General features: G+C 71.7%; 81 protein-coding genes, 3 tRNA genes and 2 pseudogenes (2 of these 86 running past the window's edge). 41 read left to right on the top strand and 45 right to left on the bottom strand.

Going from position 1 to position 115,343, the window contains the following annotated elements:
- The 3 genes from ACFYO9_RS16290 to ACFYO9_RS16280 form a co-directional block, all read right to left on the bottom strand.
- Positions 1-2,333, bottom strand: partial view of a DEAD/DEAH box helicase gene (locus ACFYO9_RS16290; protein WP_358776103.1) — the 5' end (the start) only. The gene continues 4,672 nt to the left of window position 1, outside the view; the window shows 2,333 of its 7,005 coding nt (coding positions 1-2,333); the start codon lies at positions 2,331-2,333; the stop codon falls past the left edge of the window.
- A gap of 93 nt (positions 2,334-2,426) precedes the next feature.
- Entirely contained in the window at positions 2,427-3,356 is a 930-nt protein-coding gene (locus ACFYO9_RS16285) for a hypothetical protein (RefSeq protein ID WP_358776101.1), read from the bottom strand.
- A gap of 65 nt (positions 3,357-3,421) precedes the next feature.
- Positions 3,422-3,907 carry a DUF3696 domain-containing protein gene (locus ACFYO9_RS16280; protein ID WP_358776120.1) on the bottom strand — a complete coding sequence of 162 codons (486 nt, stop codon included), beginning with the start codon at positions 3,905-3,907 and terminating at the stop codon, positions 3,422-3,424.
- A 135-nt stretch (positions 3,908-4,042) separates the two neighbouring features.
- Here ACFYO9_RS16280 and ACFYO9_RS16275 point away from each other — a divergent pair, with 135 nt between their 5' ends.
- Positions 4,043-4,408, top strand: coding sequence for a hypothetical protein (locus tag ACFYO9_RS16275; protein ID WP_358776124.1), 366 nt, complete (start codon positions 4,043-4,045; stop codon positions 4,406-4,408).
- Here the strand turns inward: ACFYO9_RS16275 and ACFYO9_RS16270 are convergent.
- The 6 genes and pseudogenes from ACFYO9_RS16270 to ACFYO9_RS16245 form a co-directional block, all read right to left on the bottom strand.
- Positions 4,388-4,534 (bottom strand): annotated as a pseudogene (locus tag ACFYO9_RS16270) (AAA family ATPase); the annotation flags it as partial. The gene ACFYO9_RS16275 and the pseudogene ACFYO9_RS16270 overlap by 21 nt on opposite strands.
- Complete coding sequence (locus ACFYO9_RS16265) at positions 4,527-5,783, bottom strand: DUF262 domain-containing protein (protein WP_358776099.1); 1,257 nt, start codon at positions 5,781-5,783, stop codon at positions 4,527-4,529. The pseudogene ACFYO9_RS16270 and the gene ACFYO9_RS16265, both read right to left, overlap by 8 nt.
- Positions 5,780-10,987, bottom strand: a complete 5,208-nt coding sequence (locus ACFYO9_RS16260) for a class I SAM-dependent DNA methyltransferase (protein WP_358776098.1) — start codon at positions 10,985-10,987, stop codon at positions 5,780-5,782. Before ACFYO9_RS16260 ends, ACFYO9_RS16265 begins: the two co-directional genes overlap by 4 nt.
- A 22-nt stretch (positions 10,988-11,009) precedes the next feature.
- A complete protein-coding gene (locus ACFYO9_RS16255) occupies positions 11,010-13,874 on the bottom strand; it encodes a DEAD/DEAH box helicase (RefSeq protein ID WP_358776096.1) in 2,865 nt (954 codons plus the stop codon).
- A gap of 105 nt (positions 13,875-13,979) precedes the next feature.
- Entirely contained in the window at positions 13,980-15,203 is a 1,224-nt protein-coding gene (locus ACFYO9_RS16250; RefSeq protein WP_358776094.1) for a protein kinase, read from the bottom strand.
- 401 nt (positions 15,204-15,604) lie between these two features.
- Positions 15,605-15,677: transfer RNA gene (locus ACFYO9_RS16245), tRNA-Arg, on the bottom strand.
- Between the two features lie 307 nt (positions 15,678-15,984).
- On the opposite strand from ACFYO9_RS16245, the gene ACFYO9_RS16240 reads away from it, so the two are divergent.
- The 7 genes from ACFYO9_RS16240 to ACFYO9_RS16210 all read left to right on the top strand — a co-directional run bounded on the left by ACFYO9_RS16240 (position 15,985) and on the right by ACFYO9_RS16210 (position 25,124).
- Positions 15,985-17,682 (top strand): dynamin family protein, encoded by a 1,698-nt coding sequence (locus ACFYO9_RS16240; protein WP_358776092.1) that lies wholly within the window; start codon positions 15,985-15,987, stop codon positions 17,680-17,682.
- 5 nt (positions 17,683-17,687) lie between these two features.
- On the top strand, positions 17,688-19,793 hold the full coding sequence (locus ACFYO9_RS16235; RefSeq protein ID WP_388666336.1) for a GTPase: 2,106 nt from the start codon (positions 17,688-17,690) through the stop codon (positions 19,791-19,793).
- A 215-nt stretch (positions 19,794-20,008) separates the two neighbouring features.
- On the top strand, positions 20,009-20,452 hold the full coding sequence (locus ACFYO9_RS16230) for a single-stranded DNA-binding protein (protein ID WP_358776088.1): 444 nt from the start codon (positions 20,009-20,011) through the stop codon (positions 20,450-20,452).
- A gap of 315 nt (positions 20,453-20,767) precedes the next feature.
- Complete coding sequence (locus ACFYO9_RS16225) at positions 20,768-22,165, top strand: LAETG motif-containing sortase-dependent surface protein (RefSeq protein WP_358776086.1); 1,398 nt, start codon at positions 20,768-20,770, stop codon at positions 22,163-22,165.
- Positions 22,166-22,316: 151 nt separating this feature from the next.
- Positions 22,317-23,981, top strand: a complete 1,665-nt coding sequence (gene ettA / locus ACFYO9_RS16220; RefSeq protein ID WP_358776084.1) for an energy-dependent translational throttle protein EttA — start codon at positions 22,317-22,319, stop codon at positions 23,979-23,981.
- Positions 23,982-23,988: 7 nt separating this feature from the next.
- Positions 23,989-24,441: a thioesterase family protein gene (locus ACFYO9_RS16215; protein ID WP_358776083.1), complete on the top strand. Its 453-nt coding sequence runs from the start codon at positions 23,989-23,991 to the stop codon at positions 24,439-24,441.
- The gene (locus ACFYO9_RS16210; RefSeq protein WP_358776081.1) at positions 24,438-25,124 is read left to right on the top strand and encodes a hypothetical protein; all 687 of its coding nucleotides are present in this window, start codon (positions 24,438-24,440) and stop codon (positions 25,122-25,124) included. The genes ACFYO9_RS16215 and ACFYO9_RS16210 overlap by 4 nt, the downstream gene beginning before the upstream one ends.
- Before the next feature lie 60 nt (positions 25,125-25,184).
- On the opposite strand, the gene ACFYO9_RS16205 is transcribed toward ACFYO9_RS16210, so the two are convergent.
- On the bottom strand, positions 25,185-25,598 hold the full coding sequence (locus ACFYO9_RS16205; protein WP_358776079.1) for a globin: 414 nt from the start codon (positions 25,596-25,598) through the stop codon (positions 25,185-25,187).
- Positions 25,599-25,724: 126 nt separating this feature from the next.
- Here ACFYO9_RS16205 and ACFYO9_RS16200 point away from each other — a divergent pair, with 126 nt between their 5' ends.
- The gene (locus ACFYO9_RS16200; RefSeq protein ID WP_358776077.1) at positions 25,725-26,684 is read left to right on the top strand and encodes a methyltransferase domain-containing protein; all 960 of its coding nucleotides are present in this window, start codon (positions 25,725-25,727) and stop codon (positions 26,682-26,684) included.
- A 6-nt stretch (positions 26,685-26,690) separates the two neighbouring features.
- Here the strand turns inward: ACFYO9_RS16200 and ACFYO9_RS16195 are convergent, their stop codons facing one another.
- The 14 genes from ACFYO9_RS16195 to ACFYO9_RS16130 form a co-directional block, all read right to left on the bottom strand.
- A complete protein-coding gene (locus ACFYO9_RS16195; RefSeq protein ID WP_358776075.1) occupies positions 26,691-28,151 on the bottom strand; it encodes an FHA domain-containing protein in 1,461 nt (486 codons plus the stop codon).
- A gap of 100 nt (positions 28,152-28,251) precedes the next feature.
- On the bottom strand, positions 28,252-29,598 hold the full coding sequence (locus ACFYO9_RS16190) for a VWA domain-containing protein (RefSeq protein WP_355808133.1): 1,347 nt from the start codon (positions 29,596-29,598) through the stop codon (positions 28,252-28,254).
- Positions 29,599-29,668: 70 nt separating this feature from the next.
- Positions 29,669-31,030: a protein phosphatase 2C domain-containing protein gene (locus tag ACFYO9_RS16185; protein WP_358776073.1), complete on the bottom strand. Its 1,362-nt coding sequence runs from the start codon at positions 31,028-31,030 to the stop codon at positions 29,669-29,671.
- 2 nt (positions 31,031-31,032) lie between these two features.
- Positions 31,033-33,570: a tetratricopeptide repeat protein gene (locus ACFYO9_RS16180; RefSeq protein ID WP_388666357.1), complete on the bottom strand. Its 2,538-nt coding sequence runs from the start codon at positions 33,568-33,570 to the stop codon at positions 31,033-31,035.
- Positions 33,564-34,883, bottom strand: coding sequence for a hypothetical protein (locus ACFYO9_RS16175; RefSeq protein WP_355808139.1), 1,320 nt, complete (start codon positions 34,881-34,883; stop codon positions 33,564-33,566). The genes ACFYO9_RS16180 and ACFYO9_RS16175 overlap by 7 nt, the downstream gene beginning before the upstream one ends.
- Positions 34,884-34,978: 95 nt before the next feature.
- Positions 34,979-35,974: a glutamate ABC transporter substrate-binding protein gene (locus ACFYO9_RS16170; protein WP_358776069.1), complete on the bottom strand. Its 996-nt coding sequence runs from the start codon at positions 35,972-35,974 to the stop codon at positions 34,979-34,981.
- 32 nt (positions 35,975-36,006) lie between these two features.
- Positions 36,007-37,518, bottom strand: a complete 1,512-nt coding sequence (locus ACFYO9_RS16165) for a hypothetical protein (protein ID WP_388666333.1) — start codon at positions 37,516-37,518, stop codon at positions 36,007-36,009.
- 243 nt (positions 37,519-37,761) lie between these two features.
- Positions 37,762-38,754: a BadF/BadG/BcrA/BcrD ATPase family protein gene (locus ACFYO9_RS16160; RefSeq protein ID WP_358776067.1), complete on the bottom strand. Its 993-nt coding sequence runs from the start codon at positions 38,752-38,754 to the stop codon at positions 37,762-37,764.
- The gene (locus ACFYO9_RS16155; protein WP_358776065.1) at positions 38,745-40,010 is read right to left on the bottom strand and encodes a 6-phospho-beta-glucosidase; all 1,266 of its coding nucleotides are present in this window, start codon (positions 40,008-40,010) and stop codon (positions 38,745-38,747) included. The genes ACFYO9_RS16160 and ACFYO9_RS16155 overlap by 10 nt, the downstream gene beginning before the upstream one ends.
- A gap of 8 nt (positions 40,011-40,018) precedes the next feature.
- Positions 40,019-40,924 carry a carbohydrate ABC transporter permease gene (locus tag ACFYO9_RS16150; RefSeq protein ID WP_358705305.1) on the bottom strand — a complete coding sequence of 302 codons (906 nt, stop codon included), beginning with the start codon at positions 40,922-40,924 and terminating at the stop codon, positions 40,019-40,021.
- A gap of 6 nt (positions 40,925-40,930) precedes the next feature.
- Positions 40,931-41,866 carry a sugar ABC transporter permease gene (locus ACFYO9_RS16145; RefSeq protein ID WP_355808153.1) on the bottom strand — a complete coding sequence of 312 codons (936 nt, stop codon included), beginning with the start codon at positions 41,864-41,866 and terminating at the stop codon, positions 40,931-40,933.
- An 18-nt stretch (positions 41,867-41,884) separates the two neighbouring features.
- Complete coding sequence (locus ACFYO9_RS16140; RefSeq protein WP_355808155.1) at positions 41,885-43,225, bottom strand: ABC transporter substrate-binding protein; 1,341 nt, start codon at positions 43,223-43,225, stop codon at positions 41,885-41,887.
- 74 nt (positions 43,226-43,299) lie between these two features.
- Positions 43,300-44,484: an ROK family transcriptional regulator gene (locus ACFYO9_RS16135; protein WP_358776062.1), complete on the bottom strand. Its 1,185-nt coding sequence runs from the start codon at positions 44,482-44,484 to the stop codon at positions 43,300-43,302.
- A gap of 3,490 nt (positions 44,485-47,974) precedes the next feature.
- Positions 47,975-49,057: a mechanosensitive ion channel family protein gene (locus ACFYO9_RS16130; protein ID WP_388666331.1), complete on the bottom strand. Its 1,083-nt coding sequence runs from the start codon at positions 49,055-49,057 to the stop codon at positions 47,975-47,977.
- A 310-nt stretch (positions 49,058-49,367) separates the two neighbouring features.
- Here ACFYO9_RS16130 and ACFYO9_RS16125 point away from each other — a divergent pair, with 310 nt between their 5' ends.
- Complete coding sequence (locus ACFYO9_RS16125) at positions 49,368-49,904, top strand: HNH endonuclease (protein WP_150184145.1); 537 nt, start codon at positions 49,368-49,370, stop codon at positions 49,902-49,904.
- Positions 49,905-49,993: 89 nt separating this feature from the next.
- Here ACFYO9_RS16125 and ACFYO9_RS16120 read toward each other — a convergent pair whose 3' ends face one another.
- Positions 49,994-52,978, bottom strand: coding sequence for a beta-N-acetylglucosaminidase domain-containing protein (locus ACFYO9_RS16120; RefSeq protein ID WP_358776060.1), 2,985 nt, complete (start codon positions 52,976-52,978; stop codon positions 49,994-49,996).
- Positions 52,979-53,395: 417 nt separating this feature from the next.
- On the opposite strand from ACFYO9_RS16120, the gene ACFYO9_RS16115 reads away from it, so the two are divergent.
- From ACFYO9_RS16115 to ACFYO9_RS16080, 8 genes are all read left to right on the top strand, one after another.
- Entirely contained in the window at positions 53,396-53,704 is a 309-nt protein-coding gene (locus ACFYO9_RS16115; RefSeq protein WP_358776058.1) for a hypothetical protein, read from the top strand.
- Positions 53,704-55,941: a 4-alpha-glucanotransferase gene (gene malQ, locus ACFYO9_RS16110; protein WP_358776056.1), complete on the top strand. Its 2,238-nt coding sequence runs from the start codon at positions 53,704-53,706 to the stop codon at positions 55,939-55,941. The genes ACFYO9_RS16115 and malQ overlap by 1 nt, the downstream gene beginning before the upstream one ends.
- Before the next feature lie 20 nt (positions 55,942-55,961).
- Entirely contained in the window at positions 55,962-56,198 is a 237-nt protein-coding gene (locus ACFYO9_RS16105) for a hypothetical protein (RefSeq protein WP_355808170.1), read from the top strand.
- A gap of 128 nt (positions 56,199-56,326) precedes the next feature.
- Positions 56,327-57,805 carry an FAD-dependent monooxygenase gene (locus tag ACFYO9_RS16100; protein ID WP_358776054.1) on the top strand — a complete coding sequence of 493 codons (1,479 nt, stop codon included), beginning with the start codon at positions 56,327-56,329 and terminating at the stop codon, positions 57,803-57,805.
- A 172-nt stretch (positions 57,806-57,977) separates the two neighbouring features.
- The gene (locus tag ACFYO9_RS16095; protein ID WP_388666328.1) at positions 57,978-58,904 is read left to right on the top strand and encodes a DMT family transporter; all 927 of its coding nucleotides are present in this window, start codon (positions 57,978-57,980) and stop codon (positions 58,902-58,904) included.
- A gap of 51 nt (positions 58,905-58,955) precedes the next feature.
- The gene (locus ACFYO9_RS16090; RefSeq protein WP_355808175.1) at positions 58,956-59,867 is read left to right on the top strand and encodes a LysR family transcriptional regulator; all 912 of its coding nucleotides are present in this window, start codon (positions 58,956-58,958) and stop codon (positions 59,865-59,867) included.
- 77 nt (positions 59,868-59,944) lie between these two features.
- Positions 59,945-60,529, top strand: a complete 585-nt coding sequence (locus ACFYO9_RS16085) for an XRE family transcriptional regulator (RefSeq protein WP_358776053.1) — start codon at positions 59,945-59,947, stop codon at positions 60,527-60,529.
- A gap of 143 nt (positions 60,530-60,672) precedes the next feature.
- A complete protein-coding gene (locus ACFYO9_RS16080) occupies positions 60,673-61,542 on the top strand; it encodes a class I SAM-dependent methyltransferase (protein WP_358776051.1) in 870 nt (289 codons plus the stop codon).
- A gap of 665 nt (positions 61,543-62,207) precedes the next feature.
- Here ACFYO9_RS16080 and pepN (ACFYO9_RS16075) read toward each other — a convergent pair.
- Positions 62,208-64,775, bottom strand: a complete 2,568-nt coding sequence (gene pepN / locus ACFYO9_RS16075; protein WP_358776049.1) for an aminopeptidase N — start codon at positions 64,773-64,775, stop codon at positions 62,208-62,210.
- Between the two features lie 333 nt (positions 64,776-65,108).
- On the opposite strand from pepN (ACFYO9_RS16075), the gene ACFYO9_RS16070 reads away from it, so the two are divergent.
- Together ACFYO9_RS16070 and ACFYO9_RS16065 are read left to right on the top strand one after the other, a co-directional pair.
- Positions 65,109-66,386: a flavin-dependent oxidoreductase gene (locus tag ACFYO9_RS16070; RefSeq protein ID WP_355809003.1), complete on the top strand. Its 1,278-nt coding sequence runs from the start codon at positions 65,109-65,111 to the stop codon at positions 66,384-66,386.
- A gap of 96 nt (positions 66,387-66,482) precedes the next feature.
- Positions 66,483-67,037, top strand: a complete 555-nt coding sequence (locus ACFYO9_RS16065; RefSeq protein ID WP_358776047.1) for a DUF1203 domain-containing protein — start codon at positions 66,483-66,485, stop codon at positions 67,035-67,037.
- Positions 67,038-67,076: 39 nt separating this feature from the next.
- On the opposite strand, the gene ACFYO9_RS16060 is transcribed toward ACFYO9_RS16065, so the two are convergent.
- On the bottom strand, positions 67,077-67,961 hold the full coding sequence (locus tag ACFYO9_RS16060) for a LysR family transcriptional regulator (RefSeq protein WP_358776045.1): 885 nt from the start codon (positions 67,959-67,961) through the stop codon (positions 67,077-67,079).
- A 153-nt stretch (positions 67,962-68,114) separates the two neighbouring features.
- Here ACFYO9_RS16060 and ACFYO9_RS16055 point away from each other — a divergent pair, with 153 nt between their 5' ends.
- Positions 68,115-69,347: an MFS transporter gene (locus ACFYO9_RS16055; protein WP_358776043.1), complete on the top strand. Its 1,233-nt coding sequence runs from the start codon at positions 68,115-68,117 to the stop codon at positions 69,345-69,347.
- A gap of 28 nt (positions 69,348-69,375) precedes the next feature.
- On the opposite strand, the gene ACFYO9_RS16050 is transcribed toward ACFYO9_RS16055, so the two are convergent.
- Complete coding sequence (locus tag ACFYO9_RS16050; RefSeq protein WP_358705283.1) at positions 69,376-70,392, bottom strand: aspartate-semialdehyde dehydrogenase; 1,017 nt, start codon at positions 70,390-70,392, stop codon at positions 69,376-69,378.
- A 189-nt stretch (positions 70,393-70,581) separates the two neighbouring features.
- On the opposite strand from ACFYO9_RS16050, the gene ACFYO9_RS16045 reads away from it, so the two are divergent.
- Positions 70,582-71,124: a sigma-70 family RNA polymerase sigma factor gene (locus tag ACFYO9_RS16045; protein WP_355808197.1), complete on the top strand. Its 543-nt coding sequence runs from the start codon at positions 70,582-70,584 to the stop codon at positions 71,122-71,124.
- A gap of 2 nt (positions 71,125-71,126) precedes the next feature.
- Complete coding sequence (locus ACFYO9_RS16040; RefSeq protein ID WP_358776041.1) at positions 71,127-71,873, top strand: hypothetical protein; 747 nt, start codon at positions 71,127-71,129, stop codon at positions 71,871-71,873.
- 133 nt (positions 71,874-72,006) lie between these two features.
- Here ACFYO9_RS16040 and ACFYO9_RS16035 read toward each other — a convergent pair whose 3' ends face one another.
- Positions 72,007-75,309, bottom strand: a complete 3,303-nt coding sequence (locus tag ACFYO9_RS16035; RefSeq protein WP_358776039.1) for a S8 family serine peptidase — start codon at positions 75,307-75,309, stop codon at positions 72,007-72,009.
- Positions 75,310-75,565: 256 nt separating this feature from the next.
- Between ACFYO9_RS16035 and ACFYO9_RS16030 the strand changes: the two are divergent.
- Both ACFYO9_RS16030 and ACFYO9_RS16025 read left to right on the top strand, forming a co-directional pair.
- A pseudogene (locus ACFYO9_RS16030) lies at positions 75,566-76,000 on the top strand (NUDIX hydrolase); the annotation flags it as partial.
- A gap of 487 nt (positions 76,001-76,487) precedes the next feature.
- Positions 76,488-78,284, top strand: a complete 1,797-nt coding sequence (locus ACFYO9_RS16025) for a TIGR03767 family metallophosphoesterase (RefSeq protein WP_355808205.1) — start codon at positions 76,488-76,490, stop codon at positions 78,282-78,284.
- Positions 78,285-78,329: 45 nt separating this feature from the next.
- Here ACFYO9_RS16025 and ACFYO9_RS16020 read toward each other — a convergent pair whose 3' ends face one another.
- On the bottom strand, positions 78,330-79,373 hold the full coding sequence (locus ACFYO9_RS16020) for a hypothetical protein (protein WP_358776037.1): 1,044 nt from the start codon (positions 79,371-79,373) through the stop codon (positions 78,330-78,332).
- Between the two features lie 267 nt (positions 79,374-79,640).
- Complete coding sequence (pepN, locus tag ACFYO9_RS16015) at positions 79,641-82,217, bottom strand: aminopeptidase N (RefSeq protein ID WP_358776035.1); 2,577 nt, start codon at positions 82,215-82,217, stop codon at positions 79,641-79,643.
- A 159-nt stretch (positions 82,218-82,376) separates the two neighbouring features.
- Between pepN (ACFYO9_RS16015) and ACFYO9_RS16010 the strand changes: the two genes are divergently transcribed.
- Positions 82,377-83,018, top strand: a complete 642-nt coding sequence (locus ACFYO9_RS16010; RefSeq protein ID WP_355808213.1) for a DsbA family protein — start codon at positions 82,377-82,379, stop codon at positions 83,016-83,018.
- A 154-nt stretch (positions 83,019-83,172) separates the two neighbouring features.
- Here the strand turns inward: ACFYO9_RS16010 and ACFYO9_RS16005 are convergent, their stop codons facing one another.
- The 3 genes from ACFYO9_RS16005 to ACFYO9_RS15995 form a co-directional block, all read right to left on the bottom strand.
- Complete coding sequence (locus ACFYO9_RS16005; protein WP_358776033.1) at positions 83,173-83,823, bottom strand: superoxide dismutase; 651 nt, start codon at positions 83,821-83,823, stop codon at positions 83,173-83,175.
- A gap of 214 nt (positions 83,824-84,037) precedes the next feature.
- Entirely contained in the window at positions 84,038-85,459 is a 1,422-nt protein-coding gene (locus tag ACFYO9_RS16000; RefSeq protein ID WP_358776032.1) for an amino acid permease, read from the bottom strand.
- Between the two features lie 135 nt (positions 85,460-85,594).
- The gene (locus tag ACFYO9_RS15995) at positions 85,595-87,010 is read right to left on the bottom strand and encodes an amino acid permease (RefSeq protein ID WP_358776030.1); all 1,416 of its coding nucleotides are present in this window, start codon (positions 87,008-87,010) and stop codon (positions 85,595-85,597) included.
- 262 nt (positions 87,011-87,272) lie between these two features.
- Between ACFYO9_RS15995 and ACFYO9_RS15990 the strand changes: the two genes are divergently transcribed.
- A complete protein-coding gene (locus ACFYO9_RS15990) occupies positions 87,273-87,851 on the top strand; it encodes a biotin transporter BioY (RefSeq protein WP_355808224.1) in 579 nt (192 codons plus the stop codon).
- 28 nt (positions 87,852-87,879) lie between these two features.
- On the opposite strand, the gene ACFYO9_RS15985 is transcribed toward ACFYO9_RS15990, so the two are convergent.
- On the bottom strand, positions 87,880-89,142 hold the full coding sequence (locus ACFYO9_RS15985; protein ID WP_358776116.1) for an FAD-binding oxidoreductase: 1,263 nt from the start codon (positions 89,140-89,142) through the stop codon (positions 87,880-87,882).
- 315 nt (positions 89,143-89,457) lie between these two features.
- Positions 89,458-90,909, bottom strand: a complete 1,452-nt coding sequence (locus ACFYO9_RS15980; protein WP_358705266.1) for an amino acid permease — start codon at positions 90,907-90,909, stop codon at positions 89,458-89,460.
- Positions 90,910-91,093: 184 nt separating this feature from the next.
- Between ACFYO9_RS15980 and ACFYO9_RS15975 the strand changes: the two genes are divergently transcribed.
- Complete coding sequence (locus ACFYO9_RS15975) at positions 91,094-91,579, top strand: ribose-5-phosphate isomerase (protein WP_355808228.1); 486 nt, start codon at positions 91,094-91,096, stop codon at positions 91,577-91,579.
- Positions 91,580-91,671: 92 nt separating this feature from the next.
- Positions 91,672-92,484 (top strand): DNA-formamidopyrimidine glycosylase family protein, encoded by an 813-nt coding sequence (locus ACFYO9_RS15970; RefSeq protein WP_358776028.1) that lies wholly within the window; start codon positions 91,672-91,674, stop codon positions 92,482-92,484.
- 9 nt (positions 92,485-92,493) lie between these two features.
- Here the strand turns inward: ACFYO9_RS15970 and ACFYO9_RS15965 are convergent, their stop codons facing one another.
- The gene (locus ACFYO9_RS15965; RefSeq protein WP_358776026.1) at positions 92,494-93,723 is read right to left on the bottom strand and encodes a GNAT family N-acetyltransferase; all 1,230 of its coding nucleotides are present in this window, start codon (positions 93,721-93,723) and stop codon (positions 92,494-92,496) included.
- A gap of 162 nt (positions 93,724-93,885) precedes the next feature.
- Here ACFYO9_RS15965 and ACFYO9_RS15960 point away from each other — a divergent pair, with 162 nt between their 5' ends.
- Together ACFYO9_RS15960 and ACFYO9_RS15955 are read left to right on the top strand one after the other, a co-directional pair.
- Entirely contained in the window at positions 93,886-95,070 is a 1,185-nt protein-coding gene (locus ACFYO9_RS15960; RefSeq protein ID WP_355808235.1) for a PP2C family protein-serine/threonine phosphatase, read from the top strand.
- Between the two features lie 11 nt (positions 95,071-95,081).
- Positions 95,082-96,212: a hypothetical protein gene (locus tag ACFYO9_RS15955; protein WP_358776025.1), complete on the top strand. Its 1,131-nt coding sequence runs from the start codon at positions 95,082-95,084 to the stop codon at positions 96,210-96,212.
- On the opposite strand, the gene ACFYO9_RS15950 is transcribed toward ACFYO9_RS15955, so the two are convergent.
- The gene (locus ACFYO9_RS15950) at positions 96,140-97,351 is read right to left on the bottom strand and encodes a cation:proton antiporter (protein ID WP_355808241.1); all 1,212 of its coding nucleotides are present in this window, start codon (positions 97,349-97,351) and stop codon (positions 96,140-96,142) included. The genes ACFYO9_RS15955 and ACFYO9_RS15950 overlap by 73 nt on opposite strands.
- Positions 97,352-97,617: 266 nt before the next feature.
- On the opposite strand from ACFYO9_RS15950, the gene ACFYO9_RS15945 reads away from it, so the two are divergent.
- The 3 genes from ACFYO9_RS15945 to ACFYO9_RS15935 all read left to right on the top strand — a co-directional run bounded on the left by ACFYO9_RS15945 (position 97,618) and on the right by ACFYO9_RS15935 (position 101,600).
- Positions 97,618-98,448, top strand: coding sequence for an ABC transporter ATP-binding protein (locus ACFYO9_RS15945; protein ID WP_358705254.1), 831 nt, complete (start codon positions 97,618-97,620; stop codon positions 98,446-98,448).
- Positions 98,448-100,916: an FtsX-like permease family protein gene (locus ACFYO9_RS15940; RefSeq protein WP_358776023.1), complete on the top strand. Its 2,469-nt coding sequence runs from the start codon at positions 98,448-98,450 to the stop codon at positions 100,914-100,916. The genes ACFYO9_RS15945 and ACFYO9_RS15940 overlap by 1 nt, the downstream gene beginning before the upstream one ends.
- Positions 100,917-101,087: 171 nt before the next feature.
- The gene (locus tag ACFYO9_RS15935; RefSeq protein WP_358776021.1) at positions 101,088-101,600 is read left to right on the top strand and encodes an HD domain-containing protein; all 513 of its coding nucleotides are present in this window, start codon (positions 101,088-101,090) and stop codon (positions 101,598-101,600) included.
- Here ACFYO9_RS15935 and ACFYO9_RS15930 read toward each other — a convergent pair.
- Positions 101,597-102,802, bottom strand: coding sequence for an acyltransferase family protein (locus ACFYO9_RS15930; protein WP_358776019.1), 1,206 nt, complete (start codon positions 102,800-102,802; stop codon positions 101,597-101,599). The genes ACFYO9_RS15935 and ACFYO9_RS15930 overlap by 4 nt on opposite strands.
- A 642-nt stretch (positions 102,803-103,444) precedes the next feature.
- On the opposite strand from ACFYO9_RS15930, the gene ACFYO9_RS15925 reads away from it, so the two are divergent.
- Positions 103,445-103,639, top strand: a complete 195-nt coding sequence (locus ACFYO9_RS15925; protein WP_055570088.1) for a hypothetical protein — start codon at positions 103,445-103,447, stop codon at positions 103,637-103,639.
- A gap of 76 nt (positions 103,640-103,715) precedes the next feature.
- On the opposite strand, the gene ACFYO9_RS15920 is transcribed toward ACFYO9_RS15925, so the two are convergent.
- The 3 genes from ACFYO9_RS15920 to ACFYO9_RS15910 form a co-directional block, all read right to left on the bottom strand.
- Complete coding sequence (locus ACFYO9_RS15920; protein WP_358776017.1) at positions 103,716-105,071, bottom strand: cysteine desulfurase; 1,356 nt, start codon at positions 105,069-105,071, stop codon at positions 103,716-103,718.
- Positions 105,058-106,446 carry a family 2B encapsulin nanocompartment shell protein gene (locus ACFYO9_RS15915; protein WP_358705246.1) on the bottom strand — a complete coding sequence of 463 codons (1,389 nt, stop codon included), beginning with the start codon at positions 106,444-106,446 and terminating at the stop codon, positions 105,058-105,060. Before ACFYO9_RS15915 ends, ACFYO9_RS15920 begins: the two co-directional genes overlap by 14 nt.
- 334 nt (positions 106,447-106,780) lie before the next feature.
- Positions 106,781-106,851: transfer RNA gene (locus ACFYO9_RS15910), tRNA-Gly, on the bottom strand.
- Positions 106,852-106,994: 143 nt separating this feature from the next.
- Here ACFYO9_RS15910 and ACFYO9_RS15905 point away from each other — a divergent pair.
- From ACFYO9_RS15905 to clpX, 5 genes are all read left to right on the top strand, one after another.
- A tRNA-Pro gene (locus tag ACFYO9_RS15905) sits at positions 106,995-107,071 on the top strand.
- Between the two features lie 160 nt (positions 107,072-107,231).
- Entirely contained in the window at positions 107,232-108,611 is a 1,380-nt protein-coding gene (gene tig / locus ACFYO9_RS15900) for a trigger factor (protein ID WP_358776015.1), read from the top strand.
- 751 nt (positions 108,612-109,362) lie between these two features.
- Positions 109,363-109,968 carry an ATP-dependent Clp protease proteolytic subunit gene (locus ACFYO9_RS15895; protein ID WP_190538051.1) on the top strand — a complete coding sequence of 202 codons (606 nt, stop codon included), beginning with the start codon at positions 109,363-109,365 and terminating at the stop codon, positions 109,966-109,968.
- A gap of 61 nt (positions 109,969-110,029) precedes the next feature.
- Positions 110,030-110,725, top strand: a complete 696-nt coding sequence (locus tag ACFYO9_RS15890; RefSeq protein ID WP_355808259.1) for an ATP-dependent Clp protease proteolytic subunit — start codon at positions 110,030-110,032, stop codon at positions 110,723-110,725.
- A gap of 167 nt (positions 110,726-110,892) precedes the next feature.
- Positions 110,893-112,179 (top strand): ATP-dependent Clp protease ATP-binding subunit ClpX, encoded by a 1,287-nt coding sequence (clpX, locus tag ACFYO9_RS15885; protein WP_355808261.1) that lies wholly within the window; start codon positions 110,893-110,895, stop codon positions 112,177-112,179.
- Between the two features lie 96 nt (positions 112,180-112,275).
- On the opposite strand, the gene ACFYO9_RS15880 is transcribed toward clpX, so the two are convergent.
- From ACFYO9_RS15880 to ACFYO9_RS15870, 3 genes are all read right to left on the bottom strand, one after another.
- The gene (locus ACFYO9_RS15880) at positions 112,276-113,268 is read right to left on the bottom strand and encodes a hypothetical protein (RefSeq protein ID WP_358776013.1); all 993 of its coding nucleotides are present in this window, start codon (positions 113,266-113,268) and stop codon (positions 112,276-112,278) included.
- 133 nt (positions 113,269-113,401) lie between these two features.
- Positions 113,402-114,448 (bottom strand): hypothetical protein, encoded by a 1,047-nt coding sequence (locus tag ACFYO9_RS15875; RefSeq protein WP_358776011.1) that lies wholly within the window; start codon positions 114,446-114,448, stop codon positions 113,402-113,404.
- Between the two features lie 174 nt (positions 114,449-114,622).
- On the bottom strand, positions 114,623-115,342 hold the full coding sequence (locus tag ACFYO9_RS15870) for a hypothetical protein (RefSeq protein ID WP_358776010.1): 720 nt from the start codon (positions 115,340-115,342) through the stop codon (positions 114,623-114,625).
- On the opposite strand from ACFYO9_RS15870, the gene ACFYO9_RS15865 reads away from it, so the two are divergent.
- Position 115,343, top strand: a 1-nt sliver of a protein-coding gene (locus tag ACFYO9_RS15865; protein WP_358776008.1) for a hypothetical protein. It continues 218 nt past the right edge of the window; only 1 of the gene's 219 nt is visible here; its start codon straddles the right edge of the window (only 1 of its three bases is visible, at position 115,343); its stop codon lies beyond the right edge, outside the window. It abuts the gene before it with no gap.

The raw sequence follows: 115,343 nt of genomic DNA, 5'->3' as shown, positions 1-115,343 counted from the left end.
ACGAGCTTCCACGTCCTCGCGTCCCCCGTGCCGCGCCCCGACAGAAGCCGGTCCACGCCCGGCTCGTCATGCAGGTCCGGCGGTACAACGGCGGCCAGTGCCTGTGGGTCGTCCACCGAGTCGAGAATGTTGCCGATCAGGTCATTGAGCGGCAACGGCGTGCCCGGCTCGTCCATGTTGTGGGCGAGCAGCGACCGCAGCGAGAACTTGTACGAGGCGTTGGCGACGTATCCGGCCCGGTGCGCGGCATCCTGCGTGGAGTCGTTGAACAAGAGCGTCTTGCGCTCCTCCGGCACGAGCGCGACATCCCCACCCGTGAACAGCTGCGTCACCGACGCGGAGGCCAGCGCGGCGAGCGCCGTGCCCAGGAACCGGATGCCGTTGTCCGTACCGCAGGCTGGACACCGGTCGTCCTTGGCGGCCGTGTCCGCGCTCTTGCGGTCGAGGATCGCCAACGCGAACCAGGCGTCCTGCAGCTCACCCGCGTCCTCGGCGACCGGCATGCGGTACGTCCCCCGGCCCCCGTCCAGAACGACGACGGAGAGGGGGTCCGTACCGCCGCCGCCAGCTGGCCGTTCTCCGGTGAGCGCGGCGAGTGCGTCACTTGCCTCGGAGGGAGTCGCCGCGATGAAGTACCGGATCCGCCGCTTGTCCCGACTGGGCCCGGCCCGCCAGATCTTGTCCGCGCCCATCACCAGTTGCTGCGGATCGGCCTCCGGCGAGAGAGCGGCCCAGCCCGACCGTCCGCAGTGCCGGCAGTACACGGCGGGCAGATGAACCTGCGCGGGCCGCTTAGCGGTGTCGGAACCCGCCAGCGGAGCCGGCCGCAACGAGCCGGACCCGGGCCAGCTCGCACTGTCCGACGACTCGGCATCCTCCTCGCTCCGCGAGGCCCCCACCGAAAGCGCAGCCCTGCGCGCCGCGGTGCGCTCGTCCTCGTACCACCGGAACTCCGACGCCCAGCCCACCCCGCGCAGCACCCGGCTCACCGGCCGCACCCACAGATGCGCCTCGATGTGCAGCAGGGGACGTGGCCGCCGCTCGTCGGAATCCGGATCACGCGCCGCCGACAGCAGCGCCACGAACCGCGACAGCGCCTCAAGCGCGAGCCGGGGATTCTCCCGCGCGGTACGCGCCCAGGCATACCCGAACCGCGCCATCCGGTCCCGCAGCCCCCACTCGTCCAGCGGCTCACCGTTCAGCAGGGCGAGCACACCGTGGGTGAAGTCGTGCTTCTTCAGCAGTCGCCCGATCTGGAACGCGTCGAGCCCTCGCCGCCCGAGCAGCCGCTCCGCGAGCCCGTCCAGATCCAGCGTCTCGGGCCGCGACTCGATCCCAGGGCCACCGGACACCTCGACGACTTCCTTGGGCCCCGGGGGCTCCGGCAGCTCGTAGTCCACCGCCCCGGTGAACTCGTGCGCGTTCTGCCGCTCCTCCCCGATGACCGCATCCTCATCGAAGGGCACCCCGAAGACCTGCTCGGCCACCTCAAGCAGGCCCCCTGCCCCGGCCTCCGGCCGCCCCTCGCCCAGGGTCGCCGACGTCGCCACCGGACAGATGTCGCCCAGCGGACGCCCAGGCCGCGAAACCCCCACAGTGGCCGCGAGGCGTCGCAGCAGCATCGCGACATCCGTGCCCTGTGCACCGTCATACGTGTGGAACTCGTCCAGCACCACAAAGGTGATGTCGGCGTCTTCCCACAGCGGCCGGTCCTCGGCCCGCTGCAGCAGCAGATCGAGCATCTTGTAGTTGGTGACCAGCACATCCGGCGGCGACTGGCGCATCTGCTCGCGCCGGGTCATGACACGCCGGAAATCGGTGTCCGGCCGGTCACCGATATAGAGGCCCGCCGTCACTTGCGCCAGCTCGGGCTGCGCCAGGTAGTCGCCGATACGCCCCGCCTGGTCGGTGGCGAGGGCGTTCATCGGATACAGCAGGACGGCCTTCACACCCGACCGGCCCCGCGCCTTCTCGCGCCGACAGTGGTCCAGTACGGGGATCAGGAAGGACTCGGTCTTACCGGAGCCGGTACCGGTTGTCACCAGAGTCGGCTCGGCGGTCTTCGCCCGCGTGCTCAGCCGCTGCCAGGCTTTCGCCTGGTGCCGGTAGGGGGCGAATCCCGGCTGCCACTCCAGAGCCTGCTGCCAGCCGTCGTCCGCCTTGTGGAAAGGGGTACGGATCCGCAGGTACGGGCCACGGAAGATGCCGGTCTCCGGATCGCCCAGGAACCGCTCAAGCGCGAGCCGGGTGTCCTCGTCCGCCAGGGCGTACGTCGTCGTGAGGTACTGCGTCAGACTGCCACGCAGCTGCGCGGCGGCCAGGGTGGGCTTCACGACGCGTTCCTTCTTCTGTGCTGGTCAGGGGACTGAATTAACCGTATAACCCTGCTCGCGCACCGTCTCGCGAACCAGGAGTCAGGAATGAGGTCAGGACTCGCGATCACTGCCAGGCTTCAGGCCGACATAGGCGAGGCGGAAAGTCATCCGCTCGGGAATGAGGCGGAAGTAGAGACGGCCCTTTCCTGGCGTCATTCGTCCGTGCAGGGAGAAGGCCCGACGTTGGCCGTCGAGATCCAGGAAGGTACACAGGTGCTGTCGACTCTGGGACTCCGGTGTGATGTGGGGGTTCTGCCAGGCCGGCTCGGGAGAACGGTCGAGGTCCCAATGGTCGGCGGCGCTGGACTGCAGGTCGGCGAGGAGGTCCCGGACGGGACGGAACCACTTCACGTCGAGTCTCTGCAGGTCGCGCTCGAAGCGCGGCAGACGTTCCAGTGCGGGGAAGAACTGGTCCCAGGAAGCGAGGAGTTCTTTCGGGCTGGAAAGTGACCGAAGGCCGGTGTCGCGGGCCCACGATTCGTGCTCGTCGGCCTGTTCGGGGGCGGAACAGTGCCGGACACGTCCTGGGCCATGCTCAACGTCCGCCTCACCGTAGTGGTACAGCTCGATGTCGAGCCATGAAGCCTCCCACTTCGGGATCAGGGGCAGACTGACGGCAACACTGTCGGTCAGATAGGCAGCTCGGATGCCGATGGCGAGGCGACCATCGTGGAAGCACTCGATTCCGTCAGGATCGTGTCCGGCTTGCTCAAGCACATGCCTGGAGGGATGACGGTCGCGCAGTCCGAGGATGTAGCGATGCCGGTCCCGGTTGCGGGGGTGGGCACTCACCCATTGCTGGTAAACGTAGCCGCGGGCGAGCTCAACAGGATCGAGCGGACTTTGGGTGACCAAGGTGACTTTCTGCCAGCCGCCGAGGTGCTTCAGAGTCCTGACGAAACACTCCATCGCTTTGTCGACCTCGCTCGGACTGGCGTCCGACTCGCAGGACAGCTCGTTGAGGAACAACGACAACGGCACTGCGTCCCCTCCCACGGGTGATGTCAGGTCAAAGCCTTGCGGCGTTGACGGTTCGGTGCGTTTCCTCAGTCGAGGAGCTGTTCCAAGGAGTTCTCCCACTCGTCGAAGAATCCTGTTGGCCAGTCCGAGAGGGAGCCGTCGTCTTCGATGCGCGGGGTGACGATCTCGGTGCGCTGCCCGTCACGGCGGAAGTAGTGCACCGCGGTGTCGGTGGCGGGAATCACGCCGTTCTTCACGGAGAGGCGCAGACCGTTGAGCACGTGGTCCGAGTGGGTTTCAAGGACGATCTGGGCGCCTGCGGCAACGGCAGCCCCGACGAGGTGGGCCATCCAGGTCTGCCCCTGAGGATGGAGGTGCGCTTCGGGGTTCTCCAGGAGGATCAACGATCCCGGCCGGGCGGACAGGCAGGCGACGACGATGGGCAGCGCGTAGGTGAGGCCGAACCCCACGTTAGTCGGCCGGTACCAGTTGGAGGCGGACGCGCCGGAGCCGAAGCTGTAACTGAGCCGGACCGTGTCCGTCCCTGTGATGCCTTCAGCGCGCAGATTCACTCCCGGGCACAGACGGTGCATCCACGCGGCGCTCTGATCGAGGAGCGTTGACGCGGGGGACTCCGGTCGCCGCAGAGACGCGGGCTCCACCGGTTCGTCCTGGTGCGCGCGGAGGAAGTTGACGGTGTGTTCACCGTGGGCACCGAGGAATCCGCGGGTGGATACGGCGTGGTGCGAACGTGGGTAACTGACCTCGGGGGGAACCCGGTCGGCACGGAGATACTGGAAACCGGGGCCGAAGAGGGTGGGAAGATCTCCGGGGTCTCCGAGTCTGCTGCTGAGGGCCAAGTGGTCGGCCTCAGGCTCGTATTCCGCGCTCCAGGTAGCGGTGATGCCATCGCCCTGCACGGTGAGGTTGATACGGGGGTCTTCTTCCAGATACGACTCGTGGCGGACGTCTCGGCCGGATCCCAGCTGGACGAGCTCGTCGTTCAGCAGCAGCCCCGGGATGCGGTCACTCGTCGGAGCCAGGTCGCCGTTGTCGTACGACTGGCGCAGTAGTGCCAGGGCCTGAAGTACGGAGCTCTTTCCGGAGGAGTTCAGGCCCGTGAGCACAGTGCAGGGAGCCAGGGGGATGTCCTGGCGGGCGAAGGATTTGAAGTTTGTGAGGGCGAGGAGATCAAGCATCGAGTACGTCCCGGAAGATTTCCTTGAGTGACTGGAATCGGTAGTTCACCTTATTGGCATCACCCGTTCCAGAGGAGATGGAGTCGAAGTAGATTGGGTCGTTGTCCATGAGCGCCTGAAACTTTCGGTTCACATTGTCCGCGTAGGTCACGAGCGTGCTGATCTCGCGGGGCGAGAGGCGTGAAAGCAGTACCGCCTGCGACTCGAACAGCGCCTTGTTCACTGGAGTCCGGCGGCCGGTAGAGGTCGTGTACTGCTTTCGGAAGGCGTTGGGGCCGAAAACGGCCCGGCTGGCTGTCATTCCGAAGTTGAACTTCTCACGGAGGCTGCTGACTTCCTCCGATGGGAGTGTGTTCAGGCGATGCATGGTTTCGCGCAGGAAGTAGTCGAAGTCCTGCGCGACGTAGCTCTCGGGTGCCGTCATCGTGAACGCAAGGAAGCGTAGACACATTTCGCGGTCCGACATCCGGTCCGGCGAGATGCTCCCGTCGGTCGCTTCGATGAACTCCGGGCTGCTTGCCAGCTCAGCGATGAACTCCCTGGCACGGCCGGGAATCAGAGCGTGACGGAGCTCTTGCCGGGAGAGTGGAAGCCCGTTGGTGTTGATTCGGGCGAAGATATTGAACTTCGCCTCTTCAGGAGTCCCCCGCCGGATGAGGAGCACGGTCAGCTCCGTTTCGAGGACCCGCGTCTGGAACCGGCCGGGGAGCTCCTTGAAGGTCCTTTCGTTGAACTCGCCGAGGTACTCAAGATCTTTGAGTCGGAGAGGTTCGGCATCGATCGCGTCCGGTGCGACGAAACGAGCGAGGGTCGTCAGCCTTTGAACCCCGTCGACGACCACCCAGGAGTCGTCGTCCTCTTCGGCTGCGTAGAGGGTGGGCAGCGCGATCCGCAGGAGCAGCGACTCGATGAGCCGGCTCTGTTCGCGGTGCTTCCAGATACCCGAGCGGCGCTGGAAGTCCGGAGTCAGGTTGAGGGCTCCCCGGCGCAGTCGGTCGAGAAGCAGTGACACCGTGGTGTTGCGGGGCAGCACCTCGATCTGGTCGGGGTCGAAGGGAGAACCTTCGCGCTCGCCGATGGTCTCCGTCTCAACGCCGGTGCTACGCCCTATGTCGTTGAACTCGACGGCGACATCGGTCTGCTGTGGGGAGCCCGGGCCATGGCCGCTGAAGGTGGTACCGGGGCCCGACGCGGCGGGTGCAGTCTCCGTTGGGTGAGCGGGGCTTGTCGACCCGGGGTCCGATGTCATGCCACGCCTCCACGGTTCGAAGTGGCTGGTGTGCCATCTGGGGTCGGGGGTGCTGCGGCCAGGGTGGACGGGGTCCAGCGGCCGGCCCTGACCTCGGCGTCCAGTCGAGCCTGGAAGTGGGCGTGGGCGGCGCGCATTTCGGATTCCCGGTCGGCCTTGTAGAAGGGAGCGGTGTAGCCGTCTGGGGGCGAACTGGTGGTGGGGCTCGCCAGGTGGTCCAGGAGGGCCGGGTAGTCCTGCTTGGTCTGCGCGTGACCGTAGGCATAGGGGTCGGCGGAGATCCGGCGGCCGGTGGCGTCGAAGTACATGGCCGCTTCACGGTCGGCGAGTACGGCGTAGCGGGACTTGTAGATCGCGGCGAGTTGGTCGGCGGTGATGCCCAGCCAGACGGACACGAGTGCGTCGAGTTCGACCAAGGCGGCTCGGCGCTCGCATTCCGTGCGCAGAGGGGTGTTGACCTCCCAGGTGGAAGTGAGGTGAGAGCTGAGAGGGGCGAGGTTTGGCCAGATGGGGGTCCAATCCTCGTAGTGGGGCCAGGTGGGGTGGAACAGTTCCTGCCAGAGGGGGGCGTAGGCGTTGGTCAAGCAGTTCAGTCTGAGGGTGCGGAGGAGGAGGGGGGCGGCCAGGGGGTGGCCTGCGGTGGCGGCAGGCATCTTGAGGGCCTCGGTGAATTGGAGGTCGGACCGTCCTGTGATCCGAAGGAGGTAGTCGAGCGGAAGGGATGCCCAGAAACCCGCGTTGAGCGCCGTGGTCTGGTCGTCTCTCAAGGCCATGGAGTGGACGGCGTGAACGTGAGTAGGTCCTGGCGGTAGCAGTGCGGCGAACAGGCTACGCTCCGTGTTCTTCGGGTCGATCATTCTGCGCCAGGTGAGACGGAACCGTTCGGTGTACCGGGCGCCGTCCCACTGGTCCTGAGCCGACTCGTACTCGTCGCGCCCACACGCGCGCACGTAAGTGGTACGAGGAACACTGTCGCTCGGCAAGCTTCTGAGATCCCAGGGAATCCAGTCCTTGGCGTTCTTCATGGGCAGGTTCGGCTGTTTAGCGAAGGGGGTGGCGATGGCAAAGTGCGTGCCTTGGAGGATGGTCTCGTCCCATCCAATCGGTTGGTCAACCTTGTATCGAATGATCCCTTCAGTTTTCGCCGTGGCCTCGTGGTAGCCGGCACTGATTAGAGGCCCCTGATGTCCGATCCTTTTACTAGCTTGAGCCAGAGCAATGATTGCTCCCTGTTCTGACGTTGTGATGGGGTGCAGCAACTGTGTTTCCTGGACTGGGTAAGCAGCCGCTCCACCGAGCTTCTGCCACTCACCGAGGAGGGAGTCAGTGACGCGCACCACGCGGGATCGGTGGGGGCGCACATCCCAGGTCCCGTTGTATTTCTGTGTCGGAATCTCGCCCTGGCCATCGTGAGTCAATGAGTCGGGCAAGACCTGCGCGGAGTGCAGTTGGCTGACGCTGTCGAATTCGACGTACGGTCGCTCTTCGCCGTAAATATGCATGCCGAAGGAGACGGTACGCCCGATCTCGAAGGCCCAGTTTCCTGAGTTGACGAACGTTGCATGCAGGCGCAGGTGCCGATACGTCGCAGCGCGCAGACGGCCCTCCTTAACTCCTTCCAGGTGAGTGTCGGGATGCACCATGCCGACTGTGCCGGAATGTCCAGAATGGGTCCAAACTTGACACATGAACGAGCGGTACAGATTGGGTTGCGTTCCGGAAATAAGTGGATAGATGGTCGGAGATGAAAGCATCTCGACAACTCCCACGTTTCGGCAGAGTTCTCCCAAGAAGTATTCCCGTGCGGGTTCGGTGAGCACCTCCTCCTTGCGGAGCCGCCACTCAGCTGCACTCGGCTTCTCCGACAACACGAACCATGGGTCAAGCTCCGCCAGAACTACATCTTCCTGCCACCGAGGCCGAAACCAAGGCGGATTGCCCACCTGAAGGTCATACCCACCCCGGGCGAAAACGGACGCGTACTCCAACTCCCAGTGGAAGAAACCCTGTTGCAGCGCGATATCCCGAGCCGTAGCCGCCCAGGGGAACCGGCTCTCCAGCCAGTGACTCCGATCCATTCCCATCAAGTCCGGCAGCGCGTCCTCATAGGGGGTCAGCTCGCTGAGTGACTCGAACGCCGACACCAGCGACTCCGCAGGTACGTCCTGTGTCCCAAGCAGTGCCTCCGCGAAGTCGATCCAGTCGTCAAGACCTGCCAGTGGAATCACGGCCCGCCGCTGCTCCTTGACCGCCTCCTTGCGGCGCCCTGCCCGCCGCTTCTCCACTCTCTCCCGTGTCAGCGCGAGCTGCTTGGGGTCGGCTGTGAACCCCGGGAGTGCGTCGACCTCCCAGGCCATGAGCACGCCGTCATCGTCTTCAGCCTCGACGGTTTCCTGCGAAGGCGCGGCGCCCGCAGCAGCCTCGTACACCGCCGACTCTTCTGCCAGCTCGGCGGCCCGGCGATACCTGGCATCGGATCCATCCAGCAGCCCAGTCTCCTGTACGGGCCAGAACCACAGCGCGCACCACGCGTCCATCAGCGTCTTCAGCCGCCAGTAGGGAGTGTCGACCGCCTCCAGGTCGGCCAGCACTTCCTCCCGCGGAACAGCCTCCGCCGGCGCCCGCAGCCACCCGTCCTCTGCGCCCCACACGTCAATCCGCCGCGAGATGTCCCGCTCAGAGATCTCCAGACGGCGTGCGACCAGCTGCCACAGATACTCGGCGCGTCGAGCCAGCCCCTGCAGCCGCTCCGACTGTCTGCTCGTGGGCGTCCGCGTCATCAGCTTGCGCCAGGTCGCCAGAGCCTTGGCGGCCTCAGGGGCCAGGTTTCTGGCTTCCTTCTCGCCAGCGACCGCACCCCACTCCTTCGCAGGGAGCAGAAAGTGGTGGACCGCGTTCTCGACCTGCCGTTGGGTTTCGCCGCTTCGGGTCTTCTTCTCGGTGACGGTGGCGGGGAGCCCGTCCTTCGCTTCCGTGAGGGGGAAGCGTTCCGGGGTGGAGCCGAGCCACGCCGCCTTCTTCAGCTTCTCGGCAGAGTACACCTCCCGCCGTCCGCCGATCAGGGAGTTGCCGCGCCGCAGGTGCAGGCCGAACCACGGCGCCTCCATGCCTGGGTGCATGGTGTTCAGCCATAGCGACACCTCGGCCAGCTCGACTGCCGTGGAGTTCAGGTCCACGCCGTATGAGTTGTGCAGCGCGATGTACGCCTTTGCCTTCTGCAGCTCGATCGCGTACGACTCGGTGCCAATGGGCGTACCCAACTCGTCCTGCCGACGCCGCAGATACTCTGCTGCGACTTGGTTGATTGCCTCGTTGAGGAAGGCCCCCGAGCCCAGCGCCGGCTCGCAGATTTTCCAGTCGAGGAGCTCTCTCGCAGGCGTGACCGTGCCATCCTGGTCCAGCCTGTGCTGCAGTGCAAGCTGCACCGTGACCTTCGTCAGGGATTCCGGCGTGTAGTACGACGCCGACGTCTGGCGGTCCCGTCCGGACAGGCGGTAGACGAACGACCCGGCGGCGTAGCGCACGCGGCGTTCCTCGCCGGTGTCCTCGTCCCGCTGTCGTACGAAGACGGCGTCCTGGTGCCCGTCCGCCTTCGAGGCCGGCACCAGCCACGAGCCACCACTCGCATCGCCGTTCTTGGCGACCTCGTACAGCTCCTCGTTCGCGACGAAGCCGGTGTACGACATCAACCCCTCGTACACCGCGCCCAGTTGGTTGATTCCGAGTTGGGCGTACGAGATGAAGCCGCCGCGCTGGCCCTTGCTGCCGCGGGTGAGCATCAGCAGGCGCAGCACGCGGTACAGGGTGGCGTTGCGCAGTCGTGTGTCGAGAAAGCGCTCCTCGCCGCTCTCGTCGGCGTCGTTGCGGGGATCGGCGATCGCCTTCTCGCCGATGAGTTTGATGGCGGAGGGCTCGAAGAGCTGGGAGTGCAGGGGCTCGAAGCGCAGCCCGATACCTTCGGAGGTCTTGTCCCTGAGCGTTTCGGAGTCAGAGTCAGAGCCGTGGGTGCGCCGAGGTCGGTGGCCCTCCTGCACTTTACGGAAGAGCAGGGCGAGAGACTCGTAGAGGTAGACGCCCTGGCGCGCCTTCTCGTCCGTCAGGTCGCGGTCGGCGACGAGTTCGCCGAGCCGGCCAAGCCCGTAACCCTGCTGGTACTCGGGATAATCGGAGGGCAGGATGCCGAGCTCGGGCCTGGCCTCCGCGTACAGCAGGAACAGGATCCGGTACAGGTAGCGCAGAGACTCGCGGGTCAGCTGGCGTCCGAGTTCCGGGAGTTCCTTGACCTGTTCCGGTCGTACGCCCTGTTCCCGCAGCCGTTCCAGGATTTCGTTGGCGATCAGTTCGACGCTGGTGCGCAGGCCGTCACGTAGCTCGCTGGAGACACCGACCGCGTGCCTGGTGGACTTGTCGATCAGTTCGCCGAGGGCGTTCTCGCCGCCCTCCGCAGGGGTACGCAGAGAGTCGGCGCCGAACAGGGCTGCCACGGTGTCGAGTTCGCCGCCCACCTTGACGTCGTTGCGCTCCAGCGCGGCATCCAGGGAGACCGCCAGGTAACGGCCCTCTCCCCACGCCGCCCGGTCCGCGAGCACCACGACGCCGCCGACCAGCAACAGGACGTACCGGGGAGCGTCCTCGCAGGCGAAGAGGAAAGAGGCCAGCTTCGCGCCGGTCGTCAGGCTGTGCTGTCCGTCGAGCACGAGGGGGGAAAGGAGGCGTCCCGCACCGTCCGGGTCCAAGGCGTCGTCGGCCTCGGCGGACCAGCCGCAGTCCAGGGCGACCAGGCCCTGTTCGGCGTGGGCGACACTCACCTCGTATGCGTGGTCCGCGCGCTCCACCGTGATCAGGCCCGGCTTGGCGTCGTAGCCGAACGCACGCAGCACTTCCGCGTTCAGAGTGCGTACACGTTCACGCCAGGCGGGGGACGCGTAGGTATCCGTGTCGTCGGAGCCGACCGCCTCCTCGGTGGCTTCGCGTTCTTCCGGTACGGCGAAGTACGAGCGCGCCCGGAAGTACGAGCGGCGCAGGGCACGCAGCCCCGTGCGGGGTGTGACGGGCAGTCCTTCGGGATCGGAGCCGTCTCCGGCTTCGCTCTCGCGTTGCTTCCACTCGGCCAGCAGGCCGGACTTGAGGTCTTTCGGCAGTACCTCGGCCAGGTAGTGCGGGGAGAAGTAGTCGCCGCGGTTGACCAGGGAGTCGTACGTCATGGTGAGAGACCTTCGCGAGGAGTCAGACGGCCGCGGGGGCGAGGACGGCGAGCACGCGGAGCATGGGGCGGCCCGTGGTCAGCAGTGAGTCGGCGAGGGAGGTGAGGTTTTCCTTGGTGCGCTCGCCGGCCAGTGACGGCTGTTCCCACGTCCCGAGCCGCTCTTTGTAGCGCTCGATGGGCCCGCGCAGTGGCTCGTCCCAGGCTTCACGGTGCTGTTCGAGGAAGGCTTCCGCGGCCTGCAGAACAGCGGGGACGGCTTCGCTCAGCCGCTTGGTGTTGTGCGGGCGCAGTGGGTTGGCCATCGTCGGGTCGACGCCGGCCCGGCGCAGTATGGCCACCATGTCGTCGTCGACCGTCCCGTCACTGGTGACAGCCATCCACTTGACGACGGTCGGGCGGCCGAGCGCGTTCGAGTAGATGCCCTGGATCAAGTACGTCGCACGGTCCACCCTTGCGGTGATGACCGGAGCTTCCTGGCGGTTGAGACGGACCAAGACCTTGTCGGTCAGCCACTCCACCACGGGGTGCAGGTCGGTCAGGAGGGAGATCTCCGGCCAACTGGAGGTGGACGACTCGCGTGCTCGGCGCAGCGCGTGGTCGGCGAGTCTGCGGTTCATGGTGACGAGGAGCCGCTCGCGCAGGCGCTGCTCGCGCACGTAGTCCGGGGGCAGGGCGCGGAGCCGGTGGAGGAGATCGGCGGGTGGGATGAACGAGATGAGGCCCGACTCGGGATCCGCCGACAGGTCGAGGCGGTCCCGCGCGTCCGGGAACACCTCGCGCAGCGCCTCGTCGAAGAACTCCCTGGTGGAGGTGAACAGGCGTGGCACATCGGCCTTCGCCACACTCGCGGTGCCGCCGTCCATAGCTCCGTCGCCGTCGGTCGGACCCTCGCCGACAGCGCCGAAGAAGTCGGCCAGGAAGTCGTCGAGGCCCGCGTCCTCGGGACCCTTCTGCCCATGGTGCGCCTCCAGGGACTCCTCGACGGTGCGACCGCGCAGCAGATCCTGGATGAGGGTCCGCTCCTCGGCCTCCGCCCGGTACAGGCCGGAGACCGCCTCGGCCGTGCCCAGCGCCCGGTGGGCTTCGTCCTCCCGCGCCAGCAGGCGCTCGGCGACGAGCGTGTCGTCCTTCGCGCCCTCGACATCGCTGGTGAGAATCAGGGCGCGGAACTGTGGCTGGAACGTCTGCCCGTAGCGGTCGATACGTCCGTTGCGCTGCTCGATGCGGATCAGCGACCACGGAACGTCGTAATGGATCAACTGGTGGCACTGGCGGTGCAGGTTGACGCCTTCGGAGGCCACATCGCCGGTGAACAGGATGCGCACGGGGGTGTCGGCCAGGCCGAAGTCCTCGACGCACTGCATCTGCTGCTCGTCGGAGAGACCGCCGTGCATGACGCGTGCCACCTCGGTCGCGGCCTTGCCCTTGAACCCGAGCACGGCCGGCACGGCTTTCCGCAGCCATTCCAGGGTGTGCACCCGCTCGGAGAAGACGACGACGCGGGTATCGGACTTCGGGCCGACGCCGATCTCCTTCAGCTGGTGGACGAGCGCGCCGAACTTCGCCGAGTCGCCATCCGCCATGCCGGCCGCCAGTTCGCGAAGCCGCTGAAGTGCCGCCAACTCGGCCGTAGTCTCGTCTACTTGGGCCGAGTCCTTCTTCTCCAGCGTTTTGATCCGTGCCGCGACCGTGGCTTTCAAAGCTTCGTGCGAGGAGAGGAACGATTTCAGAAGCGTGTAGGGGAACAGTGGAACGGCGCTTACGGACTTGCGCCCGTATATGGGCAACCAGACCTCCGCCAGCTCCTCGAACACCTTCTCCTCTGCGGCGGTTGCAGCGCACCGGATCGCCAGGGAGGGGCCGCGATCCGCCCACTGGCCCTTCATCTGATCGCGGACCTCGGGGCTGACCTTTGTACGCCGGATGAAGAGGTGCTCAATTTCCTCGGCCCGATAGCGCTCCGGATCACGGATGGCTGCCGGGTCGAGGAGTGAGATCAGCTCGGCGAAGGAACGAGCGTCACCGTTGTGCGGGGTGGCGGAAGCGAGGATCAGCGCGTCGGTGCGTGGGGCGAGGGTCTTTGCGAGTTGGTTGCGCAGGGAACCCCGGTTGATCAGGTTGTGCGACTCGTCGATGACGACCGCGTCCCAACTGACGCGCTCCAGATGGTGCCTGTACTGGTCGGTGTTCTTCAGGGTGTCGATCGAGACGATGACCCGCTTGAAATAGGTGAACGGGTTGCGGCCCGCGGGAATCTCCCGCTGGATCCGCTCGATACCCACGGAATCGAGCCGGACCAGAGGAATCGCGAATCGCGTCCACAGCTCATGTTGGAACTGCTCAAGCACATGCTGCGGGGTGACCACGAGGATGCGTTCCCCGCGGCCCCGCCGGATCAGCTCGGCGAGTGTCAGGCCGATCTCCAGGGTCTTGCCGAGACCGACCACGTCCGCGATGAGAAGGCGGGGCCGCAGGTTGCGGCCGGAGAGCGCTAGCTCGGCGGGGCGCTGCTGGTAGGGCAACGCGTCGAGAAGGAACGAGTCCGCGAGGGCCAGGCCACGCTCCGACTGCGGTAGGGCTGTCTTGCGGAGCACCGCTTCAAGAAACAGCCGGGAGCGCCTGAAGTTCGGAGAGTCGTCCAGGACGAGCCGGGTGTTCTTCGGGTCGATCAACTCGACCCGGTCCAGAGCGGTGAGGAACACCGCTTCCTGGTCTCGCACGAACGCCGAGGCGCCGACAGCCTCGATACGGGCGCCGTCATGCCGGGTGCGGGTGACGTTCCGTACCAGCCACTCCTCGTCGCGTACGAGGATCTGGGCGCCCGGGGGGAACTGCGCGTCCTCGACGCTGTCGGTCGTGACGGCGCTGCTCTGCTCGACGGTCACCCGCTGCCTCCTGAAACTGTCTGCTTCGCTATGCCATTGTGCGTGGTGCTCGCTATGCCGCGAAGCCGTCGGCCTGTGTCCATTCCAGCCCTGGTCTCGATGCCGTCAGAATGAGGCGCTCGCCGCGTAAGCCATGCGCAGTTGCTCAGCGGTCCGACGCGCTTGCACAGACTGGCGCAGGGAGCGGGGCGTGGGCCTTTCGGAGCGACGACGAGGAGTGGCCGTCGTAGCGGGCGGCTCAACCGACAGAGGCATATCGACAAGCGTCGGAGCATGGTCGTTGGCATCGGCAGTGTCATGGGCAGTCGGTTGGGGCGATGTCTCCCCGACTGTTGGGGCGTTGTCCGGATCACCGCACTCCGGAGCCTGTGCCGCCGTCGCCGTAACCGTCCGCAGGTCAGCGAGGGCGAGTGTGGCTGGAGGCTGTAGCGCCTCCGTCGCCGTCTGGTCCTGCGGAGCCGTGAACGCGGTGAGTCGCCGACGGGCCTGTGCGACCTTCAGCCCCGCTGCCTCGATGGCCGCGCGGCACCGGGCGACGACCTCGGGGAGGCTGGGACGCGCTGCCGCATCCTGGGCGAGCATCACGGCCAGGAGGGGAGAGAGCTCATCAGGCACTCCGGTGAGATCAGGGGCCGTCGACGGATCGGTCACCATGTGGAAGGCCATGACGACGTTGGGGGCCTGATACGGGTAGCGCCCGGTGACGGCGAAGAGAAGCACCGCGCCCAGCGCGTACACATCGACAGCCCCGGTCAGCGGCTTGACCCCGGCGGCCTGCTCCGGCGCCATGCAGGCCGGCGTGCCGACCACCTGGTTTGGCGCAGTGAGGGAAGTGCTCGACTCGGCGAAGACCGCGAGACCAAAGTCAATGATCTTGGGACCGTTGGGGCCGAGGAGGACGTTCGCCGGCTTGAGGTCCCTATGAAGGAGGCCCTGCTTGTGTACGCCGGTGAGCGCCTCGGCGAGGGTGGCGCCGAGCGAGGCTGCGAGCACGGCGGGCAGGGGCCCGTAAGTAGCGACGTGCTTGCGCAGGTCGGGCCCCTCCACATACTCGGTGGCGAGCCAGGGACGCTCGGCTTCCGCGTCTGAGTCGAGGAACGCGGCGATACGCGGACCCCAGATCGTCTTGAGGATCTCGATCTCCTGGGCGAAGCGCTGCCGGGACTCCGAATCGACGACCGACGACTTGATCACCTTCACGGCGGCGGGCTCCCCGCCCGGTGACTCACCTAGGTAGACCTGCCCCATGCCTCCCTGGCCGATCCGTCCGAGCAGATCAAAGCCACCGAGCTCGGTGGGGTCCTCGGGGCTGAGGGGAGTGATCTGCAAGGCGCTCCTCGCTCCTAGGTCATGCGCTTGATCTGCGCGAACGGTGGGTTCACCACGGTAGTGGACGAAGCGTCGATCGAAGCCGCGTATAGCAGAGGCACCCACGGTCAGCGACGTCCGCGACAGCGACGTGCGGAAAAGGGGTGAGGGGGATAGAGCAGGCGCCGTGGCGCCCGCCCTGTGCGTCCCCGATAGGCCGTCAGGATGGCTCTGACCAGGCATTAGTTGCCCGTCGATGGTGCCGCACCGTGGGAAGACTCCTGATCTGGGGGACGTATGTGGGACGGAGGGGCGAAAATGAGGGAAGAAATTAGGGTGAAACGCCCTTCTGGGCAACGAAAAAGCCCTCCGCAAGTGATCTTGCGGAGGGCTCGAAATGGCCTCTGACCTGCGTAAATGTGCGCCCCCGGCAGGACTCGAACCTGCGGCCAAGCGCTTAGAAGGCGCCTGCTCTATCCACTGAGCTACGGGGGCCGGGTGTGGCCGGTGGCATGGAGCCGGATGTGGGGGAGATCCGTGACCTTGCCGGGGACAAGGATAGGGCTCCCGGGTCCCTGCCCCTGGTGCTTCGCCTCCGCGCCGTGATGTGGAGGTTCGGTGAAGCGGTCCTGATAATCGCAGGCAGGTGCGAATCTCGCATCGCTTTTGGCGCCTCACGCCCCGGGTGTTGTGCACTCGTTATGCCTGCGCCCCGCTCGCCCCTTCCATCCCCTGTGTCCGATCGGCGCGCAGGGACGTCCATATGCTTCAGAAAGCCGTCAAAATTGGGCATTCTTCGCATGTGGTGACCTTGGACGTACGGCCTCAATTGCTTGACGCACTCTCCGCCCTGCGCGAGCGTGTCGCCGCCGCACGCTTTCCGCTCCCCCTTGCGGGGGCGCCACGCGCGCGTGCCAACCGGGACGAGCTCCTTGCACAGCTCGACGACTATCTGGTGCCCCGCCTCAAGGCACCCGAAGCGCCCCTGCTCGCCGTCATCGGCGGATCCACCGGGGCCGGCAAGTCCACCCTCATGAACTCCCTCGTGGGCCGGCAGGTCAGCGAGGCGGGTGTGCTGCGGCCCACGACCCGTACGCCGGTGCTCGTCTGCCACCCGGACGACCACCACTGGTTCTCCGGGATGCGCATCCTGCCCGACCTCACGCGCGTGCGGACGCCCCGGCAGGAGCCCTCTGAGGGCGGTGAGAGCGACGGGAGGGGACACGAGCGGGGAGAGAGGCCGGAGCGTCGCGGGGACGGCAGAGGCGGCGACGACGCCGCTCCGCAGGCGCTCGGGGACGAGCCGGGGCGCGCGCTGCGCATCGAGACCGCCTCGACCCTGCCGCGCGGCCTCGCCCTCCTCGACGCGCCCGACATCGACTCCCTCGTCGCCGACAACCGCAACCTCGCCGCGGAGCTCATCTCCGCGGCCGACGTGTGGGTCATGGTGACCACCGCCTCGCGGTACGCCGACGCCGTGCCCTGGCATCTGCTGCGGACCGCCAAAGAACACGACGCCACCCTCGTCACGGTCCTGGACCGCGTGCCCCACCAGGTCGTGGGCGAGGTCTCGCGGCAGTACGGGGCGCTGCTCGCCAAGGCCGGCCTCGGCGACGTACCGCGCTTCACCATCCCCGAACTGCCCGAATCCGCGGGCGGCGGCGGACTGCTGCCCTCCACCGCCGTCGCCCCGCTGCGCGCCTGGCTCATCCACCGCGTGCAGGAACCCGCCGCCCGCACCCAGGCCGTCGCCCGCACCGCACACGGCGTCATCAGCTCCCTCGACAGCCGGATGCCGGAACTCGCGGGGGCCGTCGCCGCCCAGTACGCCGCCGCGCTGCGGCTCACCTCCGCCGTCGACGAGGCGTACGAGAACGAGCACGCGCGCGTGCAGGGGCGTTTGCGCGCGGGAGGAGTACTGGCGGGCGGCGCCCTGAAGCGGTGGCGCAGCTACCCGCTCGACTGCGGGCCCGGCGAACTCCTCGACGCCATCGCCGAGAGCCTGGAGGCGCTCCTGCTGTGTGCCGTCACCGCCGCCGACGAGCGCATCGACGAGGCGTGGCGGCGCGAACCCGCCGCCGGCGCCCCGGGCCTCGCCGACCGCGACCGGGAGATGGAGAACGCCGAACACCGCATCGGCATGGCCGTCCGCAGATGGCGGCGCGTCCTGGAGGAGTACGCCGAGGACGAGGTCCGCGGGATCGAACGGGTCGACAAGAACTCCGTGCCCGACCCCGAGGTCGTCGCCGCGCTGCTCGCCACCGCCCTGCTCGGCGGCCGCCGGGCGCGCTCCGCGGGGGAGAGCCTCGCCGAACGCATCGGCGCCCAGGCCGCGGTCCGGCTGCGCGACCGGGGCACACGCCTGCTGACCGACTACCTGGAGAAGGTCCTCACCGCCGAACGGGAGCGCCGGCTCGCCCCCCTGGACGCCCTAGAGGTGCACCCCGAACCCCAGGCCGAGCTGATCGCCGCCCTGTCCGTACTGCAGAAGGAGAGGTGACCGCGGTGACCGCCGTCACTGATCACGCCGACCGCGCCGACCACGGCGACGGCACGGAACCCCGCAGGGCCGAGCCCAAGGGCACCGGGCCCAAGGGCTCCGGGCCGCGCCGGGCCGCACCCGACGCGGCCCGTCCCGCCGAGGCCCGCCCCGACGAGAGCGCCGAGGGCGACGAACAGGCCGGTCCCGACTCCGAACCGGCCTGGGACGACGGGCTCATCGCGCGGCGCGTCGCCGTCGGCCCCCGGGGCGAGCTCCCCGGCGCCGACACCGCGGTGCGCTCCTACACGCGCGCGGGGAGCCCCACTTCGTACGAGGGCAGCCCCACGTCGTACGGGAAGAGCCCCCTCGCGTACGAGAAGAGCGCCGCAGCGTACGAGGAGAGCGTCACCGCGTACGAGAAGGGCGCCACCTCGTACGACAAGAGCCCCATGGCGTACGAGGGGAGTCCGAGCGCGTTCGAGGGGAGCCCCAGCGCGTACGAGCGGGGCGCCGCCTCCCCCGAAGGGACGCTGCGCGCGCGGCTCGACGCGCTGCGCGAACTCGTCGGGCTCTCCCGTACCCGCCTCGACGGCGGCACCCTCGCGGAGGCGGGCCGGGTCCTGGACGAGGCCGCCGCGCGGCGCAGGCTCTCCGACCGGCACACGGTCGTCGCCATCGCGGGCGCCACCGGCAGCGGCAAGTCGACCCTCTTCAACTCCCTCGCCGGCGTGATGATCTCCGACACCGGCGTGCGCAGGCCGACCACCGCCGCGCCCATCGGCTGCAGCTGGACGGACGGCGCCGCGGGCCTCCTGGACCGGCTCGGCATCCCGGGGCGGCTGCGCCGCAGGCCGCTTCAGGGGCCGGGCGCCGACGAGCTCCAGGGCCTTGTCCTGATCGACCTGCCCGACCACGACTCGGCGGTTGCCGAACACCGCGAGCACGTCGACCGGATCCTCGCCCTCGTCGACGCCGTCATCTGGGTCGTCGACCCGGAGAAGTACGCCGACGCGATGGTCCACGAGCGCTATCTGCGCCCGATGGCAGGACACGCCGAGGTCACCTTCGTGGTGCTCAACCAGATCGACCGGCTCCCCGGGGACGCCGCCGACCAGGTGCTCGACGATCTGCGGCGCCTCCTGGACGAGGACGGCGTCGCGCTCGGCGAACACGGCGAGCCTGGCGCCACGGTGCTCGCCATCTCCGCGCTGACCGGCGAGGGAATGGGCGAACTGCGCGAGGCGCTCGGCCAGTTCACCCAGGAGCGGGGCGCCGCGGCCCGCCGCATCACCGCGGACCTGGACGCCGCGACGGACCGGCTGTGGCCGGTGTACGTCGGCGGCGGCCACACCGGGCGCAACCGCGGCCGGATCGGGCTCAGCGAGGAGGCGCGCGAGGAGTTCGCCGACCGGCTCGCGGACGCCGTGGGCGCGACCGCGGCGGGGGACGCGGCGGAGCGTGCCTGGCGCCGGCACGCGGGCAAGGCGTGCGGCGACCCGTGGCTCAGGCTGTGGCGCTGGTTCGAGGCCCAGCGCTCCCCGCAGGGTCTGCCGGCGCCGGGCGCGCTGCCGCCCGTGGACGAGGAGGCGACGGCCCGCCAGCGCGTGGAGCACGCGGTGCGGACGGTGGCCGACGAGGCGGCGTCCGGGCTGCCCACGCCCTGGGGACAGGCCGTACGGGAGGCCGCGGCGCGCGGCGCCGTGGGGCTGCCCGAGGCGCTCGACCAGCTGGCGGTGACGGCGGTGACGGCGGGCGGACCGGCCGGACGGCCGCCGCGGCCCGGCTGGTGGCCCGCGGCGGTCCTCGCGCAGGCGGCGATGACGCTGCTCCAAGTGGTGGGCGGGCTGTGGCTGGTGGGGCAGATCATCGGGATCTCCTCGCCGAACCTGGGCGTGCCCGCGCTGCTGATGCTGGCGGGCATCGTGGGCGGCCCGTGCGTGGAATGGGCGAGCCGCCTCGCGGCGCGCGGGCCGGCCCGGCGGTACGGGAACGAGGCGGAACGGCGCCTGCGGGAGGCGGCCGCCGGGTGCGGCCGGGCGCGGGTCCTCGATCCGGTGGCGGCGGAGCTGCTGCGGTACCGGGAGGTCAGGGAGCAGTACGTGCGGGTTACGGGGGCGCCGGTGGGGTGAGGGGGCGGGGGTGAGGGCTTTGCGCAAGGGCTGGGCGCGAGGGCTGGACGCAAGGGAGCCGAGCTCAGGGGGCCGCCCCCCTTCCGGGTGACGGAGTTATCCACAACCGGGGGACGGTCCACAGCGTCCAGCGGGATCCGCCCGGCCGGTGCAGTCTGAGATCGCGGTCGCGGAGGGCGCGGCGGCAGGAGCGGACGACGCGGGAGGGGTTCGGCATGAACGAGACCTTGGTGACGGTGGTGGGGAACGTCGCGACGACGCCGGTGTACCGGGAGTTGCCGTCGGGACCGGTGGCGCGGTTCCGGCTCGCGGTGACGGCGCGGTACTTCGACGCGGCGAAGAACACGTGGAACGACGGGCACACCAACTTCTTCACCGTCTGGGCCTGGCGGGCACTCGGCACGAATGTGCAGGGCTCGGTGTCGGTGGGCGAACCGGTCATCGTGCAGGGCCGGTTGAAGGTGCGCGACGAGGAGCGGGGCGGCCAGCACTGGACGTCGGCGGACATCGAGGCGCTGACCATCGGCCACGATCTGTCCCGGGGCACGTCCGCGTTCCGGCGGGTGGCCAGGGGCAACCCGGCGCTGACGGCACCGGTCTCGGAGCGGGGTGAGGAGGCCGAGGGGGCGCGGGACAGGGAGCCGACGCCGGTGGGGTGACGGGATGTCAGGACCGGGTCCAGGGAGGCGACCGATGTGCGGCATATCGCCGAATGAGGGCGGTTGATTTGTCGATAAGCCCAGCTCGGAGCGGGTGTTGGGGGATAACGATTCCGAGTCGGATCCGCTGTGCGATGGGATGCGTGGGGCTCGTGATGCGCCGTTTCCTTAGGATGCCGAAGATAACTCACGGGGCAGTTGGCAGGTGACGCCATGCGGATGGCGGATGATCCTGCCCCATTCGGTCTGCTGGCGGGTCCACCCCCCAACGTTGTGAACGGGGCCCGCCCGGAGGGGAATTCAGTGTTTTCTGCGTTGTCCATACGTAGCCGGGGCGTCGCCCGCCTCGCCGCGGTCACCGCGGCGGTGGGGCTGGCCGTGGTGGCGGGCGGGGTGTCCGCCGCCGGCGCGGCCGCGGCGGGGGAGACCCCGCAGAACCGCGGTGGCGCGACCGCGACGCTGGGCGGACTGCGGACGTTCGACCAGGCCGTCGTCCGGGACAACGGCAGCTCCCAGCAGGTGCCGGCGGGACTCTTCGAGATGACCGTGGAGGGCGGCGGCACCCTCCAGACGTACTGCGTCGACATCCTCAACCCCACGCAGAAGGATGCCAAGTACGAGGAGACGCCCTGGAGCGGCACCTCGCTGAGCGCCAACCGTGACGCGGGCAAGATCCGCTGGATCCTGCAGCACTCCTACCCGCAGGTGAACGACCTCGCGGCGCTGGCGAGGAAGGCGGGCGTGCGCTCCCTCACCGCGCAGACCGCCGCGGCCGGCACCCAGGTGGCGATCTGGCGGTACTCCGACCACGCGAAGGTCGAGGCCGTCGACCCGAGCGCCGAGAAGCTCGCCGACCACCTGTTCCGGAGCGCGCGCGGCAGCGCCGAGCCGAAGGCGTCGCTGACGCTCGCCCCGTCGGCCGTGTCGGGGCGCGCTGGGGAGCGGCTCGGCCCGGTGACCGTGCGGACCGACGCCGACTCGGTGACGGTGACCCCGCCCGCGGACACGGCGAGCGGCGTGAAGGTCGTCGGCGGCGACGGCAAGAGGGTGAAGTCGGCGCGCGACGGCAGCCGCCTCTACTTCGACGTACCGAAGGACGCCCCCGACGGCTCCGCCGCGCTCTCCGTGCAGGCCTCCACGACCGTGCCGGTCGGCCGCGCCTTCACCTCCGAGACCAGAAGCCAGACGCAGATCCTCGCGGGCTCCAGCGAGTCGACGGTGTCGGCCGCGGCGACGGCGCACTGGGCCGCGGAGGGGGCGCTGCCGGCTCTCTCGGCGGAGAAGGACTGCGCCAAGAGCGGCGTCGACATCACCGCGACGAACAAGGGCGACGAGCCCTTCACCTTCCGGCTGATGGGCTACCGGCACACCATCAAGGCGGACGCGTCACAGACGGTGACGATTCCACTGCAGGAGGACCAGCCCTACGACTTCACGATCCAGGGCCCGAACGGCTTCGAGAAGCGGTTCAAGGGCGTGCTCGACTGCCGGACCGAGGGCGCGGCGGTCACCAACAAGGCCCAGCCCGTCGCCGAACCCAGCCCCGCGTCGGAGGGCGGCACCGTCGACGACGGCGACCTGGCCGAGACGGGCAGCTCCAGCAACACCCCGCTGATAGCGGGCATAGCGGTGGGCTTCGTGGTCCTGGGCGGCGCGGCGGTGTTCTTCCTGCGCAAGAAGAGCGACGCGACGGACGCCTCGACGGAGGACTGAGCCCCGGTAACGCTCGGTGCCGACCCGGCCACCCAAGTGACCGACGAACGTCCAGGTCACGGGCGCCCGCCCCTACGGGTTTCCTCCGGGAGGTGGCCGTCAGGCAAGATGGGGTGTATCTGCCCACTCACTGATTGCCGGACGGTTTCTCTTGGCTGAGTACATCTACACCATGCGCAAGACGCGCAAGGCGCACGGCGACAAGGTGATCCTCGACGATGTCACCTTGAGCTTCCTTCCTGGCGCGAAGATCGGTGTCGTGGGCCCCAACGGCGCCGGTAAGTCCACGGTGCTGAAGATCATGGCGGGCCTGGAGCAGCCGTCCAACGGTGACGCGTTCCTCTCGCCGGGCTACAGCGTCGGCATCCTCATGCAGGAGCCGAAGCTCGACGAGTCCAAGACCGTCCTGGAGAACGTGCAGGACGGCGCCGCCGAGATCATGGGCAAGCTCAAGCGTTTCAACGAGGTCGCCGAGCTCATGGCGACCGACTACTCGGACGCGCTCATGGAGGAGATGGGCAAGCTCCAGGAGGACATGGACCACGCCAACGCGTGGGACCTCGACGCCCAGCTCGAGCAGGCCATGGACGCGCTCGGCTGCCCGCCCGGCGACTGGCCCGTCACCACCCTCTCCGGTGGTGAGAAGCGCCGCGTCGCGCTCTGCAAGCTCCTCATCGAGGCGCCCGACCTGCTCCTCCTCGACGAGCCCACCAACCACCTCGACGCCGAGTCGGTGAACTGGCTGGAGCAGCACCTCGCGAAGTACGCGGGCTGCGTCATCGCCGTCACCCACGACCGGTACTTCCTGGACAACGTCGCCGAGTGGATCCTCGAGCTCGACCGCGGCCGCGCCATCGCCTACGAGGGCAACTACTCCACGTACCTGGAGAAGAAGCAGTCCCGTCTCAAGGTCGAGGGCCAGAAGGACGCCAAGCGCGCCAAGCGGCTCAAGGAAGAGCTCGAGTGGGTGCGGTCCAACGCCAAGGGGCGTCAGGCCAAGTCCAAGGCGCGTCTCGCCCGCTACGAGGAGATGGCCGCCGAGGCGGACAAGATGCGGAAGCTGGACTTCGAGGAGATCCAGATCCCGCCGGGCCCGCGTCTTGGCTCGATCGTCGTCGAGGTCGAGAACCTGTCGAAGGCCTTCGGCGACAAGGTGCTCGTCGACGACCTGAGCTTCTCGCTGCCGCGCAACGGCATCGTCGGCATCATCGGTCCGAACGGCGCGGGCAAGACCACACTGTTCAAGATGATCCAGGGCCTGGAGCAGCCGGACTCCGGCAGCATCAAGGTCGGCGACACGGTCAAGGTCAGCTACGTCGACCAGGGCCGCGCCAACATCGACCCGAAGAAGACGCTGTGGGCGGTCGTCTCCGACGAGCTCGACTACATCAACGTCGGCCAGGTCGAGATGCCGAGCCGCGCGTACGTGAGCGCGTTCGGGTTCAAGGGCCCGGACCAGCAGAAGCCGGCCGGGGTGCTCTCCGGCGGTGAGCGCAACCGCCTCAACCTGGCGCTGACCCTCAAGGAGGGCGGCAACCTGCTCCTCCTCGACGAACCGACGAACGACCTCGACGTCGAGACCCTGTCCTCGCTCGAGAACGCGCTGCTCGAGTTCCCCGGTGCGGCCGTGGTCATCTCCCACGACCGCTGGTTCCTCGACCGGGTCGCCACGCACATCCTGGCGTACGAGGGCGACTCCAAGTGGTACTGGTTCGAGGGCAACTTCGAGTCGTACGAGAAGAACAAGGTCGAGCGGCTCGGTGCGGACGCGGCCCGTCCGCACCGTGCCACCTACAAGAAGCTGACTCGGGGCTGAGGCGACCGTGGCTCGACACCTGTACCAATGCCCGTTGCGCTGGTCGGACATGGACGCCTTCGGGCACGTCAACAACGCGGTCTTCCTGCGGTACTTGGAAGAGGCGCGGATCGACTTCATGTTCCGCCTCGCGCCGGGCGACGGCAGCCCGTCGTTCTCGGGCGGGTCCGTCGTGGCGCGCCACGAGATCGACTACGTACGGCCGTTGGTGCACCGGCACGAGCCGGTCACCATCGAGTCGTGGGTGACGAAGATCGGCGCCGCCTCGCTCACGATCTCCTACGAGGTCAAGGACCCGGAGCAGGTGTACGTGCGGGCCTCCACCGTCGTCGTGCCCTTCAACCTGGAGGCACAGCGGCCCCGGCGGATCACCCCCGAGGAGAAGGCCGTCCTGCAGCAGTACATGGACGACGCCGAGACCGACGCCGACGCCGGCACCGCGGGGGCGCTGGCCGCATGACCGTGCGGCTGCACTTCGCCGATGCCGGAGAGGCGGCGGACCTCGCCGCCTTCCTGGCCCGGCTGATCCATTACGACAAGGCGGCCGCGGTCCGGCTGCAGGCCGCCGGGGACACGCTCGCCGTGTTCGGGCGGCCGCCGTCGTTCGAGGTGCTCGTCATCCGTACGGCGCGGCTCGCCGAGCCGTACGAGCACGGGCTCGCCACCACGCTCGACGTCACCGTCTCGGCCGGGGAGTTCCTGGAGCGGGTCGGGGCGTCGGCGGAGTCCGCGGAGAACGCGGGAGTCGCCGAGGTGCCGGCGGCCGTCACCGGGCCGCCGTGGGCGGGCGTGCTGCCGCCGCGCGGCGGCTGGCGGCCGGAGCCGGGGCTGCCGGCCCCGACGGCGGTGCGGGCCCTCGTGCAGGGCGCCGTCGCCGAATTCCGGTCCCGTATCGAGGAGTTGCCCGCCGATCGGCGGGTGCGGGCCGAACTCGACCGCGTGGGGCGGGAGATCTGGTCCAGGACCATCGGCGACACGCACCTGCCGGTGCGGGCCGCCCACGCGGCGCAGTCCCTGGGGTTCCTGCGCGGCACCGGGCTGACCCTGCTGTCGTCGGGGCCGTGGCTCCGGCTGCGTACGGACTACGGGTCGGTCGCGGTGCGCCGGGCAGGCGCCGGAGGGCTCACCGTCACGCCGGCGTGAGGACCACCGCGCGGACCCGCTCCGTCGCCCGGGGCGGGATCACCGCGTCGCCCCGCCCTGTCAGCCCTCGGAGTTGACCATGGACGCCGCCGCGTACGTCAGGTAGTTCCACAGCGTGAGCTCGTGCTCCTCGGAGAGGCCGAGTTGGTCGACCGCCGCGCGCATGTGCTTCAGCCAGGCGTCGTGCGCGGCCCGGTCGACCGTGAACGGTGCGTGGCGCATGCGCAGGCGGGGGTGGCCGCGGTTGTCGCTGTACGTGCGGGGGCCGCCCCAGTACTGCATGAGGAAGAGCGCGAGGCGCTCCTCGGCCGGGCCCAGGTCCTCCTCCGGGTACATCGGCCGCAGCAGCGGGTCCTCCGCGACCCCCTGGTAGAAGAAGTGCACCAGGCGCCGGAAGGTCTCCTCGCCGCCGACCTGCTCGTAGTAGGTCTGCTCCTGAAGCGTGCCGCGTGGGATCTCGTTCACACGGTCCATGGTCTCAGACGGGGCGACCGAGTACGGAAGACTTAGGACCACCCCCGGGATCAGCCGCCCCCGGAACCGGCGCCCGTCCAGGCCCCGCCACTCGCATCGGCGGCCTCCGCGCAGCACAGTGGACCCATGGAAGCCGATCCTGTCGTCGCCGCCGAGGCCCGGGCCGCGCTCGTGCGCGAGATCGAGGCGAGCGGGGCCTGGCGGGACGACCCGGCCTGGCGGGCGGCGTTCACACAGGTCCCGCGGCACCTGTTCGTGCCGTACTACTACGTGGGCGCCGGCGGCGGGTACGAGCGGCTGTGGGGCGAGGACCCCGACGCGGGGCGCCGCGACCGCTGGCTGCGCGGCGCGTACACCGACGCACCGCTGGCGACCCGGGTGCGCGACGGGAGCCTGCTCTCCTCCAGCAGCCAGCCGTCCCTGATGGCGAAGATGCTCGTCGAACTCGACGTACAGGACGGCCACCGCGTCCTGGAGGTCGGCGCGGGCACCGGCTACAACGCGGCGCTCCTCGCCCACCGGTTCGGCGCCGACCGCGTCACTACCGTCGACCTGGACCCGGAGATCACCGAGTCCGCGCGGCGCCACCTCGCGGCCGCCGGGTACCGCCCGGCCGTGGTGACCGCCGACGGTGCGGCCGGCTGCCCCGAGCGCGCCCCCTACGACCGGATCATCGCCACCTGCGCCCTGACCTCGGTGCCCCGGACCTGGCTCGCCCAGTGCGCGCCCGGCGCCCGGATCCTCGCGCCGCTGGCCACAGGGCTGATCGCGCTAACCGTACGGGACGCGGAGCACGCCGAGGGGCGCTTCCTGCACACGCCCGCCTACTTCGTCCCGCTGCGCGGCGGCGGCGCGCGGGGCGGGCGCGAGCAGCACATCGGGGGGCTGCCGCGCCGGGCGTTGCAGGACGAGCTCTTCCGCTTCCTCCTGGAGCTGACCGCGGGCACCCTCGATCCGCACGAAGCGCTCGCGCTGTGGCGGCGCGAGGGGCTGCCGGTGCGCGAGCGCTTCGGGGTGTCCGTGAGCGGACCGTACGAGTGGGCCTGGCTCGACGACCCCGAAGGGCCGTACGCCTGGCCGCTGTGAACCCGCTCAGTCGCGCCGGACCGTGATCGTCGTCCAGGCGCCCACGTGCACCTGGTCGCCGTCCTGGAGCGGGATGGGGACGAAGGGCTGGATGGGCTCCTCGCCGCCGTTGACCGTGGTGCCGTTCGTCGAGTTCTGGTCGACGACCGCCCAGCCGCCGTCCGGCTGCTGGACCAGGACCGCGTGCTGGTGCGAGACGCCCGGGTCCTCCGGTGGCACCGACAGGTCGATGTCCGGGGTGTCACCCGTGGAGTGCCGGCGGCGGCCGATGCTGATCTGGTTGCCGGACAGCGGGCGCTGCTGCTCCGGCGAGTACGCGGGCAGGTTCAGGCCCGACGCCTCGGGGCCGCTGCGCTGCATCATCGCCATGAAGTACTCGCGGTCGGGACCGATCGTCGCCGTCCACGTGCCGGGACCCTGCTGGGCCGGGGGCGCCTGCTGAGCCGGGGGAGCCTGCTGCTGGCCGGGGGCCTGCGGGAAGGGGTCCTGCTGCGGGAACGGGTCCTGCTGCCGGCCCCCGTCCTGCTGCGGGAACGGCTCCTGTGCGAAGGACTCCTGCGGGAACGGCTCCTGCCGGAACGGGTCCTGCTGGGGCGGGGCCGAGGGCGGGGCCGCGGACGACGGCGGGGAGAGCACCCAGTCGTCGCCTCCGCCACCGAAGGACGGTCCCGGCGGGGGCGGCGGCGGCCCCTGCGGGGCGCCCGACTCCTGCGGGAACGCGGGCGGCGCGGGCGGACCCGGCTGCTGAAACGCCTGCGGGGCGCCGTGCGGCGCCTGACCGGGGCCGTGCGCGCCGGGACCCTGTGGACCCTGCGGGCCGGGGTGACCGGGGTGGCCGGGGTGGCCGTGCTGACCGGGACCCTGCGGGCCGGGGCCGCCCGGACCCTGCTGACCCGGACCCTGCTGACCAGGGCCACCCGGACCCTGCGGGCCGCCGTTGCCGAAGGGCGGGATCGGCTCGGCGGGCCGGTTCATCTGCGAGGGGCGCGAGCCCTGGTACTCGTAACCCGGCGGGGGCTGCTGGAACTGCTGGGCCGGGTTCGGGCCCGGCGGCATGCCGGGGCCGGGGCCGTGCCCGGGAGCGGGTACGCGGCCGGGACCCTGGCCGGGTCCGCCCTGGGTGCCGGGCAGCGGCGGGTTCGGCGCGGCCGGGGTGTATGAGGTCGCCGTGTTCGTCAGGAAGTTCCAGCGGCACTCCTCGCAGAACGGCGCGTTCGCCTCGCGGGGCGTGCGGCACTGCGGGCAGAGCTGCGCCTCGGGAGCCGGCTCCGGCACGGCGGCCAGGTGCGGGCGGCCCGGCGCGGGCTGCGGGAACCCCGGGTCCTGGCCGGGCGGCGGCGGGGGGTAGCCGTACCCGGCCGCGGGCGGCGGCGGGGGCGGCGGCGGTACGGCACCGGCCATGCGGTGACCGCAGACCTCGCACCAGTCGTCGGAACCCGACTGGTGTCCGTTCGGGCAGGTCGGCATGTCGGCGCTTCCCCCTCTCCTTCTCCGGCCCGAGGGCCGTACGTGCTGTTCGTGGTCGGTACGCGATGCCGGAACACCGCGTACCCGCGTCGTCGTCGCGCTACTGCTTCTTGACGCGAACGGTCTTCGTCGACCGGGTCTCGAGTGTCATCTCGTCGGCCTCGGCGACCTTCGCCTTCAATCGAACAGTACCTGCCGCCGCGTCCACGACGTCCACCACCTTCGAAAGCAGTTTCGCCGTATCGGCGTTGCCCGAGGCGCCGGCGAGCTGGACCGCGCGGCCGAGCTTCGCCGTCGCGCCGTCGACATCGCCCGATTTGCGGGCGTCGAGGCCCTGCTGGATGACGTGGGCCAGCTCCGCCTGGCCCGTGTAGTGCGCGACCTGCGGATTGATGGAGGTGGACGCCGTCATGTCGTCCGTCCACACCGCCCGCACCAGGCCCTGCGACAGCGTCCGCGCGCCGCCGTCCTCCTGCGGCACGATCAGCGAGACGCGGGCCGCGAGCATCTCCTGGCCCAGCTCGGCGCCCGGCACCTGGACGCAGATGTGGTAGTCGCGGGACTCGTCGCCCCAGGACCCGGTGGGATAGTCCCCGAAGCGCGGGCCCGACTCCGTGCGCCGGTCGGTCAACTCCTCGACCGTGGGCGCCACCTGCTTGACGAACTTGATCTCCACGCCCACCGGCGTCCAGAGCCGCAGGCTGACGTCGGCGACCTCCTTGCCCATCGCCGTCTCCATCATCTGCGTGAAGTCGGCGGCGAGCCCGGCCGGGTCGGCGACGATGTCGGCGGTGCCGAGCAGCGTGGAGGCGATCCCTGTGACCTCCTTCACCTCCCAGTCCGTGCCGACGCCGCGGGCGTCGCAGGTGAAGCGGCCCGCGCAGGAGTCGAGCGCGGCCCGCAGGTCGTCCGGCGACTCGTGTTCGTTGCGGCCGTCGGTCAGCAGGATGCCGTGCCGGATGGTGACGTCGGCGGAGGCCAGCAGCCGGTCGGCGAGCCGCAGCCAGGTGCCGATCGCGGTGCCGCCGCCCGCGCTCAGCTTGCGCAGCGCCTGCTTGGCCTGCCCGCGGGTGGTGGCGTCCGCCACCGCGAGACGGCCGTTGCCCGGGTAGACCTCCTTGGCGACGTGCGTGCCGCCGATCACCGCGAAGTGCACGCCGTCGCGCAGGGCGTCGATCGCCGCGCCGGTGGCGTCCCGCGCGCCCCGCATCTTCGTCGGCGGGTAGTCCATCGACCCGGAACAGTCGACCATGATCGCGACGGCGGCGTCCGGGCTCTGCCCCGCGGTGTACAGATGCGGGGCCCGCACCGCGGAACCGATCGTTCCGCCACCGGTCGAGGTGACCGTGGCGATGGCGTTGACCTCCCTGCCGCCTTCCGGCAGGTACTCGTTCTGGTACACGTCGACCGAGAACTGCGGCACGGTCGACTTCGAGAAATTGGCCATGGAACTGCTCCCCCTCAGATCCTCACAACCTCAAGACCACGGACCCCGTACGGTTTCCCCCCGCCGGGTCCTAGGCCGATCCTGCCCCTTGTGCCACGAACGGGAACGGGACGACGGCCACTGTTACGTTGTCGTGGCCCCCGCCGTCCAGCGCGTGGCCGACCAGGACCTGGGCGCTGTGCAGCGGCCGGGCCGCGGCGTCGGCGGGCACCGCGTCGGCCATCTCCTCGACGGCTTCCGCGTAGTTCCACAGACCGTCCGTGCACACCACCACTACACCCGCACGGTCCGGCTTGAAGGAAGCGGTGTGCGGCTCCAGTTCGTACGCGTCCGCGCCGAGCCAGCCCGTGATGGCGTGCGCGCGCTCGTCGGCGTACGCCTCCGCCTCGCTCATCAGACCCGCGGCGACCATCTGCGCGGCCCACGAGTCGTCCTCGGTCAGCCGGACGGTGGGGCCCGTGCGGTCGTCGGGCACCCAGTAGGCGCGGCTGTCGCCGACCCAGCCGACGACGAGCAGGCCGCCGGCGACGACCGCGCCGACCAGGGTGCAGGCGGGCGCGTTCTGGTGCGGGCTGTGCTCGCGGGCCGCGGCGGGCTCGTCGGCCAGCGCGTTGACCGCGTCGGCCGCCGCGAGGATCGCCTCGTGCATGCCCTGCTGCGGGTGGACGCCGCGCGGCAGGGACTCCTGCAGGCAGGCGCCCGCGGCGCGGGAGGCGGCCAGCGAGGCCTCGTCGGGGCGGGTCGCGGAGGAGACGCCGTCGCAGACGATCGCGACGGTGGCGGGAGACCCGTCGGGCAGCGCGGCCTCGGAGAGCGCGAAGGCGTCCTCGTTGCGGTGGTGGCGCAGGCCGCGGTCGCTGACCGCGGCGACGGTGTCGAGCTCCTGCTCCATGTGGTCGCGCTCGCGCGGCTGGGCGTGCCCGCAGTTCTCGCAGTACCCGTCCGGGTCCACCCGGCCCGAACGGCACGCCACGCAGAGCTTGGTGCCGGCGGGGGGCGTGGCGCCGGGCAGGTCGGTGCGCGGGTCGGCGGCGGCCGCGGGTACGGCGGTGGGGGCGGCGGGGGGTGCGGCCGCGCCGGGGGCGGGCAGCGGGTACTCGTCGGGCTCGCCGGGGCCGGCTGCGGGGGTGCCGGGCGCAGGGGCGCCGGCGGGGGTGCCCGGCTCCGGGGTGCCGGGGAGCGCGCCGCCCGCCGAGTCCGTGCCCGGCAGGTCCGTCGGCAGATGGGCGGGCACCGGCCGGTCGGCGCTGTCGGCGTCCGGCGCGACGGGCCAGCGTTCCGGCTCGCCCGCGGCGGCGGACCCGTCCGGCGACGCGGCCGGCCGCGGTGGCACCGCCGACAGGTCGAACCCGCACGCACCGCAATACAGGTCACCCGACTCCAGCGGCTCCTCACAGCTGGGGCAGGCAGACAGCTGGGGCATCGACGACATACTCACACCCACGTCCGGGGGCGGAAACGGTTGGCCCGTTCCACCAGTTCGATCCTCTCCTCGCCACCCTGTGCGAGCCGGGCCAGTGTCCGGTACGAACGCTCCAGACCGAACCGGAGGCCGCGCTCGTCCAGGTCGCTGCCGAGCAGTACGGTCCGCGTACCGGCGGGGACCGGCGGCGCGGAGGCGTGACCAGAGTGCCTACCGGAGAGTACCCAGTCGAGCGCCGTCCCCAGTACCTCGGTCGACAGGCGCTCCCTGCGCACCGCGTCGAGGCCGAAGGCGGCGAGCGCCTCGATCTGCCCCGCGGCGGCCGTCAGGTCGTCCAGGAAGGCGGCGCCGGGCGCGGGTTCCGCACCGGCGCCCATGCGCTGCCGCAGCCGTGCCCGCACCGCCGCGACCCGGGCCGCGGTGTAGTGGATGGACGACTCCGGCACCGACTCCAGGGTGTGCACGGCGCCGCCGCGGTCACCGGCGGCGAGCTGCACGCGGGCCAGGCCGAACGCCGCGCTCACATAGCTGGGGTCGGTCGCCCACACCAGGCGGTAGTACTCGGCGGCGTTGTCCAGCTGGCCGAGGACCTCCGCGCAGACGCCGAGCGCCAGCTTCGGCGCGGGCTCACCGGGAAAGGCGTCGTAGACCGCGTCGAAGGAGAGCGCCGACGTCTCGAAGTCACCGGTCGCGAGCGACGCGACGCCCCGGTACCAGACCACCCGCCAGTCGTCCGGATGCTGGAGCTCCAGATCGGCCAGGGCCTGCGCGGCGGGCTGGAGTTCGCCCATGGCGAGGCGGGCACGCAGGCCGCGCAGCTGCAGTTCGAGGGAGGCGGCGGGCGCGGCCCGCAGCGCGGTGATCAGCTCGGCGGGCGCGGAGGCGATGAGGCCCGCGAGGAAGCCGGCGTTCGGGTCGCCCGGGTCGACGAGCGGCACGGGCAGCGCGAGGGCGGTGACGACGGCGTCCAGCGCGCGCACGATGCCGACGACGCCCTGCGGGGCGGGGCCCGTGCCGGCGCCCGTGCCGGTCGCCGTCGGCGCCGCGCGCGCCCCGAGGAGCGACACGTCGCCGGTCGGCTCCGCGAACAGCTCCGTGTCCGGCACCTTCACCTCGGGCCCGAACAGCGTGGAGAGCGCGGGCCGCGGCCGCCCCGTCTGCAGCGCCACGACCTCCCGCAGGACGCCCGTGAGCTGCTCGGCCATCTCCTGCGCGGTGGCGAAGCGGCGGGCCGGGTCCGGGTCGGTGGCGCGCACCAGGAGCCGGTAGAACGACTCGTACGTACGGAAGACGTCGATGTTGTCCGGGTCGGGCAGCGAGTCCACGAAGACGTTCGTGTAGCCCTGGAAGTCGAAGGTCAGGACCGCGAGGGTGCGCGCGACCGTGTAGAGGTCGGAGGCCACCGATGGCCCCGTCTCGGCGACTTCGGGGGCCTGGTAGCCGACCGTGCCGTAGATCGCGGACTCGTCGTCGTCCATCCGGCGGACCGCGCCCATGTCGATGAGCTTGAGCTGGCCCTCGGTCTGGATGGCGTTGTCGACCTTGAAGTCGCAGTAGAGGAGGTTGCGGCTGTGCAGATGGCCGAGCGCCTCCAGGGCCTCGATGCCGTACGCGCAGGCCTGCTCCACCGGCAGCGGATCGCGCCTGCCGGTCTCCGTGCGGCGGCCGTTGGCTATCTCCTTCAGCGACTTGCCGCCGACGTACTCCATGACGATGTAGCCGTCCATCGAGCCCGTGCGCTGGTCGAGGTGCTCGACGAAGTTGTAGATCCGCACGATGTTGGAGTGCTCGATCTCGGCGAGGAAGCGGCGCTCGGAGATCGCCGCCGCCATCGCGTCCTGGTCGCCCGTGTCGAGCAGGCCCTTGAGGACCACCCAGCGGTCGGACACCGCGCGGTCGATGGCGAGGTAGACCCAGCCGAGCCCGCCGTGCGCCAGACACCCCACGACCTCGTACTGGCCGTGCACGATGTCGCCCGGGTTCAGCTTGGGCACGAAGGAGTACGGGTGCCCGCACTTGGTGCAGAACCCCTCGGTGCGGCCCGGCCGGTCACCGCGCGCACGCCCCACCGGGGCCCCGCAGTCCGAGCGCGAGCAGAACCGCTTGCGCTCCGGCACCTCGGGGTGCTCCTGCACCGCGCCGCGCGGGTCGGGGCGCGGCACGTCCGGCACCGCGACCAGGCCGACCCCGAGCCGCCCGCGCCCCGAGGACGAGGCCGCGGACCCCGAGCTGCGCACCGACACCGAGCGGGACGTCGAGTCGCCGGACAGCGAGCGGGACAGCCGCCCCGACACCGACCTGCGCGAGGAGTGCGACCGCGAGGACCGGGACGAGTGCGAGGACGTACGGGAGGAGGAGCGGGCGCTCGAACTGCCCGAACCCCGCGACCCCTTGGCGGCGCCGGTGAGGCCCGTCGGCGACGAGCCCACCATGCCGTCGGGCGCGACGACCGGGGCGAGGCCGCAGGTGTCGCAGTACATCTCGCCGCCGCCGACGTCCTCGTACGACCCCGTGCATCCGGGCCGCTGACACTGCCGCTGGCTCACGATTCCCCCGTCCGGTCGGTGGGCCCGCCCTGCTGGGGGACCTTCGGCGCGAGCGCCTCGGCGGCGGCCTGCTGGTAGCGCAGGACCGCCTGCTCCGCCACGCGGAGATCGCAGGGCGCGCTCCACAGCATCCGGCGCGCCGCGTCGTACCGCTCGATCAGGAACGGGTCCTCGGCGAGGCCGAGGCGGGCGATCTTCGCCTTGTACGCGTCCAGGCGGCCGCGCAGCTCCGCGCGGACCGCGAGCGGCGCCGTCACGGCGGTCAACGACTCGCGGGCGCGCAGCAGTTCGTCCTCGGCCTTCTCCTCCAGGGACTCCAGGAGCGGCGAGAGGCGGTGCCACTGGCCGAACCTGCGGTACTCGGCGGCGGCCGCCAGCTGTTCCTGCAGCGCGGTCGGCGGGCCGCTGACCGCGGGCACCTCGGAGGCGGCGATCTTCGCGAGGACCTCACCCCGGGCGCTCCTGGCCTCCGCGAGGGTGCGGTCCGCGCGCGACAGCACGTCGCGCAGCCTGCCGAGCCGGGCCTCCGCGTCCTGGCGCACGGTGAGCACCGCCTCGATCTCGCGGCGCACCTCCTCCAGGGCGCGGGCCTCGCGGTCGTAGCGCTCGGTGTGCGGGCGGCCGCCGCCGGGCGCCGAACTGCCCTCGGCGCGCTGCCAGAAGGCGAGCGGGTCGGACACCACCTGCTCGCGCAGCGCGGTCAGGGTGCGCGTGATGCGCTCCAGGTCGTCGCCCGCCGGGTGCTCCCCGGGACGTACGCCCACGGAGTGCGCGAGCTGGCGGGTGCGGCCCAGCTCGGCGGCGAGCAGGTCGATGCGGGCGGGCAGCGCGGACCAGACCGCGTCGGCGGCGACGACCATGTCCAGGGAGTGCGCGTACAGCTCGTTCATCCGCGACACGAGCTCTTCGAGCGTGAAGCGTTCGGTGAGCTTGGCGGGGCCGGTGAGCGCGGGGGAGGCGCCCGACGCGGAGCCGCCCGCGACGGTCACCGCGTCGCCGCGCAGCAGCCCGGTCAGCTCCACGAGGTCGTCCCGGCTGGGCCAGCGTCTGCGTTCACGCACGTCGTGCGCGGTGCGCAGGGCGCCGGCGTAGGCGTCGAAGTAGGCCCAGAGCAGCGTGATCCGCTCCTCCGTGGCGGCCCAGCGCTCCTCGGTGACGCCGGTGAGCCCGGCGCCTTCGAGCAGGCGGCGGCCCGCGTGGTCCTGGAGGGCGAGGAGCGAGGTCTCGATCGCCTCGTGCTCGGCGTCGAGGCGCGCCAGCGCACGGTCCACCTCGTCCCGGTCCATCACCGGACCGGGGGGTCCCGCGACGCTCATCGATCACCTCTCCGCTCTGTGTCGCCGTGAGTCCTCGGTTCGTGAGTCCTCAGTCGTAACTCTCCAGTGGTACCAGGTCGGTTGTCGGCTCCGGATCAGTCGCGGTACGCGGGGGCCGGCGGGTCCGCGTCCTTGCCGAGGGCCGCCTTCAGCCAGTGGTCGTAGGACTTCTTCCAGCCGTCGTCGTCGCGGTAGTCGTCGAGGACCTTGTTGACCCGGCGGACCAGGTCGTCGGAGCCCTTCTTCATGGCGATGCCGTAGTGCTCGGTGGTGAACGGCTCCTTGCCCTTCAGCTCCACCGTCGGGTCCTGCGCGGCCTGGCCGGCGGCGAGCGCGCTGTCGGTCACCACGGCGTCCACCTCGCCGAGCTGCAGCCTTACCAGGCAGTCGAGTTGGTTGGGGACCGTGGTGGAGATGTCGGCGCCGTAGTTCTTCTTCTTGAGCTCCTCCTCGGCGATGGAGCCGGAGGCGGTGCAGATCTTCTTGCCGGCGAGCGAGGTGTCGTACCCCGTGATGTCGGAGTTCTTCGGGGCGAGCACCTGCTGGCCCGTCTCGAAGTAGCCGGTGGAGAAGTCGACGTCCTTCAGACGGTCGCAGTTGACCGTCATGGTGCGCACGACCATGTCGACCTGGCCGCTCTGGATCGCCTTGATGCGCTGGTTGGTGGGGATCGCGCGGAACACCACGGCGTCGCGGTCGCCGAAGATCTCCTCGGCGATCTCGTGCGCGAGGTCGATGTCGAAGCCCTCCAGGCGGCCGCCCGCCTTGTTCGGGTCGCGGTAGCCCCAGCGGTAGCTGTTCTGGTCGACGCCGACGACGAGCTTCTTGACGTCCCGGTTCTTGATCTTCTCGATGGTCGGGCCGTCCTTGCCCGAGGGGCTCAGGCTGCGGTCGTTGCAGTCGTCGGCGTCGGCCCGCGCGGGGGCCGCGACCGTGCTGCCCGGACCGCCGCGGCCGGTGCTGCCGTCCCCGCCGCCGCCCCACTGCGGGAGCACCAGGACGAGCGTGCCGGTCAGGGCGCACGCCACGCCCATCGCGCCGATGCCGCCCCAGCCGCGCAGCCTGCCGGGCGTGCCGCTTCGTGTCCGCATCGGCTGCGCGCCCCCTCTCACCTCTGACTCCATCACCGGTACTCCGAAAGCCTGCGGCCGATGCCGAGCACCGCGCCCGCCGCGGCCAGCACGGCGAGGACGGCGGCGCCGACCGGGAGCCCGCTCATGGCGCCCCTGCCGTCCTGTGCCGCCTGCTGGAACTCGTTCTGCTCGAAGGCCAGGGCCCGGTCCAGGGCCGCGTCCACGTTGTCGAAGCACTCGCCGGTCGGCTTGTCGGCCTTGGAGCCGATGACCTTGTCGAGCGCGCCCCGGTAGTTGCCCGCGTCGTCGCTGGCGCGCGCCACCTTGTGCCGGTCCTTCCACACGCCCACGTTCTTCGCGGCCTCGGTGACGGGGCTCTCGCCGCCGGTGTCGCGGGCGAGGTCGGCGGCCCTGCCGAGCAGACCGCTGTCGGCGCCGCCCAGCTGCTTCATCTGCGTACGGTAGGCGACGTCGAACTTGTCCTGCGCCTCGCCGTTCACCTCGGTGGTCTCCGCGCCCCGGCTGACCAGGGTGAGGTTCTCGTTGCCGCGCGCCTTCAGGGAGCTGATGCGGGCGTCGTTGAGGACGTTCAGCGAGCGCACGCCGTGGTCGTAGGAGTCGCCGAGGCCCGAGCGGGCGACGGTGTGGCCGACGACGAGCCAGAGCAGCACGACCGTGGCGGCGGCGGACGCGGCGAGCAGGCCGTGGTTGAACACCCGGTTCGTACGCCGGTAGTTGCGGTGCTGGGCCCAGCCGAGGGCGGCGAGCGCGAGGACGCCGAGGGCGATGGCGAACCAGGGGTAGGGCTTGGCGCTGTCGTAGTCCGAGCTCAGCCGGTCGTTCTCCGCCGTGTAGAGCTTCTCGGCGGCCGGGAGCATCTGGGTCTGCATCTTGTCGTTCGCGTACCGCAGATAGGCGCCGCCGAGCGGCAGGCCCTGGCGGTTGTTGGCGCGGGCCCGCTCGATCAGGCCGGTGTACTCGGGCAGCAGCTTGTTCAGCTTGCCGACGGAGGCCGCCGACGAGGAGCCCGATCCGGCGTTCGACGCGGCCTTCGCCAGCTTGTCGGAGGCGCGCTCGATGTCCCGCTCGTAGCGTGCGCGCACGTCGGCGGGCTCCTGGCCGCCGGCCAGGAAGCCGCTGGACGCCGCGGTGTTGGCGTCCGCGAGCGAGCGGTAGATGGCCGCGGCGTCGGCGGTCAGCGGCTGGCTGCGGTGCAGCACGTCGTCCGCGGCGGCCGAGCGCTCCGTCATCTGCCAAGTGGTGACCGCGCCGAACGCGACGACGAGCAGGGCCAGTACGGCGCCGATGATGCGGAGCCTGCCCGGCTCCGTGGTCGCGGCGGCGCGCAGCCGGTCCACGCCCTCGGAGAAGGCGGTACGGCGGCGTGGGGCGGCCGGTGGCGGCGGGGCGAGCGCCGGGTCGCCGGGCGGCGGCGGCACGAGTGCGGCGCCCGGCCCCTGCGGCGGCACGGCGGGCATCACCGGCGCGGCCTGCCCGGGGCCCCGTGACGGCGGCACCGGCGGGCCCGGCGGCGCGGCGCTGCCGTACGGCGGATGTGTCACCTTGACCTCGACCTCCCCCTCGGTCTCCGGACGGTTGCCTCCGCCCGGCGCGCGCGGCGCCGGAAGAAGTGTCGGCCGCAAGTATTGCCGCAGGGACGGACATTCGCACAGGTCTTGACTCGATCTTGTGCGGATCCCTGCCCTTGTACACGTGATTGAGGGGGGTTCGGTTCCCTGCCCTGCCCTGCCCTGCCCTGCCCCGCGCACGGGGCGCGGGGCGCGGGGCGCGGGGTGGCGATCCGGTCAGCCGTGCGCGACGCCCTCGTACTGCTCCCGCACCCGCGCGAACACCCGCGACTGCGCGCCCACCCGGTCCAGGCCGAGCAGGGCCGCGCCGAGCACCGGCCGCGCGACGACCACCCGGGGCACGGCCTTCGGCGCCCGCTCGGCGAGCAACATCCGCACCCGATCGTCGAGTTGGGGGTGTCTGGCGGCCAGTACGCTGCCGCCGAGCAGGACCGGCGCCGACTCGTCGAGCAGGCCGAGCCGGTCCAGGGCGACGCCCGCCATGGCCGCCACCTCGTCGGCCATCCGGTCCACCAGCGACCGGGCGACGGCGTCGCCGCCCGCCGCGGTGACGAACAGCACCGGCGTCAGCTCGTGCCGCCGCACCGCGGCGATGTGCCCCAGGTGCAGCGCCTCGATCAGCGCGTACATCGACTCCAGGCCGAAGTGCGCGGGCAGCGTCTCGCGCAGCGCGGTGCCGGGCCCGCGCCCGTCCTCGGCGCGCGCCGCGTGCCACAGCGCCTCCTCGGCGAGGGCGGCGCCCCCGCCCCAGTCGCCGGAGATGCGGCCGATGGCGGGGAAGCGGGCGGTGCGGCCGTCCGGCAGCATGCCGACGCAGTTGATGCCCGCACCGCAGACCACGGCGACACCGCGCGGCTCCGCGTCCTCCAGGAGCCCGGCGCGCAGGACGGCGAAGGTGTCGTTGTACACCTCGACGGAGGACCCCCACCCGCGCAGCCGCAGCGCCTCGGCCAACTGCCGTTCCTCCACCGGCAGATCGGCGTTGGCCAGACACGCCGACACATGGCCGACGGAGTCGGTGCCGGCCTCGGCGAACGCCCGCGCCACCGCCGCCGCGAGGATGTCCACCGCGGTCTCGACGCCGACCAGCGGCGGCTGGAACCCGCCGCCGCGGGCCGCGCCGACGACGCTGCCGTCGGCCGCGACCACCGCGACGTCGGTCTTGCTGTTGCCCGCGTCGATCGCGAGCACGCTCGTGCCTACGCCCACGCCAGGTGCTCCCGGTTGTGCGCGACGAGGCGGTCCGTGAGCTGCTCGGCGTGCGCGTACTGGCCCACCAGCGGGTGCGCGAGCAGCGCCTTGAAGACACGCTCGCGGCCACCGTGCAGCGCGGCCTCCAGCGCCAGGTCCTCGTAGCCGGTGACGTGGGCGATCAGCCCGGAGTACAGCGGGTCGAGCCTCGGTACGGGCAGGGGCGCGGCGCCCGAGCCGTCCACCGTGGCCTGCACCTCGATGACCGCGTCGTCGGGCAGGAACGGCAGAGTGCCGTTGTTGACGGTGTTCACCACCTGGTGGCGGCTGCCCCCGTTGCCGAGCAGCGAGGCCGCGAGGTCCACGGCCGCCTCCGAGTAGAAGGCGCCGCCGCGCCTGGCGAGCAGCTCCGGCTTCTCGTCCAGGGCCGGGTCGCCGTACATCGTCAGCAACTCCTGCTCCATCGCGGCGACTTCGGCGGCGCGCGACGGCTTGGTGCGGAGCTCTTCGACGACGGCGTCGTGCTGGTAGAAGTAGCGCAGGTAGTACGAGGGGACGACGCCGAGCCGGTCGACGATCGCGCGCGGCATGCGCAGGTCCTCGGCGACCGCGTCCCCGTGCTCGGCGAGCAGCTTCGGCAGGATGTCCTCGCCGCCGGGCCCGCCGAGCCGTACCCCCGTCTCCCAGGTGAGGTGGTTGAGGCCCACGTGGTCGAGGTGCACCTCGGCGGGCGCGACGTCGAGCAGCCGCGCGAACTTCCGCTGGAAGCCGATCGCCACGTTGCACAGGCCGACGGCCTTGTGCCCGGCCTGCAGCAGCGCACGGGTGACGATGCCCACCGGGTTGGTGAAGTCGATGATCCAGGCGTCGGGGTTGGTGCGCCGGACGCGCTCGGCGATGTCGAGGACGACCGGCACCGTGCGCAGCGCCTTGGCAAGGCCGCCCGCGCCGGTGGTCTCCTGGCCGACGCAGCCGCACTCCAGCGGCCAGGTCTCGTCCTGCTGCCGGGCCGCCTGGCCGCCGACGCGCAGCTGGAGCAGGACCGCGTCGGCGTCGGCGACGCCTGCGTCCACGTCGGACGTGGTGACGATGCGGCCCGGGTGGCCCTGCTTGGCGAAGATGCGCCGCGCGAGGCCGCCCACCAGCTCCAGACGGTCGGCCGCCGGGTCCACGAGGACGAGCTCCTCGACCGGCAGGGTGTCCCTCAACCGGGCGAATCCGTCGATGAGTTCGGGTGTGTAGGTCGACCCTCCGCCGACCACTGCGAGCTTCATACCGTTTCTCAGCCCTTTACTCCGGTGAGGGTGACGCCTTCGACGAAGGCCTTCTGTGCGAAGAAGAAGATGACGATGACGGGCGCCATGACGAGCAGCGTCGCGGCCATGGTCATGTTCCAGTTGACGCTGTGGGCACTCTTGAACGACTCCAGGCCGTAACTGAGCGTCCAGGCGCCGGGGTTCTGGGCCGCGTAGATCTGCGGCCCGAAGTAGTCGTTCCAGCAGTAGAAGAACTGGAAGAGCGCGATGGCCGCGATGCCGGGCTTGGCCATCGGCACCACGATCTTCACCAGCGTACGGAACTCACCGCAGCCGTCGACCTTCGCGGACTCGATGTACTCCTTGGGGATGGTCAGGAGGAACTGCCTGAGCAGGAAGATCGAGTACGCGTCGCCGAACGCCATCGGGATGATCAGCGGCCACAGCGTGCCCGACAGATGGAACTGCTGCGCCCACACCAGGTACATCGGGATCACGATGACCTGCGGCGGCAGCATCATCGTCGAGATGACGAGCAGCATCGCGGTGCGCCGGCCGCGGAAGCGGAACTTGGCGAGCGCGTACGCCACCGGGATAGCCGAGCAGACCGTGAAGAGGGTGCCGAGCCCCGCGTACAACAGCGAGTTGCGCCACCAGTCCAGGAAGCCGGGCGTCTCGAACACGGCCTGGTAGTTGGACCAGTGCCACGCGTCGGGCCACAGGTCGCCGCTCATCGCCTGCGAGTCGCTCATCACCGACGTCAGGAAGACGAAGACGAACGGCAGGACGAAGAGCAGCGCGACGGCTATCGCCATGCTGTGCACGGCTATCCAGTGCAGGGTGCGCTTGCGGCGGGCGCGGGCGGCGGCCGGGCCGCGTTCCCGGGAGGCGGGGGCCGCGGTGGTCGGGGCGCCGAGAGTCGTGGTCGTCATGAGTCCTCAGTCCTCCGCCGCGAGCAGCCCGGAGCGCTTGCGCATCAGGAGCGTCGTCACGGCCATGGCGATGGCGAAGAGCACGAGCGAAAGCACGCACGCGGCGCCGGTGTTGAAGTTCTGGAAGCCCATCTGGTAGACGAGCTGGGGGACCGTGAGGGTCGAGTGGTCCGGGTAGCCGGGCTGGATCACCGAGCCGGGGCCGATGTTGACGCCGGACGCGACCTTCCCCGCGACCAGGGCCTGCGTGTAGTACTGCATGGTCTGGACGACACCCGTGACCACCGCGAACATCACGATGGGCGTGATCGCGGGCCAGGTCACGTACCGGAACTTGGCGAAGGCGCCCGCGCCGTCCAGGTCTGCGGCCTCGTACTGCTCCTTCGGCACGTCGAGCAGCGCCGCCATGAAGATCACCATCAGGTCGCCGATGCCCCACAGGGAGAGCAGCACGAGCGAGGGCTTGGCGGTGTCGGGGTCGTTGAACCAGTTGGGCCCGGAGATGCCGACCGCGTCCAGGATCTCGTTCACCGGTCCGGTGCCCGGGTTGAGCAGGAAGACGAAGGCGACGGTGGCGGCGACCGGTGGGGCGAGGTAGGGGAGGTAGAAGGCGGTGCGGAAGAAGCCGGCGCCCGTCTTGATCTTCGTGATGAGCAGCCCGAGCGAGAGCCCGAAGACCACCCGCAGCGCCACCATGACCACGACCAGCCAGAGGGTGTTCCACAGGGCGGGGCCGAACAGCGGCATCTGCTCGAACACGTACTTCCAGTTCCTGAGGCCCACGAAGGTGGGCTCCTTGATCTGGTTGTAGTGCATGAACGAGAAGTAGACGGTGGCGATCAGCGGGTACGCGAAGAAGACGCTGAACCCGACCAGCCAGGGGGAGAGGAAGCCCAGCGTGCGCAGTCTGCGGCGCGCGGGGTTGGAGAGGGTCATTGCCATGGCGGGGTCCTCGGCTTGTCAGCTCTTCGACTGGAGGGTGTCGGCGTCGATCTGCTCGTCGAGCTTCGTCAGGCCCTTGCGCAGGTCGGGGACGCGTCCGGCCTCCGCGGAGTACGAGAAGTCCTGCAGCGAGACGACGTAGGCGCCGCCGTTGACGGAGGGCGGCAGGGCCTTGCTGTGCTTGTTCTCCAGGATGTCGAAGAAGGTCCGGAAGGTCGGATCGGCGTCCAGCTTCGGTGACTTGAGCGCGGCGAAGGTGGAGGGGACGTTGTGGATGGCGTTCGCGAACTCGACCACCTGCCGTGTGTCCGCCGTCAGGAAGCGCACCAGCTCCCACGCGGCGTTCTGGTGCTTGCTGCTGTGCGCGATGCCGGCGACGGTACCGGTGATGAAGCCGCGCCCGTATGTGTCCGCCTGGTCGTCGGGGACGGGCAGCGGGGCCACGCCCCAGTCGAAGTCGGCCTTGGCCTCCTTCAGCATCAGGCCGCGCCACTCACCGTCCAGGTGCATCGCGACCTTGCCGGTCAGGAAGGCGTTCTGGCTGGACATCTCGTCGCCGAAGGTGAGGCGGAACCGTTCGAGGTCGCCGTAACCACCCTGCGCGTCGGCGAGTTGGCGCGCCGTCTTGAAGAACGCGTACGTCGACGGTTCGTCGGCGAGCCGCGCGTCCCCGTTCTTGTCGAAGTACCGGGGGCCCCACTGGGCGAAGAGGCGGTCCGGACTGTTCTGGTAGAAGCGGAAGTTGGGCATGAACCCGACGCGCTTGTACGAGTTCGTGCCGCGGCGCACGGTCAGCTTCTTGCTGACCTCCTTGAACTCGGACATGGTGCGCGGCGGCCGCTCGATGCCGGCCTCGCGGTAGGCGTCCTTGTTGTAGTACATCCCGTAGGCGTCCGCGAGGAGCGGCAGGGCGCACTGCTTGCCCCGGTAACTCGTGTAGTCGAGGAGCGTCTTGGGGAACGTCTTGCGCTTGTCGAGGCCGGTCTTCGCCATGAACGGGTCGAGGTTCGCCCACATCCCCGAGTCGCAGTACTGGCCGACGTTGTTGGTGGTGAAGGACGACACGACGTCCGGGGCCTTGTCGCCGCCCGCCCGCAGGGCCTGGTTGATGGTCTCGTCGGAGACGTTGCCGGTGGCCTGCACCTTGATGTTCGGGTGCAGCTTCTCGAACCGGTCGATGCTGTCGTTCACGGCCTTGACCTCGCCGGGCGTCGCCCAGCCGTGCCAGAACTTCAGGGTGACGGGCTTGGTGGGGTCGTCGTTCGCGCTGCCGACGCTCGGGTTGACGCAGCCGGAGAGCAACAGGCCGGCTGCGGCGAGCGCGGCGGACGCGCAGGTGGGCATGCGCCATCGCGGCATGGCGGACTTCCTTTGCGGGAGGGGGAGGTGGCGGTGCGGGGGGCTGGTGCGGTGGGCTGTTGTTCGGGGGTATCTCAGGCCGTGTCGAAGACCTGGTCGCGGGCCTGGGTGAGGGCCGAGCGGAGGGCGCCGGTGAGGATCGGGTCGCCGTCGAGTTCGCTGATGCGGATCTGCGGGCGGGGGAGGGCGAGCCCGGTCAGCTCCGCCTCGACCCTGACCCGCAGCTTGTCGCCGCCGGCCTGGGCCACCGAGCCGGACAGCACGACGAGTTCGGGGTCGACGACGGCGACGACCGCGGCGATGCCGGTGGCGATGCGGCGGGCGACCTCGCCGAGCGCGGTGTCGTCGGCCATGACCTCGTCCAACGTGGCGCCGCCGCCGGTGAGTTCGCGGACGACGTACGCGGAGACGAGGCTCTCGAAGCCGCCGTTGCCGCCGCCCTTGCCTTCGCCGCGTTGCAGTGGGGCGCCGGGGAGCGGCATGTAGCCGATCTCGCCCGCCCCGCCGGTCGCGCCGCGCAGCAGGGTGCCGCCGAGCACGATGGCGGCGCCGACTCCTTCGTCGAGCCAGGTGAGCACGTAGTTGTCGTGGTCCTGGGCGGCGCCCTCGTACTGCTCGGCGACGGCGGCCAGGTTCACGTCGTTCTCGATGTCGACGGGCGTGCCGAGGACGGCGGCGAGATCGTCGCGCAGCGTCCGCGAGTGCCAGCCCGGCAGGTGCGGGGCGTACCGCAGCTGGCCGGTGTGCGGGTCGATGGCGCCGGGGGTGCCGATGACGGCGGCGCGCAGGTCGTCGTGGCCGAGCCCCGCCTGACGCAGGGCGCCGTCGACGGCTTCGGTGACGAGCTGGGCGGTACGGTGCCGGACGTCCTCGGCGACGGCGTCGGCCTCCACGCGCTCGCGGCCGAGGACGGTGCCGGTGATGTCGGCGACGAGGGCGGTGATGCCGGTGGGGTCGGCGGACAGCGCGGCGACGTGGCCGGCGCCGGGGTCGATCTCGTACAGCAGGGCGTTGGGGCCGGGGCGTCCGCTGAGGCTGCCGGTGGTGTGGACGAGCCCGGCGGCCTCGAGCCGGCCGAGGAGCTGCGAGGTGGTGGGCTTCGACAGTCCCGTGAGCTCGCCGATCCGGGTACGGGTGAGGGGGCCGTGGGCGACGAGGAGGTCGAGGACGGCCCGGTCGTTCATGGCGCGCAGGACGCGGGGGGTTCCCGGGGTGCCCGGAGTCCCCGGGAAGCCCGGGGTGCTGCCTGCTGCCGTCATGCGACGCCCGCCTTTCGACCGCTAACTGTTAGGAAACTTTCCAATTGGTGGGACCGTACGGCTGGCGTGAATGGGGCGTCAAGAGTGAACGGCTTCGCGGCTACGAAGTCGTTATCTCGGGGGGTGGGTGTTGCGTGGGGTGCGGTGGCGGTGGCTTCGGTGGGCCGGTGCCTTTGCCGGTGGGCGGGGCCGCCCGGGGTTGTGCGGAGTGTGGCGGTTCCGGGCCGCGAGTAAAGGCCGCTCCACCCTTGACTCCTCTCCCTACACCGCGCGTTGACTCTTGACCCGGACGGCCGGGGGTGAGGCGGCGGGCTCTGCTGGGTTGGGTCATCCCCTTTCGCGGCCGGGTGCGGCCCGGATCATCGGGGGCGGGGGCCACGGTCGGGGCTGGGCCAGGAGGTCACCCTTTGGTGGGCCGGTGGCGTTGAAGGTCACCGGGGCCGTCCGGGGTTTTGCGGAGTGTGGCGGTTCCGGGCCGGCAGTAAAGGGCGCTCCGCTGCGCTACGCGTCGGCTTCGCCGATTGCGCTGCGCTCCACCCTTGACTCCCGTCCCTCCACCGCGACTTGACCTTCGACCCGGACGGCCAGGGGTGGGGCCGGCGGGAACCGGGGGTTGGGTCATCACGTCTCGCTGCCGGGTGCGGGCCGGCCCAACGTGGGCGCGGGCCACGGTACGAGCCCGGCCCACGGCCGGTGTGGTCGGGTCATCGGCTCTCGCTGCCGGGTGCGGACCGGCTCATCGTGAGCGGATGCCACGGTGCCGGCTCGGCCCACGGCCGGTCTAGTCGGGTCATCGCCTTCGTGGCCGGGTGCGGCCCGGCTCATCGTGGGCGGAGGCCACGGTGCGTGCTCGGTCAGGTATGCGGCCTCGCCGCTCGGGTCATCGGCTCGCGCTGCCGGGTGCGGACCGGCCCATCGTGGGCGGGTGTGAGAGTTTGGGTCAGCCGCGCGGCATCCGTGCTCGGGGCATCGGCTTTCGCGGCTGAGTGCGGCCCGGCCCATCGCGCGCCGACGCCCCGGTGCCTGCTCGGCTAGCCCGGTGGCCTCCCCGCTTGGGTCATCACCTTTCGTGGCCGGGTGCGGTCCGGTCCATCGTGAGCCGACGTCAGGGTCTGGGCTCGGCCGGGCGAGCGGTCTTACTTCAGGTGCGGGGGCAGGGGGCAGGCACCAACTTCGGCAAAGTTGCGAACCGGTTCGTTGCGCGCCCCCCTCTCGCGCCGAGTGCGCCACCCCCCCCATGCCTCTAGACAACTGACCGCCTTGGGCAGGGGCCAAGGTCGGGGCTCGGCCAGCCGCGCGGCATCGCCGCCGGGGTCATCGGCTCGCGTTGCCGGGCGCGGACCACCCCATCGTGGGCGGGTCTCAGGGGCGGGGGTCCGCCCGCCACCCGGCATCGCGGCTCGAGTCATAGGCTTTCGCGGCTGGGTGCGGTCCGGTCCGGCGTGGGCCGATGTCGGGGCCGGGGCTCGGCCCGCCGCCCGGGATGGCTGCTCGGGTCGTAGGCTTTCGCGGCCGAGTGGGGTTCGGTCCATCGTGGGCCGATGCCCCGGTGCGTGCTCGGTCACCCCGGCGGCTACCCCGGGTCCTCCGTCTTCGCGGCCGAGTACGGGTTGGCTCATCGTGGGCGGCGGCGCGGGCCCCCCGGCGGCTTCGCCGGTCGGGTCATTGGCTCGCTTCGCCGGGTGCGGCCCGGCCCATCGTGGGCGGGCGCCACGGTGCGCGCTCGACCAGCCACGCGGCCTCGCGGCTCGGGCCATCACCTCCCGCCGCCGGGTGCGGGCGGGCTTATCAGGGATGGGTGTCAGGGGCGAGGCTCGGCCGTCCACGCGGCTTCGCTGTTCGGATCATCGGCTCGCGCGGCCGGGTGCGGTCCGGCCCGTCGCCGGCAGGTGCCACCCCGGTGGCCCTACCGCTCGGGTTATGGGCTCGCGTTGCCGTGTGCGGTCCGCTCATCGCACAGCCGGAGCTCGGCCCGCCACCCGGCTTCGCTGCTCGGGTCATCCACCCTCATGCCGGGTGCGGGCAGCTCATCGTGGGGCGGGCGCATGGTCATAGGTCGGAGTGCGTATCGAGCCGCCGATGCAGCCCGAGGCGCTGGGGGTCTGGCACCTACTTCGGGAAAGTTGCGAAGCGGGTCGCCGCGCGCCCCCATGGCACCACCCGCGCGCCGCCAGAAAGGGGAGCAATCGAGATCAAAGGGTCCCGGCCCACCATCAGACTCCGTAACTCCACCGAACTCGCCTCCCCTCAGACCTCATGGGTCACAGAACCCCACCTGCCACACGCACCCCACCTCCCGCAGGGAACGCGCCAGGCCCATCCGTTCTGGCGGACGTGGTGGTTCCGGGGGCGCTTGGGGTGTGGCAGGGGGGCGTGCGGCATATTCATTCGCAACTTTCCCAAAGTAGGTGACAGACCCTCTGCGGCGGCGGTCCCGCAGTGTTCCTTTCACTGCGCGCCTCGACCGTGACGGCCACTGACGATGAGCCGCCCCGCACCCGGCCGAGCGCACACTCGGGTGTCGGCTCACGTTGGGCCGGTCCGCAGTCGGCAGGGAGGGGGCAAGGCCCGGCCCGACAGGCCGTGCGGTGGGCCGAGCTCACACCGTGGCCGCCGTCCACGATGGGCCGGTCCGCACCCGGCGGTGAGAGGTGATGGCCCGAGCAGCGAAGCCGGGCGGCTGGCAGGGCGCAGACCGTGGCTGCGCCCACGATGGATCGGTCCGCGCCCGGCCACGAAGGTGATGGCGCGAGCGGCGAGGCCGCCTGCTGGCCGCGCCCGCACCGTGGCACCCACTCACGATGAGCCGGGCCGCACCCGGCCGTGAAAGCCGATGACCCGACCAGGCTGGCCGTTGGCCGAGCTCGCACCGGGGCCTCAGCCCACGTTGGACCGGTCCGCACCCGGCAGCGAAACGTGATGACCCGAGCAGAGAGGTCCGCCGCCTCACCCCTGGCCGTCCGGGTCGAAGGTCAAGTCGCGGTGGAGGGGCGGGAGTCAAGGGTGGAGCGGAGCGGAATCGGCGGAGCCGACGCCCGTAGGGCGCCCTTTACTGCCGGCCCGGAGGCGCCACACTTCGCAAAACCCCGGGCGGCCCCGGTGGCCTTCAACGTCTCCGGTCCACTGCCGGGTGACCTCCGGGCCCTCCGCTGTCCGGGGCGAACGGCAACGTGTGAGGGAGGGGCGGGAGTCAAGGTCGGCCCGGACGCGTCACACTCCGCAAAACCCCGGGCGGCCCCGGTGACCTTCAACGTCCCCGGTCCACCGCAGGGTGACCTCCGGGCCCTCCGCTGTCCGGGGCGAACCGCAACGTGCGGGGAAGGGACGGGAGTCAAGGCCGTCGACCCCGAGGCGTCACACTCCGCAAAACCCCGGGCGGCCCCGCCCACCCTCAACGCCACTGGCCCACCGCAGGGTGACCTCCAGGCCCTCCGCTGTCCGTGGCGAACGGCCTCCGCAAACCCCCGGGCGGCCACCACACACACGAGGACTACTTCGACATGTTCGGAGGCGGCGGCGGTATCGGAGACGCCGCCAGCGACTGGGGAGACGTCGCCGAGGCGTACGCGGAGGGCGCCGCGACGGCGGCCGACGGGTCGGCGGGGTCCTCCGCCACCGCGAGCTGCAGGCCACCCACGATGCGGATCCCCGCCTCGTCGAACGCCCGCTTGATGCGCCACCGAAGCTCCCGCTCCACCCCCAGGGACTTCCCCGGCATGGTCTTGGCGGAGACCCGCACCACCATGGAGTCGAGAAGCACGCTGTCCAGGCCGAGAATCTCCACCGGCCCCCAGAGCCGCTCGTTCCACGGCTCGTCCTTGGCCATGGTCTCGCCGACCTCCGCCAGCGTCGCCTTCACCTTCTCCAGGTCCTCGTCCGGGCGGACGGTCACGTCGACGCCCGCCGTGGACCAGCCCTGCGACAGGTTCCCGATCCGCTTGACCTCGCCGTTGCGCACGTACCAGATCTCGCCGTTGTCGCCGCGCAGCTTCGTCACGCGCAGGCCGACCTCGATGACCTCGCCGGAGGCGACCCCCGCGTCGATGGAGTCGCCGACCCCGTACTGGTCCTCGAGGATCATGAAGACGCCGGAGAGGAAGTCCGTGACGAGGTTGCGCGCGCCGAAACCGATCGCCACGCCCGCCACACCCGCCGAGGCGAGCAGCGGGGCCAGATTGATCTCGAAGGCGCCGAGGATCATGAGCCCGGCCGTGCCGAGGATCAGGAACGAGGCCACCGAACGCAGGACCGAACCGATCGCCTGCGAGCGCTGGCGGCGGCGTTCCACGTTCACGAGGAGGCCGCCGAGCGCCGTGCCGTCCACGGCCTGCGCCGTGCGGTTCATGCGGTCGATCAGCTTGGTGATGGCGCGGCGCACCAGCACGCGCAGGACCAGGGCTATCGCGACGATCAGGACGATGCGCAGACCGATGCCGAGCCAGGTGGACCAGTTCTGCTCGACCCAGCTGGCCGCGTTCGTGGCGCTCTCCTGGGCGTCCTCGAACGTGGGCGGCTTCTGCGTCGGCTTGTCGTCCGGGTCCGTTCCGGCTGCCGACAGGACGGACAAGAACACTGCGGGTACCTCCAGGTATCGCGGCCTGCCCGGGAGGTGAGAGCGGCTCGACGGAGACGAACCGCGGGTCCGGGCAGACACACCACACTAACGGGGCATCGTGTGTGGATCGTTGTCATCTTCGCGGGAGAGACGGTGCTCACCTGGGGAAGAACCAAGGGACGTCCCGTCGCCGGCGCCGGCTGTGGTCGAAAACACTTCAAGGCCGTTACGGGCACATGCTGGCGCGACGACCAGGCATGAGGGGAGACTGGCTGCAGATCGTCCCGGCGCGAGCCACGCGCCGCCGGCGTACAAGGAGGCATCCGCCGTGCCGCATGTCTTGGTCCTCAACGCGTCGTACGAGCCCCTCGGCGTCGTACCGCTCCGCCGCGCGCTCGTCCTCGTCCTGGAGAACAAGGCTCTCTGCCTCGAGGAATCCGGCGCCTTCATGCACAGCGCAACGCGCACCGTCCCCGCACCCAGCGTGGTCCGCCTCAAGCGGTTCGTGCGGGTCCCCTACCGGGGGCCCGTTCCGCTGACCAGGCGGGCGCTGTTCGCCCGCGACGGCGGTCGGTGCATGTACTGCGGTGGCGTCGCAACCAGCGTCGACCACGTCATTCCGAAGAGCCGGGGCGGCCAGCACGCCTGGGACAACGTGGTGGCCTCGTGCCGCCGCTGCAACCACGTCAAGGCCGACCGCCACCTGATGGAGCTCGGGTGGCGACTGCGGCACAAACCCGCTCCGCCCTCCGGCCTCGCCTGGCGCATCATCGGGACCGGACACCGTGATCCGCGCTGGCTGCCGTACTTGCAGCCGTTCGGCGCGGACGACGCGATGGCCCGGATCGACGGCATCTCCGCCTAGCTCGCGATCCGGGCTCTGTTGTACGCGGCCGTACGTACGCGGATGCCGTACCCGGCCGTACGGGATGCCGCGTACGCGGGCGTCGGGGTTCACTCCCCGGCGACTGCGTACGCCTGCACCGACCAGAGCGAGCAGCCGAACCGCGTGGCGCGCCGGTCGCCCCGCACGCGGAGGAAACGGGTGTCACGCGCGTCCATCCGGACCGACTCGCGGCCGCCCCGGCCGTGCCGCACCGTGGCCGCCGTGCGCCAGGTCCTGCCGTCGGCCGAGGTCTGCACGCGGTACCGGGCGGCGTACGCGTCCTGCCAGCGCAGCACGACCTCGCCGAGCCTGACCGGCCGCGCCAGCTCCACCTGCCACCACGCCCCGTCCTCGGCCGGCGAGGACCAGCGGGTCCTCGGGTCGCCGTCGACGGCGGCCGACGCCGGGAAGTCCTTCGTCTCGTCGCCCGAGGAGTCCGCCCGCGCGCCGCGCGCCAGGTCGGGTCCGGCGGTACGGGGTACGGCGCGGACGGTCACCGTGCGGCTCTCCCCGCCGAAGGCCACCGGGACCTCGTACGTCCCCGCGCGGGTGCCCGCCGGGACCGTGATGTCGACCGGTACGTCGACCTTCGTGCCGCGCGGCAGCGTGGCCGGGCCGGGAGCCGTCACCTCGACGCCCCGCGGCGCCTTCACCCGCAGCTGTCCGCGGACGTCGGCGGGGCGCAGCGGGCGGAGCTCCGCCGTGACCCGGCTCGGGCCGCCGCCGATCTCCACGTCGGCCTCGGCGCGGCTCAGCGCCAGGCGGGCCGCCGGGCCGTCGGCGAACCAGGGCACGAGGTGACGGACCGCGCCGGCCGCGCCGTGGGCGGGAACGACACGGACGGCGTCCGCGTGCCGCGGGGTGGTGCCCGCGTCGCGGCCGTCGCTCCGTGGAGGCGGAGGCGGAGGCGGAAGGTGCAGCTCCGTGAAGCCGCTCCGCGCGAGCGCCCCGAGCCGTCGCCAGCCCTTGCCGGGGACGTGCGCCTCCACGGCGCCGCCGGTGCCGGGGTCGGTGAGCGCCGTCACCGCGGTCAGCGCGCGGGTGCGGCCGAAGCGGGCCGTCGCCCCGTCGGTCGCCCGCTCGCCGTCGGTCCCCGCCCACGCCGCGTACGCCTGGAGCGCACGTGCGAGGAACGGGTCGAGGACGCCCTTGCCGACGGTGACGCCGCCCTCCTTGAGCTCCTTGCGGAGCGCGGTCACCCTGCGTGCGCCCCGCCAGGCCGCCGCGCCGTCCCCGGCGGACTGCGCGCCCAGCAGGTCCACGGCGGCCTCGCCCGCCGCCCCGTACCGCGCCAACTGCGCGATCCAAGGGCGCACCTCACGGTCGAGCTCGCTGCCGGCCAGATGGCGCGGCGCCCCGCGCATCACGGTGAAGGCGGCGCGCAGCCGTTTCGCCGCGCCTTCGGCGGCCGCCCGGTCCGGTTCCGTGCGGGTGCGCCAGAAGGCGGCCATGAGCGGGCGCAGATACGCCGATTCGTCGGCGCCGAGCACGGACGAGGCGTTGTTGCCCGCGAGGGCCCGCAGCGCGCCGCGCGCCTTCGGATCCGCGCCCGCGAGGTCGTCGATGGCGGCGAGCCAGGACGCGTGGGGGCGGTAGGCGCGCGGGTTCCAGGCGTAGTCGGCGGCGGTGAACAGGGGGATGCGGGAGGCGGCAGGCTGCTGCATGGCGTTGCCGAGGAGCGCGGCCGAGCCGGCGGCGACGGCGGGCTGGCGGCCGGTGTAGGGGCCGAGGAAGACGCGGTCCTGCGCGAAGTCGTTGACGGGGTAGTTGTCCAGCGTGACCAGCGGGTGGGGCCCGAACGCGGCGCGGGCGCCCGCGAGTTCGCGCCCGGTGATGGTACGGGGGACGACGCCGACCCCCGTCCAGGCCACCTCGACCCGGTGGTCGAGGCCGCGCGAGAGGGCCGCGCGGTACTCGGTCGTGCCCCGCTGGAAGTACTCGGTCGGCATCAGCGAGAGCGGTCGCGCTCCCGGATGGCGCCGGGCCAGGTGGGCGGCGACGGCGTCGGCGACCCGGGCCTGGGCCCGCGCGGCGGCCGCGGGGCCCGAACCGAACCGCTCGGCGTCCTGCTCGCAGTGCCACTCGCTGTAGCTGACGTCCTGGAACTGCAGCTGGAACGCGCGCACGCCGAGCGCCCACATGGCGTCGATCTTGCGGGTGAGGCCGGCGACGTCCCGGTCGGACGACAGGCACATGGCCTGGCCGGGGGAGACGGCCCAGGCGAGCGTGACGTGGTTGGCGCGGGCCCGCTTGGCGAGCGCGCGAAAGTCGGCGCGCCGGCCGGCGGGGTAGGGCTCGCGCCAGCGGGCCTGGCGGTAGAGGTCGTCGCCGGGGGCGTAGAGGTAGCGGTTCTGTTTGGTGCGGCCCATGAAGTCGAGCTGGGCGAGGCGCTGCGCGCGGGTCCAGGGGGTGCCGTAGAACCCCTCGGTCAGACCGCGCACGGCGGTGCCGGGCCAGTCCCGGATCCGTACGCCGGGCACCCGGCGCGGGCCGTCCCCCGCGCCGATGAGCTGCCGCAGGGTCTGTACGCCGTGGAAGAGGCCGTCCGCGCCGGCGCCCGCGAGGGCAATGGTCTCGCGCCCGGCGACGCGGCCGACGGCCAGGCGGTAGCCGCCCGCGGGCAGGTCGCCGCGCTCGCGGACGCCGAGGGAGCGCAGGGCCGGTTCGGCGCCGGCCCCGCCCGCGCGGACGACGAGGGCGCCGCCCGCGGGGAGCGGATGGCCGTCGCGCACCTCGGTGATCCGCCGGGCGCCGGCGTCGCGCAGGAGGGCGCGCAGGGTGCGCAGGGCGTACGGGTCGGCTTCCGGTGCGACGAGGACGACGTCGTCCCCGACGGTGACGGCGCTTCCGGCGGCGCTCATGGACTGGGGGCGCGGCCAGACGGCGGGCAGGCCGGTGCGGGGGCCGGCGTCCGGGGAGGCGACGGGGGCGTCGGAACTGCCGGGCGTACCGGGTGGTCCGGGGGCCGCGAGGGCGCCGGGCGCGCCGCCGAGTGCTCCCACGATCACGGCGCCCCCGACGGCGGCCGCACCCTTCCTGCGCCGCAGCTGCACGGCCCTCGCCCCTGCTCTCGTTCCCGGGGGTCCTTGCGGTCCCTCGCCTCACCTGTGGCAGCGAGCCCACCACCGACGTGACGGGGGTGTCAACGGGACCCGGTATCGGTCGGGTGATTCTTCGCGGAACCTGCGCGAATCCTGGTGGCGGGGGGTTCGGACTCGGCGGTACGAGGACCGGCGCCACCGCGGAATCGGGCGTTCCGCGGGCCTCCATAAGGGCCCCTGCACCGCGGAGATTCTCCCGGGCGCCACCGCTTCGGAGCCGGTTCTTCCGGGGGCGGTGGGGGCGCGGGAAAACAACTCCCGCGAGGGGAACCTGATGTGACCCAGGACACGTTGAGGCAACGTATACGTCTGCGACCCCGCGCATTGGGTAGGGCTGCCGAGACCTGCCCCCTGAGAAGGAGCTCCCCCATGACCGCTTCCGCGAATCTTCTGCTCTCCGCCCTCTCCAAACAGGTGCCCTACCCCGACGGGGCCGTCTACCCGGACCAGCTCTCCTACCCGGACCGGCTCTCCTTCCCCGACCAGGTGTCCCACCCCGACTCGGGCCTCGACGGCTCGTGCTCCTGCGGCTGCATCGAGCCGCCCCTGACCAGCGAGCCCCCGCTCGCCGACGCCGCGCCGCTGACCAGCGAGCCGCCCCTCGCCGACGCCGCCCCGCTGACGAGCGAGCCCACCTCCACCGGCATGGCCTCGGGCCTGGACTTCATGGCGGTCTGATGGCCCTGACCCGGCTGGCCGCCTCCTACGGCGTGGCCACCTCCTACTCCCCGTCCCCGGGGCGCACCGTTCCGGCCGCCGACGCCGCGGTGATCGCGGCGCTCGCCGCGCTGGACGTGGACGCGAGCACCCCGGAAGCGGCCGGGTCCGCACTGGCCGCGCGCGAGGCGGAGCTGTCCGCGCGCCTGCTGCCGCCGACGGTGGTGGCCTGGACGGACGCCCCCGCGCCGACGACGCGCGCCCCCGCGCCGACGACGCCCGCGACCAGGCCGACGACGCCCGCGACCGCGCCCGACCGGCCCGCCGCCCCCGCCACCTGCGCGCCCCTGGCCGCACTGCCGCCGGGGTCACGGGTACGGGTGGAGCCGGAGGACGGCGGGGTCACGGTCTGGGAGGTGCCGCAGCCGGACGGCCACCGGGGCCCGAGCGGGACGCTCCCCGCCCCTTTGCCCCACGGCGTGCACCGCCTCCGTGTACGCGCCCCGGACGGCCGTGACGCGGACGCCCACCTCATCGTCGCGCCCCGTCGGCTCAGGACTCCCGGGCGGCGTACGCACGGGCTGCTGGTCCAGCTCTACTCCCTGCTGTCCCGTCGCTCCTGGGGCATGGGCGACCTCGGGGACCTCGCCGAACTCGTCGCCTGGTCGGGCCGCGACCTGGGCGCCGGCTTCGTCCAGGTCAACCCGCTGCACGCGGCCGTGCCCGCCCCGCCGGGGGGCCCGGGCGGCGACCCCTCCCCGTACCGGCCCTCCTCCCGGCGCTTTCCCGACCCGGTGCACCTGCGCGTCGAGGCCGTCCCGGAGTTCGCGTACCTGCGGGGCGAGGCCCGCGACCGGGTCGACGCGCTGCGCCGCAGGGCCGCCGAGCTGAGCGAAGGGGTGCTGCGCGAGGGCGCGTTGATCGACCGGGACGCCGTCTGGGAGCTCAAGCGCGAGGCCCTCGAACTGCTCCACGAGGTCCCCCTGGGCCCCGGCCGCCGCGCCGCCTACAGCGCCTTCCTCGCCGATCAGGGCGCCGCCCTGGAGGACCACGCCACCTGGTGCGCCCTCGCCGAGGCGTACGGCCCCGAACCGCACTCCTGGCCCGCCGCCCTGCGCGACCCCGCCTCGGCCGAAACGGCCCGCGCCCGGCGCGAGTTGATGGACCGCGTCGACTTCCACAGCCGACTTGCCTGGCTCACCGACACCCAGCTGGCCGCCGCCCAGCACGCCGCGCGCGAGGCGGGCATGGACATCGGGCTCGTGCACGACCTCGCGGTCGGCGTGCACCCCGGCGGCGCCGACGCCTGGGCCCAGCAGCGCCACTTCGCCCCGCACATGACCGTCGGTGCGCCGCCGGACGCCTTCAACGCGCTCGGCCAGGACTGGGGCCTGCCGCCCTGGCGCCCCGACCGCCTCGCCGAGTCCGGTTACGCCCCGTACCGCGCCCTCCTGCGCGGCCTGCTGCGCAACGCCGGTGCGCTGCGCATCGACCACGTCATGGGGTTGTTCCGGCTGTGGTGGGTCCCCGAGGGGCGCAGGCCCACCGAGGGGACGTACGTGCATTACGACGCCGAGGCGATGCTCGCCGTCCTCACCCTGGAGGCGCACCGCGCGGGCGCCCTCGTCATCGGCGAGGACCTCGGCACCGTCGAGCCCGGCGTCCGCGAGACGCTGCGCGAGCACGGCGTGCTCGGCACCTCGGTGCTCTGGTTCGAGCGGGACTGGGAAGGCACCGGCCGGCCGCTGCCCGCCGCCGACTGGCGCGCCGACTGCGTGGCAACCGCCACCACCCACGACCTGCCGCCGACCGCCGCCCGGCTCACCGGTGAACACGTCCGACTCCGGCACGATCTCGGCCTGTTGACCCGCCCGCTGGCCGAGGAGCGGGCCGAGGCCGCCGCCGACGTGCGCGAGTGGCTCGGCCTGCTCTCCCGGCTCGGCATGCTGCCCGGCGGCACGGGTTCCGAGGAGGACGAGGTGCGCGCCGTGCACCGCTTCCTGCTGGCCACCCCGGCCCGGATGATCGGCATCTGGCTGCCGGACGCGGTCGGCGACCGCCGTCCGCAGAACCTCCCCGGCACCTGGGACCAGTACCCCAACTGGCGGCTGCCCGTCGCCGACACCGCCGGACGCCCCGTCACCCTGGAGGAGCTGACCGCGTCCCCGCGTCTGCACGCGCTCATGGCGGTGTTCCGGGAGGGCGCGGGGCCGGCCGGGAGCCCCCGTACGGCACCCCCGGGCGCGCACCCCGTTTAGGAGTTCGCTACGTTGGCACCGTGGACAAGAAGAACGCACTGCGTGCCGGCGCCCTGGCCTCCGGCACGACGCTGATGATGCTGCTCATGTCGTCCCCCGCCTTCGCGGCCCGCGACGACGGCGACGACCCGGGCTCCGGCCTGAGCGTCATCGACACGCTCGGCCTCTATGTCGCGGCGCCCCTCGTGCTGTTCCTGGTGATCGCGGGCCTCGTGATGGTCGGCGACAAGTCCCGCAAGCAGCAGAAGCAGGGCTGACCCCGGCGCCGTGACGTCTCCGGATCGCGCCAACAAACGTAGGCCAACAAGCGTTGACACCTCCTGGGCGTAGTCCTATGGTGGCCAACAAGCGTTGACCAACAGGCGTTGGCATCCAGGAGGCAGCCATGAACGGCACCACCGGAACGACGAACACCACAGGCACGTCCGACGGCGCGGGTACGACCCACGGCACCGTCGTGGTCGTCGGCGCGGGACCCACCGGACTGCTGCTCGCCGGGGACCTCGCCGCCGCGGGCGTCCCCGTCACGCTCGTCGAGAAGCGCGCACACGGCATCAGCAACCTCTCGCGCGCCATGGTCGTGCACGCCCGCACCCTGGAGCAGCTGGACGCCCGCGGCCTCGCCGACGAGCTGGAGGCCAGGGGCGAGCCGCTCGGCACGGTGCGCCTCTTCGGGCGCTTCTCGCTCGACCTCGCGGGGCTGCCCTCCCGCTTCCGCCACGTCCTCGTGCTCGCGCAGTACGAGGTCGAGCGGGTCCTGGAGCGGCGCGCCGTCGAGGCCGGGGTGCGCTTCTCGTACGAGAGCGAGCTGGCCGGACTCGCCCAGGACGCGGACGGCGTGACGCTCCAACTCCGCGGCCCCGGCGGCGAGTCGGGCACGCTGCGGGCCGCCTACGTGGTCGGCGCCGACGGGCTCCACAGCGGGGTGCGCCAGGCGGTCGGGCTGCCCTTCCCCGGCCGGTCCGTCATCCGCTCGCTCGTCCTCGCCGACGTACGGCTCGCCGAACCGCCGGAGACGCTGCTCGCCGTCAACGCGGCCGGGGACTCCTTCGCCTTCATCGCGCCCTTCGCCGACGGCTACCACCGCGTCATCGGCTGGGACCGCCGCCGCGACGTCCCCGACAGCGCGCCGCTCGGCCTCGACGAGGTCAAGTCCATCGTCCGGCAGGCGCTCGGGCGGGACTTCGGGATGCACGACGCCCGCTGGATGTCCCGCTTCCACAGCGACGAACGGCAGGCGCCCGCCTACCGGGTGGGCCGCGTCTTCCTCGCCGGGGACGCCGCGCACGTCCACTCCCCGGCCGGCGGCCAGGGCATGAACACCGGACTCCAGGACGCCGCCAACCTCAGTTGGAAGCTGGCCGCCGCCGTCAACGGCACCGCTCCGGAAGGCCTGTTGGACACCTACCAGGCCGAGCGCCACCCGGTCGGCAAGGCGGTGCTCCGCAGCAGCGGCGGCCTGGTCCGGCTCGCGATGGCCAAGCGCCCGTGGACCCGGGCGGCGCGCGCCGCGGCCGCCACCGTGGTGAACAGCATGCCGGTGGTACGCGCCAAGGCGGTCGGCCAGGTCACCGGAGTCGGCATCGCCTACCCCGCCCCGAAGGGCGCGCACCGCCTCGTCGGGCGGCGCGTCCCCGATGTGGCGCTGAAGGAGGGGCGGCTCTACGAGGCCCTGCGCGCAGGGGAGTTCGTACTCATCTCCCCGGCGGACGCGGGCCACGCCACGGGCCGCGCCGTGCCGGCCCACTGGGCGAGCGGCCGCCGCACGACGGTCCTGGTCCGCCCCGACGGATACGTGGCGTGGGCGGCCGAGGACGCGGCGGCGGGGGCGGTGCGGGAAGCGCTCGTCCGTCACGCACTCTAGGATCGTTCGCTTCTCCTTAAAAGATCAGGCAAAAGTATTCGATGGACCTGATGGTTCATGGGGTGTCACGGTGGTCCCCGCAACGACGCGACCGACCGCCGAACCGAGACACCCCGCAGGCGCGGGGAGCGAAACGCCCCGCAGGCGCGGGGAGAGAGACAAGGGATACCCCGTGGCACTCCTGGACCGGACCCCCGCACGCACCGCACCCACCGCTCACCCCGCGGCGCGCCCCATCGGCGTCGGGCTCGCTCTCGCGGCCCTCGCCACGGTCGTCTGGTCGGGCAGCTTCGTCACCTCCCGGGCCCTCCACGACAGCGTGCCGCCCATCCAGCACGCGTTCTGGCGCTGGATCATCGCCATCGCCGCGGTCGCGCCGTTCGCGGTCCGGCAGACCTGGCGGCAGCGCGCTCTGCTCCGCGCACACCTCAAGTACCTGCTGGTGGCCGCCCTGTTGGGCGTCACCGTCTACAACACCCTGGTGAACCAGGCCGGCATGACGACCACCGCGGGCAACATGGGCATGATCATGGCCGCGTCGCCGGTCCTGATGGCCCTCTACGAACGCCTCGGTGGCGCCCGGCTCGGCGCCCGCCGCGTGACCGGCATGTTCGTCGCCTGCGCCGGAGTCCTCCTCCTGGTCAGCAAGGGCTCGCTCGCCATGGACTTCGCGGTCGGCGACCTGTGGGTCATCGCGGGCGCGGTGTCCTTCGGCTCGTACAGCGCACTGCTCAAGCGCAGGCCCGCGGAGATCGGCGGACTGCCCTTCCTCTTCTCGACGTTCGTGCTCGGCGCGCTGATGCTGCTGCCGGTGTTCCTCGTCGACTTCGCGGTCGAGGGCGGCTTCGAGCCGACGCCCGGCACGGTCTCGCCGCTCCTGTACGTGGGCGTGGTGTCGTCGGCCGTCGCCTTCTTCGCCTGGAACAAGGCGATCTCGATCATCGGCGCCGCCCGCGCCGGGGTCGTCTACTACCTCCAGCCGGTCTGCGTCGCCCTGCTCTCCTTCGCGCTCCTCGGCGAGGCGATGGGATGGCTGCAGGTGCTGTGCATGGGGCTGATCCTGGGCGGGGTCGTGCTCGGCGCGGCCCGCACGAAATAGGGGGTGCGGTCGGTGGGGTCCGCGCTCCTGACCAGTAGGTACGTTGGCCTCATGAGCGAGTGGGACATCAAGAAGCTGCAGATCCTGCGCACGTTGAGCGAGCGGGGCACCGTGACGGCGACGGCGCAGACGCTGCGGATGACGCCGTCGGCCGTCTCCCAGCAGCTGTCCAACCTCGCCAAACAGCTGGGCGTGCCGCTCCTGGAGGCGCACGGGCGGCGGGTCAGGCTCACCGACGCCGCGCATCTGGTGCTGCGGCACGCCGAGGCGGTCTTCGCCCAACTGGAGCAGGCGGACGCCGAGTTGGCCGCGTACGCGCAGGGCGAGGCGGGGGAGGTGCGGGTCGGGGCGTTCTCGACCGCCGTGCCCGCGCTGGTCGTGCCGGCGGTCCGGGCGCTGCGGGGGGCGGCGCCCGGCATCTCCGTACGGGTGCGGGAGACCGAGGCGGCCCGGGCGTACGAGCTCCTCGCGGCCGGCGAGGTCGACATCGCGCTCTCCCTGGCCGTCCAGGCGCCCGCCGCGGCCGACGCGGACACCCGCTTCACCCGGGAGTCCCTGCTCGCCGACCCGCTGGACGTGGCGCTGCCCGTGGATCACCCGCTGGCGTCGGCGGCGGACCTCAGGCTCGCCGATCTGGCGGCCGAACCGTGGATCTTCGGCGGCAGCGGCCCCTGGTCGGACATCACGCGGGCGGCGTGCGAGGGCGCGGGGTTCGACCCGGAACAGGCCCATTCGGCGTCCGGCTGGACGGCGATCCTCGCGATGGTGGAGGCGGGGATGGGCGTGGCGCTGGTGCCGAGGCTGGCGGCGGTGCGGCGGGACGGGGTGGTGATGCGGGACCTGGCGACGGACCGCCCGCGCCGCCATGTGGTCGCGGCGGTGCGGAGGGGGGCCGCGTCGGGCGCGGCGGTGTCCCGCGTGTTGCGGTCCCTGCGGGAGGCGGTGCCGGAGCGGGACCGGTAGGGCGGGGGCGGTGGAGCGGGGCCGGTAGGGCCGCGGTTCTTGCCGGGTTCTTGCCGGCCCGGCATACGCTGTCGCCCATGACGCAAGAGGACGGCGACCTGGACAGCCTCGTACGCAAACGGATCCGCGCGTTGCGCCTCGCGCAGGGGTGGTCGCTGGAGGAGCTGGCCGTCCGGGCCAAGGTCAGCCAGTCCACGCTCAGCCGCATCGAGAACGGCCGGCGCCGGCTGGCCCTCGACCAGCTGGTGACCCTTGCCCGCGCCCTTGACACGACCCTCGACCAGCTGGTCGAGACGGCGACGGACGACGTGGTGTCGAGCCCGGTCATCGACGCGGCCCATGCGCGGATGAGCTGGCTGGTCAAGGCGGAGCCCGGCGTGACGGTCATGCGCCAGCGGATGACGGGGCGGCCGCCGGAGAACCTCTCGCGCATGCGGGCGCACCCAGGGAGGGAGTGGCTCGTGGTGCTGTCGGGCACGGCGACGCTGCTCCTCGGCAACCGCCGGTTCCGGGTCGAGACCAACCAGTGCGCCGAGTTCCCGACGATGCTGCCGCACGCCATCGGCGCGGAGGGCGGGCCGTGCGAGGTCCTGGGCATCTTCGACCGCGACGCGCGGCGCGGGCATCAGCGCGGGGAGGAGGGTGGGCCGGAGAGGTCCTAGGGGACCCAGAGGTCCTGGAACGGCCTCACGCTCACCCGCCCCGGCGACTTACGGCTTGCGCGTTCGGCAGCGTAAAGGGCCATCGTCTTGCGCATCCCGGCAGGGGAGGCGGATCCGCACCACGACCGCCTTAGCGTGCACGTATGACCCACTCCACCGCACACCACCACAGCCACGACGCCGAGACCGACGCCAACACGGGTGCCTACACCGACGTCGACCAGTCCGACCTCCTCGACCTGGACGCGGACGTCCTCGCCGAGCACATCGCGTCCCTCACCGCATGGCTGCCCCTGACCGAGGCGCCGCGCCGCGTCGTCGACCTCGGCAGCGGCACCGGTACCGGCACGCTCGCCCTCCTGGACCGCTTCCCCGGCACGTACGTCACCGCCGTCGACTCCTCCGACGCCCACCTGCGGCGCCTGCGCGAGAAGGCGGAGGCGCGGGGCGTGGGCGAGCGCGTACGGACGGTCCTGGCCGACCTCGACACCACCTGGCCGGAGCTGGACGCCCCCGATCTCGTCTGGGCGTCCGCCTCGCTGCACCACATGGCCGACCCCGCGCGGGTCCTGCGCCAGGTGCACGACTCGCTCGCGCCCGGCGGCCTGCTCGCCGTGGTCGAGCTGGCGGGCTTCCCCCGCTTCCTGCCCGCGGACGCGCCGGAGGAGGCGCCCGGCCTGGAAGAGCGCTGTCATGCGGCGACCGAGCACCACCACGCCACGCACATGCCGCACCGCGGCGCCGACTGGGGGCCGCTGCTCACCGCCGCCGGGTTCACGGTCGAGGCCGAACGCACGGTCGCCGTCGACATCGACGGCGCGGGCTCCGAAGCGGTCGGCCGCTACGCCCTGGAGGGCCTGCGGCGCATCCGAGGCACCGTCGACGAGGTGCTCTCACCGACCGACATCGCAGCGCTGGACCGCCTCCTGGAGGAGGAAGGCCCCCACAGCATCCTGAACCGCACCGACCTGGCGGTCCGCACGGAACGCCAGGCCTGGGCGGCCCGCACCTGAGACCCGGGACGCCTGCCGGGAGGCGCCGACCAGTTCGCCCCGGCCCGGCAGCACGTGGCGGAGCAAACGGGCGGGACGCTCACCCTGGCGTCGGGCAACAGGCCTGGGCGGCCCCGCGCCTGAGACCCGGGGTGCTTGCGGTGAGGCGCCGACCGGTTCGCCCCGGCCCGGCAGCACGTGGGGGAGCAAACGGGCGGGACGCTCACCCTGGCGTCGGGCAACAGGCCGGGGCGGCCCGGACCTGAGGCCGGGGGCGCTTGCCGGGAGGCGTCGGCCAGTTCGACCCGGCTCAGCGTCACGTCGCGGAGCAAACGGGTGGGTGGGCGGAAGGCATCCGCCGCGCAGCGGCGGCCCTGCCCGCCCCCGAGCCGCCCCGGCCCGCCCGCCCCAGGGCAAGACGCCCACCCCGGCGCCGGGCAACAGGCCTGGGCGGCCCCGCGCCTTAGATCCGGGGCGCTTGCCGGGTGGCGTCGGCCAGTTCGGCCCAGCCCAGCGTCACGTCGCGGAGCAAACGGGTGGGTGGGCGGGAAAGTATCCGCCGCGCAGCGGCGGCCCGTCCCACCCCCGAGCCACCCCGGGCCCGCCGGCCCGCCCGCCCGCCCCAGGGCAAGACGCCCACCCCGGCGCCGGGCAAGAGGACCCCGTCCCCCCGCCCGGCCAGAGGGCTACGCGTCGGCAGCCCGCGCCCGCAGCGCACGCTCCACGCCCGCGCGGGACTCCGTGATCAGGCGGCGCAGTGCCGGGGACGGGTCCGCCTCGGCGAGCCAGGCGTCCGTGGCGTCCAGCGTGGCCATGGAGACCTGGAGCGCGGGGTAGAGGCCCGTCGCGATCTGCTGCGCCATCTCGTGCGAGCGGGAGTCCCACGCGCCCTTGACCGCCGCGAAGAACTTCTCCGTGTACGGGGCGAGCAGCTCGCGCTGGTCGGTCTGGACGAAGCCGCCGATCACCGCCTCCTGGATGGCGTTCGGCAGCGTGTCGGACTCGACGACCGACGCCCAGGCCGCGGCCTTCGCCTCGGGGGTCGGCAGCGCCGCCCGCGCGGACGCCGCGTACCGCTCGCCCGCCGCCGTCTTGTCCCGCTCCAGCTCCGCCGCGATGCCCGCCTCGTCGAGGCGGCCCGTCGCCGCGAGCCGGGCCACGAACGCCCAGCGCAGCTCGGTGTCGACCGCGAGCCCCTCGACCGACTCCGAGCCGTCCAACAGGCGCTCTAGCAGGGCGAGTTCCGCGTCCGTGCGGGCCGTCGCCGCGAAGGCGCGGGCCCACGCCAGCTGGTGGTCGCCGCCCGGCTCGGCCGCCCGCAGATGGGACAGCGTGGCCTCGGTCCAGCGGGTCAGCGCGGCCTCGCGGCCCGCCGGCGCCGCGTACAGGTCGAGGGCCAGCTTCACCTGGCGGTGCAGCGACTGCACGACGCCGATGTCGGACTCCTTGCCGATGCCGGAAAGGACGAGGTTCAGGTACTCCCGGGTCGGCAGCTCCGCGTCGCGCGTCATGTCCCACGCCGACGCCCAGCACAGCGCGCGCGGCAGCGACGCCTCGAAGTCGCCGATGTGGTCGGTGACGAAGGCCAGCGACTCGCTGTCCAGGCGGACCTTCGCGTACGACAGGTCGTCGTCGTTGAGCAGGATCACCGCGGGGCGGCGCTTGCCCACCAGGGCGTCCACGGCGGTCAGTTCGCCGTCGACGTCCAGCTCCACGCGGTCCGTGCGCGCCAGGCGGCCGGTCGCCTCGTCGAGGTCGTACAGGCCGATCGCGATGCGGTGCGGGCGCAGCGTCGACTCGCCCTTCGCGCCCTCGGGCAGCGCCGGCGCCTCCTGCTTGACCGCGAACGACGTGATGACGCCCTGCGTGTTGACGTCCACGACCGGGCGCAGGACGTTGATGCCGGCCGCCTCCAGCCACTTCTTCGACCAGGTCTTCAGGTCGCGGCCGCTGGTCTCCTCCAGGGCGCCGAGCAGGTCCGACAGGCGCGTGTTGCCGAACGCGTGGCGCTTGAAGTACGCCTGCACGCCCTGGAAGAACTCGTCCTCGCCCACGTACGCGACGAGCTGCTTGAGCACCGAGGCGCCCTTGGCGTACGTGATGCCGTCGAAGTTGACCAGGACGTCGTCCAGGTCACGGATGTCGGCCATGATCGGGTGCGTGGAGGGCAGCTGGTCCTGCCGGTAGGCCCACGTCTTCATGGAGTTGGCGAACGTCGTCCACGAGTGCGGCCACTTCGAGGCCGGCGCGTACGCCTGGCAGGCGGCCTCGGCGTAGGTGGCGAACGACTCGTTCAGCCACAGGTCGTTCCACCACTCCATGGTGACCAGGTCACCGAACCACATGTGCGCCAGCTCGTGCAGGATCGTCGCGGCGCGCACCTCGTACGCGGCGTCGGTCACCTTCGAGCGGAACACGTACTGGTCGCGGATGGTCACCGCGCCCGCGTTCTCCATCGCGCCCGCGTTGAACTCCGGCACGAAGAGCTGGTCGTACTTGGCGAAGGGGTACGCGTAGTCGAACTTCTCCTGGAACCAGTCGAAGCCCTGCCGCGTGACGTCGAAGATCGCGTCCGCGTCGAGGAACTCGGCGAGCGACGGACGGCAGTAGATGCCCAGCGGCACGGACTGGCCGTTCGGACCCTCGTACGTCGAGTGCACCGCGTGGTACGGGCCGACGATCAGCGCGGTGACGTACGTCGACATGCGCGGCGTCGGCTCGAAGGACCAGACGTCGTCCTTCGGCTCGGGGGTGGGCGAGTTGGAGATCACCGTCCAGCCGCTCGGCGCCTTCACGGTGAACCGGAACGTCGCCTTGAGGTCCGGCTGCTCGAAGGAGGCGAAGACGCGGCGGGCGTCCGGCACCTCGAACTGCGTGTACAGATAGGCCTGCTGGTCGACCGGGTCGACGAAGCGGTGCAGGCCCTCACCGGTGTTGGTGTAGTCGCAGTCGGCGACGACCCGCAGTTCGTTGCGGCCGGCCCGCAGGTGCTTCAGCGCGATGCGGGAGTCACGGAAGACCGAGGCCACGTCCAGCGCGTGGCCGTTGAGCACCGCTTCGTGGACCGCGGGGGCCACCAGGTCGACGAAGGTCTCGGCGCCCTCCTCCGCGGCGTCGAAGCGCACCGTGGTCACGGACCGGTAGGTACCGCCCTCCTGCGCGCCGGTGAGGTCGAGCTCGACCTCGTACGAGTCAACGGTGAGCAGCTTCGCGCGCTGCTGCGCCTCTTCGCGGGTCAGATTGGTGCCGGGCACGCGGTCATCTCCTCGGGTACGACGTCCGGGCCTTCGTGAGGGGGACGTCTCGGGTCTCTCGGATCTTCGGGGGTGCGACTTTTCAGGGTTTTTCAGGGGTGCGACTTGTCGTGTTTCCGGCCATCCTTCCATGGGGCACCGGATGGCCGCCCGGGCCATTGTTCTCCCGCTGCCGTGCCGTTACGCTCCGCGCGTTCGCACCGGTCCGCGCCGGCCGCCGACCACGGCCCCGCGGACGGTCAGGGACCACAGGGGGATGCCGGAGATGCTGGGGATCGAGGGGCCGCCCGGCGGCCCGTGTCCGGACAGCGCGGGCCGGACCGCGCGACGGCCATGACCGACGTACTGGTGGCGGGCGCGGGCATCGGCGGGCTCACCGCCGCGCTCAGCCTGCACGCGGCGGGCATCGAGGTCCGCGTGGTGGACGCCACCGACCATCTGCGCCCCGTCGGCGTGGGCATCAACCTGCTGCCGCACGCCGTACGGGAGTTGACCGAACTCGGACTCGGCGGCGAGCTCGCCGCGACGGCCGTCGCCCCCGACGCGATGGCCCACTTCGACCGGCACGGCAACCGCATCTGGGCCGAGCCGCGCGGTCTCGCCCTCGGCTACCACTGGCCGCAGTACTCCATCCACCGCGGCGCCCTGCAGCTCATCCTGCTCGACGCGGTCCGCGACCGGATCGGCGACCACGCGGTGCGCACCGGCACCGCCTTCGTGCGCCTGGCCGAGCGCGAGGGCGGCGCGCTGCGGGTGATCCTGCGGGACCGGGGGCGGGGCAGGGAGTACGCCGTACGGGTGCGGGCCCTGGTCGGCGCCGACGGGCTGCACTCGACGGTGCGGGCCATGCTGCACCCCGGCGAGGGGCCGCCGCTGTGGAACGGCGTCCGGATGTGGCGCGGCACCGCCGACTGGCACCCGGTGCTCGGGGGGCGGACCGTCGCGGTGGCGGGCAGCAACGCCACCGCGAAGCTCGTCGTCTACCCGATCTCCCGCCGGGCCCAGGAGCGGGGCAGGGACCTGCTCAACTGGGTGGCGGAGGTGCGCTCGCCGCTGACCCGGCACCACGGGATGGCGGGGCCCGCCGACTGGAACCGCTCCGGACGGCTCTCCGACGTCCTGCCGCACTTCGCGGGCTGGCGCATCGGCGACCTCGACGTCCCCGCGCTGCTCGCCGGCACGCGGCACATCCTGGAGTACCCGATGGTCGACCGGGACCCGCTCGCCCGGTGGGGCCGCGGCCCGGTCACGCTGCTCGGCGACGCGGCGCACCCGATGTACCCGGTGGGGTCCAACGGCGGCTCCCAGGCGATCCTCGACGCCCGCGTCCTGGCCCGCTGCCTCGCCCACTGCGCGCCGGACCGGGAGGCGGGGCTGCGGGCGTACGAGGAGTTGCGCCGCGAGCCGGTCAACGCGCTGGTCCTCGCCAACCGGGACATGCCGGCGGACCGCATCCTGCACGCGGTCGCCCTGCGCGCACCGGACGGCTTCGACCACGTGGAGGACGTCCTGACCCCGGCCGAACTGGCGGAACTGGACGCGGCGTACCGCCGGACGACGGGCGAGGACGTACGGGAGCTGAACGGGCGGGGGTCGTGGGGGGTGGGCTGACCGCCACCGGGGGCCTGAGGGCGACCCGCGCCAACCCCCGGACTCCCTGTCCGAATCCCGCCAGCGCCGCCCCCGCCCGCGCGCGAGGCTCGACCCATGACCAGCACCCGCACGGACACCCCTACGGACATCCCCTCGGACCTCCCCACGGCCACTGTGTACACCCCCCGCCCCATCGCCCCCGAAACCCTCCGCCGGCTGCGGGAGACGGACGACGCCGGGCAGCCCTGCGCCCCGTACGTCGACCCCGAGGGCGGCGACCCGTTGCGGTGCTGTCTGCGGCCCATCGCCCCCGGTGAGCGCGTCGCCCTCGTCTCGTACGCCCCGCTGCGCCGCTGGACAGCCGAGACCGGTGCGGCCCCCGGCGCCTACGACGAGCAGGGGCCCGTCTTCATCCACGCCGACCCCTGCGCGGGACCGACGGGAGAGCGCACGGGCTACCCCTTCTCGCGCGCCGGATCCCTGCGCACCCTGCGCCGCTACGACAGGAACGGCCACATCGTCGGGGGCCGCCTCCTGCGGATCCCGCGGGACGAGGAGCAGGGCTTCGACGCCGCGTTCGCGGAGGCCTTCGCCGACCCGGACGTGGTCCTCGTGCACGTCCGGGCGGTCGAGTACGGCTGCTTCCACTTCGAGGTGCGCAGGCCCTGATCGAGGCAGTCAGGTCGGGGCAGGTCGGGGCAGGGCAGGTCAGAGCGGGCCGACCGCGGCGAGCGCCCGCGCGAACTCCCGTACCCGGCCCGTCTCCCCGTCCCGGTGCCACACCATCCCGAGCACCGAGTCGGGCACCCCGTCGACCGGCACGAAGACCACGTCCTTGCGGCCGTGGTACTCCGCCGTCGGGCGGCACAGGAGCATCGCCCCCCGATCCGCCGCGACCAGCGTCAGTCCCTCCTGGAGCGTGCGGACGGCCGGGGCGGCGGGGGCGGCCGTCGACGGGGCGTGTGCGGCCCGCCAGTACCCGGGCGCCGGCGCGGCGGCGGAGATCAGCGGCGTCCGCGCGAGATCCGCCGCCGTGAGCGAGGCCCGCCCCGCGAACGCGTGCCGCACCGACACGGCGACGCTCTGCCGCTCGCCGGCGAGGACGGGTCCGACCACCAGATCCGGCTCGTCGACCGGCAGCAGCACCACCGCCGCGTCCACGTCGCCCCCACGCACCGGCCCGAAGGGGTCGGAGAACAAGATCTCCACGACCTCCGTGGCACAGGCCGGATGCCGCTCCTGGAACGTCCCGATGGCGCGCATCAGACGGTCGTCGGCCGTTCCCTGGAAACCGATCCGCAGCGTCCCCTCGACACCCCGCGCCGCCGCCCTCGCCCGCTCGACGACGCCCGTCAACTCCACGTAGGACGGCCGGAGTTCGGAAAGAAAACGCTCCCCGAGTGTGGTCAGCGCCACCCGGCGGCTCGTACGCTCCACCAGGCGCGCGCCGATCCGCCGCTCCAAGGCGGCGAGCAGCTGGCTGACGCGGCTCTGCGACACGAGGAGACGCTCACCGGCCCGCCCGAAGTGCAGCTCCTCGGCGAGCACCAGGAAGCACTCCAGCTCCCGGATCTCCAGTCCCCTCCCGCTCATGACGCGCGGTCCCTCTTTCCCGTGCTCGCCCTTTTCCGTGCTCGCCCATGTTCGTGCTCGCCCCGACGGCCGTCCCGGTCGATTAATCCGGCTCATACAAGGATGAGATCTTCCGCGTTGTTCCCGAGCGGGCATCCCCACAGGGTGGAGGCCATGTCACAGAGCGCCCATCTCCCCCTGCGGACAGGCACGTTGCCGCCCCCGCACACCCGCCTCGCCGTCCTCGTGGTCGCCGCCGCCACCTTCACCGTCGTCACCACCGAGATGCTGCCCGTCGGGCTCCTCACCTCCGTCGGCTCGGGCCTGTACGTCTCGGACGGAATCGCGGGCCTCGCCGTCACCCTGCCCGGCGTCGTCGCCGGACTCGCCGCCCCGCTGCTGCCCGTCGCCGCGCGCCGCGTAGACCGGCGCACCGTCCTGGCCGCGCTGATGATGCTGCTCGCCGCCGCCAACGTGGTCTCCGCGCTCGCGCCCGCCTTCGGCGTCCTGCTCGCCGCGCGGGTCCTGGTGGGCGTCTGCATCGGCGGCGTCTGGGCCGTCGCGGCCGGCCTCGGCGTGCGCCTCGCCGGCGAGGAGGGCGCGGGGCGGGCCACCGCGGTGATCTTCAGCGGGATCGCGGTGGCCTCCGTGCTGGGCGTGCCCGCGGGGACGCTGCTGGGCGAACTGGCGGGCTGGCGCTGGGGGTTCGCGGCCCTCGCGGTGCTCGCCCTCGCCGTCGCGGGGCTGCTCGTCGCGGTCCTGCCCCGGCTGCCCGCGCACGGGGGGATCGGGCCCGGCGCGTTCCGGGGACTGCTGCGCATCGGCCGGCTGCGGGCCGGACTGCTCGCCGTCACGCTCCTGGTCACCGGCCACTTCGCCGCGTACACCTACATACGCCCCGTCCTGGAGCGGGTGCCGGGCATCGGCGCGGGACTGATCAGCGTGCTGCTCCTCGCCTACGGGACGGCCGGCATCGTCGGCAACTTCGCGGGCGGCGCCGTCGCGGCCCGCGATCCGCGCCGGGCGCTGCTGATGATCTGCGCGCTGCTCACCGCCGTGGTGCCGCTGATGGTGCCCGCGGGCGGCTCGCCCGCCGCGTCGGTGGCGGTGCTCGTGGTGTGGGGGCTGGCGTACGGCGGGGTCTCGGTCTCCGCGCAGAACTGGGTGATGGCCGCCGCCCCGGACGCCCGCGAGGCGGCGTCCGCGCTCTTCGCCGGGGTGTTCAACGGGGCGATCGCGCTCGGCGCCTTCACCGGCGGCCGGGTCGCGGACGGCCACGGGGCGGGCGGTGTGCTGTGGCTGGGCGGCGGCCTCGCGGCGCTCGCGCTGGTCGCGGTGGCGTGCGCGGGGCCGCGCGGCGGGCGGCCCGGCCGGTACGTGAAGGGGGCGGCCACCGGCGCACGGTGACCGCCCCCCATCGGCGTACGGCAGGAACTCAGCCCTTGAGCTCCGCGGCGACCAGCTCCGCGATCTGCACGGCGTTCAGCGCCGCGCCCTTGCGGAGGTTGTCGTCGGAGATGAAGAACGCCAGGCCGTTCTCGACCGTCTCGTCCTTGCGGATGCGGCCCACGAACGCGTCGTCCTTGCCCGCGGCGACCAGCGGCGTGGGCACCTCGGTGACGACGACGCCCTCGGCAGAGGAGAGGATCTCGGTGGCCCGCTCGGGGCTCAGCGGCCGCGCGAAGCGGGCGTTGACCTGGAGGGAGTGGCCGGTGAAGACGGGCACGCGGACACAGGTGCCGGAGACCTTCAGCTCCGGGATCTCCAGGATCTTGCGCGACTCGTGGCGGAGCTTCTGCTCCTCGTCGGTCTCGTTCAGGCCGTCGTCGACGACGGAGCCCGCCATCGGCAGGACGTTGTACGCGATCGGCGCGACGTACTTGTCGGGCTCGGGGAACTCGGCCGCCGTGCCGTCGTGGGTGAGCTTCGGGGCGTCCTCGCCGACCTTCTTGACCTGCTCGAAGAGCTCCTCGACGCCGGCCAGGCCGGAGCCGGAGACCGCCTGGTAGGTCGCGACGACCAGCGCTTCGAGGCCGGCCTCGGCGTGCAGCGGCTTCAGGACCGGCATCGCGGCCATCGTCGTGCAGTTCGGGTTGGCGATGATGCCCTTGGGGCGGTCCTTGATCGCGTGCGGGTTCACCTCGGAGACCACGAGGGGGACCTCGGGGTGGCGGCGCCAGGCCGAGGAGTTGTCGATCACCACGGCGCCCTGCGAGGCGACCTTCTCGGCGAGGGCCTTGGAGGTGGCGCCGCCGGCCGAGAACAGCACGATGTCCAGGCCCGTGTAGTCGGCCGTGGAGGCGTCCTCGACGGTGACACCGTCCAGGACCGAGCCGGCGCTGCGGGCCGAGGCGAACAGACGCAGCTCCTCCACCGGGAACTTCCGCTCGGCGAGGATCTTGCGCATGACCGTGCCGACCTGACCGGTGGCTCCGACGATTCCGACCTTCACAGGGACTTCCTCCGTATGTGCGTGCGGCCCGGTGACCCCGGCCTGGGCTTGCTCCATCATGCGTCTGTCCAGGGCCGCGTTGTCCAATCCATTGTCCGGGGTGCGGGACGCCACATTCGCGGGCGGCCGCCGTGAACGTTCCGGGCCGCCCCGGCGTCGTAGGGGAAACGCGGGGACGGGAGGGGCACATTGCTGCGCAGAAAGGCGCGCCGCGCGCCGCAGGCGGGGACGGCGGCCCGGGGGACGGATCCGCTGGACGCGGCCCAGGAGGACCGGGTCCGCGCGGTGCTCGCGCTCGGCGGTGTGCCGCACGGTGACCTGTCCGACGGGGTGCAGCAGGTCCGCCTGAAGCTCCTGGAGCGGGCGGCGGACGGGCGCGAGGCGCCGCGTGACGTGTCCGCGTGGGCGGCCGTCGTCGCCTCCAACCTGGCCATGGACTGGCACCGGGCGCGGCGCCGCCAGGAGCGGCTCGGCGAGCGGCTCGCGGTGCTGTGGCGGGAGGCCGGCGACGAGGACGGCGCGGAGGCGCGGGCCACCTCGCTGGCCGTCGCGCAGGGCCTCGGCGAGCTGCCCGCCGCCCAGCGGCAGGTGGTGGTGCTGCGCTTCTACGCGGACCTGCCGGTCCGGGCCATCGCCGAGGAGCTCGGCATCCCGGAGGGCACGGTCAAGAGCAGGCTGCACACGGCGGTACGGCTCCTGCGGGCCCGCCTGCACGAAGGGGAGGTGGTGTGAGGGTGCCGGAGAACGACCTCGACGCGCTGATGCCGGCGATCACGGGCGAGCCCGCGCCGGCCGAGGCGCTGCGTGACCCCGGCTTCGCCGCCGAGCACGCGGCGGCGGCGGCGGACGTGGCGCTCCTGCGCGAGCGGCTCGGCACGCTGGGCGCCACCTTGGCGGCCGACCCTGGCCCCGGCCTCGGGTCCGCGCCCGCCCTCGCGCCGCCCGGACGGATCCGCGCCCGGCGCCGGTCCACCGTCGCCCTCGGCGCGGTCGCCGCGACGCTGGCGGCGGTGGTGGTGGGCGGGCTCGGCTGGCTCGTGGTGGACGCCGGGCAGGGCGGTGGGGGCGACCGGGACGCGGCGCGGGGCACGGCGTCCGACGGCAAGCCGGGCCGCGCGGGCGGCGGCGATGCGGACCTCAGCCCGGAGGGCTTCGTCGCCTGCTCGCGGCTGATCGTGGAGGGCACGGTCACGGCGGTCGACCCGGTGCCGGGCGCCTTGCAGGACCGGGTCACGGTCGACGTCACCCGGTACCTGAAGCCGGCGTCCGGGAGCGACACGGTCAGATTCCCGATGGACCGTTACGCCGAGCCGCGCCTGCGCCGGGGCGACCGCGTCCTGGTCACCGTCGACAAGGGCTCGGCGGAACCCGCCAACTGGGCCGTCGGCACGGAGCGCGACCGCCTGCGCACGATGATCCTCAAGGCGCTCCCGGCCGCAAGAAAGATCACCTGCGGCTCGGCCCCGGGACCGGGCGACTGAGGGCCGACCGCGCCCCGACGACGGGGCCGACCCCACCCCCACGCCCCCCGGACGGGAAAAGTCCCGCCGAAACGCTCGCTGACGCGGCATCTCGGCGGGACTTCTCAGTGGCGTCCGCCGGGGCGGACAGAGGTTACGGCGTGACCTTCTCGACCTTCACGCTGCCGCTGCCCGCCGCCGTGCCGCCCGCGTTCAGCAGGGACACCTCGCCGAAGAGCTCACGGCCCGCGGCGGCCGGGGCCTTCGCCTCGACCTGCGCGTCGACCTTCGCCGACGCGCCGTTGGCCAGCTTCACCGTCTTCGTCTCGTCGACGGTGACCTTGCCGAGCGCGTCCGAGAAGAACACGTCCCGGTAGTCGTACGCGGTCGTCCCGGACGGCACCGAGTAGCCCGTCACCTCGATCGTGTACGTACCGGCGGCGGGCTTGGTCAGGCTGACCGACTCGTCCGAGTCGCCCTCCGCCGACGAACCCACGACCACGCCGTCCTTCTTGACGGCCAGGTCCAAGTCGGCGGCGATGTCCGCTGGCGCCCCGATGGCGGCGTCCAGACGCTCCGCGCCCTCGGGCACGACCACCTCGGTGGTCTGCGTCTCACCCTGCTTGATGCTGGGCCGCGCCGACTTCGCCGAGCCGAGCGAGCCGCCCTTCAGCTTGCCGTCGACGGCCGCGAAGTTGTTCGTCACCGTCCACGAGACGGGCGCCGGCGTGCCGACCTTCGCCTCGGGGACCGTCTGCACGGCCGGGTCGAAGGCGACGCCGAGCGCGGCGACGGTCAGCCTGTACGGGTTGTCGAGCAGCGGCGACGTACGGCGCGACTCGACCTCGATCTCCCAGACGCCGGCCTGCGGGTCCGGGTACGCCCGCAGGTCGGGGCGGCAGGTGTCGGCCGGATTCTCGTAGTTCGGGTAGCAGACGATCGACGAAGTGGAGTCGACCGGGACGCCGTAGGGGTGCACCGCGATGAAGCGGGTCTGGCTCTTGCCCTTCAGGCCGCCGAGGGCGACCTCAAGGGACTTGGCGCCCTGGGGCACGGTCACGAAGTAGGACTTCGTGCTGTTGCGCTGCGTCGAGCCGGACGCGGTGAAGGTGTACGCCGGCTTGGCGAGCGGCGCCGAGACGACGACGGTCGACATGATCTGCTGGTCGACGCCCTCGGTGCGCTCGTCGTCGACGGTGAGGATCGCGCTGTGCAGTCCGGCCGACTTCGCCTTCGCCTGGACCTTGACGGTGACCGGCTTGTTCAGGCCCAGTGTCACGTCGCCCTTGCCGAGGAGCTTGAAGGTGGACTCGTGGTTGTTGACCAGGTCGAGCTCGTGACGGATGCCGCGGTTCGGGCCCGAGGTGCGGGTGACCGTGACGTCGTACGTCCGCTTCTGGCCGGTCTTCAGGCCGCCCTCACGGTCGTAGATGCCGGTGCCGGGCTTCTTCAGCTCCTGGTCGAGGGCGGTGTCGACGGGGGCCTTCACCGTGTACGTGTGCGCCGTGGCGTCGTCCTCGATGGACTTCCAGGCGTGCACGACGTCGATGAGGCCGGTGCCCTGCGCGTACGCCTGCTCGCCGGGGATGTGGCGCGCGGTCGAGGTCAGCGCGGTGCGCAGCGTCGCCGGGGTGAGGTCGATCTTCTCGCGTTTGGCGGCGGAGAGCAGCAGCGCCGAGGCGCCCGCGGCCTGCGGGGACGCCATCGAGGTGCCCTGCAGCATCGAGTAGCCGGCCGGCAGCTTGTACCCGGCCTCGGCGACCGGGGAGCCCGGCAGCCAGGTCTGGGTGGTGTTGATGGCCGCACCGGGCGCGGAGATGACCGGCGCGAAGCCGCCGTCCTCACGCGGGCCGCGCGAGGAGAACGGCATCATCGCGTACTTCTTCCGCACGGCCGAGCCGTAGTTGGCGGCCCAGGTCTCCTTGGAGATGGCCGCGCCCACCGAGATGACCTTGTCGGCGAGGCCGGGGTCGCCGATGGTGTTGGCGCCGGGTCCTGAGTTGCCCGCGGAGATCACCAGCTGCACGCCGTAGGTGTCGATGAGGCGGTTGTAGAGCTCGGCGCGCGCGTTGTTGCCGTCGTTGAGCGCCGGGAGGCCGCCGATCGACATGTTGACGATGTCGACGCCGCGCTTCGTCACGAGGTCGATCATGCCCTCGGTGAGCGCGACGTTGGTGCAGCCGCCGGTCCAGGTGCAGGCGCGCGAGGAGACCAGCTTGGCGCCGGGCGCCGCGCCGTTCATCTTGCCGCCGAACAGGCCGTTGGCCGCGGTGATGCCCGCGACGTGCGTGCCGTGCTCGGACTCGATGACGCCGATGTTCACGAAGTCGGCCTTCTTGCCGACCCAGTCGCCGCCGTACGGGTCGGTCGGCACGTCCTTGCGGATCTCGACGACGAACGGGACGCGCTCGGCGACGTCGGTCGCCGGGTCGTCCTTGCCGAAGTAGGCGACCTGGTGGTCGTCCTTGTACGGCTTCATCGGCTTGTCGTCGGTGAAGTCGTTGTCGTCGTCCAGGTCGACGCGGACCGTGCCGGACGCCGGGTCGTACAGGACGCCCCAGCTGTCGGTGGTGTCGCCGTCGCGGTTGAGGTCGCCCTTGGCGTCGCCGCCCGCGGTGGCCGACTCACGGAAGCGGTTGACCTGGAAGGAGCCCGCCGGGGCCTTCCACGTCTCGCCGTCCCAGGTGAAGACGGGACCGGTGACGGGGTTGGTCATGCGCCGCCAGGTGCCGTCCGCGTCCACGATCGGGTCGGTCGCCGTCACCCAGTCGGTGATCTTGCGCTCGCCGGTGCTGGTCTTCTTCAGCGCGGGGTGGCCGAGGTCGATGCCGGAGTCGAGGATGCCGATGGTGACGCCCCGGCCGTCGGCCTTGCGGTGCTTCTGCACGAAGTCGACGGCGCCGGTCTCGGCGGAGGGGTTGTACGGGTTCTTCGCCGGGGTCCTCCTGCCCGGGCCCGGATACGTGCCGTGCGCCGCGGACCCGGCGCCCTTGGCGTGGTCGGCCGCCGGGGTCGGGTCGTCCAGTTCGATCTCGTGGCGCAGGTCGATGGCGTGCACCGACGACAGCGCGGCCGCGGACTTGATCGCGGCGTCCGCCGCGCCGGTCGGCACGGTCGCGCGGACGTAGCCGAGCTTGTCGTAGGTGCGGCCGACCGAGCCGCCCTTGACGGCGTCGAGCCGGCCGGCGACCTGCTCGGTGGCGCCGGGCGCGGTGGCGACCATCATCGTGACGGTCTTCTCGCCGGCCGCCTCGGCGTCGGCGAGCAGTTCGGCGTCGGCCGGACCGAGCTTGCCGGCCGCGGACTTGGGCGCGGGCACGGGGGACGGGGTGTCGTCCGCCGCGAAGGCGAGGGGTGCGGCCCCGGTCGCGCAGAGCGCGGCGGTCAGGCCGACGGCTATCGCGAGGCGGGGCGCGCGTCTCGCGCTCGTACCGGAACGGGAACTGGATCTGGGCATCGGCATCCCTGCGTGAAGGTCGGGAGGAGGGTCGATATCGGGCCGGAAACCGGGAAGTTCCGGAATCCGGGGCCGGATGACCGCTCAGCCTTACGCAAGTGACAGCTGTTTGGGGAGAGTTGTCCGAGCTGTGATCAGGGCGTGACGCAATTCCGCCAAGCGCCATGGCGGACAGATGAGTTCATAGCCGGACATGACACGAGGATGTCGCCCCTGACGGGCGGCGGAGAGCCGGGCAGGCCCTAGCGTCGACGGGGTGCATAAAGAACTGAGGGTGGCGGCCTACGCCGTATGCGTACGGGACGGCCGGGTCCTGCTGGCCCGCTGGGTGGCCGCGGACGGCGCCAGGCGCTGGACGCTGCCCGGCGGCGGCATGGACCACGGCGAGGACCCGTACGACACCGTCGTCCGGGAGGCCGACGAGGAGACCGGCTACGTCGTCGAACCGGTCGCCCTCCTCGGCGTCGACTCACTGCGCCGCCGCTATCCGCGCCGGCTCGGCGCCGTCGCCGACTTCCACGGGCTGCGGCTCGTGTACGAGGGGCGCGTCACCGGCGGCGCCCTGCGCAGCGAGACCGACGGGTCCACCGATCTCGCCGCCTGGCACCCGCTGACGGCCGTGCCGGACCTCGACCGCGTCGGCCTCGTCGACATCGGCCTCGACTTGTGGCGCACCCGCCCCGCCGACGGCCACCGGTCCGGCTCCGCCGGGGGAGAGCACACCACCGGCGAGGGCGACCGCACCGGCCCCGGCACCGGGCGCGGCGCGGCCCCTGCCGACGGTCGGCGCGCCGCCCCGGCCGAGGGTCACGGCTCCGGCTCCGGCTCTTGCGAGGGCCGCGGCTCCAACTCCGGCGACGGTCGCCGCTCCGGCTCCGCCGATGAACAACCCCCGGGCCCCGGCCCCGACGGCGCGCGCTGACCCCGTTCCCCGCCTTCCCTTCCCCGCGAGGTGAACACGGAGTGACCGCTTCCTCTCCGGCCGGAGAGGACCTCGTGACCGCGCAGGGTGCCGGGTGATCCACGTACGGTGATCGGCGTCGCGCGTTGCGGCCTCGTTCACGCACAGGTCACCCCCGCTGCCAACGATCCAGTACGAGCGGGAAGTTCGCCGGCCGCACCAGGGCCCGGGCCTCCCGCGACCACTGCCGACGCGTTCGCACCCGGGGAGACCGCGCATGCCGCGCATACGCTCTGTCGCCACCGCAACCGCCACGGCCGCAGCCGACGCGGCCTCCACCGTCGCCCGCCTCGACCGCCGCGCCTTCCTCGCCGCCACCGGGGCGATCACCGTCTCCGCCGGCGTCGGCTACGCGCTGGGCCCCGGCGCGGGCTCCGGCAACGCCGCACCCGCCGGCCGCGCCACCATCCCGCGCTCCCGGCCCGCCCCCGCCGCGCCCCTCGCCCCGTACAAGAACGGCACCACCCTGCTCACCGCCGCCGCCCCGCGGGGCACCACCGGCTACCGGCGGCTCGGCGACGGACCCGCCTGGCCGCGCGTCGTCCGCGGCGACCTGGCGCAGGCGCGGGCGGGCCGCGAGGGGCGGCGCACCGCGCTCGCCGCCTTCGTGCAATTCACCGACCTGCACCTCGTCGACGTCCAGCACCCGCTGCGCTACGAGTACTTGCGCGCCCAGACCGCGAGCGCCTGGCGGCCCCACGAGTCCCTGTCGGTGGCGGGCGCCGTCGCGCTCGTCGAACGCGTCAACGCGCTGCGCGGGGCGCCCGCCACCGGCGCGCCCCTGCACTGCGTCGTGACCACCGGCGACAACACCGACAACAACTCCCGGTCCGAACTGGACTGGTTCCTCACGGTGATGAGCGGCGGCCGCATCATCCCCAACACCGGCGACCCGCGCCACTACGAAGGCGTGCAGGACAGCGGGCTCGCGCTGTACTGGCACCCGGACGCCGCCCTGCGCGACGCCGACAAGCGGCGCGGCTTCCCGCGGCTGCACGGCTTCCTCGACGCCGCCGTCCGCGAGGTCAACAGCCCCGGCCTCGGCCTGCCCTGGTACTCCACGGTCGGCAACCACGACGCCCTGCCCGGCGGCTGCTGGGCGCCCCGGGACCCGTACTTCACCGAGTTCGCCACCGGCGGCCGGAAGCTGATGTCCCTGGACGAACAGCGCGGGGCCGCCCTCTGGAAGGCCGTCAAGAAGGGCCACGACCCCAAGGGCGCACACTTCAAGGAGCTGCTCAAGAGTGAGGCACGGCGGATGCGGAGCGTCACGCCGGACCCGTCCCGGGCGCCGTTCACCCCCGCCGAGTACCTGCGGGCGCACCTCGACCCGGCCCACAAGGGCCACGGCCCCGTCGGCCACGGCTACACCGAGGAGAACCTCGCCGCCGGCACGCAGTACTACTCCTTCCGCGTCAGCGACGACGTGCTCGCCATCAGCCTGGACACCACCGACCCCGGCGGTCACTACGAGGGCTCGCTCGGCACCGCCCAACTGCGCTGGCTGGAACGGGAACTCAAGGCCAACGAGCGGCGCGCCGGCGGTCCTTCGTACGTCGTGGTCCTCAGCCACCACACCAGCAGGACCATGCGCAACCTCCGCGCCGACCCGGGACACCCCGGCGAGCGACGGCACGGCGGCGACGAGGTCGTCGAACTCCTCGGCCGGTACCGCTCCGTCCTCGCCTGGGTCAACGGCCACAGCCACAAGAACGCCATCACCCCGCACGCCACCCCGCACGGCTCCTTCTGGGAGGTCTCCACCGCGTCGCACATCGACTTCCCGCAGCTCGCGCGGGTGGTGGAGATCAGCGACAACCACGACGGCACGGTCTCCGTCTTCACCACCCTCATCGAGTCCGCCGCCCCGCACCGCACGGACTTCACCGACCTCTCCCAGACGGGCCTCGCCGCGCTCTACCGCGAGCTCTCCTTCAACGCCCCCGGCGCACGGCCCACGTTGGGCGGCGAGCCCGGCGACAGGAACACCGAACTGATCCTCCGCAAGGGGTGAAGCGCAAGGGGTGAAGCCGGCCCCGCCGCGCCACGGCCCGCCGCGCTACCTGGGCAGCACCACGACATACGCCGCCGGTTCGCGGTCGACCGACGCCATCAGCGCCGTCCGCACCACGGTGGCCTGCTGCTCGACGGAGTCCCGCAGCTTCTTCGGCGTGACGTGCACGACGGTGATGCCGAGCCGCTCCAGATGCTCGCGCTTGCGGACGTACTCCGACCAGAGGGCGTCCTCGTCCTGGCGCGGGGCCCGGGTGTCCAGCTCCACGGTCACGGCGTGGTCGGGCCAGTAGGCGTCGACGCCGCCGAGGTGCGGGCCGCCGGGCAGCCGCAGATCGACGTTCCACAGCGGGTCGGGAAGCCCGTGCTCGGCCACCATCCGGTACAGCCGGTCCTCGGCGATGGCCCGCCCCTCGGCGAGCAGCGAGTCGACGGCGTCCACGACATGCGGCCGCGTGAGCAGCCGCGCCTCGTTCAACTCCCGCACGACCGCCGCCGGTTCGCAGTGCCCGCCGCGCACCGCCTCGGTGAGCAGCCGCCGCACCGCCTCCGCCTCGGCGAGCTGCGCCACGGCGTCGGCGAGCGCCCGCGGCACCGGCGCCACCGGAACTCCCGTGATCTGCTGGGAGGTCGGCATCGCCTGAGCGCGCACGAGCCGAGCGAACCCCACCGAACGCAGCCGCCGGGTGCGCGGCACCAGCACGTCGATGTGGTTCAGGGAGAGCAGCGGGGGAGCGGACGAGAAGTCGTGCAGGGCGAGCGCGGCGAGCCCCGTGATCATCGCGTCCGCGTACGGTGCGTGTGGCTCGCCCGCGCGGGGCTGGGCGGGCACGGCCCCGGCCGCACGGGCCGGCGGCCGCCCCGCGTACAGCAGCGCGCCGTGCAGACGCTCCTCGCTGGTCGGCGGCCCCGGGTGCAACAGGCAGACGCCCGGCAGCAGTTGCTGCCACGGTCCGCCGGGTCGGCAGTGCGCCCCGGCGTCCGCCGCGGAGATGCCGTGCTCGCCGAGCTGGGCGGTGCTCATGACGCGCAGCCGGACGTCGGCGAGGTGCGTGAGGGGGAGGGCGGAGAGTGGGGTGTTGTGGTTCATGACCCGGTCGTTCCCGCGCCCGACCACCGCGCTAACCGCTGTTACACGCCCGTCGACAAACCCGGACAAGCTCGCCCTAAAGCACGGGCGTTCGACGACCGATGAACACCGGCCCGCCACACGGTTCCTGACCTGCGGCGCGGCGCGGCGCGGCCGGAACGGCGGGGCGGGGAGAAGAGAGCGGGGAGGAAGGGAGCAGGGCGGGGAGAAAGGGAGCGGGGCGGCGACCCGCGGTCACCGCCGCCGCCCCCTCACCACGTCACCGCTCTAGCTCGCCGCCGCGGCGTCGCACGCCTGCGCCCGCAGCGAGCGGGCCAGGTCGTCCCGGGCCTCCAGGACCAGCCGGCGCAGTGCGGGCGCGCTCGCCTCGTGCCCGGCGAGCCACTCGTCCGCGGCCGCCAACGTCGCCTCGTCGCCCTGCAGATGCGGGAAGAGGCCCCGCACCACGTCCATGCCGATCTGGATGGACCGCTCGGCCCACACCCGCTCGATGGCGTCGAAGTACCGCGCGGCGTACGGCGCGACGAGCTCCCGCTGGGACGACTGCGCGAAGCCCGAGATCGTCGCCTCCACCAGGGCGTTGGACAGTGCGTCCGACTCCACCACGGCCGCCCACGCCTGGGCCTTGACCGCCGCGGAGGGCCGCGCGGCCAGGCACCGCACCTGGTGCCGCTTGCCGGACGCCGTGTCGTCGCGCGCCAGCTCCGCGGCCAGGACGTCCTCGCCGGCCACGCCGTGCGCGGTCAGCGGGGCGAGGAAGGCCCAGCGCAGCTCCTGGTCCACGTCCAGGCCGTCGATCTTGGCGTTGCCCGCCAACAGGCCCTCAAGCAGCTGGAGGTCGGCCGCCGAGGACGCCACCGTGGCGAAGAACCGCGCCCACGTCAGCTGGTGCTGGCTGCCCGGCGCCGCGATCCGCAGCTCCCGCAGCGCGCCCTCGGCGAGCGTGCGGGCGCCCTCCTCGCGCCAGCTCGGGGCGGCGTAGTGGGTGAGGGCGGAGTTGGTCCAGGCGTGCAGCATCTGCAGGACGCCGATGTCGCTCTCCTGCCCGGCGAACCGGAGCACCGACGCGATGAAGTCGCGCGCGGGCATCAGGCCGTCCCGCGTGAGACTCCACAGCGCCGACCAGCACAGGGCGCGGGCCAGCGGGTCGGTGAGGTCGCCGAGGTGCTCCCGCAGCGTCGCGAGGGAGTTCTCGTCGAAGCGGATCTTGCAGTAGGTCAGGTCGTCGTCGTTGACCAGGACCAGCTCGGGCGCCTCTTCGCCGGCCAGCTCGGCCACGACCGTGCGCGGCCCGTCGACGTCGACCTCCGCGCGGGCGTACCGCTCCAGGTCGCCGGCGGAGGTGCGGCGGTACAGGCCGACGGCCACGCGGTGCGGGCGCAGCTCGGGGTGGGACTCGGCGGCCTCCTGGAGGACGGAGAGCTCGGTGATGCGGCCCTCCGCGTTCAGGATGACCTGCGGGGTCAGGGAGTTGACGCCCGCCGTCTGCAGCCACGCCCTGGCCCAGCTCGTCATGTCGCGCCCGGAGGTCTCCTCCAGGACGGCGAGCAGATCGGCGAGGGTGGTGTTGCCGTACGCGTGCCGCTTGAAGTAGCGCCGCGCGCCCTCCAGGAACGCCTCCCGGCCGGCATAGGCGACGAGCTGCTTGAGAACGCTGGCGCCCTTGGCGTACGTGATGCCGTCGAAGTTGAGCTTGGCGTCCTCCAGGTCATGGATGGTGGCCGTGACCGGGTGGGTGGAGGGCAGCTGGTCGGCGCGGTAGGCCCAGGCCTTGCGGTTGTTGGCGAAGGTGATCCAGCCGTTGGTGAAGCGGGTGGCCTCCACCAGCGAGAAGCAGCCCATGAAGTCGGCGAAGGACTCCTTCAGCCACAGGTCGTCCCACCAGCGCATGGTGACCAGGTCGCCGAACCACATGTGCGCCATCTCGTGCAGGATGACGCCGGCCCGGCGCTCGTACGACGCCTGGGTCACCTTGCCGCGGAAGACGTACTCCTCGCGGAAGGTCACCATGCCGGGGTTCTCCATGGCGCCCAGGTTGTACTCCGGCACGAACGCCTGGTCGTACTTCCCGAAGGGGTACGGGTAGTCGAAGTTGTCGTGGAAGAAGTCCAGGCCCTGCTTGGTGACGAGGAAGACGTCGTCCGGGTCGAAGTGCGGGGCCAGGCCCTTGCGGCACATCGCGCCGAGGGGGATCTCCAGGCGGGTGCCGTCGGCGAGGACGCGCTCGTAGGAGTCCGTCACGTAGTGATAGGGGCCGGCGACGACCGCCGTCACGTACGTCGAGATGGGCTTGGTCTCGGCGAACCGCCATACGCCGTCGACGAGTTCGCCCACGCCGTTGGACCACGCGGTCCACCCGTCCGGCACCTGCACCTGGAAGCGGTAGGTCGCCTTGAGGTCGGGCTGCTCGAAGTTGGCGAAAACCCGGCGCGCGTCCGCCGGCTCGTACTGCGTGTAGAGGTAGACCTCGCCGTCCTCGGGGTCGACGAAGCGGTGCATGCCCTCACCGGTGCGGCTGTAGACGCACTGGGCGTCCACCACCAGTTCGTTCTCCTCGGCGAGGTCCTCAAGCGCGATCCGGGCGCCGTCGAAGACCTCGGAGGGGTCCAGGTCCTTGCCGTTCAGCGAGACCGCGGTGACGCTCGGGGCGATCAGGTCGGCGAACGTCGTGGCGCCGGGATCGGCGCTGCGGAACCGGATCGTGGTGACCGAGCGGAACGTGCGCGGCTCCTGACCGCTCTCGCCGATCGCCGACCGCAGGTCGAGGAAGACCTCGTAACCGTCGACGGAGAGCAGCGCGGCCCTCTCGCGGGCCTCGTCGCGGGACAGATTCTCACCGGGCACGGGCGGCACTCCTTTGTGACTCGCATGTCTGTGATTCGCCTGACTCGTACGAATGTCTACGATCCTCGCATGCGCCGTCGGCCCCCGACATCCGGGAATGCCCTGATGCGCCACCGACGTTTCCCCGGCCAGATGCGAACGGATTCCCTAGGGAGAGACATGTCCGAGAACGGCAGCAAGACCCCCGTCGACTTCTGGTTCGACCCGCTGTGCCCCTGGGCCTGGATGACGTCCCGCTGGATGCTGGAGGTCGAGAAGGTCCGTGATGTGGAGGTCCGCTGGCACGTGATGAGCCTGGCCGTCCTGAACGAGGACAAGCTCGACGATCTCCCCGAGGAGTACCGCGAGATGCTGGAGACGAAGGCCTGGGGCCCCGTCCGCGTCGTCATCGCGGCCCAGCAGAAGCACGGCGACGAGATCCTCGGCAAGCTGTACACCGCGCTCGGCACCCGTTTCCACAACCGCGGCGAGGGCCCGACCCGCGAGGCGGTCGTCGGCGCCCTGGCCGACGCGGGCCTGCCCGCCGACCTCGTCGAGTACATGGACTCGGACGCCTACGACACGGAGCTGCGCGCCTCCCACAAGGAAGGCATCGACAAGGTCGGCCAGGAGGTCGGCACGCCGGTCATCGCCGTCCCCGGCGCCGACGGCGAGCAGGTCGCCTTCTTCGGCCCGGTCGTGACCCCCGCCCCCAAGGGCGAGGCGGCGGCGAGGCTCTGGGACGGCACCTTGCTGGTGGCCTCGACCCCGGGCTTCTACGAGATCAAGCGGACCCGCACCCAGGGCCCCGTCTTCGACTGACGCCCCAAGCCGCGGCGCGCACCGAAAGACCCCCGTGAGTCACGTCCTCACGGGGGCCTTTCCTTCTTCCGCCCACCCCGGTGAAGGTTGAGAAGACGATCACGAGGCAGGGCGCTGTCGGGCTGTCACCGGGGGAGCGGACGACAGCCCTGGCTCACGGGGCGAGCAGCAGGCTGTTGACCCGCTCCTTGGCGGCGGCGTAGCGCTTGGCCACGTCCTGCCAGTTGACGACCTGCCACATGGCCTCGATGAAGTCGACCTTCTGGTTCTTGTACTGCAGGTAGAAGGCGTGCTCCCAGGCGTCGAACACCAGGATCGGCGTCGAGCCCTGGCCGACGTTGCCCTGGTGGTCGTAGACCTGCTCGACGATGAGGCGGTTGCTGAGCGGCTCGTAGGCGAGCACGCCCCAGCCCGAACCCTGCGTCGTCGCCGAGGCCTTGGTCAGCTGGGCCTTGAACTTGGCGAACGAGCCGAAGGACTCGGCGATGGCGTCCGCGAGCTCACCGACGCCGTCGGCGGCCAGCGGCTCGCCGCCGCCACCGTCCTTGGGGCTGTTCATGTTGTGCCAGTAAATGCTGTGCAGGATGTGACCGGAGAGGTGGAAGGCGAGGTTCTTCTCCAGGCCGTTGATGGCGCCCCACGTCTCCTTGTCGCGCGCCTCCTCCAGCTGCTCAAGGGTGTCGTTCGCGCCCTTCACGTACGCCGCGTGGTGCTTGTCGTGGTGCAGCTCGATGATCTGCGGGTTGATGACCGGTTCGAGCGCCGCGTAGTCGTACGGAAGTTCAGGAAGCGTGTAAATGGCCATGAGTCCGAGCCCTCCGACTGCTGCTCTGCTGTGGTGCGCTGTGGTGTTTCTCAACTTATTGCAAGTCCTTCGCAACTGCAGGCTAGCAGCAGGAGTGCCGTGAAGTTGATCAGCCCTTTGTCCTAGGTCCGAACGGGAACAGGAGCGGCTGGTGGGGGACACGAAAAAGTCCCGGACCCCTTGGTCCGGGACTTCCTCGTGCTGGCAGCGGTCGTCAGACGGCCGCCGCGCGCTTCTCCGCCGCCTTCTGCCGTACGAAGCCGATCACCGCGAGCGCCAGTGTCAGCGCGCCGGTGGCGAGCAGCTGCTTGCGGGTGTCCGGCTGGTCGGTCATCAGATAGAAGACGTACGCCATCGCGGCCAGCGACACCCAGGTCAGGAAGGGGAACGCCCACATCTTCACGACCAGCTTCTCCGGGGCCTCGCGCTCGGTGCGGCGGCGCAGGATCAGCTGGGAGACGGCGATGAAGATCCAGACCATCAGGATCATCGCGCCGATCATGTTGAGCAGCCAGGGGAAGACGTCGTCCGGGCGCCAGTAGCTGAGCAGCACGCAGACGAAGCCGAAGACCGAGGAGGCGAGCACCGCCAGGCGCGGCACGCCGCCCGAGACCTTGCCGAGCACCTTGGGGCCCTGGCCGCGGGCGATCAGGGAGTACGACATGCGCGACGCGCCGTAGATGTTGGCGTTCATCGCGGAGAGCAGGGCGATCAGGACGATGACGTTCATGATCTCGCCGGCGCCGGGGATGCCCAGGTGGTCGAGGGTGGCGACGTACGGGCCCTTGGCGACGACCTCCTTGTTGTCCCACGGCAGCAGCGTGACGACGACGAGCATCGAGCCGACGTAGAAGACGGCGATGCGCCACATCGCCGTGCGCACGGCCCTGGCGACGCTCTTGACCGGGTTCTCGGACTCGGCGGCGGCGATCGTGACGGTCTCCAGACCGCCGTACGCGAAGACGGAGGCGAGGAGGCCGATGATCAGGCCGTCCGTGCCGTTCGGCATGAACCCGCCCTCGCCGGTGAGGTTCGCCGAGCCGGGGGCGGAGACGTCCGAGCCGGGCAGGATGCCGAGGATCGCGAGGACGCCGATGCCGAGGAAGAGCGTGATGGCGCCGACCTTGAGGGCGGCGAACCAGAACTCGAACTCGCCGAAGTTCTTCACGGCCGTCAGGTTCGCGCCGCAGAACACCAGCATGAAGAGGGCCACCCACACCCACTCCGGACTGTCCGGGAACCAGCCGACCATGATCTTCGCGGCGCCGATGCCCTCCAGACCGACGGCGACGCAGAGCAGGAACCAGAAGCCCCACCCCGCGGTGAAGCCCGCCCAGGGGCCGATCGCCCGCTCGGCGTGGACCGAGAACGAGCCGGACGCCGGGTTCGCGGCCGACATCTCGCCCAGCATGCGCATCACGAGCATGACGAGCGAACCGGATATCGCGTAGGCGAGGACGATCGAGGGTCCGGCCGCGGCGATGCCCGCCCCGGAGCCGACGAAGAGACCGGCCCCGATCACTCCGCCGAGCGCGATCATGGAAAGATGTCGCTGCTTGAGGCCGTGGACGAGCGGGGAGTCGGCCTGCGGTGCTGCGTCAGGTGCTGTGTCCTGCGGGGTGGACGTCCGAGACATGGGCGTGCCCTGTTCAGTAGCCGAGACGGGGGAGAGAGCGGCCCACAGTCTGAGCGCCGGTACCGCTGACAGGGAACAGCTGACCGCTATACGGACACGACGCTCACACCTCGTGAAGGGGTACGCACAACACGTTCACCTGTTGTTAACGTGCTTCCCGCGCCACTCCCGCAGCCCCGCCACCGCAAGCACGAGCCCCGTCGCACCCGCCGACCACAGCAGCTGCGGCCGCGCGCCGTCGTCGGTCAGCATCAGCACGAGCACGGCGGCCATCGCGGCCAGCGCCGCCCACGTCAGATACGGGAACGCCCACATCCGAAGCACCAGCCGCTCCGGGGCGTCCCGCTCGATGCGCCGGCGCAGCCGCAGCTGCGAGACGGCGATCAGCGCCCACACGAAGAGGAGCACCGCGCCCACCGAGTTGAGCATGTAGAGGAAGACGGAGTCCGGCCACTCCAGATTGAGCAGCACCGACACGAACCCGAAGGCGACCGAGGCGAGCACCGCCCGGCGCGGCACCCCGCCGCCGCCCACCCGCAGCAGCGCCTTCGGCGCCTCACCGCGCTCGGCCAGCGAGAAGACCATCCGGGACGACCCGTAGAGGTTCGCGTTGAGCGCCGACAGCAGCGCCACGAACACCACGATGTTCATGACCTGCCCGGCGGACGGCACCCCGATCGAGTCGAGGACCGTGACGTACGGGCTGACGCCGGCGCGCTGCGCCGTCCACGGCAGCACCGTCACGATGACGAGCATCGACCCGACGTAGAAGAAGAGGATGCGGTAGACGGCGCTGCGCACCGCGCGGGCGACCGAGCGCACCGGGTCGTCCGACTCGGCCGCGGCGATCGTCACGACCTCCAGGCCGCCGAACGCGAAGACGACGGCCAGTACTCCGGAGACCACGCCCGACCAGCCGTGCGGCAGGAACCCGCCCTGCCCGGTGAGGTTCGCGAGGCCCACCGCGTCGGTGTCCGGCAGCACCCCGAAGACCGCGAGCAGACCGAGCACCAGGAACGCGACGATCGCGCAGACCTTCAGGGTCGCGAACCAGAACTCGAACTCGCCGAAGTTCTTCACCGAGGCGAGGTTGGCCGCGGTGAAGACCACCATGAAGATCAGTACCCAGGCCCACTGCGGCACCGCGGGCGCCCAGCCGTGGGCGATCTGCGCGGCGCCGGTCGCCTCCACGGCGAGCACGACCACCAGCAGGAACCAGTAGAGCCAACCGACGCTGAACCCGGCCCAGCGGCCCAGCGCGCGCTCCGCGTGCACGGAGAACGAGCCGGACGCGGGCATCGCCGCCGACATCTCGCCGAGCATCCGCATCACGCACATCGCGAGCGCGCCCGCGATCAGATACGAGACGACGATGCCGGGGCCCGCGACGGAGATCCCCGCGCCCGACCCCACGAAGAGCCCGGCGCCGATGACGCCGCCGAGCCCGAGCATCGTGAGGTGGCGCTGCTTGAGGCCGCCGGACAGCGGCTCGTTCTCGGCACCGAGAGGCCCGCCGGCGGGGGGTGCGGCCGTGGCCTGGGGGTCGTGCATGGTGCTCAACGCTGCTCTCGGTGCTCAAGGAGTTGGCAGGAACCTACAGTCTCCCCGGGCGGCGGCCCCCCGCGCAAAACGAGCCACCCACCCGCTCACCTCCGTGACGAGCGTCACGCCGGGCGAGGTGTACGGGCATCCCTTTGTGCAGAGCCCACCAAGGCCCTGCCCCCGGGTTGTCGCCCGGAGACCGTGTGGCGGCGGCCGGCCCTGGGATAGCGTCATCGCGTCCCAACCTGCCCACGCCCCCGCGGAGTCCCCGATGAGCATCGCCGCTGCCCCCACCCGCCCCGGCCAGGTCCTCGCCGACCTGCTGCCCGCGTCCCGCGTGAAGGACGCCGCCCTCGTCCTCGGCGGCGCCGCGCTCACCGGGATCGCCGCCCAGATCGCGGTGCCCGTGCCGGGCTCCCCGGTGCCGGTGACCGGGCAGACCTTCGCCGCGCTGCTCGTCGGCACCGCGCTCGGCGCGGGCCGCGGCTTCCTCTCGCTCGCGCTGTACGCCCTCGTGGGCATGGCGGGCATGCCGTGGTTCGCCCAGGCGGGTTCGGGCGTCGCCGCCCCCTCCCTCGGCTATGTGTTCGGCATGCTGCTCGCCTCCACGGTGGTGGGCGCCCTCGCCCGCCGCGGCGGCGACCGCTCGGTGCTGCGCACCGCGGGCACGATGGTCCTCGGCTCCGCGATCATCTACGCGGTCGGCGTGCCGTACCTGGCCGCGGCCACCGGCATGTCGCTGACCCAGGCCGTCGCCGCCGGGCTCACGCCCTTCCTGATCGGCGACGCCCTGAAGGCCGCGCTCGCGATGGGCGCGCTGCCCACGGCGTGGAAGTTCCTCGACCGCTGAGCCGGTCGCCGGACCGGTCGCAGGCCGGTCAGCCGAGGCTGTAGTTCCGCCTGAAGAGGTTCGCCGGGTCGTACGTGGCCTTCAACGCGGCGAGCCTCTTCCGCGTCTCTGGGTCGTAGAGCCCCTCGGGGCGGTCGGCGCCGCCGAAGACGAAGTTGAGCGAGCGGCCCAGGGTCTGCGGCGCCACGTGCCCGAACGCCGCCGCGTGCACCGCGCGCAGGTCCGCCACGTCCACGCCGTCCACCAGCGGCGACAGGAGCCGGACCAGCCAGCCCGCCTCGCGGTAGGGCACGGCGTTCCGCGCGGGCCTGGCCAGCGCGCCGCCCAGGTGGTTGAACTGCAGGATGTGCATCGAGGCCGCCCGTGGCCCGGCCAGCGCGAGGATCTCGGCGGCCGCCGCCGTGTCGAGGTGGCCGAGGACCGCGTTGTCGCCGTAGTAGGCGTGCGGGAAGTCCGGGTCGCCGTGGATGGCGGGGCTCTCGGTGTACGGCATCTCGTGCAGCGTGTCCGAGACGGTGGGCCCGAGCTCCCGCAGCGGCGCCACCAGGCGCTCGCCCTCCGCCGCCGAGCCGGTGAACGCGACCCGGATCAGGAGGAGATAGCGGCCCTTGAGGTGCGGCGGCAGGTGCGGCAGGTCGGGGTACACCAGCGCCGCGAGCGACGAGGTCAGCTCGTCGGGCAGGGCCCGCGTCCACTCCTCGTAGCCGCGCAGCACGGCGGCCGGGTCGACCGCGGTGCCGTCGAATCCGAGCGCGCCGCCGTACAGCCGCGCGACCGGCACCAGACCGATCTCCAGGCCGGTGACCACGCCGAGGTGCGCGCCGCCGCCGAGCAGGCCCCAGAAAAGCTCCGGGTCGTCGTCGGCCGTGACGTGGCGCGGGACGCCGTCCGCGGTGACGACGTCGACGGAGCGGACGTGGTCCGCTGCGTAGCCGAACTCCCGGCCCAGGATGCCGAGTCCGCCGCCGAGCGTGTAGCCGACGACGCCCACACCGGGCGCCGTGCCGTTCAGCGGGGCCAGGCCGTGCGGCGCCGCGGCCTCGACGACCTGGCCCCAGCGGGCGCCCGCGCCGACGGTGACGGTGCGCGCTTCGGGGCCGACCCGCACGGTGTCCATCCGCCGCGTGTTGATCAGGACGCCGCCCTCGAAGGCGCCGGGGAGGCCGTGGCCGGTGGCCTGCACACCGACGGGCAGGCCGGCCCCGGCGGCGTACGAGACCGCGGCGACGACGTCCTCGGGGCCCGTGGCGCCGACGACGAGGTCGGGCCGCGTCGCGAAACCGGTCTGCATGCCGGCGAGTTCCTCCGCGTAACCGGCGTCGTCCGGCCGGAACACGAGTCGCTGGGCGGTGAAGTCCACGGGAGCCTCCGTTGAGCGGCGTGCGTCTGCCGAGCCGCGTGTTTCGTCCGACGGGGACAGCATCTCCCAAGGGTGTGACAGCGGGAGTCAGACCCGTCGTCGGCTCGCCCGTGACTCCACCGAAATTCCCGTGCGCCGCGAACCACGCTGTGGCGGGCGGCGGTTGGCTTGGGGCCGAGTGGCGACACGGCGACGCCCCCGCGGTGAGGGTCGCGGGGGCGTCGTTGCCGCGGGGCGGCGCTGGGGTCAGCCGGCGGCGCGGGGCCGCAGCTTCTCCCGTACCAGCGAGAAGGCGATCACGAACGCGGCGGCGAGGAGCGAGAGCAGCACCTGCTTGCGGCCCGCCTCGTCGGTGAGCATGTAGACGAGCACGAACGAGATCATCGCGATGGTGACCCACGTCAGATACGGGAAGAGCCACATCTTCACGACGAGCTTCTCCGGCTGCTCGCGCAGGATGATCCCGCGCATCCGCAGCTGCGTGAAGCTGATGATCAGCCACACGAAGAGGGCCACCGCGCCCGAGGAGTTGAGCAGGAAGTCGAAGACGGTGTCCTTCCACTGGTAGTTGAACCAGACGGCGACGAAACCGAAGACGACGGAGCCGAGGATCGCGGCCTGCGGCACACCGCGGGAGTTGGTCCGCGCGAAGGCCTTCGGCGCGTCACCGCGCTGGCCGAGCGAGAAGGCCATGCGCGAGGCGGTGTAGAGGCCGGAGTTGAGGCAGGAGAGCACCGCCGTGAGGACGATGACGTTCATGACCTGGCCGGCGTGCGGGATGCCGATCGAGTTCAGCGCGGCGACGTAACTGCCGTCCTTGGTGATCGACTTGTCGTTCCACGGCAGCAGGGTGATGACGACGAAGATCGAGCCCAGGTAGAAGACGCCGATGCGCCAGATGACGCTGTTGGTCGCCTTGGTGACGGCGCGCTGCGGGTCCTCGGACTCGCCGGCGGCCAGCGTGACGATCTCGCTGCCCATGAAGGAGAAGACGACCATCAGCACACCGGTGAGGATGGCGCCCGCGCCCTTGGGCATGAAGCCGCCCGCGTCGGTGAGGTGTCCGAAGCCGTCGCCGGGGTTGTCGGAGCCGGGCAGCACGCCGAAGACGGCGAGCAGACCGATGACGACGAACGCGCCGATCGCGACGACCTTGATGCCCGCGAACCAGAACTCGAACTCGCCGTAGGAGCCGACCGAGACGAGGTTGGTCGCGGTGAGCACCAGCATCACGATGAGCGCCCAGCCCCACTGCGGGACCGCGGGTATCCAGCCGTTGAGGATCACGGCGCCCGCGGTGGCCTCCACCGCGAGGACGACGACCCAGAAGAACCAGTACAGCCAGCCGATGGAGAAGCCGGCCCAGCGGCCGAGCGCCTGGTCGGCGTAGGTGGAGAAGGAGCCGGAGGCCGGCCGTGCGGCGGCCATCTCGCCGAGCATCCGCATCACGAGGACGACCATCGTGCCGACGAGGGCGTACGAGACGAGGATGGCGGGCCCCGCCGCGGCGATGCCGGAGCCGGAGCCGACGAAGAGACCTGCACCGATCACGCCGCCGATGGCGATCATGGAGAGGTGGCGGTTCTTGAGACCCGCTTTCAGGCCGTCGCCGCCATGGTCACCACTGTCGCCAGACCGCGGATCCCCAGGGGATGGAGGGTTGCTGTCTGCCTTCGCAAGGGAGGGTTGCGAGGTCATGGACGAATCCTTAAGTTCTCGGGTCACGAGCCCCCGCATTCAAACTCAGGGGTCAACGGGACGGAAGTCCTGAATCCGGATCGTTGTATTCCGACGAAAGGCCTGGACCAAGGTCCCGACCTGGGAGATCAAGGACCGGCCCCGGTCGCGGCTACCCGCTTCGTGACGTGCCACACTCGGACCCATGCGCGTGTACCTCGGCTCGGATCATGCCGGCTACGAACTCAAGAACCACTTGGTCGAATGGCTCAAGAGCCACGGCCACGAGCCCGTCGACTGCGGGCCCCACATCTATGACGCCCAGGACGACTACCCGCCGTTCTGCCTGCGTGCCGCGGAGCGGACCGCCGCGGACCCCGACGCCCTCGGCATCGTCATCGGCGGCTCCGGGAACGGCGAGCAGATCGCCGCGAACAAGGTGAAGGGCGTACGGGCGGCTCTCGCCTGGAGCGAGCAGACCGCGGAGCTCGGCCGTGAGCACAACGACGCGAACGTCATCTCCATCGGCGGGCGGATGCACACGCAGGAGGAGGCGACGAAGTTCGTCGAGATCTTCCTGAAGACGCCGTACTCGGGTGAGGAGCGTCACACTCGCCGCATCGACATGCTGTCGGCTTACGAGGAATCCGGCGAGCTGCCCCCGATCCCGTCCCACCACCCCCAGCCGTAGGGATCGCCACGGGGCTCCGCCCCGGACCCCGCTCCTCAAACGCCGGAGGGGCTGATTCCCAGCCCCTCCGCACCGCACCGTGAAGGAAAGTCATGCCGGAGGGGCACACCATTCATCGGCTGGCGGCCGATCACCGGGACCGGTTCGAGGGCCGTGTCGTCCGGGCGACCAGTCCACAGGGCAAGTTCAGCGACAGCGCCGCCCTCGTCACCGGCCAGGTCATGGACACCGCCGAGGCCCACGGCAAGCACCTCTTCCTCGGCTTCGCCGGCACCGGCTGGGTCCACGTCCACCTCGGCCTCTTCGGCAAGTACACCCTCGGCGAGACCCCCGCCCCGCCGCCGACGGACACCGTCCGGCTGCGGCTGCTCAACGACGCGTACCACTCCGACCTGCGCGGCCCCACCACCTGCGCCCTCGTCACGGACGAGGAGAAGCAGGCGATACACGAACGGCTCGGCCCCGACCCCCTGCGGGACACGGACGACCCGGCGAAGGCCTACCGCCGCATCTCCCGCAGCCGCACCACCATCGCCGCCCTCCTCATGGACCAGAAGGTCATCGCGGGCGTCGGCAACGTCTACCGCGCGGAGGTCCTCTTCCGGCACGGCGTCGACCCGTACCTGCCGGGCAAGGACGTCAGCGAGGAGCTGTGGGCCACCCTCTGGGCGGACCTCGTCGAGCTGATGCACGAGGGCGTGCGGCTCAACCGCATCGACACGGTCAGGCCCGAGCACACCCCGGAGGCGATGAACCGCCCGCCGCGCGTCGACGACCACGGCGGCGAGGTGTACGTCTACCGCAGGGCGAACCAGCCCTGTCACCTCTGCGGCGACGACATCCGCACCGCGGACCTCGCGGCCCGCAACCTCTTCTGGTGCCCCACCTGCCAGCGCCCCGCCTGAAGCCGTCCGCTAGAAACCGTGCGGCAGCCAGGGGGCCACGTCCGAGCCGAAGGCCACCGACGCCTCGGTCAGCGCGCCCTGGCGCAGCTCCCGCACCCGGCCCGCGGCCGCGAGTGACGTGAGGGAGACCCCGCCGAGGTAGGCGGAACCCAACTCCCGTACGGACAGGGCGAGGTCGGGTGCGTCCTCGGTGCGCTCGCAGGAGGCGCCCTTCGCGTCGCCGGTGAGCCGCCAACGCCCCGCGTTCCAGGGGCAGAAGGCGTCCTCGACCTCGAACACCACGTCCAGGGGCGTCTGGTACGTACGCGTCTGAAGGGCCGCGCCCACCTCCACGAGCCGCACGTGCAGCGAGTCCCGCACCGACAGGTCGCAGCGGCGGACGTCGGAGACCAGTTGCAGCACCGCGTCGTCCACCGGCCGGCTGTGGGCGAGCACGGACGTCGTCAGGTCGACGCCGAAGAGGAACTCCCACAGCGCCGCGTTGGCCGCCGGGTCCAGGGCCTCCAGATCGTGCAGGTGCACCACGCCCTTGGGGCCCTTCCAGTCCCAGTCGGGCTTCACGGCGAAGCGCGCGTACCCGACGAGCTCGCCCGCGCGCTCGGCGACCACGCACTGCAGCGGCGAGGCGCCGTTGCGCTCGCCGGGCGGGTCGAGCAGCCGCAGCCGCTCCCAGCCGGGGCGGCGGGCCAGCATGCCCGGACGCGCCGTCACCACGCGGGCGTAGAGCGCCTCGCACGCGTCGTGGACGTCGGCGGGCTTCGCGTACCGCAGGCGTACGTCATCCGTGCCCGGCGGCAGGGACAGCCGCACCCGGGTCGTGTCGATGTCGGCCTTCAGCTGCTGGGTGGCCGCGCCGTACCCGAACCGGCCGTAGATGACCGGCTCGGACGCGGTGAGCACGGCGAGCGGCTCGCCCGCCGCGCGGACGTCGTCCAGCTGCCGCCGCATCATCGACGTCAGGATCCCGCGCCGCCGGTGCGTGGCCGCGACGCCGACCATCGTCACGCCCGCCGCGTCGGCCAGGGCGCCGCCCGGCACCGCGAGCCGGAAGGAGAACGCCCCCGCCGTCCCCACGCACGTCGCGCCGTCCCAGACGCCTGTCGACCGGTCGAACTCGGTGAGCGTGCGCCACAGCTCCCGCTCCTCGGCCGACTCGGCGACACCCCCGAAAGCCAGCTCAAGCGTGCCGTACCACGCATCCCAGTCGGCCTCGGCGAGCACCCGCACGTCTGTCGTCATATGCCATGAGTACCAGGGCGATACGTCCGGTGCGACAGGATTTCCACGCTCCGGACCGGCCCGTCCACGGCCGTCCACGGCCGTCCACGACGCTCCTCCGACGGGGGACAACCGGGACCTCCCGTGCGAAGGGAGCGGCTCGCTGGATAAGGTCCACGAGCAATGGCGGTACGAGGAGAACGGCGCGGACGTCGCGAGCGGGGTGAGCGGCGGGCCGAGGCCGACACGTTCACGGCCCGGATGAAGAAGAGGCTGCACCGGGTCCGCATAGTGCTGCGCAAATCCGGGGTCGACTACTTCCGCGGCGACGGCTCCGACTGGGTCGCCCTGGCCGGCCTCCTCCTGACCGTCCCCGTGATCACCTGCGGCACGATCGTCAACAGCGTCTGGTGCTCGCCGGCCGCGCTCGTCCTGCCCATCGTCGCGGGCGGCCTGCTGCTGCGCCCCGCCAGCCTGCTCGGCCTGTACGCGGCGTCGGCGGTGGCCCTCATCGTGGAGTCCGTCCAGCTCGGCCCGTACCCCGAGGGTGTCTCGCGGGTCACCCCGGGCACCGTCCTGGTGGTCGCCGCCTGCGGTTTCTTCGGCCTGCTCATCGCGCAGTTCCGCAGCCGGGTCGGCGTGCCCTGGCGCGGCGGCGGCACGATGCTCTTCGACCTGCGCGAACGCATCCGGGTACAGAGCAAGCTGCCGAAGCTGCCGCGCGGCTGGCACCGCGAGATGGCGCTGCGCCCGGCCGGCGGCCAGTCCTTCTCCGGGGACTTCGTGGTCGCGGCCCGCACCAACGGCGGCCGCACCCTGGAGGCGGTGCTCACCGACGTCTCCGGCAAGGGCATGGACGCGGGGTCGCGCGCGCTGCTGCTCTCCGGCGCCTTCGGCGGCCTGCTCGGCTCGCTGCCCCCGCACGCCTTCCTGCCCGCAGCCAACGGCTATCTGCTCCGCCAGGACTGGGACGAGGGGTTCGCCACCTCCATCCACCTCGTCCTCGACCTGGAGACCGGCGACTACGAACTCTTCTCCGCGGGCCACCCGCCCGGCCTCCAGCTCAGCGCGGGCAGCGGCCGCTGGGAGGAGAAGACCGGCCAGGGCCCGCTCCTCGGCGTGTACGACGGGGCGCAGTTCGACCCGGTCAAGGGCGTGCTGCGCCCCGGCGACGTCCTGATGCTCTTCACGGACGGCCTCGTCGAGACCTCCGACCGCGACATCGCCGAGGGCATGGACCGCCTGACGGGCGAGGCCGACCGCTATGTGGCGGGCGGCTTCCACGGCGCGGCCTGGCACCTCATCGAAGCGGTGGCGAAGGACGTGAACGACGACCGGGCGCTCCTGCTGATCTGCCGGGAGGCGTAAGCGTGCGTGCCGTGCGTACGTTGTTCCGCGGCGACGTCAGGGTCTGTTACTCCCAGTGGTACGTCGTGAGCGACCCCGACCGGTGGGAGAGCGACGTCCCGTACGACCCGCGTTCGGGACAGACCTCGGGCCTGTGCGGCGCGGCCGTGCCCGGCCACCTCTTCCTGACCACCGGTCTGCACACCGGACCCGTCGGCTGCACCGTCGAACTGCACGAGAGCGAGCCGGAGCTCGACGAGAGCTGGGAGGAGATCGCCGAGGTCTCCTTCCGCCCCACCCACCACGAGGTGGCGCTCGAACTGTGGGGCGGGGACGGCAGCTTCCCGCTCGCCCTCGGCCCGGCCGACTTCCGTGTCCGGCACAGTGCGAGCGGCATGGACGAGGCCCGCGAGCGGGAACTGGAGTGCCTGGACGGTCTCGTCATCGAGCGGCACCTCCTCCAGTTCTGGCCCGCGCCACCCGCCCGCGACCGGCTCATCAAGCAGACCGGCTCCAGCGCGGCGTACTGGCACGAGGTCGCGAGGGACACCCCGGATCCGCCGACGCCCGGACAACTCGCCGAGTCCCGGCGGCTCGCCCGCGAGGAGGAGGAGCGCGCCGCACAGGACGCGCTCCGGGACGCGTGGGGCGGGCACCTCCCGAGTGAGCGGCTGCTGACCGTCCGCGGAAACGTGGCGGGCATGCAGGAACTCGCCCCCGAACTGGCCGTCGCCCTGGACCGGTTGTCCCCGGAGCGGCAGCGCGCCGTCGCCCGCTGGGCCATGCGCCGCGCGTACGAGAAGGCCGGGCTGGCCGCCGTCGACTGGATCGCCCCGGCGCTGGCGGCGGCCGAGCGCGGGGAGCCGCTGCCCGCGCCCTTCGACGTCCAGGACCGCGTGGGCCGCGTGGCGCGCCGCGTGATGGACGACCCGGCCGTGCCGGACACCACCGTGCCCCCGGCCCGCCCCGAACATCCGGCGATCCGGCAGCAGTTCCTGGCGCTGCCCGCCCTGACCGCCGCGGTCGAGGACGACCCGTTGCAGGCCGCCCTGGACGCCCTGTTCGCCGCCGCCGTCACCTACGGCTCCGACTACGGCACGCTGTTCGCGGAGGCCCGTTCCTCCTTCCCCGAGGAACTGGGCCCGGCGGCCTCCGCCACGTAGCCCCGGCCGCCCGGCAGCACCCGCGCAAGCCACTCCGAGCGGCCCGCCGCCAGGGGGCCCAGGACCGCGAGCAGCAGGACGTATCCCGCGATGAAGGGGGAGAGGCGGTCGTCGAGGCCCGCGCCCGCCGCCATCGTGGCGAGGATCAGGGCGAACTCGCCGCGGGCCAGCAGGGTTGTCGAGATGTTCGCCGCCGGGCCCGCCCCGAAGCCGTACACGCGGGCCGCGCCGAGTCCGGCCAGGACGTTCATCGCCAGCGTCACCGCGACCGCCGCGAGCACCGGCCACACGACCGCGGGCAGGTCGCCGGGGTCGATGGAGAGGCCGAACGCGAAGAAGAAGATCGCGCCGAACGCGTCCCGCAACGGGTGGACCAGCGCGCGGATGCGGTCGCCGGACGCCGTGCTGCCCAGCATCAGGCCGACCATGAACGCGCCGATCGCGTCGGCGACGCCGAACCACTCGGAGACCCCGGCCACGAAGACGGCGGCGCCGAGGAAGGAGATGACGAGGAGTTCGTCGTCCCGGGTGTCCATCAGCCGCCCCACGGCCTTGGTGCCGAAGCGGGCCGCGAGTGCGAGCAGCAGCAGGAAGCCGAAGGCCTTGCCGCCGTCAAGGACCGCGGCCGAGAGGCTGTCCGCGCCGGACAGGATCGGCTGCAGTGCCGCGAGGTAGAGGGCCAGGAAGATGTCCTCGACGACGATGATGCCGAGGATCGGCTTGGTCTCCGGATTGCCGAGCCGGCCCGTGTCGACCAGGACCTTCGTGACGATCGCGGAGGACGAGATGCCGAGCACCCCGGCGAGGACCAGCGCTTCGGAGGTGCCCCAGCCGAGCGCGAATCCGAAGCCCAGGCCGGCGCCGACGTTCAGGGCGAGGTAGGTGCCTCCGGCGAGGGCCATCTTGCGGCCGCCCGTCCTGAGGTCGTCCAGATGGAATTCCAGGCCCAGGTAGAAGAGGAGCAGGACCAGGCCGAGCGCGGAGAGCATCTCCAGGTCGTGGGGGTCGGAGACCAGGACCACGCCGGGGGTGTGCGGACCGAGGAGGATCCCGGCCAGGATGAAGAGGGGGATGGTGGGGAGTCCGATGCGGCCGCCGAGGCGGGCGAGGACGGCGGCGGCGAGAAAGGCGCCGCCCATGGCTATCAAGGTGTCTGCGTGTCCGATGGGCCCGTTCCTCCCGTGGGGATGGCGTGGACGATGGCGAGGAAGATCGCACGTGAGTTGGCAAAGGGAGCGTCAAGAAAGCGTCAATAGTTAGATTACCAAACGACTGGCGGAGGCTTCCTGAACGCACGAGGTGGGGTTCTCCCCACCCCGGGTCCGCCAGCCGCCCTCATGGTCCACAGCACCCCCGTCTCCGTACGTTCGAGAGGTCGAATTCGTCACGAGAGGTGGACACGGACATGGGGCTGCGGCGGAAGAGGAACCGAGTCGCCGAGGAGGACGTACGCGTCCCCGGCGGGGCGCCCGGCGCCGGCGACTGGGCCGTCGAACTGCGCGGTGTCCGCCGCCGGTACGGGCGGGGCTCAAGCGCCGTGCACGCCCTCGCCGGCATCGACCTCGCCCTGCCCCGCGGCAGCTTCACCGCCGTCATGGGACCCTCCGGCTCCGGCAAGTCCACCTTCCTGCAGTGCGCCGCGGGCCTCGACCGGCCGAGCGCGGGCACCGTCCGCCTCGGCGGCACCGAGATCACCGGCATGAGCGAGAACAAGCTCACCGCACTGCGCCGCACCCGCCTCGGCTTCGTCTTCCAGGCCTTCAACCTGCTGCCGTCACTCACCGTCGAGCAGAACGTCGTCCTGCCGATGCGCCTCGCGGGCCACCGCCCCGACCGCCGCAAGGCCGCCGAGATGCTCACCCGGGTCGGCCTCGGCGACAAGGGACGCCGCCGCCCCGGCCAGCTCTCCGGCGGCCAGCAGCAACGCGTCGCCATCGCCCGCGCCCTGGTCACCGAGCCCGACGTCATCTTCGCCGACGAACCGACCGGCGCCCTGGACACCACCACCGCCGCCGAGATCCTCGGCCTGCTGCGCTCCGCCGTCGACCGGATGGGCGCCACCGTCGTCATGGTCACCCACGACCCGTCCGCCGCGGCCCACGCCGACCGCGTGCTCTTCCTCGCCGACGGCTCCGTCGTCGACCACCTCGACGGCGCCTCCGCCGGGCGGATCGCGGACCGCATGACCACCCTGACCGCCCGCACCGCCCCGGCCTGTTCGGGGGTGGCCGCGTAATGGCGTACCGGCCCAACGGCCTCGCCCGCGCGGCCGTCCGCTTCAAGCCCGCGGCGTTCGCCGGGACCTTCGTCGCCCTGATGATGGCCTCGCTGATCGTGGCCGCCTGCGGCATCCTCCTGGAGACGGGGCTGCGCGCCTCGATGCCCTCCGCCCGTTACGCCGGCGCCCCCGTGGTGGCCGCCGCCGACCAGGCCGCGCACTTCACCACCGGCAGCGGCGAGGACCGCTCCGACACCGCCACCCCGCTGCCCGACCGGGCCCGTGTCGCCGACTCCCTGGTGGCCAGGGCCGCTTCGGCGCCCGGCGCGCGCACCGCCGTCCCCGACGTCACCTTCCCGCTGCACTCCGGCGGCAAGGACGTCACCGCACACGGCTGGGGCTCCACCGCCTTCACCGGCGAGCAGCTGACCGCGGGCCGCGCCCCGCACCCCGGCGAGGTCGTCCTCGCCGCCCCCGGCGCCGCCGTGGGCGACCGCACCACGCTGACCACCGCGGACGGCCCGCGCGACTTCCGGGTCTCCGGCACCGTCCGGTCCGCCTCCGGTACCTCCACCGCCTGGTTCGCGGACGCCGAGGCCGTCCGGCTCTCCGGCCACCCGGGGCGCGTCGACGCCATCGCCGTCCTGCCGAAGCGGGGAGTGTCGGCCGAGACCCTCAGGGCGCAGGTGGCGCACGCCGTCGGCGGCAAGGCCGAGGTCCACACCGGCGACGGTCGCAGCGCCGCCGAGGGCTCCGAACTCGCCTATGCCAAGGAGATGTTGACCGGACTGGGCGGCTCCTTCGGCGGGATCGCCGCGCTGACCGCCGTGTTCACCGCGGCCGGCACCGTCGCCCTCTCCGTCGGCCAGCGCGCCCGCGAGTACGCCCTGCTGCGCGCCATCGGCACCACCCCGCGCCAGATCCGCCGCACCATCGCCACCGAGACCCTGCTCGTCGCGCCGCTCGCGGGCGCCGTCGGCCTGCTGCCCGGCATCGCCCTGGCCCGCTGGTGGTTCGGGCAGCTCAAGGAGAAGGGCGCGATCCCCGGGGCCGTCGACCTGTCCGTCTCCTTCATCCCCCTCGTCACCGCCGTCGGCGCCGCCGTCCTCACCGCGCTCGGCGCCGGATACCTGGCCGCCCGCAGGCCCTCGCGCATCAAGCCCGGCCAGGCCCTGACGGAGGCGTCCGTGGAGCGGGTGCCGCTCGGCTGGATCCGTACGCCGCTGGGCATCGCGGCGGCGGCCGGGGGCGGCGTCTTCGCCGGGTTCGCCGCGCACAACACCGGCGAGGACGCGGCCAACGCGGCGCTCGGCGTCGTCATGCTCTTCATGCTCGCCGTCGCCCTGCTCGGCCCGCTGGTCGCCCGCGGCTGTGCCGCCCTGTTCGGGCTTCCGCTGCGCGGCGCCGGCGCGCCCGCGTCGCTCGCGGCCGCCAACTCCCGTACGAACGCCCGCAGGCTGGCCTCCGCGATCACCCCGATCGTGCTCGCCATGGCCTTCTCCAGCGTCCTCGTCTTCATGCACACCAGCGAGGACCGGGTCGCCGCCGACCAGCAGCGCGCGGGCATCACCGCGGACCACATCCTCACCTCCGATACGGGCCTCGCCCCGGACGCCGTCGGGAAGGCGGCCGGGACGGACGGGGTCACCTCGGCCGTCGGCCTGCTCAAGACGACCCTGCTCGTCCCGGTCGGCTCGGGCGGCGACCGCTGGCTGGAGTCGGCGTCGGCGCAGGGCGTCACCGGCACCGCCGCCGACCTCGGCGCAGTGCAGGACCTGAAGATCGAGACCGGCACCCTCCGGCTCGGCCGGGGCGAGATCGCCGTCGACAGCCGCCTCGCCGACTCCGCGCACGTGAGCACCGGCGACCGCCTCGACATCCGGCTGCCCGACGGCACCAAGGCGGCGCCGAAGATCGTGGCGACGTACGGCAGGGGCCTCGGCCTCTCCCAGGTCACCATGGCGGCGGCCGACCTGAAGCGGCACGTCACCTCGTCCTTCGCCACCGAGATCTGGGCCAAGGGCGGCTCCGCGCAGGCACTCTCCGGACTCGGCACCCTCACGGACCGGGACGGGTACGCCACCGCCCGCTCCCTGGACCGCGAGCTCAACGCCTGGGCCAACACCACCATGGCGGCCGTCCTCGGCGGCTTCGCGGCGATCGCCGCCGTCAACACCCTGGTGATGACGGTCCTGGACCGCCGCCGCGAACTCGGCACGCTGCGCCTGATCGGCTCCACCCGCCGCCAGGTGCTGCGGATGGTCCGCTGGGAGGCGCTGCTCGTGGCCTGCGCGGGCATCGTCATCGGCTCGGCCATCGCCCTGGCCACGCTCGTCCCGATGATGAACGGCCTGACCGGCCAAGGCCCTTACATTCCGCCGCTGGTGTACGGGTCGTTCGTGGCCGCGGTCCTGGGGCTCGGTCTCGCCGCCACGACGCTGCCCGCGCGGGCAGCGCTAGGGTCTGTCCGGCGGGTCAGGTCGTAGTCGGGTGGCCTGCGCGTTTCGGTGCTGGTGAGCGGGGTCTGGTGCGTCGAGATGCAAGGCGGAGGAGGGCGGCAACGCGGAGCGTTGGCAACCGACGACAACGCCGCAGATCGGCGTGCCAGACCCCGCGCCCGCGACAAGACCCGCCGGACAGGCCCTAAAGTCGGCGGCATGACGCCCGCAGCCCAGGACCGCACCCCGGAGCCGGAGCCGACACCGACGCCGATGCTGACGGTGGCGGAGGTGGCCGCCCTGGCCCGGGAGGCGCACGCCGCCCAGACCGACAAGGCGGGCCGCCCCTACACCGAGCACCTGCGAGCGGTGGCGGACGGCGTGCGCTCGCGCGGCGGCGACGACGAACAGATCGCCGCCGCCTGGCTGCACGACTCCGTCGAGGACGGCGCCCTGACGGAACAGTGGCTCAGGGGCGCCCCGCTGACCCGCCGCACGAAGGACATCGTCCTGGCGCTCACCAAGGTCGCGGGCGAGCCGCAGGAGGCGTACGCCGCGCGCATCCTGGCGACGGACGGGGCCCGCCTGGTCAAGGAGGCGGACCTGGCGCACAACGCGGACCCGGCCCGCCTCGCCGTGCTCGACGCGACGACAAGGGCGCGCCTGACGGTGAAGTACACCGCCATGCGCGCCCTGTTGGGGATCGGGGAAGGCCCCGAGGGGTCCCGTTAGCCGGACTTGGCCCGCTCCCTGGCCAGCGCCGCCGCGTCCCGCTTGAAGGCCCACTCCATCTTGGGCTCCATCGCGAAACGGAACATCCGCTGCACCGGAGGCGTGCACAGGACGGTCACCACACTCGCGGCGACCACCGTCACGAAGATCTCGCCGGCCGGCTGGTGCAGCCAGTCGTAGGTCTCGAACCAGCCCCCGAAACGGGAGCCCTTGGCGAGGAAGCCGTGCAGCAGGTAGCCGTACAGCGTGCCGGCGCCGAGGACCGTGAACCACATCTTGCGGCGCGGCACCCACGCGAAGAAGCACGCGGTGAGGACCACGGAGCAGCCGAAGAGCGCCAGCGTCATCACGATGCCGACCCACCACGGGACGCCCAACTCCTGGGCGCTGTCCCGGCGGTAGAACCACACCGAGGTCATCCGCGGGGCCGCCCAGTACGCGAGCAGCAGCGCGCCCGCGAAGACCGGCACCGACAGGATCCGCACCTCACGGCGGCGCACCAGCTGGAAGTACTCGGGCTTCATGAAGAGGCCGAGCACGAAGAACGGCATGAACTGCAGGACGCGCTGCAGATCGAGGTCGTCGCCGATGTCCGGTGAGATCACCGCGAGCATGGCGATGGCCAGGGCGAGCGGCACCGGCCAGCGCACGATCTTCCACAGCGGCACGGTGAGCCGCCACACGAAGAGCGCCACCAGGAACCAGGTGAGGTACCAGGGGTCGAGCAGGCTGATCGGCTGGCTCGGGTCGTTGTCCGCGTACCGCTTGAAGAGGGTGTACGCGACCTCGAAGATGACGTACGGCACGGCGATGCCGGTCACCAGCCGCTTGAGCCGGTCGGGCCGCATGTCGAAACTGCGCGAGAAGTAGCCGGAGATCAGGATGAACGCCGGCATGTGGAAGGTATAGACGGTCATGTACAGCGCCTCGGCGGCGCGGCTGTGATCCGTCAGGGGTTCCCATGCGTGGGCCATCGCCACGAGGACGATCGCCAGGTACTTGGCGTTGTCGAAGAACGCGTCGCGTTGCTTGGCGGGCTTCGATCCGCTCTGAGCCGTGCGGTGGCCGCCCGTGGTGGGGGGAGCGGGAGCGGCCTGCGGGGTCGGATGGTGGGCGCGGGGAGTGGGGACTCCGGCCATCGGCACCTGGGCCGGGGGGAGCGGCGCCCGGTGGCGTCCGTGCGGGTGCACCGAGTTGGTCACAGGCCCTCCCACCATGCGCTCGGTGAGACGACCCGGGACCGCACTGCGCCTCTGGGGGTGATGGCAGCGTGGAACATCTGAGGCACCCTAGCGTCGAGGCGCCGTATTCGTAAAACCCTCATCACTTATCCCGACTCAATCTCTGTCCGACGCAGATCCGGCACGGAGTGGAATCCCGCTTATCGGGTACCGGATACCCTGGATTCGCGCCGAGTCGACAAAGAGATGCGGTCACTTTCTGTCCGTTACGTCGCAACTCATCCGGTTTAAATGGTGCATAACGTCCGCGGGCGACTCTGGTGAAATGTCCGGTTGGCCGGGGAGTTCGGCGGAGTTACGCGCCTGTGATGTGCTTCTGATGTGTGTCTGACGACAATTCGAATTTCCTGCGAACGTCGTGTGTGGCCACGGCAACGATCAAGCCTGATTTCCGTCGGGGGTCGGCCGTCGAAATGCTGTACGAGGGTGTGCGGTTCATGCGCCGCACGGGCCGCGCGGCGCCGGGGGCCCTCGAAGCTCTGGCCGACGATGTGTCACCGGCCGCATACAGCGGGCCTGTTGGTGGCACGATGGTCGGTGGCGGGGGTGTGCGGGGTCGTACCCCCCGGGCCGGGAGAGTGACCGACCTAGGGTGTGATCAGTGTGGCCATTTCGCTGTCAGTGGTACTGCTGTTGGCGATCATCCTTGTGGTGCTGATCCGCGGGGGATCGCTCAAGGCGGGCCCCGCGATCGTCGCGGTGCTCTTCGGCTTCTTCCTCGCCTCGACCGGCATGGCCCCCTCCATAAACCGCTTCCTGAACGAAGTGGCGGAGACCATCAACTCGATCAGTTTCTGAGGGTTCGTCCAGGCTCAAGTCTTGTTCACTCCCCGAGGCAGGGGGCGCGCTTCGCACGCCCCCCACGGTCCGCCGCTCAAGAAGTCCGTTGCAGGGCCCTGAGCGAGGCCACCAGCCGGTCCACCTCCTCCGACGTGTTGTAGAGCGACAGCGAAGCGCGCGCCGCCGACTCCAGGCCGTAGTGCGCGAGCGCGGGCTGCGCGCAGTGGTGGCCCGAGCGGACCGCGATGCCGTCCCGGTCCAGCCAGTCGGCGACCGCCGCCGGGTCGTGCCCCGCGAGGGTGAAGGTCAGCACGGCGATCCGCTCGGCCGCCGCCCCGATCAGCGAGAGCCCGGGCACGCCGGCCATGGCCTGCTCCGCGTACGCCATCAGCGCGTTCTCGTACGAGACGACGGCGTCCCGGTCGAACGAGGTCAGCCAGTCCAGCGCGGCCAGCAGCCCGACCACCCCGCTGATGTGCCCGGTGCCGGCCTCCAGGAGGTGCGGCGGGGGCGCGAACGTCGTCCGGTCGAAGGAGACGGACTCGATCATGTTGCCGCCGCCCTGCCACGGCTTCATCGCCGCCATGACCTCGGGCCGCGCGTACAGCGCGCCGATGCCGGTGGGCGCGAACAGCTTGTGCCCGGAGAAGGCGTAGAAGTCCGCGCCGAGATCCTGCACGTCGACGGGGAGATGGGCCACCGCCTGCGCGCCGTCCACGAGCACCTTGGCGTCGTAGCGGTGGGCGAGCGCGGCCATCTCCTTGACGGGCGGGACGGTGCCGAGGACGTTCGAGGCATGGCTGATCGCGACGAGCCGGGTGCGGTACGAGAGCAGATCGGCGTAGGCCGCCCGGTCGATCTGCCCGGTCCCGTCCAGCGGCACCGGGACCACCCGGGCCCGCGTCTCCTTGGCGATCAACTGCCAGGGGACGATGTCGGAGTGGTGTTCGAGGACCGGGACGAGGATGTCGTCGCCCGGCCCCAGGTTCGCCCGCCCCCAGCTCTGCGCGACCAGGTTGATCGCCTCCGTGGTGCCGCGCACGAAGGCGATGGTCTCCGGCCCCTCGGCGCCCAGGAACGAGGCGACGGCGGCGCGCCCCGCCTCGTACAGGTCCGTCGCCTCGCGGGCCATGGTGTGCGCCCCGCGGTGGATGTTGGAGTTGGCGGTGCCGTAGTAGCCGGCGAGGGCCTCGATGACCTGGCGCGGCTTCTGGGTGGTGGCGGCGTTGTCGAGCCAGACGAGCGGGTGGCCGTTGACGGTGCGGTGCAGCACCGGCACGTCCTGGCGGGCGGCCTCGGGGGAGAAGGCGCCGGGCGGGGTGGTCGTCGCGGCGGGGGGTGCCGGTACGGAGGAGGGTGCCAGTACGGATGGGGGTGCCGGCACGGATTGGGGCGCCGGTACGGAGGGCGCCAGTACGCGTCCCAGGCCCTGAACGTCAGGAATAGTCATGGTACTTGGCCACCTCGACGTTCTGCAGAACGGCGACCGCGTCCTCCACCAGGACCGCGGTGTTGAAGTACGCCGTCATCAGGTACGACGTGATGCCCTTGTTGTCGACGCCCATGTTCCGCATCGCCAGGCCCGGTTCGACCTCGTCCGGCACCTCCGAGGGCCGCAGCCCGACGACGCCCTGCTCCGCCTCGCCCATCCGCATCAGAAGGATCTCGGTGGTGCCCGCGTGGATCCCGCCGCCGCCCGTGAAGCGCACCTTGTCCGACGGGATCAGCGGCACCCCGCGCCAGGTCAGCAGCGGACTGCCGAACCGGGTGTCGGTCACCGGGGGCACGCCCCGGCGCGTACATTCGCGGCCGAACGCGGCGACGGCCCTCGGGTGCGCGAGGAAGTAGCCGGGCTGCTTCCACACCCGCGCGAGCAGCTCGTCCAGGTCGTCGGGGGTGGGCGCGCCGGTGCGGGTCTGCACGCGCTGCCCCGGCGAGACGTTGTTGAACAGGCCGAACTCGGGGTGGTTCAGGAGCGCGGACTCCTGCCGCTCGCGCAGGGCTGCGATGGTCAGGTTGGCCTGCGCGCGCGTCTGGTCGATCGGTCCGTTGTAGAGGTCGGATACGCGGGTGTGCACGCGCAGGACGGTCTGCGCGAGGCTCATGTGGTACTCACGGGGCGCGTCCTCGTAGTCGACGTACGTGCCGGGCAGATCGGGCTCCCCGACGTGCCCCGACGCGAGGTCCACCGGCACCTCGCCGCCCGCCGTGCCGGGGTCGCTCGCGTTGTACGCCGTGAGCTCCGCGTGCAGCGTCTCGTCGCGGTCCGTGAGCGCCGTGAGGGCGCTGCGCTCGGCGCAGAGCGCGGTGCCCCGGGTGAGCGCCTGCACGCGGTACGGCATCGGCTCGGACCTGCTCCACGCGCCCAGGTCGAAGAACTGCCCGTCGCCGACCACCTCCAGCAGCGCGTCCTCGCCGTACCGCCCCGAGACCCGCTTCTCGGCCCGCCCCTGCACGATGATCCAGAGCCGGTCCGCGGCGTCGCCCTCCTGCACGACGACCTGCCCCGCCTCGAAGGTGACCTCCGTGAAGGCGTCGGCGAGAGCGGCGAGAGCGGCGTCGTCGGCCTCGCGCAGATACGGCACTTCGCGTAAGTCGCCGGGTACGACACGGGCGGTGCCGTTGTCGTCGTACGTGCTGACGCGGTCGTCGCCCAGCACGAAGGAGCGGCGGCGGTTGACGCGGTACACGCCGGCCTCGATGTCCACCCAGGGCAGGGCGCGCAGCAGGTAGCGGGGCGTGATGCCGCGCATCTGCGGCGCGGTCTTGGTGGCGGTCGCCAGCTGCCGTGCGGCATCCGGGCCCAGCGAGAGTCGTTCGGTCATCGGAACCTCCGTGAAGTCGGGTGAAGCGGACCGATCGTCTGGTCCGTGCTTCCTGCCCCACAAGGGGGCATATGCCTGCAACACAGTGGAAAGGCGGGAAACCGCCCTCGCCGGCGGGCGGGGCACCGGGCTGAGCGGCGCACTGTCGTCCAGGACGTCGGACGGCGGCCTTCCGCTCGCCCGGCATTCGTCCCGATCCGTCCCTGGGGGCGAACTATGCGGCGCTGAAAGAAGCCGTTATGGGCCGCGCGCGAGCCCCGTCCGCCCCCGTAACGCGAAGACCCCCGGAACGCGAAGAACCCCGGGCCTCGAAAGGTCCGGGGTTCTCACACAGAGCGGGCGACGGGAATCGAACCCGCGTAGCTAGTTTGGAAGACTAGGGCTCTACCATTGAGCTACGCCCGCACGGATCGCGCCACCGGCGCGGACGCCGCGGCACGAGAGGCATCGTAGCGGGTCGTGGGCGTTCGCCGCACGCCCCCCTCACCTGCCCCCGGTTAACCGGGGGCCGTACGGCCTGCGGGCATGTACCCTACGTGTCGCACCGACGGGGTGTGGCGCAGCTTGGTAGCGCGTCCGCTTTGGGAGCGGAAGGCCGTGGGTTCAAATCCCGCCACCCCGACCACCTTGTTCGTCGTTCCCCGCGCTCGTTTCGCCTCCGCGGGACCCCTCTCCAAGATCGCATTGTGGCTCGGCTCCCGCTTGCCGTTACTATGCAAGCTGTGTGCCCGTGTGTCTCTGAGCCGGGCAGAATCCCAAGAAGTCAGCCCCAAGGAGACCGAACCGTGAAGAGCGCCGTGGAGACCCTGAACCCGACCCGGGTTCGGCTCACTGTTGAGGTGCCCTTCGAGGAGCTCAAGGACAGCCTCGACGCGGCCTACAAGAAGATCAACCAGCAGGTCACGGTGAAGGGCTTCCGCAAGGGCAAGATCCCGGCCCGAGTCATCGACCAGCGGTTCGGCCGCGGCGCCGTCCTCGAAGAGGCCGTCAACGACGCGCTCCCGAAGTTCTACACCGAGGCCGTGAACGAGGCCGAGCTCAACGTCCTGGGCCAGCCCGAGGTGGACATCACCGAGCTGAAGGACAACGAGACCCTCAACTTCACCGCTGAGGTCGACATCCGTCCCGCGATCGAGATCCCGGACTACTCCGGCATCGAGGTCGAGGTCGACGCGGTCGAGGTCAGCGACGAGGACGTCGACAAGGCCGTCGAGGAGCTGCGCGAGCGCTTCGCCTCCACGTCCCCGGTCGAGCGTGCCGCCGAGGACGGCGACGTCGTGACGATCGACCTGGAGGCCAAGGTCGAGGGCGAGGTCCTGGAGGACGGCGTCGCGTCCGGCGTCTCCTACACGATCGGCTCCGGCGAGCTCCTCGAGGGCATCGACGACGCCGTCAAGGGCCTGGAGGCCGGTGGCGAGGCCACCTTCACCTCCGAGCTCAAGGGCGGCTCGGCGGCCGGCAAGGAGTCCGAGGTCACCGTCAAGGTCACCCAGGTCGCCGCCCGTGAACTGCCGTCCCTGGACGACGACTTCGCGCAGCTCGCGTCGGAGTTCGACACCCTCGACGAGCTCAAGGCGGACAGCCGCAAGCGCCTCGAGAACATGAAGCAGTACGACCAGGCCACGCAGGCCCAGGAGCGCGTCCTGGAGAAGCTGCTCGAGCTGGTCGAGGTCCCCGTCCCCGAGAAGCTCCTCGCGGACGAGATCCAGACCCGCAAGCACAACCTGGTCAACCACCAGCTCGGCCAGATGGGCCTCGACCTCGCGAAGTACCTGGAGATCCAGGGCAAGAGCGAGGAGGAGTTCGACGCCGAGACCAAGGAGCAGGCCGAGAAGGGCATCAAGACGCAGTTCGTCCTGGACGAGCTCGTCAACAAGGAGAAGCTGAACGTGAACCAGGAGGAGCTCACCGAGCACCTCATGCGTCGCGCGCAGTCCTCCGGCATGTCCCCCGACCAGTTCGCCCAGGCCGTCGTCGAGGGCGGCCAGGTCCCGATGCTGGTCGGCGAGGTCGCCCGCGGCAAGGCCCTCGCGGTCGTCGTCGAGGCGGCCACGGTCAAGGACACGAACGGCGAGGTCGTCGACCTGGACGACGACGAGGACGAGACCGCCGAGACGGTCGAGGCCACGGAGTCGGCTGACGCCGAGGAGAAGACCGAAGCCTGAGCTTCGCTCTGACACGCACGACGAGGCCCCCGGGACCAGTCCCGGGGGCCTCGTCGTCCCCCGCCGGACGCGCCTGCGGCCCGGCGGGGGCCGGCCGCGCAGTTCCCCGCGCCCCTTACGGGGCGCCCCGGGCGACGGGCGTGCTTTTAAGGGGCGCGGGGAACTGCGCGCTCAGCCAGAAACAACCCGCACCCGCCGTACTCCCGCCCGCGGCCCCCGCGCCTGCGGCCCGGCGGGGGCTGGCCGCGCAGTTCCCCGCGCCCCTAACGGGGCGCCCCGGCGACGGGCGTGCTTTTAAGGGGCGCGGGGAACTGCGCGCTCAGCCAGGAACAGCCCGCACCCGCCGTGGTCCCGCCCGCGGCCCCCGCGCCTGCGGCCCGGCGGGGGCTGGCCGCGCAGTTCCCCGCGCCCCTGACGGGGCGCACCAGGCACCGCCCCCCCCGGGCCCAGACGGGGCCGTCGGCACCATCCCCCCGCCCCCGACGGGGCGCACCCGGCCCCGTCCCCCGCGGCCCAAACGGGGCCGCCCCGTACCGTCCAAGGCGCCCCCGCCAGAACCTGCGCTCACAGCGAACAGCCGCCTTCGCGGGATTCCCCGGACGGGGCTGAGCGTTAGGGTCCATGAATACGAGGGCAGGGGAGTCCCCGAAGCCGCCCCGGAGCGGCGAGCACGCGGGGTCCCAGGTCCCAAGAAGACGTGAGACGGCCCGGCGCCGTCGTAAGACGAGCAGGTGGATACGTGACGAATCTGATGCCCTCCGCCGCCGGCGACCCCTCCATCGGTGGTGGCCTCGGCGACCAGGTCTACAACCGGCTGCTCGGCGAGCGGATCATCTTCCTCGGCCAGCCGGTCGACGACGACATTGCCAACAAGATCACCGCACAGCTGCTGCTCCTTGCGTCCGACCCGGACAAGGACATCTACCTCTACATCAACAGCCCCGGCGGCTCGATCACGGCCGGCATGGCGATCTACGACACCATGCAGTACATCAAGAACGACGTGGTGACGATCGCGATGGGCATGGCGGCCTCGATGGGCCAGTTCCTGCTCAGCGCGGGTACGCCCGGCAAGCGCTTCGCGCTGCCGAACGCCGAGATCCTGATCCACCAGCCGTCCGCCGGCCTCGCCGGCTCCGCGTCGGACATCAAGATCCACGCCGAGCGGCTGTTGCTCACCAAGAAGAAGATGGCCGAGCTCACGGCACACCACACCGGCCAGACCGTCGAGCAGGTCACGCGCGACTCGGACCGCGACCGCTGGTTCGACCCGCAGGAGGCCAAGGAGTACGGCCTCATCGACGACATCATGTCCAGCGCCGCCGGTATGCCGGGCGGGGGCGGCACCGGAGCCTGAGCCCCGTGCTCAGCGCCCCGAAGCCAGCACCCAAGCCCCTCCCTTCTCAGGAGAACCAGAGATGAACAACTTCCCCGGCAGCGGCCTCTTCGGACGCGCGCAGGCCGAGAGCGGCCAGGCCGAGTTCACCGGCGCCAGCGCCGAGTCCCGTTACGTGATCCCGCGCTTCGTCGAGCGCACCTCGCAGGGCGTGCGCGAGTACGACCCGTACGCGAAGCTCTTCGAGGAGCGCGTGATCTTCCTCGGCGTGCAGATCGACGACGCGTCCGCCAACGACGTCATGGCACAGCTCCTGTGCCTGGAGTCGATGGACCCGGACCGCGACATCTCGATCTACATCAACAGCCCGGGCGGTTCGTTCACGGCCCTCACGGCCATCTACGACACGATGCAGTTCGTGAAGCCCGACGTGCAGACCGTCTGCATGGGCCAGGCCGCCTCCGCCGCCGCCGTGCTCCTCGCGGCCGGTACGCCGGGCAAGCGCATGGCGCTGCCGAACGCGCGCGTCCTGATCCACCAGCCCTACAGCGAGACCGGCCGCGGTCAGGTCTCCGACCTGGAGATCGCCGCCAACGAGATCCTCCGGATGCGTGCGCAGCTGGAGGAGATGCTGGCCAAGCACTCCACGACGCCGATCGAGAAGATCCGCGACGACATCGAGCGCGACAAGATCCTCACGGCCGAGGACGCGCTCTCGTACGGCCTGGTCGACCAGATCATCTCCACCCGGAAGATGAACAATTCCGCGGTCGCCTAGCGCAGAGCTGTAGCATCTGCCGCTCCTTGGCACGGTTTGTGCACGACTCGCGTCGAAGTGAACCGTGCCAAGGGGGGCCCGAACGGGGGGCCCGGCAAGGTACCGTCGGATATGAGGCACCAGGAGCCGCTGAACGTGGCGTCTCCCAGGCGAAGGGGAAGCACCTCGTGGCACGCATCGGTGACGGCGGCGATCTGCTCAAGTGCTCGTTCTGCGGAAAGAGTCAGAAGCAGGTCAAGAAGCTCATCGCAGGCCCCGGTGTGTACATCTGCGATGAGTGCATCGACCTCTGTAACGAGATCATCGAGGAAGAGCTCGCGGAGACGAGCGAGGTGCGCTGGGAGGAACTCCCCAAGCCTCGCGAGATCTACGAATTCCTTGAGGGCTACGTCGTGGGCCAGGAGCCCGCGAAGAAGGCCCTCTCGGTAGCGGTGTACAACCACTACAAGCGGGTCCAGGCCGGAGAGAACGGCGGCGCGCAGGGCCGCGACGACGCGATCGAACTCGCGAAGTCCAACATCCTGCTGCTCGGCCCGACGGGATCCGGCAAGACGCTCCTCGCGCAGACGCTCGCGCGCATGCTGAACGTCCCGTTCGCCATCGCGGACGCGACGGCGCTGACGGAGGCCGGCTATGTCGGCGAGGACGTCGAGAACATCCTGCTCAAGCTGATCCAGGCGGCCGACTACGACGTCAAGAAGGCCGAGACCGGGATCATCTACATCGACGAGATCGACAAGGTCGCCCGCAAGAGCGAGAACCCGTCGATCACCCGCGATGTCTCGGGCGAGGGCGTCCAGCAGGCCCTGCTGAAGATCCTGGAGGGCACCACGGCCTCCGTCCCGCCGCAGGGCGGCCGCAAGCACCCGCACCAGGAGTTCATCCAGATCGACACGACGAACGTGCTCTTCATCGTGGGCGGCGCCTTCGCCGGCCTCGAGAAGATCATCGAGTCGCGGGCGGGCGCGAAGGGCATCGGCTTCGGCGCCACCATCCGCTCCAAGCGCGAGATGGAGGAGAAGGACCAGTTCGAGGACATCATGCCGGAGGACCTGGTGAAGTTCGGGATGATCCCCGAGTTCATCGGCCGCCTCCCCGTGATCACCTCGGTCCACAACCTCGACCGCGAGGCCCTGCTCCAGATCCTGGTCGAGCCGCGCAACGCGCTCGTGAAGCAGTACCAGCGCCTGTTCGAACTCGACGGCGTGGAGCTGGACTTCGAGCGTGAGGCCCTGGAGGCCATCGCGGACCAGGCGATCCTCCGCCAGACCGGCGCGCGCGGTCTGCGCGCCATCATGGAGGAGGTCCTGCAGTCGGTGATGTACGAGGTGCCGTCCCGCAAGGACGTGGCCCGCGTCGTCATCACGGCGGACGTCGTCCGCTCGAACGTGAACCCGACGCTGGTGCCGCGCGAGGCGCGGGGCGGCGGCGCGGGCGAGCAGAAGTCCGCGTAGCCGCAAGGCTGTTCGGGCCGTACGCCGAAGGGGCGCCCAGCGAGTGATCGCGAGGCGCCCCTTCGGCGTGACCGGTGAGTCCGACCGCAGCGCGGGTCAGGACTTGACGCGGACTTCCTTGCGGACCTTGAGCGTCGTGGCCGAGGCCTTGCTGAACGACACCTTGCCCGCCATCGCCTCGACGACCTCGACGGGCACCACGACGGCAAGGGTGCTGTGGTCGCTCCAGATGCAGACCGGCATGTGGATCTCCTTCGGTCCCGACGACGTGCCGGTGCCGGCGTTGTCGTTCTGGATCACCGACTCCTGGCACTTGAGGGCCGCGGCGCTCGTGCTGAAGTCCTTGGGGCTGCCGACCAGTTCACCGGTCTCCGAGGCCTTGCCCTGGGAGTCCTGCTTCAGCTTGGCGAACATGTCGTCGACGACCTTCTCGGGGTTGTCGATCTTCCCGTACACGCCCATGAACTGGATGGCCTTCTGTCCCAGCGGGTTGCTGTCGTCCCCCGACTGGTAGGCGGCGCTGACGTCCTGCGGGTCCTTCACACCGGCCTTCTCGGCGGCCGCCAGGTCGCTGGCGTTGAAGCCACCGCTGTCGTCGTCGCTCTTCTTGTAGTCGCCGAGGATGGTGGCGGGGGTGGTGAGGGTGTGCGGCCCGTCGTCCTTGATGCCACCGTCCGCGACGTTCGAGGAGCCGTCCCTCTTGCCGCCCTTGTCGTCGCCGCCCGCGAAGGCGAAGTATCCGCCGACCGCCGCGGCGGCGACCACGACGACCGCAGCGATGATGAGCCCCATCTTCTTCTTGCCGCCACCCGGCGGCGGGGGCGGCACCTGCCCGTACGGGGCCTGCGGCTGTCCGTAGGGGGCCTGCGGCTGCCCGTAGGGGCCGGGCTGCGGGGCCTGCTGGGGGTAGCCGTAGCCGGGCTGCGGCGGGGGAGCCTGCTGAGGGTAGCCGTAGCCGGGCTGGGGGGCCTGCGGCGGCTGACCGTAGGGGCCGGGCTGCTGCGGCGGAACACCCTGCGGCGGCTGCCCGTACGGTCCGGGCTGCTGGGGCGGCTGCCCGCCGTACGGGCCCGGCTGGTTGTGGCTCATGGGGTTCCCCCTCCGAAATGCTTATGTGTTCCTGACATCCTGACGCAACGGGGCCCGGTCCGATGACCGGGCCCCGTGGACCTGAGGTGTCAGGTGTGTGAGGGACGGGGGGAGGGGCCCGTCCCGCGCGGCGTCAGCGCTTCACGCGGACCTCGCCGCGGAACTTGGCCGTGGTGGTCGCGGCCTCGTCGAGGTCGGCGGACTTGCCGGAGACCGCGCCCGCGACGTCCGTCGTGACGACGTAGCCGATGGTGCTGTGGTCGCCCCAGATGCAGGTCGCCGCGGACATCTCGCTCGGGCCGGCCGCGCCGGCGGAGGTGTCCGCGGAGCCCGTGCCGGACCCCATGGCGATCTTCATCTCCTGGCACTTCAGGACCGCGCCGTCGAGCTCGGCGGGCTCGTACTGCTTCGGCTCGCCGACCAGCGTGATCTTGCGGCCGCCGCTCTCCGACGACGAGCCGTTCTTCTCCTTGGCGTTCGTGAACATGTGGTCCACGACGCCCTCCGGGTCCTCGATGTCGCCGTAGACGCCGCCGAAGCTCAGGATCTTCTGCGACATCGGGTTGTCCTCGCTGCCCGACTTGTAACTGGCCTGCACGTCCTCGGGGTTCTTCACCCCGGCCGCCTCGGCCTTGTCGAGGTCGATGCTGCTCGGGGCGCCGTCGCCCTCCCCGTCCTTCTCGTACTCGCTCATGACGGTCTGCGGCGTGGTCAGCTTGTGCGGGCCGTCGTCCTTGACGCCCCCGTCCGCGACGTTCGACGAGCCGCCGCCCTTGCCGTCCTTCTCGTCGCCGCCCGCGAGGAGCAAGTAACCGCCGACGGCCGCAGCGGCCACGACGGCGACGGCCGCGATGACGAGCCCGGTCTTCTTCTTGCCGCCACCCGGAGGCGGGGGCGGGACCTGCCCGTACGGGGCCTGCTGCCCGTAGGGGGCCTGCGGGGGGACCTGGCCGTAAGGGGCCTGGGGCTGCTGCCCGTAGGGGCCGGGCTGCTGGGGCTGGCTGTATCCACCCTGCTGCGGGGCCTGCTGCGGCGCCTGCGGGGGGTAGCCGTAGCCGGGCTGGGGAGCCTGCGGCGGCTGCCCGTAGGGGCCCGGCTGCGGGGCCTGGGGCTGCTGCCCGTACGGTCCGGGCTGCTGGGGCTGCTGCCCGCCGTACGGTCCCGGCTGGTTGTAGCTCATTACTGGGGGTCCCTCCCGAGGCTTATGTATGCCGAACATCCTGTCGGATGGGTGCGGGGGGCGGGACGGCCGGGCGGGATCGATGCGGAGTTGTTGAACGGTTGTGCCAGAGGGTGGACGTACGAGGGCCCGGGGCGGTGCGCCGCCCCGGGCCCTTCCTCCCCAAATGCGCCGCTACGCCTTGACGCGGGCCGACTTGCGCAGGTCGGCGGCGAAGTCGGCGACGTCGTCCACGGCCATGCCGCCACCGTCCCCCTTCGCCATCGCCGCCACGTCGACCCCGAACACGATGCCGTACGTGCTGTGGTCGGCCCAGATGCAGATCGGCAGCTTCGTCTCGTCGCCGCCGTCCTTGATGCGGGCGGTCTGGCACTTCATGACGGCGCCGTCGAGGCCGTCCGGCTCGACACTCTCGGGGCTGCCGACGAGATCGACCTCGTCCCCCTCGTCGGTGGCCTTGGCCGACTCCTTCTCGGTGTTCTCGTCGGCCTTGACGAAGCCGTCGTCGACGGCCTGCTCCGGGTCGTCGATGTCGCCGTACATCCCCTGGAAGCTCATCTGCTTCCCCTTCAGGGCCGCGCCGGATTCATACGTGGCCGACACGTTGTGCGGGTTCTTGATGCCGATCTCCTCGGCGTTCTTCTTGTCGCCGGAGCCGAGCGGACCGCCGTCGGGAGCACCCGCCTCGTCGCCCTTCTCGTACGCGCCCACGGAGGCCGGCGGCACCAGCTTGTGTGCCCCGTCGTCCTCGACGGAGGCCGAACCGCCCCCGCCGAACGCGGCGTACGCGCCGAAACCGATCCCGGCGACGGCGAGCACGGCGACGACCACCCCGATGACGAGTCCGGTCTTCTTCCTGCCGCCGGCCGGCGGCCCCGGCGGCGGGGGCGGCACT

The organism is Streptomyces sp. NPDC005863 (assembly GCF_042871345.1).
In the GTDB taxonomy this organism is placed as follows: domain Bacteria; phylum Actinomycetota; class Actinomycetes; order Streptomycetales; family Streptomycetaceae; genus Streptomyces.
This window is presented reverse-complemented; position numbering and strand designations above follow the sequence as displayed.

Bases quoted from the DNA above. Each gene is read 5' to 3' on its own strand.
- ACFYO9_RS16265 (WP_358776099.1), bottom strand. From the start codon at position 5,783: ATGACATCGGACCCCGGGTCGACAAGCCCCGCTCACCCAACGGAGACT.
- ACFYO9_RS16260 (WP_358776098.1), bottom strand. From the start codon at position 10,987: ATGACGTACGACTCCCTGGTCAACCGCGGCGACTACTTCTCCCCGCAC.
- ACFYO9_RS16230 (WP_358776088.1), top strand. From the start codon at position 20,009: ATGAACGAGACCTTGGTGACGGTGGTGGGGAACGTCGCGACGACGCCG.
- ACFYO9_RS16210 (WP_358776081.1), top strand. From the start codon at position 24,438: ATGACCGTGCGGCTGCACTTCGCCGATGCCGGAGAGGCGGCGGACCTC.
- ACFYO9_RS16205 (WP_358776079.1), bottom strand. From the start codon at position 25,598: ATGGACCGTGTGAACGAGATCCCACGCGGCACGCTTCAGGAGCAGACC.
- ACFYO9_RS16200 (WP_358776077.1), top strand. From the start codon at position 25,725: ATGGAAGCCGATCCTGTCGTCGCCGCCGAGGCCCGGGCCGCGCTCGTG.
- ACFYO9_RS16195 (WP_358776075.1), bottom strand. From the start codon at position 28,151: ATGCCGACCTGCCCGAACGGACACCAGTCGGGTTCCGACGACTGGTGC.
- ACFYO9_RS16190 (WP_355808133.1), bottom strand. From the start codon at position 29,598: ATGGCCAATTTCTCGAAGTCGACCGTGCCGCAGTTCTCGGTCGACGTG.
- ACFYO9_RS16185 (WP_358776073.1), bottom strand. From the start codon at position 31,030: ATGTCGTCGATGCCCCAGCTGTCTGCCTGCCCCAGCTGTGAGGAGCCG.
- ACFYO9_RS16175 (WP_355808139.1), bottom strand. From the start codon at position 34,883: ATGAGCGTCGCGGGACCCCCCGGTCCGGTGATGGACCGGGACGAGGTG.
- ACFYO9_RS16170 (WP_358776069.1), bottom strand. From the start codon at position 35,974: ATGCGGACACGAAGCGGCACGCCCGGCAGGCTGCGCGGCTGGGGCGGC.
- ACFYO9_RS16155 (WP_358776065.1), bottom strand. From the start codon at position 40,010: ATGAAGCTCGCAGTGGTCGGCGGAGGGTCGACCTACACACCCGAACTC.
- ACFYO9_RS16150 (WP_358705305.1), bottom strand. From the start codon at position 40,924: ATGACGACCACGACTCTCGGCGCCCCGACCACCGCGGCCCCCGCCTCC.
- ACFYO9_RS16145 (WP_355808153.1), bottom strand. From the start codon at position 41,866: ATGGCAATGACCCTCTCCAACCCCGCGCGCCGCAGACTGCGCACGCTG.
- ACFYO9_RS16140 (WP_355808155.1), bottom strand. From the start codon at position 43,225: ATGCCGCGATGGCGCATGCCCACCTGCGCGTCCGCCGCGCTCGCCGCA.
- ACFYO9_RS16135 (WP_358776062.1), bottom strand. From the start codon at position 44,484: ATGACGGCAGCAGGCAGCACCCCGGGCTTCCCGGGGACTCCGGGCACC.
- ACFYO9_RS16115 (WP_358776058.1), top strand. From the start codon at position 53,396: ATGACCGCTTCCGCGAATCTTCTGCTCTCCGCCCTCTCCAAACAGGTG.
- malQ (WP_358776056.1), top strand. From the start codon at position 53,704: ATGGCCCTGACCCGGCTGGCCGCCTCCTACGGCGTGGCCACCTCCTAC.
- ACFYO9_RS16100 (WP_358776054.1), top strand. From the start codon at position 56,327: ATGAACGGCACCACCGGAACGACGAACACCACAGGCACGTCCGACGGC.
- ACFYO9_RS16090 (WP_355808175.1), top strand. From the start codon at position 58,956: ATGAGCGAGTGGGACATCAAGAAGCTGCAGATCCTGCGCACGTTGAGC.
- ACFYO9_RS16085 (WP_358776053.1), top strand. From the start codon at position 59,945: ATGACGCAAGAGGACGGCGACCTGGACAGCCTCGTACGCAAACGGATC.
- ACFYO9_RS16080 (WP_358776051.1), top strand. From the start codon at position 60,673: ATGACCCACTCCACCGCACACCACCACAGCCACGACGCCGAGACCGAC.
- ACFYO9_RS16070 (WP_355809003.1), top strand. From the start codon at position 65,109: ATGACCGACGTACTGGTGGCGGGCGCGGGCATCGGCGGGCTCACCGCC.
- ACFYO9_RS16065 (WP_358776047.1), top strand. From the start codon at position 66,483: ATGACCAGCACCCGCACGGACACCCCTACGGACATCCCCTCGGACCTC.
- ACFYO9_RS16060 (WP_358776045.1), bottom strand. From the start codon at position 67,961: ATGAGCGGGAGGGGACTGGAGATCCGGGAGCTGGAGTGCTTCCTGGTG.
- ACFYO9_RS16055 (WP_358776043.1), top strand. From the start codon at position 68,115: ATGTCACAGAGCGCCCATCTCCCCCTGCGGACAGGCACGTTGCCGCCC.
- ACFYO9_RS16035 (WP_358776039.1), bottom strand. From the start codon at position 75,309: ATGCCCAGATCCAGTTCCCGTTCCGGTACGAGCGCGAGACGCGCGCCC.
- ACFYO9_RS16025 (WP_355808205.1), top strand. From the start codon at position 76,488: ATGCCGCGCATACGCTCTGTCGCCACCGCAACCGCCACGGCCGCAGCC.
- ACFYO9_RS16020 (WP_358776037.1), bottom strand. From the start codon at position 79,373: ATGAACCACAACACCCCACTCTCCGCCCTCCCCCTCACGCACCTCGCC.
- ACFYO9_RS16010 (WP_355808213.1), top strand. From the start codon at position 82,377: ATGTCCGAGAACGGCAGCAAGACCCCCGTCGACTTCTGGTTCGACCCG.
- ACFYO9_RS16005 (WP_358776033.1), bottom strand. From the start codon at position 83,823: ATGGCCATTTACACGCTTCCTGAACTTCCGTACGACTACGCGGCGCTC.
- ACFYO9_RS16000 (WP_358776032.1), bottom strand. From the start codon at position 85,459: ATGTCTCGGACGTCCACCCCGCAGGACACAGCACCTGACGCAGCACCG.
- ACFYO9_RS15995 (WP_358776030.1), bottom strand. From the start codon at position 87,010: ATGCACGACCCCCAGGCCACGGCCGCACCCCCCGCCGGCGGGCCTCTC.
- ACFYO9_RS15990 (WP_355808224.1), top strand. From the start codon at position 87,273: ATGAGCATCGCCGCTGCCCCCACCCGCCCCGGCCAGGTCCTCGCCGAC.
- ACFYO9_RS15985 (WP_358776116.1), bottom strand. From the start codon at position 89,142: ATGCAGACCGGTTTCGCGACGCGGCCCGACCTCGTCGTCGGCGCCACG.
- ACFYO9_RS15980 (WP_358705266.1), bottom strand. From the start codon at position 90,909: ATGACCTCGCAACCCTCCCTTGCGAAGGCAGACAGCAACCCTCCATCC.
- ACFYO9_RS15975 (WP_355808228.1), top strand. From the start codon at position 91,094: ATGCGCGTGTACCTCGGCTCGGATCATGCCGGCTACGAACTCAAGAAC.
- ACFYO9_RS15970 (WP_358776028.1), top strand. From the start codon at position 91,672: ATGCCGGAGGGGCACACCATTCATCGGCTGGCGGCCGATCACCGGGAC.
- ACFYO9_RS15965 (WP_358776026.1), bottom strand. From the start codon at position 93,723: ATGACGACAGACGTGCGGGTGCTCGCCGAGGCCGACTGGGATGCGTGG.
- ACFYO9_RS15960 (WP_355808235.1), top strand. From the start codon at position 93,886: ATGGCGGTACGAGGAGAACGGCGCGGACGTCGCGAGCGGGGTGAGCGG.
- ACFYO9_RS15950 (WP_355808241.1), bottom strand. From the start codon at position 97,351: ATGGGCGGCGCCTTTCTCGCCGCCGCCGTCCTCGCCCGCCTCGGCGGC.
- ACFYO9_RS15945 (WP_358705254.1), top strand. From the start codon at position 97,618: ATGGGGCTGCGGCGGAAGAGGAACCGAGTCGCCGAGGAGGACGTACGC.
- ACFYO9_RS15940 (WP_358776023.1), top strand. From the start codon at position 98,448: ATGGCGTACCGGCCCAACGGCCTCGCCCGCGCGGCCGTCCGCTTCAAG.
- ACFYO9_RS15935 (WP_358776021.1), top strand. From the start codon at position 101,088: ATGACGCCCGCAGCCCAGGACCGCACCCCGGAGCCGGAGCCGACACCG.
- ACFYO9_RS15920 (WP_358776017.1), bottom strand. From the start codon at position 105,071: ATGACTATTCCTGACGTTCAGGGCCTGGGACGCGTACTGGCGCCCTCC.
- ACFYO9_RS15915 (WP_358705246.1), bottom strand. From the start codon at position 106,446: ATGACCGAACGACTCTCGCTGGGCCCGGATGCCGCACGGCAGCTGGCG.
- ACFYO9_RS15895 (WP_190538051.1), top strand. From the start codon at position 109,363: ATGCCCTCCGCCGCCGGCGACCCCTCCATCGGTGGTGGCCTCGGCGAC.
- ACFYO9_RS15890 (WP_355808259.1), top strand. From the start codon at position 110,030: ATGAACAACTTCCCCGGCAGCGGCCTCTTCGGACGCGCGCAGGCCGAG.
- ACFYO9_RS15880 (WP_358776013.1), bottom strand. From the start codon at position 113,268: ATGAGCCACAACCAGCCGGGCCCGTACGGCGGGCAGCCGCCCCAGCAG.
- ACFYO9_RS15875 (WP_358776011.1), bottom strand. From the start codon at position 114,448: ATGAGCTACAACCAGCCGGGACCGTACGGCGGGCAGCAGCCCCAGCAG.